Genomic DNA, 112,356 nt, shown 5'->3' on the forward strand with positions numbered 1-112,356 from the left:
GGACAGTTTGGGGTCGTCGTGGGAGCCGATCGCGGCGGCCACCACCGGGCAGCCAGCGGTGAAGTCGCCCTCGGCGAGCAGTCGCTCCCAGAACTCGGCGAACTCACGCAACAGCGCCTTGGCGCCCCACCCGGCCGCGTCGTCGATCATCGCGGTGATGGACTCGCCCGAGTACCGCAGCGCCTCGGTCAGGATCTGATTGCGCCCGTCGGGGAAGTGGTAGTACACCGAGCCACGCGGCGCGCCGCTGCGGGCCAGCACCTCATCGATGGTCACCCCGGCGGCGCCGCGCTCGCGCATCACCTCGGCCGCGCTGAGCAGCATCTTCTTGCGGGTGTCGCAGCGTTTTGTCGGCGCGGATTCCGCCTTGGCGTCGGTGGTAGTCGGCACTGTCGTACCTCCCATGGCGAGCGTCATGCAGCGTGCGAGTGCCGCGGTACCGGCCAGTGCATATTACGCGGGCTGAACCGGAACGGCCGCCGCTTGAAGTCGGGCATCTCGCGCGTGTACTGGTAGCCGGCGACGTTGAGTTCGATGATCCACATTGTTTTCTCCCGGCCTGAGTGCGGCCACATATTATGCTTAGAACCATATAAGACATCGGTCGAGTAAGCAAGTTTTATTCCCTAAGTAAACCGGACAGCTGGATAAATGGACCTCAGGCATCGTCGGGCGTCCCTCCGGGCGGGAACGTGATCCCGGTCTCATTATGCCTTATTGCATAACACCTATGGCTGCGCTTCACTGAGCCGATGGCTCTTCCGAACCTCGACACCGTGTCCCTCGAGCGCGACGGACACGTCCTGCTGATCGGCCTCAACCGGCGTGCAGTCGTTCATCGAGCGACGGCGGGCCCAGTTCCAGGGGCATCAGCCGCGGGCCTGCGAGCGCGTCGCGATACCGCCTCGGCGGGCGTGTCTACCCTGGGGTGATGTCCGGCGAGCACGCGTTTGACCCCGACCCCGCGGGCGAGCCGTCCCGCGTGGAGCGGATTCGCGACGCGGCGCTGAAGACGTTCGCCGCCCACGGCACCGAAGCCACCTCGCTGCGCACGATCGCCGCTGCCGCGGGCGTTTCGCTCGGGCTCGTCCAGCACCACTTCGTCACCAAGGCCAACCTCATCCAGGCCGTCGACGAGCACGTGACGACGGTGCTGACCGCCTCGCTGACCACCGCCGCGTCGACTCCGGGCGACGACCCCGTCGCCGACATCGCGGACCGGGTCACCTCGCTGCTCACCGATCACGCGGACGTCGTCGACTACCTGTGTCGATCGCTCGTCGACGCCACCCCGACGGGGACCCGTGTCTTCGACACGCTGGTCGCGGTCGCCGGGGGCCACTGGGAGCAGCTCCAAGAGCAGGGGCTGGCCAAGCCCAACCTGGACCCGGTCTGGATGACGCTCAACCCGCTGGTTCTGGTGCTGGGTATGTTCCTGCTGCGCACCCAGCTAAACCGGCACCTGCCCGAACCCCTCGCCAGCCCAGCCCAAATCGAGCGATGGCGAAACGCCACCGAGCAAATCATCGCCGACGGCCAACTGCGAAGGCCCCCAGCCGAATAGGCGGCTACGCGTCGACCGTGTAGCCCATCGGCATCAGCACGCTCTTCTGCTGGGTGAAGTGCTCGACGCCCTCCGGCCCGTTCTCGCGACCGATGCCGGAGTTCTTGTAGCCGCCGAACGGGCAGCACGGATCGAAGGCGTACCAGTTGATCGCGTAGGTGCCGGTGCGGATCTTCTCCGAGATCTCGATGCCCCGCGGCACGTTGGTGGTCCACACGCTGCCGGCCAGGCCGTACTCCGAGTCGTTGGCGATCTTGATCGCGTCCTCTTCGGTGTCGTAGGGGATGATGGACAGCACCGGCCCGAAGATCTCCTCCTGGGCGATCGTCATCTTGTTGTCGACGTCCGCGAAAACCGTTGGCTGCACGAAGAATCCGTTGTCCAGGCCCTCGGGACGCCCGCCGCCGCACACCAGCCTCGCGCCCTCCTCGATGCCCTTGGCGATGTAGCCCTCGACCCGGGCGCGCTGCTTCTCCGAGATCAGCGACCCGATCTGGGCGCCCGCGTCCGACGGCGGACCGACCGGCAGCGCCTGCACGAAAGCGCTTACCGCGTCTACGATTTCGTCGTAACGCGAGCGCGGCGCCAGGATGCGGGTCTGGCCCACGCAGGCCTGCCCGGTGTTCATGATCCCGGAGAACACCATCATCGGGACCGCGGACGCCAGGTCGACGTCCTCGAGGACGATGGCCGCCGACTTGCCGCCGAGCTCCAGCGTGCACGGCTTGAGCAGCTCCGCGGCCCGCCGGCCGATCTCCTTGCCGACGCCCGAGCTGCCGGTGAAGGTGAACAGGTCGACGTCCCGGTTGGACGTCAGCGCCTGCCCGGTCTCGATCCCGCCGGGCACCACGGACAGCACACCCTCGGGCAGGCCGGCGTCGGCGAACACCTGCGCCAAAGCGTTTGCGGTCAACGGCGTTTCGGCGGCCGGCTTGAGCACCACCGTGCAACCGGCCAGCAGCGCCGGGCCAAGCTTGTTGACCGCCAGGAACAGCGGCACGTTCCACGCCACGATCGCGCCCACCACACCGATCGGCTCGCGGTGCACGATCGTCTGCCCGTACGAGCCGTTGCGGATCTCCCGCCACTTGACCTGGTCGACGGCGGGGCCGGCGAAGAATTGCATCGCGCCCATCGACCCCATCCAGTGCATCGTCTCGATGGTCATCGGCGGCTGGCCCGTCTCGTCGGCGAGCAGCTTGGCGAACTGATCCTTGCGCTCTTCGAGCAGCTGCAGCGCCTTGGCGATGACGGCCGCGCGCTCCTTCGGCGGCGTCGTCGGCCAGGGGCCGCTGTCAAAGGCGGCGCGCGCCGCGGCGACCGCCGCGTCGACGTCGGCCGCCGCCGCGAGCGGCACCTTCCCGACGTACTCACCGGTGGCCGGACAGTGCACCTCGATGACTTCGGACGTCGACGGCTCCGTCCACTTGCCGCCGATGAAAAGTTTGTCGTATTCGGTCTTAGCCTCGTCGCTCATGGCCGCCACCCTACCCAAGCCGACGCAAAACGAGAACATGTTTCATTAGTGGGGCCGCAGCACCAGCACGAGATTGCTCACCAGGAACTCGCGCAGCACCGGGACCGACGTCAGCCGCCACGCCCATCGCGGGTGGTAGCGCGGAAATGTGGCCACCGCGGCGCCGGTGCCGGCGGCCCAGCTCAGGCCGTCCGCGGCGGACACGGCGAACAACGACGACCCGTAGTTGTTTTTGGCCGGATGGCCGTGTTTGCGGGCGTACCGCGCGGCGGCCCGGGCGCCGCCCAGGTAGTGCCACGGGCCCGTCTCGTGGCCGCCGAACGGGCCCAGCCACACCGTGTAGGAGAGCACGGCCAGCCCGCCCGGCCGGGTCACCCGCAGCATCTCGGCGCCCAGCTGCCACGGCCGCGGCACGTGTTCGGCGACGTTGGAGGATAGGCAGATGTCGACGGAGTCGTCGGCGAAGGGCAGTGCCATGCCCGACGCCCGGACGAACGAGCCGCCCGCAGCGGCCAAAGTCGGCCCGGCCGCGTGCATCTCGCCCGGGTCGGGTTCCACGCCGATGTAACGGAGGCCGGCGTCGGCGAACGCCGCCGCGAAGTATCCCGGGCCGCCGCCGACGTCGAGCAGCGTGCGGCCGGCCGGATCCTCGCTATGCGCCCCGCGCCACAGGTCGGCGACCATCGCCGCGGTGTCGGCCGCCAGGGCGCCGTAGAACCGGGCCGGGTCGGACTGCTCGTGGCGGAACTCCGACAGCAGGCGCAGCGACCGGCGCAGCCTCGCCCGCCGCGCAAAAATGTCGGTGACGGCCACCGGGCAACCCTACGGTCGGGGTCGGCTAGACCTGTTGGTCGTACCGCTGCAGATACGGGGTCAGGCCGAATTTCTCGACGAGCAGGAGAAAATCCCCACCCGAGACCGAGAATTCGGGGGGTTCGTTCACGCGCTGCCGCACGTCGCGCGGCCACGAAAACCGCATGTCCAGACCCCCGATGGTGTCGCGGCAGCCGATGGTCAGGGGCGGCGGCCCACCGGGCAGGGCGAGGACCAGGACGGGCGTGGTGGACAGCGACGTGGCGATGCTTCGCTCGATCATCCGGCCCACCATCTGGTCCGCCGATCCGAACCCGAACATGCCGTACCTGAATTGGTAGGTCTCCGGTGTCGCGGTCATCTGCGCCACGGGCGCCGACGCGAGCAGCGCGTTGGTGTTCGGATCGACCACCCGGATCGTGTCCGCGTCCACGTCGATGGCCAGGCGAGGCTGGTTGGCCGATCGCAGGACCTGTTGTTTTCGCCGGACCGCGAACGGCCCCATCTGCTGGATCGCCAGGGGGCTGGGGAACAGCACGCAACGAATGGGTCCCGCGGGCGCGGGTGAGCCCGCGGCCGAGCCGGCCGGATCGGTATGGCGACCGGAGATGGCGAGAATCTCGCCGAAGTCCGAGGACGACACCCAGGCGTCGACGTCCAGGGGCAGGCCGTAGCCGGCGTCGGGCGCTTCGAGCCGCGTTCCCGCGGCGACGCGATAATCTCGCCCGCCGAGAACGAAACGGCGTCCGCCGCAATGCAGATGCAGCGTCGTGCCCATCGTCATGCCGCCGGATATCCCCCACACGCCCAGCTGCGCGTCGCCGAACGGATAGACGTCGCCCGGCCGCTTGCTGACGGTCAGGGCATCGCGCGTGACGTCGAGGAGGATCTTCCCGTGGCCCGACCGCTGGGACCACCAATACCAGCCACCGACACCGCCGATGAGGAGAGCCACAAAGCCGTAACGGACGACGACGTCCATGAGCCGCGCGAGATCTCGTGACCCGCCGGGCCCCCGCATGGCCCACATCTGCGCCGCCATGTACAGGCCGCCGAGGACGGCGGTGAACGCGAGGATGCCCACGACCATGATCAGGTAGGACTTGCCCGGGCTTTTCTGCCACGCGGGCGTGGTTATCGAGGCCATCTTCGAGCCCCAGAACGGGGGATTCGCCACGAACCTGCGTGCCGCACCCGATTCATTACCGATGCTCATCTGGGAAGGATCCCACCGGCGGACCCGGCTGCAAAGAGTCCACGGCTAGGTTCGATCGCCCGCTTCCTCCTCGCGCCGCTCCGCGGCGCGCATCGTCACCGGGCTAGGCTGACCAGTAATGTCTTCTCTCCGTTCCGTCCTGCTGCTGTGCTGGCGCGACACCGGGCACCCGCAGGGCGGCGGCAGCGAGGCCTACTTGCAACGCGTCGGCGCGCAGCTGGCCGCGTCCGGGATCGCCGTCACGCTGCGCGCCGCCCGTTACCCGGGCGCGCCGCGCCGCGAAGTGGTCGACGGGGTGCGCATCGACCGCGCCGGCGGCCGGTACTCGGTATACGTGTGGGCGCTGCTGGCGATGGCCGCGGCGCGCGTCGGCCTCGGGCCGCTGCGGCACGTGCGGCCCGACGCGGTCGTCGACACCCAGAACGGCCTGCCGTTCCTCGCCCGCCTGGTGTATGGCCGGCGGGTGGTGGTGCTTGTACACCACTGTCACCGCGAGCAGTGGCCGGTGGCCGGGCCGGTGCTCGGCCGGATCGGCTGGTTCGTGGAGTCGAGGCTGTCGCCCCGGGCGAACCGGCGCAATCAGTACGTGACGGTGTCGCTGCCGTCGGCCCGCGACCTGGTCGCGCTCGGCGTGCGCCACGAGCAGATCGCGGTGGTGCGCAACGGCCTCGACGAGGCGCCGGCGCAATCGTTGACTGGCCCGCGCTCGGCCGCACCGAGGGTGGTCGTGCTGTCGCGGCTGGTGCCGCACAAGCGGATCGAGGACGCGCTCGAGGCGGTCGCGGCGCTGCGGCCCCGAATACCCGGGTTGCATCTCGACATCGTCGGCGACGGCTGGTGGCGCCAGCGGCTCGTCGACCACGTCCGGCGCCTCGGCATGGCCGACGCGGTGACCTTCCACGGTCACGTCGACGACGTGACCAAACACCATGTCCTGCAGAGCTCTTGGGTGCACGTGCTGCCGTCGCGCAAGGAGGGGTGGGGCCTGGCCGTCGTCGAGGCGGCGCAGCACGCGGTGCCCACGATCGGCTACCGCTCCTCGGGAGGGCTGTCCGACTCCATCGTCGACGGGGTGACCGGGCTCTTGGTGGACGGCCGCGACGAGCTGGTAGACCGCCTCGAGCGGCTGCTCTGCGACCCCGTGCTGCGCGACCAACTCGGCGCCAAGGCGCAGGCGCGCAGCGCCGAATTCTCCTGGGCGCAAAGCGCCGACGCGATGGCCGGCGTGCTGCAAGCCGTCCAGGTGGGCGAGTTCGTCAGCGGCGTCGTCTGAACCCGCCGAGGGCGGCGCCGGCCGCGCCCGCGATCAGCATCGCCAGCCACGCCAGGTGTGCGACCAGCGTCGCGGTGCGCCGCGCGGCGGGAACACCGGCGCCCTCGCCGCCGATCCGGTAGAGGGCGAACTCGTCGTCGCGGTAGACCGGCGTCAGCGCGTCCAGGGTGTGCGACGCGGCGCCCAGGTCGCCGGCGCTGTCGGATTCGACGACCAGCCACCCGATGCCGGCCGGCGCCAACGCGCGGGGGTCGGGCCCCGAGAGCAGCAGGTCCTGCACGGCCCGCGCGCGATCGCCCTCCCCGTGGATGACGACCCCCGAGATGGCCAGGTCGCCGGTGGACAGGACGTCGGCGCGCAGCCAGCGGGGCAGCGGATCCAGCACCGGCCCCGGCCCGGACCAGGAGAAGCGCCGCATGGTCCCGGCGGGCAGCACCGCCACGGTCCGGGGATCCCCATTGATCGCCGCCGCCACCGCCGCCCACCCCCGCGGGTAGCGCACCGGCGAGACCGCGCCCCACGCTCCCCACGCCAGGTCCGGCAGCGCCAAGATCAGCGCGAGGCAGCAGACCAGCGCCGCCAGCGGCGGCCGCAACCAGCGCCGCAGCGTCACCACGGCGCCCGCGCCCGCCAGCGCGTATCCCGGCACCGCCAGGGCCACCCACTTCTGCCCGTCGCGCAGCACACCGAAGGCGGGTGCGGCGTCGACCAGCGCCCGCAGCGCGTGCAGGCCGGGGCCGGTGGCCAGGGCGGCCGGCACCACGACGGCCACCGCGGCCAGCGCCAGCAACGGAACCGCCGAGCGCCGACGGGCCACCACCGGCAACCCGGCCGCCACCACCGCCAGCAACACCGCGGCGGAGGACAGCGCGAAAAGCGTTGTGCGCGAGGCAGGTACGGCCTCGCCGTTCCAGATTCCGCCGAGGCTGGCCAGGCTGGCTAGCGTGCCCAGGCCGGGCTCGGCCCGCGGCGCGAACGCGTTCACCCCGAGCGCGTTCGCCGCGGTGTGCGCCTTCAGCGACGAGCCCAGCGCCGCCGCGGTCAGCCAGGGCGCCGCCGCCACCAGCGCGACCCCGCACGCCGCCGCGGCGCACGCCCAGCGCGGTCTAGCCGCGCCGGGGACGGCCACGCAGACCAGCGCCACCGCCGCGGCGAGCAGCAGGCCCGTCGGGGTGAGCCCGGCCAGCGCCACCCAGAACGCCAGGCCGAACCAGTCGGGCCGCCCGGCGTCCGCCGCCGTCCGCAGCCGCAGCATCGCGGTCGCCACCCAGGGCAGGCAGCCGTACGCGACCAGCAGGCTCCAGTGGCCCTGCAAAAGGCGTTCGGCGACATAGGGATTCCAGATCGCCAGCGTGGCGGCGACGAACTCGCCCGGCGCGCCGGCATCGGGCAGCGCGGTCGCCACCAGCCGCGCTGCGCCCCACCCAGCCAGCCACAGGCCGGCCAACAGCAGCGCCTTCACCACGACGCCGCCGTCGATCAGGTGCGACGCCAGCGCCACCGCGAAATCTTGGGGCGTCGCCCGCGGCGCCGCCGTCAACCCCAGGGCGGTGTCGGACACGTACGACCGGGGCGTCGAAACCGCGTCGCGCAACAGCAGATATCCGGGCGCCAGGAGCGGTCCGGCCACCAGGAGCGCCAGCAGCAGCGCGTACCCCGGTCGGGTCCAGCGCACGTCGGAGAACTAGGCCCGTTCGGGGGGACCGGGTGACTCCGGCGGTCCCGCATCGGGCGGCCCCGGCTCGGGTGGCTCGTCCGGGCCCGGGGTCGGCGCGTCGGGATCCCCGCCCCCGGCGGGGCGCTGGGTGGGCAGCTTCTCGGTCTCGGCTTCGGCGCCGGGCACCGGTTCCTCCGGGCCGCGGCCGAAGAGTTCCTCGTCGGTCCGGTCCAGGCCCGGGTCGGTCAGCGCGCTCTCGGTCCGCAGGCTGAACGAGGCGAGCACCGCGCCGCCGATCAGCGCGATCAGGCCGACCGCGGTGAACGTGATGGGCAGCACCCGCGACCACAGGGCCAGCCGGTCCCGCTCGTCGCGCGCGGTGTTGACCTGGGCCTCGACGGTGTCCTCGTTCGAGGTGACCGTGTAGTCGGCCAGCGTCATCTCCGGCTTGAGGGGATCACGGGCGAAGTAGTGGTTGGCGTGCTCTTTCTGCTTGACGATGGTCCCCGACACCGGGTCCACCCAGAAGGTCCGCTGCGCCGCGTAGAAGCGGGTCATGGTGATCTGTTCGTTGGGGTCGCCGCCCTGGACGCCCCACATCGCCGCCGAGGCGGTGAACTTGGAGTCCGTCGTCTGGTCCGCGTACAGCGTCGGGTACGCCACCGGCGCCACCAACTTGCCGTCGCCGTTGTAGCCGACGTTCTGCGTGAACTTGTAGGTGGTCAGGCCGTTGACGTCTTCCTGGCTGTCGTAGTTGACGTCGAACGGCTTCTGCGCGATCGGATCGAAATAGGGATACGTCTTCTTCTCGGTGTGGAACGGGAACCGGTAGGACAACCCCTCGTGGCGGAGCGGCATCGCGGTGGGCGGGCTCTCGTCGTTGACGGTGCGCGGCTTCTGCACGGAGCCGCCGGGGTGGGTGTCGTCGGAGACGGCCAGCGCGGTCCTGCGGTTCAGGGTGACGGTGTCGACGATCGCCAGCAGCAGGCCGCTGTCCTTCTGCTTGTCGGTGCGCCGGACCGAGGTGCCGACCTGCAGCGTGACGACGTCGGCGTTGGCCGGGGATTCGACGCTGACCTGTTGCTGGGACACCAGCGGCACGTTCTGGTTGACGACGAGGTGGTCTGTGGAAAGTGACGCAGAGTCAAGCGCGGTTCCGTTGCCGTCGCTGATCAAGGTGGCGTCGATGTTCAGCGGGATCTTGGCGATCCGGCTGCTGGTGTACGTCGACAGCAACAGCGCGGCGATCAGCAGGGCAGCCCCGAGTCCGATGATCGCGCATGCGGCGTAACGCAACATGACTGCTCGGTTCACGTTGCCGTGCCCTCCTCATGGATCCCTCGTGGTTCCCGTGGCAAACCCGTTCGACCCTAACAGCAGAATTTAAGGCCCCGGCTTACGTACCCGATTCGTTGGCGGACAACCGACGGGCACACTTGTGGGCGTGACCGATGGCCAACAGGTGGGCGGAATCCGCAGCTTCCTGCCCGCCGTGGAGGGGATGCGCGCGTGCGCGGCCATGGGCGTGGTCGTCACCCACGTCGCCTTCCAGACGGGGCACTCCAGCGGCGCCGCCGGCCGGCTGTTCGGCCGCTTCGACCTCGCGGTGGCGGTGTTCTTCGCGCTGTCGGGGTTCCTGCTGTGGCGCGGGCACGCGGCGGCGGCGCGGGGGTTGGGTCCGCGGCCGCGCACCGGCCACTACCTGCGCTCGCGGGTCGTGCGGATCATGCCGGCCTACCTGGTGGCGGTCGTGGTGATCCTGACCCTGCTGCCCGACGCGGACCACGCCAGCCCGACCGTGTGGCTGGCCAACCTGACGCTCACCCAGATCTATGTGCCGCTCACCCTGACCGGTGGCCTGACGCAGATGTGGAGCCTGTCGGTCGAGGTCAGCTTCTATCTGGCGCTGCCCCTGCTGGCGTTGCTGGCCCGCCGCCTGCCGGTCGGCGCGCGGGTGCCCGCGATCGCCGCGCTGGCGGCGCTCAGCTGGGCGTGGGGCTGGGTGCCCGTCTTTTCGGGGCACGGCCCTGCTGGGATCAACCCGCTGAACTGGCCGCCGGCCTTCTTCTCCTGGTTCGCCGCGGGCATGCTGCTGGCGGAGTGGGTGCACTGCGGCGTCGGCGTGCCGCACCGGTTGGCGCGACGCCGGGTCGTGATGGCCGTCGTCGCGGTGCTGGCCTACCTGGTGGCGGCCTCGCCGCTGGCGGGCCCCGAGGGCCTGGTGCCCGGCACCGCCGCCCAGTTCGCGGTGAAGACGGGGGCGGGCTCGCTGGTGGCGTTCGCGTTGGTGGCGCCGTTGGTGCTGGACCGGGTCGACACGCCGCACCGCGTGCTCAGCAGCACCGCGATGGTGACGCTGGGCCGCTGGTCCTACGGCCTGTTCGTGTGGCACCTTGCCGCGCTGGCGATGGTGTTCCCGGTGCTCGGCACGTTCCCGTTCACCGGCCGGATGCCCTCGGTGCTGGCGCTGACGCTGATCTTCGGGTGGGCGATCGCCGCCGTCAGCTACGCGCTGGTCGAATCCCCGTGCCGGGAAGCGCTGCGCCGCTGGGAGAAACGCCACGAGCCGGCGCAGACCCCCGAGGCGATAGACGCCGAGGCCGACGCGATCGCGCCGTGATTCAGCGATCCATCCACTGTTCCAACGCGTCCGCGGACGGCAGGGCGATGGCCCGCTCGATCTTCTCGAACAGGTCGGTGCCGTACTCGACGGTCGATCTGACGAAGTTGCCCAGCGCCTCGATGTGGATGCCGTCGGTCAGCAGGTAGGCATTCTCCGCGACGACGCTGAGGCGGGTCGGCTGGGCCGTCTCGCGCACAAACGCCTTGGGCCAGTGGGTGTCCCGATTCCAGTCGTTCACCAGCTCCATCAGGCGCGGGCGTTCGGTCGCCAGGTAATACACGGCCGGGCTGATCGAGATCTCCAATACATCGCGCCGCAAACCGTTGATCCGCACATTCACGTGCAGCTTGCCGCGCTCGTGGCTCGACAGCAGCATCATGAATTCCTCGCCGTCACTGCTGCGAAAAAATCGCAGCTGACGCGATCGCAGATAACGTTCGATCAGCTCCGTGCTCAACGGCTCGATCTGCATGGCCCCTCTCCCGGACAACCGTCATGGACGGACCCATGTTGGGGCGCAGCGCTTGGAAGATTCTTGGAGTCGTCAGGCCGGCTCGGCCGCCCGCAGGCGCGCGATGACCTCGGCGCGCACCGCCGACCGCCGCGCCTTGCCGGCGTCGTCGCGCAGCGGAGTGCCGACGAACTCGACCGTTTGGGGCACCTTGTACGACGAGATGCGTTCGCGCAGAAAGCCTTTCACCGCCTCGTCATCCAGATCGGATCCGTCGGCCGCGTGCACCAGGGCGTAGGGCACCTGGCCCAAATCGTCGTGCGGCACGCCGACGACGAGGCAGGACAGCACCTCCGGGTGGGCCGACAGCGCGTTCTCGATCTCGGCGGGGTAGACGTTGCGGCCCCCGACGGTGAACATGTCGACCCGCCGGTCGGACAGGTACAGGAACCCGTCGGCGTCGAAGTAGCCCAGGTCGCCCAGCGAGTCCCAGCCGTCCCGGGACTTGGCTTCCACGCCGACGTAGCGATAAGTCGGCGCGCTGCCGGGGGCGGGGCGCATGTAGATCTCGCCGACGACGCCGGGCGGGCAGGGGTTGCCGTCGTCGTCGAGCACCTTCATCTCCCCGGCGACCACGATGCCGACCGAGCCGCGGTGGGTCAGCCACTGGTCGCCGCTGATGAAGGTGAGCGCCTGTAATTCGGTGCCGCCGTAGAGTTCCCAGACGGCCTCGGGGCCCAGCAGGTCGATCCAGGCCTGCTTGATTGCCGGCGGGCACGGCGCCCCCATGTGCCAGAACCGCCGCAGCGACGACAGGTCGTAGGCGCCGGGGTCGGCGTGGTAGACCGGCAGCGCCCGCTGCATGATCGTCGGCACCGTGGTCAGGAACGTGACCCGGTGGTCGGTGATCAGCCGCAGGAAACCGTGCGGGTCGAACCGGCTCATCAGCACCAGGTGGTGGCGCATCAGCAACGCGATCGTCGCCGTCGTGAACCCCGTGTTGTGGGACAGCGGGATCGGCACCAGCGTGGTGTCGCCCTCCTGCGCGCCGAGCGGGTAGCCGACCGCGGCCGGGATCCGGCTGTCGCCGCCGGACTCGATGAGCTTGGGCCGCCCGGTGCTGCCGCCCGACCCCATCGCCTTCCACACCGGCGAGACGGCCTCCGGGAGCGCGGCGTCGGACAGCGCCGGATCGGGGACGAAACCCGCTGGCACACTTGGTATTTCGGAGCTTTCGCGGCCCACCAGCAGGGCGGGCGGGCGCAACTCGAGCAGGCCGGCCAGCTCGGCGTCGGGCAACCGCGCCGAGAGCGGCTGCGGTACCGCGCCCAGCTTCCAGCACGCCACCGCCGCCTGGATCCACTCGATCGAGTTGGGCAGCACCATCGTCACGTAGTCGCCGACTCCGACGCCGCGCTCGGCGTACGCCCGGGCCAACCGGTTCGTCGACCGGTCGAGTTCGCCGCGGGTGATCGTCTGTCCGTCGCAGGTGACCGCGGGCTCGTCGGGAGCCAACCGGGCAGCCTGCGAAATCTGCGTGCCGATCGGCGGGACGGGGTCGGTCATCTAGTAGGCGCCCTGTCGCTCGAAGATGCGGCGCGGGTTGTCCACCAGCATGGTGTGCAGCTGCTCGTCGGTGACGCCGCGCTCTTTGAGGGCGGGGATCACGTCGTTGTGGATGTGCAGGTAATGCCAATTGGGCGCGGCCACCGGCAGCAGCTCCTCGGGCAGCGCGTCGAAGTAGCAGTTGGCGTCGTGTGACAGCACCATCTTGTCGGCGTGGCCGCGCTCGCACATCGTGGCCACGATGTTCACCCGGTCCTCGAACGGCGAAATCAGGTCGATGCCGAACCGGTCCATGCCCAAGTAGGAGCCGGCGGCGATCAGTTCCTCGAGGTAGCCGACGTCGGTGCTGTCGCCGGAGTGACCGATCACCACCCGGCTCAGGTCGACGCCCTCCTCTTCGAAGATGCGCTGCTGCTCCAGCCCGCGCCGCAAGCCCGCGTGGGTGTGGGTGGAGATCGGCACGCCCGTGCGCTTGTGTGCCTGGGCGACGGCGCGCAGCACCCGCTCGACGCCGGGGGTCACGCCCGGCTCGTCGGTGGCGCACTTGAGGATGCCCGCCTTGATGCCGGTGTCGGCGATGCCCTCCTCGATGTCGCGGACGAACATGTCGGTCATGATCTCCGGGCCGTCCAGCGGCGCGCCCGGGCCCTGGTAGTGGAACCGGAACGGGACGTCGTTGTAAGTGTAAAGGCCGGTCGCCACAACGATATTCAACTCGGTGGCCGCGGCCACGCGCGCGATGCGCGGGATGTAGCGCCCCAGCCCGATCACCGTGAGGTCGACGATGGTGTCCACGCCGCGGGACTTCAGCTCGCCCAGCCGGTTGACGGCATCGGCCACCCGTTGGTCCTCGTCGCCCCACGCTTCGGGGTAGTTCAGTGCGATCTCGGTGGTCATGATGAACACGTGCTCGTGCATGAGCGTCACGCCGAGGTCGGCGGTGTCGATGGCGCCGCGAGCGGTATTGAGTTCTGGCACGGGACTGACTCTAAGGCGGATGGGCGGTTCACCAACAGGGCTGTGTGGGAGTACGTTGCCCCCATGTTGCTCAATCCCAACCGCCTGCAACGCCGCTACCCCGACGCCCGCTCGGGGGAGATCATGGCCGCGACCGTGGACTTCTTCGAGTCCCGCGGCAAGGCGCGGCTGAAGTCCGACGACCACAACCGGGTCTGGTACTCGGACTTTCTGGACCACGTCGGGCGGGAACGCATCTTCGCCTCGCTGCTCACGCCGTCCGAATACGGGGCGGACGACTGCCGCTGGGACACCTACCGGATCAGCGAATTCGCCGAGATCGTCGGCTTTTACGGGCTGAGCTACTGGTACCCGTTCCAGGTCACCGCCCTGGGCCTCGGCCCGATCTGGATGAGCGACAACGAGGACGCCAAGCGCAAGGCCGCCGCCCAGCTGGAGACCGGCGAGGTGTTCGCCTTCGGGCTGTCCGAGCGCACCCACGGCGCCGACGTCTACCAGACCGACATGATCCTGACGCCCTCGGAGCACGGCTGGACCGCCAGCGGCGAGAAGTACTACATCGGCAACGCCAACGTCGCGCGCATGGTCTCCACCTTCGGCAAGATCGCCGGCTCTTCAGGTGGGCAAGACGAGTACGTGTTCTTCGCCGCCGACTCCCAGCACGACCGTTACGAGCTCATCAAGAACGTGGTGAACTCGCAGAACTTCGTCGCGAACTACGCGCTGCGCGACTACCCCGTCACCGAGGCCGACATGTTGCACCGCGGCCCCGACGCCTTTCACGCCGCGCTGAACACCGTCAACGTCTGCAAGTACAACCTGGGCTGGGGCGCCATCGGCATGTGCACCCACGCGATGTACGAGGCGGTCACCCACGCGTCCAACCGCGTTTTGTACGGGACCGTCGTCACCGACTTCACCCACGTGCGGCGGCTGCTCACCGACGCCTACCTGCGGCTGGTCGCGATGAAGCTGGTCGCCACCCGCGCCTGCGACTACATGCGCAGCGCGTCGGCGGCCGACCGCCGCTATCTGCTCTACAGCCCGCTCACCAAGGCCAAGATCACCAGCGAAGGCGAGCGCGTCATCACCGCCATGTGGGACGTCATCGCCGCGAAAGGCGTTGAGAAGGACACCTTTTTCGAGGCCGTCACCCGCGAGATCGGCCTGCTGCCCCGGCTGGAAGGCACCGTCCACATCAACATCGGGCTGCTCGCCAAGTTCATGCCCAACTTCCTGTTCGCGCCGAACGCCGAATTGCCGGTGATATCGCGGCGCGACGACGCCGCCGACGACACGTTCCTGTTCGCCCAGGGTCCGACCGGCGGCCTGGGCAAGGTGCGGTTCGGAGACTGGCGAACCCCGTTCGATGCCTTCCGGCACCTGCCCAACGTCGCGCTGCTGCGCGAGCAGGTCGACGTGCTCGCCGAGATGCTGGCCAGCGCCACCCCGGATGCGGTGCAGCAGAAGGACATTGACTTCGCCTTCGGCGTGGGCCAACTGTTCGCGACGGTGCCCTACGCGCAGCTCATCCTGGAGGAGGCGCCACTGTCCGGGATGGACGACGCCGTGATCGACGAGATCTTCGCCGTGCTGGTGCGCGACTTCAACGGCTACGCCGTGGAACTGGGCGACAAGCCGGCCACGACGGACGAGCAGGCCCGCTTCGCGATGCGCATGATCCGTCGTCCGGTGCACGACTCCGCGCGCTACGACCAGATCTGGAAGGAACACGTCCTGCCGCTCAGCGGTGCCTACCAGATGCGCCCGTGACTTCCCCGGCCCGCCGAGCTTGCGGCTAGCCGCACGTTCGTGCCCCAGCGTGCGGCTGGCCGCACACTGGACAAGGCGAGCCTTGACTGTGACGTGGCTCACCGTAGAATGACCAGTGGTCATCGACGCGAGGAGGCCGAATGCCGACGGTGACATGGGCGCGCGTGGACCCGGCCCGCCGCGCGGCGATCATCGAAGCCGCGGAAGGCGAGTTCGGGGCGCACGGGTTCTCCCGCGGCAGCCTCAACGTCATCGCGCGGCGCGCCGGGGTCGCCAAGGGCAGCCTGTTCCAGTACTTCGCGGACAAGCGCGACCTCTACGCGTACGTCGCCGACGTCGCCAGCCAGCGGGTGCGCGCCTACATGGAGGACCGCATCCGCGAGCTGGACCCGAGCCGGCCGTTCTTCGACTTCCTGACCGACTGGCTCGACGCGTGGGTCGCCTACTTCGCCGACCATCCGCACGAACGCGCGCTGCACGCCGCGGCCACTCTCGAAGTCGACACCGAGGCCCGCGTTAGCGTGCAGAACGTCATTCACCGTCACTACCTGGAAGTGATGCGGCCACTGGTCCGCGACGCGCAGCGGCGCGGCGACCTGCGCGCCGATTCGGACACCGACGCGCTGTTGTCGTTGCTGCTCTTGATCTTTCCGCACCTGGCGCTGGCCCCTTACATGCGTGGCCTGGACCCGGTTCTCGGGCTCGACGAGCCCACGCCGGAGCAGCCCGCGCTGGCGGTGCGCAGGCTGGTTGCGGTCCTGGCGGCAGCGTTCTCGGCGAACGCAGCCGTCACCCCCGAACCGAAACGATCTGAGGAGGTCACATGACACGCACGCACTCGGGCTCCATGGTCAAAGGGGGACTCAACTGGGACAGCCTGCCGCTGCGGCTCTTCGCCGGCGGCAATGCGAAGTTCTGGAATCCCGCCGACATCGACTTCTCGCATGACCGCGCGGACTGGGAGCGGCTGACCGACGACGAACGCCACTACGCCACCCGACTGTGCGCCGAGTTCATCGCCGGGGAGGAAGCGGTCACCGAGGACATCCAGCCGTTTATGGCCGCGATGCGCGCCGAGGGCCGCCTCGGCGACGAGATGTACCTGACGCAGTTCGCGTTCGAGGAAGCCAAACACGTGCAGGTGTTCCGCATGTGGCTCGACGCCGTCGGCGTCACCGGCGACCTGCACGAGTACCTCGACGACATCCCCACCTACCGGACGATCTTCTACGAGGAGTTGCCCGCCTGCCTCAACGCCCTGTCGACCGACCCGTCACCGGCCGCGCAGGTCCGGGCGTCCGTGACCTACAACCACATGGTCGAAGGCATGCTGGCGCTGACCGGCTACTTCGGCTGGCACAAGATCTGCGTGGAACGCGGCATCCTGCCAGGCATGCAGGAACTGATCCGGCGCATCGGCGACGACGAGCGACGCCACATGGCGTGGGGCACCTTCACCTGCCGGCGCCACGTCGCCGCCGACGACGCCAACTGGGATGTCTTCGAAACGCGCATGAACGAGCTGATGCCGCTCGGGCTGCGCCTCATCGAAGAGAGCTTCTCGCTTTACGACCCGATGCCCTTCGGCCTTTCGGTGGACGAGTTCATGGCCTATGCCGCCGACAAGGGCATGCGCCGGTTCGGCACGATCAACAGCGCGCGCGGTCGCCCGGTCGCCGAGATCGACCTCGACTACTCGCCGGTGCAGCTGGAGGACACCTTCGCCGACGAGGACGAGAGGGCGCTGGCGGGCGCGTCGGCCTAGGCCTCCCCGACCCAGACGGTCTTGGCGTTGCAGAACTCGCGGATGCCCAGGCCGGCGAGCTCGCGTCCGTAACCGGAGCGCTTCACGCCGCCGAACGGCAGCTCGGGGTAGGACACCGTCATCCCGTTGATGAAGACGGCGCCGGCCTCGATGTCGTCGATGAAGCGCTGCTGCTCGGCCTCGTCGTTGGTCCAGGCGTTGGATCCCAGCCCGAAGGTGGTGGCGTTGGCGATCTCGATGGCCTCGTCGATGTTCTCGGCGCGGTACACCGAGGCGACCGGGCCGAACACCTCCTCGGTGTAGAGCGCCATGTCCTTGGTGATGTCGGTGATGACCGTCGGCGGGTAGAACCAGCCCGGGCGGTCCGGGCGCTCGCCGCCGCAGCGGATCACGGCGCCGGCCGCTGCCGCGTCCTCGACCTGCTTGGCGATCTCGTCGCGGCCCGACTCGGTGGCCAAGGGGCCGACGTCGGTGTCGGGGTCGGTGGGGTCACCTACCCGCAGCGCCTTGACCCGCTCGACGAACTTGTCGACGAACGCGTCGTAGATGTCGGCGTGCGCGATGAAACGCTTTGCGGCGATGCAGGATTGGCCGTTGTTCTGCACTCGCGCGGTGACGGCGGTCTTGACCGCCTCGTCCAGGTCGGCCGAGGGCATCACGATGAACGGGTCGCTGCCGCCGAGTTCGAGCACCGTGGGTTTGATCTCGTCGCCCGCGATGGCGCCGACGGACTGGCCGGCCGGTTCGCTGCCCGTCAGGGTGGCCGCCGCGACGCGCGGGTCGCGCAGGATGGTCTCCACCGCGCTGGACGGAACCAGCAGCGTCTGGAAGCAGCCCTCCGGGAACCCGCCGCGGGCGATGACGTCGGCGAGGTACAGCGCGGTCTGCGGCACGTTGGAGGCGTGCTTGAGGAGGCCGACGTTGCCGGCCATCAGCGCCGGCGCGGCGAACCGCACGGCCTGCCACAGCGGGAAGTTCCACGGCATCACGGCCAGCACCACGCCCAGCGGTTGGTAGCGGGTGTAGGCCCGCTTCGCGCCGACCTTGCCCGGGTCGGCCGGCTCGTCGGCCAGCAGCTGCTCGGCGTTCTCGGCGTAGTAGCGAAAACCCTTGGCGCACTTGAGCGCCTCGGCCTTGGCCGACTTCAGGGTCTTGCCCATCTCGAGGGTCATCATGGCCGCGGTCTCGTCCGCCTCTTTCTCCAACAGGTCGGCGGTGGCGTTTGCCCACTCGGCGCGCTGGGCAAAGGTGGTGTTATGACGGTAGTCCTGGAACCGGGCGTAGGCGCGCGCGATGGCGGCCTCGACTTCCGCGTCGGTCGCCGGGGTGAAGGTTTTTACTGTCTCGCCGGTAGCCGGGTTGATCGTGGCGATGGGCACGCTGAGATCCTTCGCTTCGGGGTTGGTAAGAGGTCCAACATCCAGCCTGCCACTATCGTTCCCCCAAGGGAGGTGCCGGATGAGTAAAGCCGCTCAGCTGATCGTGAAGTGCCTGGAGAACGAGGGTGTTTCCGTCGTTTTCGGGGTGCCCGGCGAGGAGAACATCCGGTTCGTGCAGGCGCTCGCCTCCTCTAGCATCCGGTACGTGCTCACCCGCCACGAGCAGGCGGCGTCGTTCATGGCGGAGATGTACGGGCGCGTCACCGGCCGGGCGGCGGTGGTGTCGGCGACCCTGGGCCCGGGGGCCATCAACATGCAACTCGGCGTCGCGGACGCCACCACCAACAGCACCCCGATGGTGGCGATCTCCGCCCAGGTAGGACAGGACCGCGAGTACAAGGAATCCCACCAGTACGTCGACCTGGTGTCGATGTTCGCCCCGATCACGCGGTGGGCCGCGGGCATCCCCACCCCGCGCGCCATCCCCGAGATGGTCCGCAAGGCGTTCAAGCTCGCCGAGGCCGAACGCCCGGCCGCGGTCTACCTCGCGGTGCCCGAGCACATCGATGCCGATGAAGCCGACTATGACCTGAAGCCGTTGCCCCGCAACGTCGTTCGCCCCGACGCGCCGGCGCCCCGGCAGGTCGCGCGCGCCGTCGACATCCTGCGCCAGGCGAAGCGGCCGGTGGTGCTGGCCGGGCACGGCGCCGCGCGCGCCGACGCGACCAAGGCCCTGGTCCGCTTTTCCGAGGAGTTCGGCATCCAGGTGGCCAACACGTTCCACGGCAAGGGCGTGATGCCCGACGACCACCCCAACAGCATCGGGACCCTGGGCTTCATGCGGCACGACTACGTCAACTTCGGATTCGACAACGCCGACGCGGTCATCGCCGTCGGCTACGAGCTGCAGGAGTTCGATCCCGTGCGGATCAACCCGCAGGCCGACAAGAAGATCATCCAGGTGCACCGCTTCCCGGCCGAGGTCGACGCGCACTACTCCGTCGACGTCGGGATCATCGGCGACATCAGCGATTCGCTCAACGCGCTCACCGACGCGCTGGCCGGCCACCGCTTCGAACACGCCGCCGACGTGCCTGGGTCGGGGCTGCTGGCCGAGGAATTCGCTCGCGGGCAACAGGATTCGCGTTATCCGCTGGCGCCCGCGCGAGTGGTCGCCGACACCCGCGAGGCGCTGGGCCGCAGCGACGTGGTGCTCGTCGACACCGGCGCCACCAAGATGTGGATGGCCCGGCTCTACCCGACGTACGAGCGGAACACCTGCCTGATCTCAAACGGCCTGTCCACCATGAGCTTTGCGCTGCCCGGAGCCCTCGGCGTCAAACTGGCGCGGCCCGACTCCAAGGTGCTCGCCGTCGTCGGCGACGGCGCTTTCCTGATGAACTCCCAGGAGATCGAGACCGCCGTGCGGGAGCGGATCCCGCTCGTGGTGCTGATCTGGGAGGACGGCGGCTACGGCCTCATCGAGTGGAAGATGGACCTCGAGCTCGGCGAGCACTACTACGTGAAATTCGGAAACCCCGACATCGTGAAGTACGCGGAAAGCTTCGGCGCCAAGGGATATCGGATCACCAGCGCCGCCGAGCTGCTGCCGACACTGAACGCTGCGCTGAACGACGACGGGGTCTCGCTGATCGCTTGCCCGGTCGACTACTCCGAGAACCTGCGCCTGACCGACCGGCTCGGTGAGCTGGACGAGACGCTGTAGTCGCGACACAGCCCGTTATCCACAGGATGGCCTGTCAAAAAAGGCACGAGTCAGTGGACTGCGCTACAATCGAACACATGTTCGAGGAACGGGTATTGTCGGCCGAGGCGGTGGCTCGTCTCGACGAGATGATCGAGCGGCATTACCCGTCGAAGACCGCGGAGTCTGCCGCGATGGTGGATCGGATCTGCGCGGCCTCACAGGCCGAGAACCGGGAGGCGGCCGCGCAGCTGGCTGCGATCCATGAATTGTTCCGGTATCGACTGTCACGGTGCTCGGAGAGCGAGGACTGGGCGATCGACACGATGGAGGCGGTGACGGCCGAGGTGGCCGCGGCATTGCGGATCAGCCAGGGGCTGGCGGGCAGCCGGCTGCACTATGCCCGGGCGATGTGCGAGCGCCTGCCCAACGTCGGTGAGGTGTTCGCGGCGGGGGACATCGATTTTCGGATGTTTCAGACGGTCGTGTTTCGCACCGATTTGATCGAAGACCCTGAGGTGTTGGCCGGCGTGGATGCGGCGTTGGCGGCCAACGTGGCGCGCTGGCCGTCGATGAGTCGGGGTCGGCTGGCCGGGCAGGTGGACAAGATCGTGGCCAAAGCCGATCGGGACGCGGTGCGCCGTCGAAAAGAGCGTCAGGTCGATCGGGAGATCTGGATTGAGGATCGGGTTCAAGACGGGCTCTCGGAGATCCACGGCAGCCTCCTGACCCCGGATGCCCACGCCCTGGACAAGCGCCTGAACGCGTTGGCCGCCACGGTGTGTGTCCACGATCCGCGCTCCCGCGAGCAGCGCCGCGCCGACGCTTTAGGGGCGCTGGCGGCGGGGGCGGATCGGCTGGGCTGCCGGTGCGGGCGCCCCGACTGCGCGGCCGGCACTCGGCCGGCGGCGTCGCCGGTGGTGATTCATGTGATCGCCGAGCAGGCCACCCTCGACGAGCGCAGTTCAACCCCGGGTTCCGAGGTGAGCGCCGACGGGCTCATCCCACCCGAACTTCTGCGGGAGTTGGCGGCCTCGGCCAAGCGGGTGCCGCTGATCCACCCCGGCGACGCGCCCCCGGAGGACAGCTACGTGCCGTCGCAGGCCTTGGCCGACTTCGTGCGCTGCCGCGATCTGACGTGTCGCTGGCCGGGCTGCGACCAGCCCGCGGCCGGCTGCGATATCGACCACACCATCCCCTATGCCCAGGGTGGGGCCACGCACGCGTCGAACCTCAAGTGCTACTGCCGAACTCATCATTTAGTCAAGACCTTCTTCGGCTGGACCGAAAAGCAACTCGCCGACGGGACCCTGATCCTGACCTCCCCGGCCGGCCAGACCTACGTGACGACCCCGGGCAGCGCGCTGCTGTTCCCGAGCTTGTGCTACGCGGTGGGCGGGATGGCGGCCGCCGAGGCCGACCCACCGGCCGACTACTGCGGCGAGCGCACCGCGATGATGCCCAAACGCCGCCGCACCCGCGCCCAAGACCGCGCCTACCGGGTGGCCACCGAACGCCGCCACAACCGCGAGGCACGCCTGGCCTGCAAAACCCAAAGCCACGACTACTTCGGTCCCGCCCCACCGCCCGACCACGACGATGACCCGCCGCCATTTTGAGTGCTGGTCAACGGTTTACGCCGAGGCGACGGCGAACAGCCGCCACTCTCCGGGCACGCCCTTAAGTGTGTGAGCGCCGCGCTCCTCGAATTCGAGGCCTGACCCGATCACCAGGTCGCGGAGAGTGCTGGACACCAGGACGTCGTTCGCTCCCGCCAGGGCGCTCACGCGCGCGCCGATGTGCACGCCGATCCCACCGATGTCATCGCCACGGACCTCGCACTCGCCCGTGTGCAACCCGGCGCGCACCTTGATGCCCAACGCCTGCACCGCGTCGCGAATTGCCATGGCGCAACGGATCGCACGTTGAGGGCCGTCGAACATCGCCAGGAAACCGTCGCCCGACGTATTCACCTCGCGGCCTCGAAATCGGGCGAGCTGCGCGCGCACGATGGCGTCGTGCGCGTCAAGCAAGGCATGCCAGTCACGGTCGCCCATCTCGGCGGCACGGCGCGTCGAGTCCACGATGTCGGTGAATAACACCGTCGCCAGAACTCGATCATCGGCCACTTCGGCTTGCTCACCGGTGAGGAACTCGGCGATCACCTGGAACGAGTCGCGCCACGGTTCCACGAAATGGTAAAGGTTGCGCCCCGGCAGCTCAACGTATTTCGCCCCCGGTATGCGGTCGGCGATGTACTTGCGTGTGTGTCCCCACGTCGCGTGCAGCACGTGGTCGGTGTGCTGCATGACAAGGGTTGGCACGCGGATTGTGGAAAGAACTTCCCGCACGTCCAATTCCGCTGCCACGCGCATCATCAGAGCCACGGTCGCCGGGCTCGCCGTTATGCGCTCGTATCGTGCCCACCTTGCCCGGATCTCCTCGTTCCAGGGCATGTCCGGATTGGCGAAATGCTCGCCCTCGCCCGTGCCCCACATGGCTCCCAACTCGTCGTTGGTTTCGCGACCACGTTCGACGGTTGCCAAAGCCGCGTAGCTTTCCAGCGCAATCAGTGCGGTTGTGCGGGATGGATGGGTCGCCGCGAACAGCGCCCCGGGCGCAAACGCGTTAAAAGCGCTGCACAGAATTACCGCTTCGCGGCTTTCGAGTTCGTCCAACACCGCCGTGATGCTGTCGGCCCATTGCTCCAAGGTGGGCATCGCGTCGGGTGTGACAGGATCGGACACCCCGGTGCCCGGGTGGTCGAAGAAGATCACGCGACCCAGTGAGGTCATCGCCTCGGCCCAGCCTTGAACGGACGGCATCTCGGGAAGGATCTCGCAGCAGTTGAACCAGGTCGGGACGAAAATGATGTCCCGGGGTCCTTCGCGCGATGTGCGATAGGCGACCCGTAAGTCGCCGTTTCGCGCATAACGCGTCTCCGAAAACATTGCGGGAAGTGTAAGCCCGGGCACCGCGCGGGTCACGCCTTCCGCGGTGACTCCACCTTCCCCAGCGTCATGGGCCGGACATAGGTGCCCACCAGCGTCCGATGCCACCACGCCCGGTCCCGGCGCAGCTCCCGCCACGTCGTGAACCGGTACTCATACAGCCGCGCGCGCACGTACCGCGGCGGCGAATCGGGGAAGGGATTGTGCCGCAACTGCCGCAGCGTGGGCCGGTCGTTGTGCAGTAGCCGCTGCATGAAGGGTTTCAGCCACGGCTGCGCGTAACCGGGCGAGATCGCGGCGAACCACATCAGCCAGTCCAGCCGCAGATGGTAGGGGGCCCACTGCCGCGGCAGCCGGCGCACGCCGCCGGGCTTGCCCTTGAATTCGTATTCCTTCCATACCGTTTCGTCGCTGATCCGCGAGTCGTCGGTGCCCTCGATCACCACCTCGCGGCGGATGCGCCCAATGCTGCCGAACGCGCCATACGTGTTCACCAGGTGAAATGGGTTGAACGACATGTTCATTCGCTGACGCGGCGAGAGCATGTTGCGCACCGGCCAGTAGCTCAGGAACAGCACGGCGGCGGTGAACGCCATCACCAGGCCGGCGAACCACAGCGGCGGTCCCGAGGGCCAAGCATGCGCGGGCACCGCAAAGAGCATCCGCAGCGACGAGTCGTCGATGGCGCTGAACGCCAGCAGGATCGTCACCCAGTTGAGCCAGGCGAAGTTGCCCGACGCCACCAGCCACAGCTGGGTGACGACGACAACCGCCCCTGCCACGCTGGCCACCGGCTGCGGCGCGAACAACCCGAACGGCACGACCAGCTGCGCGAAATGGTTGCCCGCCACCTCGATACGGTGCAGCGGCTTCGGCAGGTGGTGGAAGAACCAGCTCAGCGGCCCCGGCATCGGCTGGGTCTCGTGGTGGTAGTACAGGCAGGTCAGGTCGCGCCAGCACGGATCGCCGCGCATCTTGATCAACCCGGCTCCGAACTCGACCCGGAACAGCAGCAGCCGCGCCATCCACAGCGTCAGCACCGGCGGCGCCACCCGGTCGTTGCCGAGGAAGATCATCAGGAACCCCGCCTCTAGCAGCAGCGACTCCCACCCGAACCCGTACCAGGTCTGCCCGACGTTGACGATCGAAAGGTAAAGCGCCCACAGCGCCAACCACGCCAGCATCGCGGCCCACACCGGCACCAGATCGGCCGCGCCCGCGACGATCGCCGCCGCCAGCGCCGCGCCCAGCCAGGCCACTCCCGCAAACAGCCGGTCGGAATAGCGCAGATGAAAGAGGCTCGGCGCGCGCCAAAACGTCTGCCGGGCCAGGAATCGCGGCACCGGCAGCATTCCGTGCTCGCCGATGAGCGCCCGGAATTGCAACGCGGCCGCGACGAACGCGATCAGGTAGATGGCCGCGACGCCCCGCTGCAGGACCATCCGGCCCAGCCAGTATTCGGGTGCCGAGAGCCAATCCATGGTCGTCACGTATTACCAGTCAAGCAGCGGGAAAACCCCTAGCCAACGGTCAAAAGTCACTCCTCGCGCGGCCGCGGAAACGCCACCACCGACGCGGCGAGCACCGCGAGCGAAATCAGCGCCAGCAGTTGAACATTCGCCGCGTGCCCCGCGTAGCCATCGACCGAGCGCCAGGGATGCCGCGACAGCGCCGCCCCGGCCAGGATCAGCCCGGCCGCGCTGAGAGCCACCGTCGCGGCGTCGCCCCAACGCCGCCGCCGCAGCGCGTACCGCAGGCCCAGGGCGGCGCCGGCCACCACCAACCCCGCCGCGCCCGAGATGAGAACCCCGGCCGCCAGCACGGCGACGGCGGCCCAGGGCCCCGGCGTCCACGGCCTGGCGGGCGGGTCGTCGGTGCGCCCGCGCCGGGGGCGCCACCAGGCCAGCGCGGCTAGCAGCGGCAGCAGGGCCAGCCCAAAAGCCAGACCGGCGCGGTACAGCGAATTGGACGCGAAGCTCAGCGTGATGGTGCCCGGTTCCCCGGCCGGCACCACCCAGCCCTGCTGCCACCCGTTGACCGCGACCGGTGTCAATCGGGTCCCGGTGGCGGTACGCGCCACCCAGCCGGGGTTGATGCTCTCCGGGATGACCAGCAGCCGCGCGGCGGGCGACGCGGGGACTCGCACTTCGCGGCGGCTCGGACCCCACGCCCCGGTCTGGGCGCGAACCGGAGCGGCGCCGGGTATTTCGGCGGCGGCCGGGGTCGACAGCCGGGCCCCGTCCACGACGAACTGCGCGCCGGGGCCGATCAACAACTCCTGCTGGCCCGCCGGCAGCGCGATCGGCTCGCGTTCGCACGGCTGGGCCTCGACCGGTTCGCCGTCCAGCAACGCGCCCGCGGTGGTGCGGATCGAGGTGTGCACGAATCGGCCCGCGACGGCGATGACGGGGCCGCGATCGCAGCCGACGGTGATCTCCCGCGCGCGGTTGCGGGCGGCGTCGGCGGGGGCGATCGGGTTGCCGTCGGCGCCCAGCACCGCGAGCTCGGCCAGGCCCGGCGGCTTGAGCTGATCGAAACCCAGGGCGTTGCGGTCGATCACGTCTTCCCAGTCGAGCAGGCTGATGCTGACCGTGTCGGTCACCCGCGGCTTGAGCGAAAGCGTTTGCGGCTCAACCGGTTTCAGTGAGCGCACCTGAGGCCCGTCGCCCAGGTTGACGGCCACCACCGTCGGGTGCGCCGGCAGCGTCGACGCGCTGGGCGCCACCCGCAGCCCGGTGACCTCGGTGGCCCGCGGCAGGGTAACCGTCAGCGTCGGCGGGGACTTGTGCTGCACCACCCGCTGCGGCGCGGTCCACGCGGTCGCCGGGTCGCCGTCGGTGGCGGCGAACGCGGACCCGAGAATGTCCACCACGTCGGAATCGCCTTGGGCCCGAGTGGTATTCGGCTCGGCGACCAGGTCGGCCAGTTTGGGCCCCTGCCGCGGCCGCACCCACACCGTCGGCGTCACCGACACCGGGGCCGTGATGGTCAGGGTGCGGCTGAAGTTGACCGGCTCTTCCGGCGCCAACGCCATCGACGCCGCACAGCGCACGCCGTCGGGCGCCGCCGCGCAGCCGGGCCGGCCGAGCAATTCCGAACCCAGGTCCCACGCGGCGACCGCAGAGCCCGGCGGCGGCCCGGGCACCCCGACGGTGTGGCGCAGGCTGACCGGGTGCGCGAAGCCGGACGCGTCGTACTGGGTGATCGACAGGTCGGTGATGCCGAACTGCACGCCGGGGGAGCCGTCGTCGGTGCCGGCCGCGGTGACCCGCACCCACGGCGTTTCGCCGTACGGCAGCGCCGTCGCGAGCGGTTTGCCGGGCTCGTCGAACCGCAAAGTGGTGCTGCCGTTGGCGGTCTCGATCAGGATGCGGCGGACCTGGGCGCCGACGGCGGTCGCGCTCGGCGTGATGGTGATCGAGCCGTTGGTCACCGGGTGGTCGAAGTCCACCCGCAGCCACTGACCGACGGCGGCCTGCAGCGCGTTGGACACCCACGCCGTCCCAGAGTCGCCGTCGACGGCCGCCGCGGGGGACGTCGCGGGCGCGACGTCGGGCATGGCGGTGGAGTCCGACGACGAACTCGACACGGTGATGCGCCCGCCGTTCCAGGCGCCGAACACGGTGTCCGCGCCCGGTGCCGGATAGTCGGGCACGCGGTTGTAGGTGCGCCGGGCGTCACCGGCCGCACGGACGGCCGACGAATGCTGGTCGACGCGGCCGTAGTCGGTCTCGCGGGCCACCGGGGTGTCGGTGACCGTCACCAGGGGCGCGGGTAGGCCGGCACCGCGGGCGTCGGCGCCCATCAGCACCGGGCCCAGCGGCGGCTGACCCAGCAGCCGTCGCCGCTCGTCGAGGCGCAGCAGCACCTCCGGGCCGCCGTCGACCCGGGCCAACCGGTCGGCGTCGACGAAGTACGGCGAGCCGGGATCCTCCGCGACCCCCACCCGGTAGATCTCCACCGCCGGATAGCGCGGCCGCAGCCCGCTGTCGGAGACGAAGCCCGCCAGCGTGCCGGGCCCCACCGGCGCGCCGAACTGTGCCACCTTCTGCAGTCCCGGCGAGCCCCCGATCGCGCGGTGCACCAAAATGGGGCGCGCCGAGCGCGACGTCTCCGGATCCAGGTCGTTGCGCAGCACGACATACGAAATGCCTTGGCGGGCAAGGGTATCGGCCAGGCCGGCCGAGGGTTGCCCGGCGGCGAACAGGCGTTGCACCGAGTCCAGCGCCCGGATGGTCTGCGGCGGGGTTAACGGAATCGAGTCGCGCACCCCCCACGGGCTGCCGCCGAGCACCTGCAGCGGCTCGTCGTGGGTGGTGCCCCACGCCTGCGTGGCGAACGGCGCGCCGGGGACCACCAGCACCCGCCCGGGAACCGGTGCGCCCCTGTTGTGTTCGTCGAGCCAGTCGGCGGCCTGGTGCCAGTACGCCGGGATCGCGCCGAACGTGCCCGGCGGGGCGAGCCGGCCGGTCCACGCCAGCGAGGTGCTGACCATCAGCGCCGTCAGGACCACGATCGCCACGGCCGCCCGCTTGTCGCGCTCCGGATGGGCGAGCGCGTGCAGCCACGCCGGGCGCGGCGCGCTGCCCGGCAGCGCGACCCGGCCCAGCAGCTGCGCGACGCCCAGCGCCACCGGGATCCGGATCACCGATCCCAGCTTGTGCACGTTGCGCAGCGGCGCGCCGGCGGCGTCCAGAAACGCCTGCACCTCCTGGGCGACAGGCGATCCCAGCCCGCCGCTGTAGCCCACGGCCATCAACACCACGCCGACCAGCAGCATCGTCACCAGCCGCCCCCGCGCCGGCATCCTCGGGCTGGCCAGCCCGGCCAGCCCCGCCGCCGCGACCAGGCAGGTGGCCAGGACTGCCGCGGACCCGGTCACCAGGGGCGCGCCGGCGGTGGCGGTCGGCGCCACGAACGGGGTCCAGGCGTCGGTGCCGCGCAGCATCTCGGTCAGCGACGACCACTGCGTCGTCACCCCGGAGGATTCGATGAAGTCCAGGAACGGCGGGCTGACGTGGCGCAGGCACACCAGCGCCACCACCCACCACAGGGTCGCCAAAAACAGCGCCAGCGCCCACCACCCCGTGTAGCGCCACCACAACCGGTTCGGCCGGTGGCACGCCCACCAGATCACCGCGGGCAGGCAACCGGCCAGCGTCGCGATGGCGTTGACCGCGCCCATCAGCGCGACGGCCAGCCCGGCCTGCGCGGCCAGCGCCCGCACGGACCTATCCGTCGAAGCGCGCAGGGCCAGGATCGTCGCCAACAGCACCCACGGCGCCAGCATCATCGGCAACGTTTCCGACGAGATCGATCCGAGCGTGGTCAGCACCCGCGGCGACAGCGCGAACGCCAGAGCGCCGATCACCCGGGACGCCGGGCTGCCGATGCCCAGCGCCTCGGCCACCCGCAGCAGCCCCCAAAACCCGACGCTCAGCAGCAGCGCCCACCACACCCGCTGGGTGATCCAGCCCGGCAGGCCCAGCGCGTGGCCGACCAGAAAGAAGGTGCCGTGCGGAAACAGGTAGCCGTAGGCCTGGTTCTGGGCCTGACCGAACGGGAGCTCGCTGTTCCACAGGTTGGTCGCGCGGGCGAGGAACCGCAGTGGGTTGGCGGTGAGGTCGAGCTTGGTGTCGGGCGAGACCTGCCCGGGCGACTGCGCGAACGTCAGCGCCAGCGCGACGGCGCCGACCAACAGCAACCACCGGCGGGAGAGCGGCGCGGCCGACGAGCACAGGTCCGGCGCGTCCGACCGGGCTCTCGCCGGGCTAGCTACGGTTGCCGTACTCGACCCGGTTGAGCACTGACGACTGCGGATCGCCCCCGGGGAGTGGCGGCTTCGTGTCCTGCTGCACCATCAAGGTGATCCCGAAGATCGCGGCCGCGCCCAGCAACAGACCAACCACAACGCTCGCGGCGGCGGGCGCGATGATCCGGTTCATGAAAAGGCTCCTGAAGTTTGGGGGGGACCTAGCGCCAACCTAGCAGAACGGCCATCGCCGGCCGGGCCGGCGAGTCACGGCCACGGAATGCAATGGCCACGCCAGCAGCGGGAGCCGTAACTCACCAGGTACGGCCCGGCGGGGTGCTGCGGTCCGGTCTGCGCCGGCGCCGCCTTGTGGTCTTCGATCTCGAGCGTGACGCCGACGGTCGCCGCGGCGCCGATCATCAGCCCCGCAGCGATGCTTGCCGCCGCCGCCCACGAAAACCCGGCCATCGCTGGCTCCCCTCCCTGCCAGTCAAAAGCTCGTTGCCAACCTACCGCCGACGCACCCTGACGGCTTGGACGAAACGCCCGCCGTGACAACATGGCCCGATGCCCTTCCCCCGCACCCTGGCCGTGCTCGTCGCCGCAACAGCGCTGGTGGCCGGCTGCGGCCACCACGGCGCCCACCCACCGGCGGGCTCGTCGAGCAGGCCGGTGGCCGCCCCCCCGCCGCCGGTGTGCGCCGACCCGACGGCCGTCCCGGCCGCGCTGTCGACCCGCGACAAACTGGCACAACTGCTGATGGTGGGCGTGCGGAACGCCGACGAAGCCCGAACCGTCGTCAATAACAGCCACGTCGGCGGGATCATCATCGGCGGCTGGACGGACCTCTCGATCTTCAAGGGCGGGCTGGCCGAGGTCGCCCGCAGCGCCGGGCCCCTCCCGCTGGCGGTCGGCGTCGACGAAGAGGGTGGCCGGGTGTCGCGGCTGAAGTCGCTGATCGGGACCGCGCCGTCGCCCCGGCAGCTGGCGCAGACCCAGACGCCACAGCAGGTCCACGACCTCGAAGTGGAGCGCGGCAAGAAGATGCGCGACCTCGGCATCACCGTCGACTTCGCCCCGGTGGTCGACGTCACCGATGCCCCGGACGGCGTGATCGGGGACCGCTCGTTCAGCGCGGACCCGAACACCGTCACCGCCTACGCCGGGGCCTATGCGCAGGGCCTGCGCGACGCCGGGCTGCTGCCGGTGCTCAAGCACTTCCCCGGCCACGGCCACGGCTCGGGCGACTCACACAAGGGCGGCGTCGTCACGCCGCCGCTGAGCGACCTGCAGACCAGCGACCTCGTGCCCTACCGGACGCTGGTGACCCAGCTCCCGGTCGCAGTCATGATCGGTCACCTGCAGGTCCCCGGGCTGACCGGCGACGACCCCGCCAGCCTGAGCCGGGCCGCGGTGCAGTTGCTGCGCGACGGCACCGGCTACGGCGCCCCGCCCTTCAACGGCCCGGTGTTCAGCGACGACCTGTCCAGCATGGCCGCGATCTCCGATCGCTACGGAGTGGCGGAGGCGGTGCTGCGCGCGCTGCAGGCGGGCACCGACATCGCGCTGTGGGTCAGCATCGAAGAGGCGCCCGCGGTCCTGGACCGGCTGGAAAAGGCGGTGGCGGCCGGCGAGCTGCCGATGGCGGCGGTCGACCAGTCGCTGGTGCGGGTGGCGACGATGAAGGGCGCCAATCGAACATGTGGCCACCAATAGGCCGCATCATCGTTACCCTGTAGTCAGATTTGGCGGGCTAGAGAGGTACGGCGATGGCGGGTGGCACCAAGCGGCTGCCGCGTGCGGTCCGCGAGCAGCAGATGCTCGACGCCGCCGTCCAGATGTTCTCCGTCAACGGCTACCACGAGACGTCGATGGACACCATCGCCGCCGAGGCGCAGATCTCCAAGCCGATGCTGTATCTGTACTACGGCTCCAAGGAGGACCTGTTCGGCGCCTGCCTGGACCGCGAGCTGGGGCGGTTCATCGAAGGGGTGCGCGCCGACATCAACTTCGACCAGAGCCCAAAGGACCTGCTGGGCAACGCAATCGGGTCGTTCATGCGTTACATCGACTCCAACCGCGCGTCCTGGATCGTGATGTACACGCAGGCCATCAGCTCGCAGGCGTTCGCGCACACCGTGCGCGAGGGACGCGAGCAGATCATCGAACTGGTGGCCGAGCTGATGCGGGCCGGCAGCCGCACCCCGCGGTCGGACGCCGAGTACCAGATGATGGCCGTGGCGCTGGTGGGCGCCGGGGAGGCGATGGCCAACCGGCTGTCCAGCGGCGAGCTCGGCGTCGACGAGGCGGCCGAGCTGATGATCGACCTGTTCTGGCACGGTCTGCGCGGCACACCGGAGGATCGCGAAGCCGCCGCAGCCGGATAGCCCCTACATTCGTGGGGTGGCCCCTCCGCCCCGGGTGTCTCCCCGCCGTAACCTCGACTTCTTTTGCGCCGTAGTAATCGTCGGGTTGTTGGCCGGCGTCGCCGGGTTGGCGACGACGGAGGTGCTGCGGTTCGTCGAGCACGTCACCTACCACTACAGTTTCGGCCCGCTGCTGACCGGGATCACCGGCAGCAGCCCGGTCCGGCGCGCCCTGGGGCCCGTGGTCGGCGGAGCGCTGGCGGGACTGGGCTGGTGGATCCTGCGGCGGCGCACCCCGGTGCCTCCGCTGGAGGGGACCATCGCCCGCCGCGAGCCGATCCCGCGCCAGGCGTGGAGCGTTGACGCCGTGTTGCAGGTGCTGCTGGTCGGCTCCGGCGCATCCCTGGGCCGCGAGGGCGCCCCGCGCCAATTCGCCGCGGCCCTGGGCGATTTCGCGACCGCATGGCTCAAGCGGCTGTCCGGCCACGACCGCCAGGTCTTGCTGGCGTGCGCGGCCGGCGCGGGGCTGGGCGCCGTCTACGCCGTCCCGCTCGCCGGCGCGCTGTTCGCCGTGCGGATCATGCTGAACACCTGGCACCCCCGGGCGGTGGGCGCGGCCCTGCTCACGTCGAGCCTGGCCGTCGCGATCTGCTCGGCCGAAACGCACGATCAGCCGAGCCTGGCCTGGCCCAGTGCGGAGTCGTCGTACCTGCTGACCGCGCACGGGCTGATCCTGGCGCCGGTGACGCTCGCGGTGGGGTTGGCGTTCAACCGGCTGATGGCGGCGGCGCGGCCGGCCCGGTTGATGCGTTCGTGGGTGCTGGTCCCGGCGCTGGCCGGCGCGGGTGTGGTGATGGGCATCTGCTCGCATTGGTTCCCGGAGTTGCCCGGCAACGGACGCAGCATCCTGACCGTCAGCCTCGCCAGCCGGATGACGCTGTCGGCGGCACTGGTCATCCTGGTGTTGAAACCGCTGCTGACGGCGCTGTTCCTGCGCGCCGGCGGGGCGGGCGGAATGCTCACGCCCTCGCTGGCCACCGGCGCGGCCGCGGGGTCGGCCCTGGTGCTGGCCGTCAATTGGGCGGCCGGGACGCACCTGCACACGCCGGCGGTCTCGCTGGCCGGGGCCGCCGGGGTGCTCGCGGTGACCCAGGGCTCACCGATCTGGGCGGCGATCTTCGTCTGGGAGCTGGCCCACCCGCCGCTGTGGCTGTTCGGCGTCTTCCTGCTGACCGCCTGCGGCGCTTACGGATTGAAGGTGCTCGCGCTCGGTCGCCGGCCCGCGGGCTAGAGGGCCCGGACGCTGCCGGTCAGGTAGGGATACCCCTTCGCGACGTTGCGCAGCGACAGGTCCCAGCCGCCGTCGTCGCCCTGGTCGATGTACAGCCCCGCGGTGCCGGGCAGCACCAGCGGCTTGCCGAACCGCACCGAGTACTGCGCCGCGTCGGGAATCCTGGCCTCGATGTTCGCCAATACCGCGGCGGCGCTGAACATTCCGTGCGCGATGACGGTCGGAAAGCCGAACAGCTTGGCGGCGATCGGGTTGGTGTGGATCGGGTTGTGGTCGCCGCCGACCGCGGCGTAGCGGCGGATCTGGCCGGGGCTGATCCGCAGCACGGTGCTCGGCGGGGGCAGCTTCGGCTGCTTCTGCGGCGGCGGTTTGGGCTCGTCGGACAGGCTGGTGCGTTGCTGGTGCAGGAACGTGGTCACCTGGTGCCACGCGACGTCATTGCCGACGCTGACGTCGGTCACCAGATCCACCAGCAGGCCCTTGCGGTGTTCGCGCAGGTTCTCCGCGTGCACGCGCACGCCGACCGTGTCGGTCACCGCGATCGGGCGGTACTGCGTGATGCGGTTTTCGGTGTGCACCGATCCCATTGCGGCGAAAGGAAAGTCGAAGCCGGTCACCAGCGACATCATGGCGGGAAACGTCAACGCGAACGGGTAGGTCAGCGGCACATGGTTGCCGTAGCGCAGGCCGGTGACGCCGGCGTACTCGGCCACGTTCGTCTGGTCGATGGGCAGTTCCTCGACGGTCACCGTGCGGCTGGGCAGCTGGTCGGAGCGGGGCAGCAGGGGCAGCGCCCCGGCCGCCGCGCGCAGCATGTTTCTCAAACCGCTTGGCTGGTTCATCATGCCCCCAGCATCGCCTGGCCGCAGACGCGAATGACGTTGCCGGTCACCGCGTTCGACGCCGGGCTGGCGAAGTAGGCGATGGTCTCGGCGACGTCGACGGGCTGCCCACCCTGCAGCAGCGAGTTCATCCGCCGGCCGACCTCGCGGGTGGCCAGCGGGATGGCCGCGGTCATCTGGGTTTCGATGAAGCCCGGCGCGACGGCGTTGATCGTGATGCCCTTCTCGTAGAGCCCCGGCGCCAGCGCCTGGGTCAGCCCGATCATGCCGGCCTTGGTGGTGGCGTAGTTGGTCTGCCCGCGGTTGCCCGCGATACCGGCCATCGACGACAGGCCGATCACCCGGCCCCCCTCGCCGATGCTGCCGTTGCCGACCAGTCCCTCGGTAAGCCGTTGCGGGGCAAGCAGATTGACGGCAAGCACGGCGTCCCAGCGCGCGTCGTCCATGTTGGCCAGCAGCTTGTCGCGGGTGATGCCGGCGTTGTTGACCAGGACGTCGGCGTGCCCGGCGTAATGGTCGCGCAGGTGCTCGGTGATCAAGGCGGCGGCGTCGTCGGCGGTCACGTCCAGCCATAGCGGGGTGCCCCCGACCCGGCTGGCGGTCTCGGCGAGGGCCTCGGCGGCCGACTCCACGTCGATCGCCACGACGCGGGCCCCGTCGCGGGCGAACACCTCGGCGATGCAGGCGCCGATGCCGCGGGCGGCGCCGGTCACGATGGCCACCTTGCCGTCCAGCGGCCGTTCCCAGTCGGCCGGTGGGGTGGAGTCGGCCTCGCCGACGTAGAAGACCTGGCCGTCGACGTAGGCGGACTTGGCCGACAGGATGAACCGCATCGTCGATTCCAGGCCGGTGGCGGCGGGCTTGGCGTGCGGCGACAGGTACACCAGCTGCGCGGTGGACCCGTTGCGCAGCTCCTTGCCCAGCGAACGGGTGAAGCCTTCCAGCGCGCGCTGCGCGATGCGCTCGTCGGTGCCGGCGGCGGCGTCGGGCGTGGTGCCGACGACCACGACGCGCGCGTTGTGGCCCAGGTTGCGCAGCACCGGGGTGAAGAACTCGTAGAGGCCCTTGAGCCCGGATGGGGCCGTGATGCCGGTGGCGTCGAAAACCAGCCCGGCGAACTTGTCGGCCCAGCGGCCGCCCAGGTTGGCGCCCACCACGTCGTAGTCGGCATGCAGGGCCGCGCGCAGCGGCTCGGTCACCCGGCCCGGCTGGTCCTGGGGACCGCCGATCAGCAGGGAGCCCGCCAGCGGCGGCTCGCCGGGCTGGTACCGGCGAAGCGCCTCGGGCTGGGGAATGCCGAGTTGCTTTGCCAGAAACGATCCGGGGCCGGAGTTGACCACCTGCGAGAACAGATCGGACGAGCCTTTGGGAGCCACTGAGCTGCCTTCCATGTCGTTCGGTTGGGGAGTGCCCGTTATCGGCCAACCGTATCGGGACGAACTTACTTCAGAGTAAGAACAGTGGGTACTATGGCCAACAACGGCCGGTTCAAAAAGTGATGTACCCGGAGATGCACGGAGAGAAAAGTGGCCCCTGCGAGTTCTAAGACCAGGCGACCAGTCGCGGTACTGGGCGGCAACCGCATCCCGTTCGCGAGGTCGGACGGCGCGTACGCCGAGGCGTCTAACCAGGACATGTTCACTGCCGCCCTGGACGGGCTGGTGGACCGGTTCGGGCTGGCCGGCGAGCGGCTGGGCGTGGTGGTCGGCGGCGCCGTGCTCAAGCACAGCCGCGACTTCAACCTGACCCGCGAATGCGTGCTGGGCTCCGAGCTGTCGTCGTACACGCCCGCGTTCGACGTTCAGCAGGCGTGCGGGACGGGTCTGCAGGCCGCGATCGCCGCGGCCGACGGCGTCGCCTCCGGGCGCTACGAGGTGGCCGCCGCCGGCGGGGTGGACACCACCTCCGACCCGCCGATCGGCCTGGGCGACAACCTGCGCCGCCAGCTGCTCAAGCTGCGCCGGTCCAAGTCGAACCTGGAACGGCTCAAGCTGGCCGGTACGCTGCCCGCCACGCTGGGGATCGAGATCCCCGCCAACAGCGAGCCGCGCACCGGGTTGTCGATGGGCGAGCACGCCGCCATCACCGCCAAGCAGATGGGCATCAAGCGCGTCGACCAGGACGAGCTGGCCGTCGCCAGCCATCGCAACATGGCCGCCGCCTACGACCGCGGCTTTTTCGACGACCTCGTCACGCCCTTCCTCGGGCTTTACCGCGACGACAACCTGCGCGCCAACGCCAGCACCGAAAAGCTGGCGACGCTGCGCCCCGTGTTCGGGGTGAAGAACGGCGACGCCACGATGACGGCCGGCAATTCCACCCCGCTGACGGACGGCGCGTCGGTCGCGCTGCTGGCCAGCGAGGAGTGGGCGGCCGCCCACTCCCTGACTCCGCTGGCCTACCTGGTGGACGCGGAGACCGCCGCGGTGGACTACGTCAACGGGCGCGACGGGCTGTTGATGGCGCCGACGTACGCGGTGCCGCGCCTGCTGGCCCGGAACGGGCTGAGCCTGCAGGACTTCGATTTCTACGAGATCCACGAGGCGTTCGCATCGGTGGTGCTGGCCCACCTGCAGGCCTGGGAATCCGAGGAGTACTGCAAGGAGCGGCTGGGGCTCGACGCCGCGCTGGGGTCCATCGATCGCGCCAAGCTCAACGTCAACGGGTCGTCGCTGGCCGCCGGGCACCCCTTCGCGGCCACCGGCGGGCGGATCCTGGCGCAGGCCGCCAAGCAGCTGGCCGAGAAGAAGGCCGAGCAGAAGGGCGGCGGCACCCTGCGGGCGCTGATCTCCATCTGCGCCGCCGGCGGCCAGGGCGTGGCCGCGATCCTGGAGGCCTGATCGCGGCCTCAAACCTCGGGCCGCGAATGATTTCGGTCACAGTCGGTTACGAACCGGGGCTCTTGGGTATCCGAACGTCCGGATAGCCCCGTGTTGTGGTCTGACCCCCCGACCCCGACGGCAATACGGGGCATCCCTGAATCGGCCGCCGATCGTGCGCGGGGGGCGAAAAGGGCCGCCGCTGGAGTGAGGGGATCCAGCGGCGGTCTTTTTTGTTGCCGTGCAAAAAGCCCCGCTTCCGGCCGGAAGCGGGGCTTTTGCTGAGGTCCGGGTCTAGAACGCCGCCTCGTCGAGCTCCATGATCTCGTTGTCCAGCGTCTCGATGACCTCGCGGGTGCTGGCCAGCAGCGGCAGGAAGTTCTTCGCGAAGAACGATGCCACCGCGATCTTGCCCTCGTAGAAGGACCGCTCGGCGCCGCTGGCGCCGGCGTCCAGCGCCGCCACCGCAACCGCGGCCTGACGCTGCAGCAACCAGCCGATGACCAGGTCGCCGACGCTCATCAGGAAGCGCACCGAGCCCAGGCCCACCTTGTAGAGGCTGGTGACGTCCTCCTGCGCGGCCATCAGGTAGCCGGTCAGGGTGGCCGCCATGGCCTGCACATCGGTCAGCGCCTTGCCGAGCAGCTCGCGCTCGGTCTTGAGGCGGCCGTTGCCGGACTCGCTGTCGACGAACTTCTGGATCTCCCCGGACACGTGGGCCAGCGCCACACCCTTGTCGCGGACGATCTTGCGGAAGAAGAAGTCCTGCGCCTGGATGGCCGTGGTGCCCTCGTAGAGCGAGTCGATCTTGGCGTCACGGATGTACTGCTCGATCGGGTAGTCCTGCAGGAAGCCGGACCCACCGAACGTCTGCAGGCTCTCGGTCAGCTTGGCGTAGGCCTGCTCGGAGCCCACCCCCTTGACCACCGGCAGCATCAGGTCGTTGACCTTGACGGCCAGCTCGGCGTCCACACCGTGCAGCGCCTCGGCGACCGCCGCGTCCTGGTAGGTCGCGGTGAACAGGTACAGCGCGCGCAGACCCTCGGCGTAGGCCTTCTGGGTCATCAGCGACCGGCGCACATCGGGGTGGTGCGTGATCGTCACCCGCGGCGCGGTCTTGTCGGTCATCTGGGTCATGTCGGCGCCCTGCACCCGGGACTTCGCGTACTCCAACGCGTTCAGGTAGCCGGTGGACAGGGTCGCGATCGCCTTGGTGCCGACCATCATGCGGGCCTGCTCGATGACGTCGAACATCTGCGCGATGCCGTTGTGCACCTCGCCGACCAGCCAGCCCTTGGCGGGCACGCCGTGCTGGCCGAGCGAGAGCTCACAGGTCGCGGAGACCTTGAGGCCCATCTTGTGCTCGACGTTGGTGACGAACACGCCGTTGCGCTCGCCCAGCTCGCCCGTCTCGAAGTCGAACAGGAACTTGGGCACGAAGAACAGCGACAGGCCCTTGGTGCCCGGGCCGGCGCCCTCGGGGCGGGCCAGCACCAGGTGGAAGATGTTCTCGAACAGGTCGCCCGAGTCACCCGAGGTGATGAAGCGCTTCACGCCGTCGATGTGCCAGGAGCCGTCGTCCTGCTGGATCGCCTTGGTGCGCCCGGCGCCGACGTCCGAACCGGCGTCCGGCTCGGTCAGCACCATGGTCGAACCCCAGCCGCGCTCGGCGGCCAGCACGGCCCACTTCTTCTGCTCCTCGGTGCCGAGGTGGTAGAGGATGTTGGCGAATCCGGCGCCGCCCCCGTACATCCAGACGGCGGGGTTGGCGCCCAGGATGTGCTCGTGCAGCGCCCACAGCAGCGCCTTGGGCATCGGCATGCCGCCGAGCGCCTCGTCGATGCCGGCCTTGTCCCAACCGGCCTCGGTGACGGCGCGGACGGACTCCTTGAAGGATTCCGGCAGGGTCACCGAGTGGGTCTCGGGGTCGAAGACCGGCGGGTTGCGGTCGCCCTCGACGAACGACTCCGCGACCGGGCCCTCGGCCAGCCGGCTGATCTCGGACAGCATTTCCTGCGCGGTGTCGACGTCGAGGTCGCTGTACTCGCCCTGGCCTAATGCCTTGTCAACGCCGAAGACTTCGAACAGGTTGAATACCTGGTCACGGACGTTGCTCTTGTAGTGGCTCACTACGTTCCTCCTCGTTGAGAATGCCACTTGTGGTTGGGTACTAGGTCTAAGTTACCCACCAGTAACTGCCCTAAAATATAACCGTTATTGTCGCCGAAGCAAGCGAGTGTGAGCTAGATTCCACCGTCTAACTAACCAACCGGTTGGGCAGTCCCTTCTTGCGCGCCTGACCTGCGGAGATGATGTGGCCATGACGGACGTGAGGCGCGTCACAGCGCTGCCCGTGGTGGACCTTCGGGCCGCCCCGGAGGCCCTGCGCGAGGGCCTTCGGGAGGCCGCCCACGAGGTCGGCTTCTTCTATTTGATCGGCCACGACGTGCCCGCCGAACTCGCCGCCCGGGTGCTCGGCGCGGCGCGCCGCCTGTTCGCGCTGCCGGACGCCGCCAAGGACGCGATCGCGATGGTGCGCAGCCCGCATTTCCGCGGCTACACCCGCCTGGGCGGCGAGCTGACCCGGGGCCGGGTGGACTGGCGCGAGCAGATCGACCTTGGCCCCGAACGCCCCCCGATCGGCGGCTCCGGCAGGCCGGACTACCTGTGGCTGCAGGGCCCGAACCAGTGGCCGCCGGCCCTGCCCGAATTGCCCGGGATCGTCGACGAGTGGGATGCCGCGCTTTCCGCCGTGGCCCGCACCCTGCTCCGGCACTGGGCGGCGTCGCTGGGTAGCCCGCCGGACACGTTCGACGCCGCGTTCGCCGACGCGCCGGCCACGCTGATCAAGATCATCCGGTACCCCGCCCGCGCGGCCAGCCCCCAGGGCGTGGGTGCGCACCGCGACGCCGGCGTGCTCACGCTGCTGCTCGCCGAGCCGGGCAGCCACGGCCTGCAGGTGCGACGGGACGGCCACGAGGGCTGGATCGACGTGCCGCCGGTGGAGGGCGCCTTCATCGTCAACATCGGCGAGCTGCTCGAGGTGGCCACGGGCGGCTACCTGCGGGCCACCGAGCATCGGGTGAACCTGGGTCGCCCGGCCGAGGAGCGCATTTCGGTGCCGTACTTCTTCAACCCGCGACTGGACGCTCAGATCCCGGTGCTGGCGCTGCCCGCGGAATTGGCGGCGCGGGCCACGAAACGGGACGATCCGTCGGACCCGATCTTTTCGGTCTACGGCCGGAATGCGTGGAAGAGCAGGTTGCGGGCGCATCCGGATGTGGCTTCAGCCCACGGATATTCGGCAGGTAGGGTCGGGGGCGAGAATTCCGTTCTCGGCGCAAGGGGCGAATGACCGCGGTGAACCCGAACAAGAATCTGACGCCGTCCACGCTTCGTGAGGCGTTCGGCCACTTTCCGTCCGGCGTGGTGGCAATCGCCGCCGAGGTCGAGGGGATCCGAGAAGGCTTGGCGGCCAGCACCTTCGTCCCCGTCTCGCTCGAGCCGCCGCTGGTGTCGTTCTGCGTGCAGAACACCTCGACGACCTGGCCCAAACTCAAGGCCGTGCCGATGCTGGGCATCAGCGTGCTCGGCGAGGTCCATGACGCGGCGGCGCGCACGTTGGCGGCCAAGACCGGGGACCGATTCGCCGGCCTGGAGACGGTGTCCTACAACAGCGGTGCGGTGTTCATCAAGGGCACCGGCCTGTGGCTGGAGAGCGCGATCGAGCAACTGATCCCGGCGGGGGACCACACCATCGTGGTGCTGCGGGTCAACGAGGTGACGGTCGACGCCGAGGTGGCGCCCATAGTGTTCCACCGCAGCACGTTTCGCCGGCTCGGCGTCTAGGCGACAGCGCAGACTCGGCGGACCCTAGCCGCGGCGGAAGAGCTTGTTGCCCAGCCAAACCACGGGATCGTACTTGCGGTCGGCGACCCGCTCTTTCATCGGGATCAGCGCGTTGTCGGTGATCTTGATGTTCTCGGGGCACACCTCGGTGCAGCACTTGGTGATGTTGCAGTAGCCCAGGCCGTGCTCTTCCTGCGCCTGGTTGCGCCGGTCCCGCGTATCCAGCGGGTGCATCTCCAGCTCGGCGATGCGCATCAGGTAGCGCGGCCCGGCGAACGCCTTCTTGTTCTCCTCGTGGTCGCGGACCACGTGGCAGACGTTCTGGCACAGGAAGCACTCGATGCACTTACGGAACTCCTGCGAGCGCTGCACGTCGACCTGCGCCATCCGGTACTCGCCGGGCTGCAGGTCCTTGGGCGGCGCGAAAGACGGTATCTCGCGGGCCTTTTCGTAGTTGAACGAGACGTCGGTCACCAGGTCGCGAATCACCGGGAACGTCCGCAGCGGCGTGACGGTCACGACCTCGTCCTCGGCGAACGTGGACATCCGGGTCATGCACATCAAGCGGGGGTAGCCGTTGATCTCCGCCGAGCACGACCCGCACTTGCCGGCCTTGCAGTTCCACCGCACCGCGAGGTCGGGCGTCTGGGTCTGCTGCAGGCGATGGATGATGTCGAGCACCACCTCGCCCTCGTTGACCTCGACGGTGAAGTCCTCCAGCGCGCCGCCGGCCTCGTCGCCGCGCCACACCCGCAGGGTCGCGTTGTAGCTCATCAGCCTCTCCGTCCTGGGTGGTCGGCCAGTTCTCCGTCGGTGTAGTACTTCTCCAGCTCGGAGATCTCGAAGAGCTCCAGCAGATCGGGCCGCATCGGCACCTGCTCCTGGCGCGTGATGCTGACGTCGGGCAACACCTCGTCGCTCCCGGAGGCGCGGCAGACCAGCAACACATTGCGCCAGGACGGGTCCATCGACGGGTGATCGTCGCGGGTGTGCCCGCCGCGGCTCTCGGTGCGCTCCAGCGCGGCCTTCGCCACGCATTCGCTGACCAGCAGCATGTTGCGCAGGTCGATGGCCAGGTTCCAGCCGGGGTTGTACCGGCGCTGCCCCTCGACGTGGATGTTCTTGAACCGCTCGCGCAGTTTGTCGAGCCGGCCGAGGGCCTCGGAGACCTCCTCCGCCTTGCGGATGATGCCCACCAGATCGTTCATCGACTGCTGCAGTTCCAGCTGCAGGGTGTACGGGTTCTCGGCCGCGGCGCCGTTCGTCGGTCCCTCGAAGGGCGCGAGCGCGCGCTGGGCCGCCGTCTCGACGGCGTCCTCCGCGACCGTGGGGCGGCTGCTCAGCGCCCGCACGTAGTCGGCGGCCCCGAGGCCGGCGCGCCGGCCGAACACCAGCAGGTCCGACAGCGAGTTGCCGCCCAGCCGGTTGGAGCCGTGCATGCCGCCCGAGCACTCGCCGGCCGCGAACAGGCCGGGGACGGTGGCCGCGCCCGTGTCGGCGTCGACCTCCACGCCGCCCATCACGTAGTGGCAGGTGGGCCCGACTTCCATTGGCTCCTTGGTGATGTCGACCCCGGCCAGCTCCTTGAACTGGTGGTACATCGACGGCAGCCGCCGCTTGATCTCGTCGGGCGTCAGCCGGGACGCGATGTCGAGGTAGACCCCGCCGTGCGGGCTGCCGCGGCCGGCCTTGACCTCCGAGTTGATCGCCCGCGCGACCTCATCGCGCGGCAGCAGGTCCGGGGTGCGCCGGGCCGAGTCGTTGTCCTTGAGCCATTGATCGGCCTCTTGTTCGGTTTCGGCGTACTGGCCCTTGAACACCGGCGGGATGTACTCGAACATGAAGCGCTTGCCGTCGGAGTCCTTCAGCACGCCGCCGTCGCCGCGAACGCCCTCGGTGACCAGGATCCCCTTCACGCTCGGCGGCCACACCATGCCCGTCGGGTGGAACTGCACGAACTCCATGTTGATCAGCGTCGCGCCGGCCCGTAGCGCCAGGGCGTGGCCGTCGCCGGTGTACTCCCACGAGTTCGAGGTGACCTTGAACGACTTGCCGATGCCGCCGGTGGCCAGCACCACCGCGGGCGCCTCGAACAGGACGAAGTTGCCGCTTTCGCGCCAGTAGCCGAACGCCCCGGCGATCGCGTCCCCGTCCTTGATCAGCTCGGTGATGGCGCATTCGGCGAACACCTTGATGCGCGCCTCGTAGTCGCCGAGCTCGGCGAAATCCTCCTGCTGCAGCGAGACGATCTTCTGCTGCATGGTGCGGATCAGCTCCAGCCCGGTGCGGTCGCCGACGTGCGCCAGCCGCGGGTAGGTGTGCCCGCCGAAGTTGCGCTGGCTGATCTTGCCGTCCTTGAGGCGGTCGAACAGCGCGCCGTAGGTCTCCAGCTCCCAGACCCGGTCCGGGGCCTCCTTGGCGTGCAGCTCGGCCATCCGCCAGTTGTTGAGGAACTTCCCGCCGCGCATGGTGTCGCCGAAGTGGGTCTTCCAGTTGTCCTTCGGGTTGGTGTTGCCCATGGATGCCGCGCAGCCGCCCTCGGCCATCACCGTGTGTGCCTTGCCGAACAGTGACTTGGACACCACCGCGACCTTGAGGCCCCGCTCGCGCGCCTCGATGACCGCGCGCAATCCCGCGCCGCCGGCGCCGATGACGACTACGTCGTAGGCATGCCGCTCGACCTCAACCATGAAACCTCGCTCAGCTCTCTCTATAATCGGCGAAATGGCTTGTCAGCCAACAAATCTCAGGTCAGGAATGGTGCCGCTGGCCACCAGCGCGATGTAGAAGTCGGTGAGCATCAGGGTGCCCAGCGTGATCCACGCGAACAGCTTGTGCCGGGTGTTGATGGCGCTGACCTTGGTCCAGATCCAGTACCGCACAGGGTTCTTGGAGAAGTGCTTGAGCCGTCCGCCGGTCACGTGCCGGCACGAGTGGCAGGACAGCGTGTAGATCCACAGCATGATGACGTTGCCGAGCAGGATCAGGTTGCCCAGGCCGAAGCCGAATCCACCGGGCCCGCTGTCGGAATGGAACGCGACGATCGCGTCGTAGGTGTTGATCACCGAGATGATGCCGGCGATGTAGAAGAAGTAGCGGTGGGTGTTCTGGACGATCAGCGGGAACTTGGTCTCGCCGGTGTAGTGCACGCGGGGCTCGGCCACCGCGCAGGCGCTGGGCGACTGCCACACGGTGCGGTAGTAGGCGCCCCGGTAGTAGTAGCAGGTCAGCCGGAACAGCAGCAGGAACGGCAGCGACAGCGCCGCGTAGGGCAGCCACCAGACGTCGGGCAGGAACTGCGGCCAGATGTCGCCGGCCTCACCGCAGGCCTTGCTGACGCACGGCGAGTAGAACGGCGTCAGGTAGTGGTACTTCGGGACGAAGAAGTAGTTCTGCTGGAACGCGCGCGCCGTCGCGTAGATGACGAAAGCCGCGAAGCCCAGGTCGATCCGCAACGGTGACATCCACCACCGGTCGGTGCGTAGGGTCCGCTGCGGGATGCGGGCGCGTGTGGGTGAAAAGACACCGGACGCAGGACGGTTCGCCGTGGGTGCGCTCATCTAGTGTTCCTCTTCGAACGGGCTGTCTGTCGAAGGGTACACAGAGCAAACCCCCTGTTTCGCGGGGGGCTTGAAGTTGTCCGAGGTTGTCAGGACCTGTTGTGACCCCCGACACCCTCGTCGTCGACATCGCGCCAGAAATCGGTGTCGTACTGGGTGTCGGGAATGACGATCTTGTCGCCGGACTGCTGCACCGTGGCGCGGTCCAGGTCCAACTCGGAGACGTCGGTGTCGAGCAGTTCGACGTCGGACAGGATCCGGTCTGCGTCGATGACGATGCGGCGCATCGCCGGGCTGTCGCCGTACCGCGCCCGCAATGAGCTCACGCACCGCCGCAGGCCACCGATGAGGTCGTGCAGTTCGGCGAGTTCGGTCGTGGTACCCAACGGATCTCCTACTACTTCTTCGGGCGTTCTTTCGGGCGCAGACGGTGTTGCGGATCACAGTACGCCCTCGATAGTAGCCACCGTCGCGGCCTAATGTCGGACACCATGACAGGCCAAACGACCGCCCAGCGCGCCACGGCGCTGCTCGCACTGCACCGGCCGGGTGACCCGGTGATCCTGCCGACGGTGTGGGACGCGTGGTCGGCCCGCCTGGCCGTCGACGCCGGATTCGCCGCGCTCACCGTGGGCAGCCACCCGCTGGCCGACTCGATCGGCAAGCCGGACGGCGAGGGCATGTCGTTCGACGACGTGCTGGCCCGGGTCAGCCAGATCACCGCCGCGGTCGACGTCCCGGTGTCGGTGGACGTGGAATCGGGGTACGGGCAGCCGGCGGCCCGCCTGATCGAAGGCCTGCTAGGCGTCGGCGCCGTCGGGCTGAACATCGAGGACACGGTGCACTCGGAGGGCAAGCGGCTGCGCTCCGCCGCCGAGCACGCCGAGCTGGTGGCGGCGCTGCGCTCGGCGGCCGACGCGGCCGGCGTGCACGTCGTGATCAACGCGCGCACCGATCTGTTCCTGCGCCGTGACGGCGACGACGCCGACCGCGTCGAGCGGGCGGTGGCGCGGCTGACGGAGGCCGCCGCCGCGGGCGCCGACGTCCTCTATCCCGTGGGCTACCACGACCCGGAGACGTTGCGGCGCTTGGCCGCCGAGCTGCCGCTGCCGATCAACGCGTTCGCGCGGCCCGACCAGGACGACCCCGCGGCGTTTGGACCGCTCGGGGTCGCCCGGGTCAGCTTCGGCCCCTTCCTGCAGGCCGCACTGGCGGTCCGGGCCAAGGAGCTGCTGGCCCGCTGGACCTGAATTACTTCGTGATCGCGATGCGCTGCGGCTCGGTTCCGGCCGGGTCCTTATAGGCGCCGACGACCCGGACGGTCAGCACGCCGTCGTCGTACGAGGCGCTGATGGCCTCGCCGGTGACGTGCGTGGGCAGCCGGAACGACCGGCGGAATGATCCGTACCGAATCTCACGCAGAGTGCGGCCGTTCGCCTCCTCCGCGTGCTCGTCGCGGTGTTCGCCATGGATGACCAGCCGGTTCTTGTCGACCTCGACGTTGACGTCCTTCTCTACGTCGACACCGGGCAGCTCCAGGCGCACCACCGCGTCATCGCCGTCCTTGACGATCTCGGCGGCAGGGGTGAAACCGCTGCTCAGCGGCTTGGCCCAGTCCGTTGCCGCGGCGGGGCCGAAGAAGTCGCGCAACCACCGGTCGGTGTCCCAGGCCGGTCGCGACCACAATGCGAGGTTGGTCATGGGGATCTCCTTATGCTTCATTGTGAGTTTGCTGTGACCGGCGCCTTGCCGGCCGGCTATTTCTACAAACATGAGTCGACCACGCTAAAGTTCCACTCGGGCGTTCGCCCGCGGCGAACAGTTTCACAGCCGTGCTTGTGAGGTGTGAGCACGCCGTCATGTGGGTGTCACATTGGGCGATTCCGAGTTAATTTCCCGCCCCTACCCTCATGGCATGGCCCAATCCGAAACCTGGTGCGCGGACAGTGCTGCGCGTCACGTCGTTGTGGTCGGGCACGGCATGGTCGGCCACCGGCTGGTCGAGGCGCTGCGCGCCCGCGACGCCGAAGGGCGTTGGAGCATCACGGTTTTGGCCGAAGAAGGCGACGCCGCCTACGACCGTGTCGGTTTGACCTCCTACACCGAAAGCTGGGATCGGCAACTGCTGGCGCTGCCCGGCAACGACTACGCCGGCGACGACCGCGTCCGGCTGCTGCTGAACGCCCGCGTCACCGAAATCGACCGCGACACAAAGACCGTGGTGACCGCCGACGGTCAGCGGCACGGCTACGACGCCCTGGTGCTGGCCACCGGGTCCTACGCGTTCGTCCCGCCGGTGCCCGGCCACGACCTGCCGCAGTGCCACGTCTACCGCACGCTCGACGACCTCGACGCGATCCGCGCCGACGCCCAGCGCACGGTGCAGGCCGGCCACGCCACCGCGGGGGTGGTCATCGGCGGCGGCCTGCTGGGGCTCGAGGCCGCTAATGCGGTGCGCCAGTTCGGGTTGCAGACGCACGTCGTCGAGATGATGCCGCGGCTGATGGCCCAGCAGATCGACGAGGCCGGTGGCGCGCTGCTGGCCAGGATGGTCACCGAACTCGACATCGCGGTGCATGTCGGGACGGGCACCGAATCGATCGAAGCCGTCGCGCATCCGGACGGCTCGACGTCGGCGCGGGTGCGCCTGACCGACGGCGAGCTGATCGACGCCGGCGTGGTGATCTTCGCGGCCGGCATCCGGCCGCGCGACGAGCTGGCGGCGGCCGCCGGGCTGGAGCGCGCCGAGCGGGGCGGCGTGCTCACCGATTTGTCCTGCCGGACAAGCGATCCCGACATCTATGCGATCGGCGAGGTCGCGGCGATCGGCGGGCGGTGCTACGGCCTGGTGGGCCCGGGCTACACCTCGGCCGAGGTGGTGGCGGACCGGCTGCTGGACGGCGGCGCGGAATTCGGCGAAGCGGACCTGTCGACGAAGCTCAAGCTGCTCGGCGTCGACGTCGCCAGCTTCGGCGACGCGATGGGGGCGACCGAGAACTGCCTCGAGGTCGCCATCAACGACGCGGTGAACCGGACCTACGCCAAGCTGGTGCTGTCCGACGACGCCAAGACCCTGCTCGGCGGGGTGCTGGTGGGCGACGCCTCGTCGTACGGGGTGCTGCGGCCCATGGTGGGCAGCGAGCTGCCGGGCGATCCGCTGGCGCTGATCGCCCCGGCCCAGGCCGACGGCGCGCCGGGCCTCGGCGTGGGCGCGCTGCCCGATTCGGCGCAGATCTGCTCGTGCAACAACGTCAGCAAGGGTGACCTGAAGGGCGCGATCGCCGGCGGTTGCGCCGACGTGCCCGCGCTCAAGTCGTGCACGGCCGCGGGCACCTCGTGCGGGTCGTGCGTGCCGCTGCTCAAGCAGCTGCTGGAAGCCGAGGGCGTGGAACAGTCCAAGGCGCTGTGCGAGCACTTCAGCCAGTCGCGGGCGGAGCTTTTCGAGATCATCACCGCCACCGAGATCCGGACGTTCTCGGGCCTGCTGGAGCGCTTCGGCCGCGGAAAGGGTTGCGACATCTGCAAACCGGTGGTCGCGTCGATCTTGGCGTCCACCGGCTCGGACCACATCCTCGAGGGCGAGCAGGCCTCGCTGCAGGATTCCAACGACCACTTCCTGGCCAACATCCAAAAGAACGGCAGCTACTCGGTGGTCCCGCGGGTCCCCGGCGGTGACATCAAGCCGGAGCACCTGATCCTGATCGGACAGATCGCGCAGGACTTCGGGCTGTACACCAAGATCACCGGCGGCCAGCGAATCGACCTGTTCGGCGCCCGCGTGGACCAGCTGCCGCAGATCTGGAAGCGGCTCGTCGATGGCGGCATGGAATCCGGACACGCCTACGGCAAGGCCCTGCGCACTGTGAAGAGCTGCGTGGGCAGCGACTGGTGCCGCTACGGCCAGCAGGATTCGGTTCAGCTGGCCATCGACCTGGAGCTGCGGTACCGCGGGCTGCGCGCGCCGCACAAGATCAAGCTCGGCGTCTCCGGTTGCGCGCGCGAATGCGCCGAGGCGCGCAGCAAGGACGTGGGCGTCATCGCCACCGAAAAGGGTTGGAACCTCTACGTCGGCGGCAACGGCGGCATGACGCCCAAGCACGCCCAGCTGCTGGCCAGCGATCTGGACACCGAGACGCTGGTCCGCTACGTCGACCGGTTCCTCATGTACTACATCCGGACGGCCGACCGGCTGCAGCGCACCGCGCCGTGGGTCGAATCGCTGGACGGCGGACTGGATCACGTGCGCGAGGTCGTGTGCGACGACTCCCTGGGCCTGGCCGAGGAATTCGAGGCCGCGATGGAGCGGCACGTGCAGAACTACAAGTGCGAATGGAAGGGCGTGCTGGAGGACCCGGACAAGCTGTCGCGGTTCGTGTCCTTCGTCAACGCCCCCGACGCCGTCGATTCGACGGTGACGTTTACCGAACGCGCCGGGCGCAAAGTCCCTGTGCCCATTGGCATGCCGCGGGTCCGGTCGTAATCAAGGAGACACGATGACTCTTCTCAATGACGCTCAAGACATTCAGGTGTGGACCACCGCCTGCGCCTACGACCGCCTGATTCCCGGGCGCGGCGTCGGGGTGCTCCTCGACGACGGCTCGCAGGCGGCGCTGTTCCGGCTGGACGACGGGTCGGTGCACGCGGTCGGCAACGTCGACCCGTTCTCCGGAGCGGCCGTGCTGTCGCGCGGGATCGTCGGGGACCGCGGCGGCCGGGTCACCGTCCAATCACCCATCCTCAAGCAGGCTTTCGCGCTGGAGGACGGCTCCTGCCTGGACGATCCCCGCGTGTCGGTGCCGGTCTACCCGGCGCGGGTGACGCCCGACGGCCACATCCAGATCGGGCGCGCCGCGGCCTAGCCGATGTCCCCGACCAGGTAGCGCTGCATCGTCGGGCCGATCGCGTCGACGATCGCCTCGACCGACATCGAGTGCAGCGGTTCGGAGCGCACGCCGTAGCGCATGATGCCGAGACCCACCAACTGGGAGGCGCACAGCGACGCCCGCACGGCGACCTTATCGGCCCCCAGGATTTTCAGCAGCGGGCCGAAGACCGGGCCGATGAACATGCCCTGCACGATCTCGGCGGTCTTGGCCAGCCCGGTGGACGCGACCGCGCTGGCCGCGAAGGGTCCGCCGCCGGCCGCGTCCCAGGTGGTGATCAGCATGTACAACGTCCGCCGGCCCACCTGGTTGACCCCGCCGGTGACGATCCGGTCGATGAACTCCGGTGTGCCGAAGGGCAACCGCAGCATCTTGGCCACCGGGTCGAGCAGCCCACGCGATGGCTCTTCGCGACGCGGCATGTTGCAAGGATCGCCGGAATGCGATCAAAGATCAAGCATGACTCGAAAGCGCGTGGGGGGCTTGGCTTCGCCGCCGCGGGAGCCCGGGTGCGGCCCGGCGGAAGCGGTTCGCGACCAGCCGCGCCAGCCCGGGATGGGTGCCGAGCGGCTGGGTGACCACGTCGGCGCCGCTGGCCCGCAGGCGCTGCTGGAACAGGCCGTCGGCCAGTAGGTAGGAGGCGACGACGACGCGCCCCGCGCCGCCGCGGCGGGCCGCCGCGACCGCGTCGGCCACCGACGGTTCGCCGGTGGCTGCGAATCCCAGTCGCACCCGCGATCCCACCAACGCCGACAACGTGGTCGCGGTCACGTGCAGGTCGGCGCGCGCCCTGGCATCCGTGGTGCCGGCCGCCGCGAGGATCACCGAATCGCCTGGCCGCCAACCGGATTCCACCAGCTGGTCGGCGACTATCCGCGCGATCTCCCCACTCGGTCCCAGCGCGGGGGTGACGGTGGCGTTCGGGTGCCCGCTGGCCGCCACGTGGGCGGGCACGTCGGTGCGCACGTGATACCCGCGCGACAGGAAGGCCGGGACCACGACGGCGGGATGGCCGGTGGCCGCCGCCCGCGACAGCACCTCACCGGGCGTCGGGCCCAACACGTCGACGAACGCGACCTGCACCCGGCGCTCGAGCAGCGCGCTAACCTGCGCCGCGAGGTCTCCGATCATCGCGACACCGCCGGGCCTGCGGGTGCCGTGCGCCGCCAGGATCAGGTCCATCGGGCACCGCCCGGCGGGTCGATGGCCAGCCGGTAACCCCGCTTGACCACCGTTGCGATGATGTTCTTGTCGCCCAACGCCGTTCGCAGCCGCAACACGGCGGTGTCGACGGCGTGCGGATCGTTGCTGCTGCCCGGCAGCACCCGCAAAAGTTCGTTGCGCGCGACGACGTCGCCGGGGCGTTGCGCCAGCGCGCGCAGCACCGACATCCCGGACGGCGACAGCAGCTTGATGTCACCGTCCACCAGCACGCACGTTCCGCGGATGTCGATCGTGTGGCCGGCTACCTGGACCGTGGACGACCCCAGCAGGGGCAGCTCCTCGGCGATGTGGCGGGCCAAGGCGCCCAACCGCATTCGTGCCGGCGATGACGTCGGGACGCCCTTGCGGATCAGCGGTTTGGACGTCACCGGGCCGACGCACATCGCATGCACGTCGGTGCGCAGGGCCTCCAGCACCTGGTCCTCGACGGCCAGATCGCGACTGCGTTCCAGCACCGCCGCCGCCGCGGGCGCCGACGTGAAGGTGACCGCGTCGAACTGCCGCCGAGCGATCCCGGTCACCAGCAAATCGAAATCGCCGCCCAACGGTGTTGATTTCCACCGGTACACCCGGATGGGCACCACCTCGGCGCCCGCGAAACGCAGGCCGCCGATGAATTCCGGGAACGGGTCCCACGCGTCGGCGGCGCCGTGCAGCTGGATGGCGATGCGCAGCCCGGACACGCCCGACTCGAGCAGATACTCGAGCACCTCCTGTGAGGATTCGGACTCAGGAGACCACTCCTCGTGCAGCCCGGCGGCGCGCACCGCGCCGGTGCCCTTGGGCCCCCGCGACACGATCCGGGTCTTCGACAACGACGCGATCAGCTGGTTGGCCAGCCCCCATCCCTCGGCGGCCGCCAGCCAGCCGCGGAAGCCGATACCGGTGTGCACGACCAGGATGTCGGGCGGTTGTGCGATCAAAGCCTCAGTGTGGCTTTGCAATTCGTCGTCCTCGGGCAGCGCGATCATGTTGATCGCGGGCGCGCTGCAGACCTCTGCGCCCTGCCGACTCAGCAGCGCGCAGAGTTCCTCCGCGCGCCGGGATGAAGTGACCGCGACCCGGTAGCCGGCCAGCGGCGTGGACCTCGGCTGAGCCATAAGACCTGTGTATGCCTGGGACGTTTCCGCCGCGTTACCACGCAATTGCTGCAGCATTGCCCTTGTTGCGACAGCCATCACACCCGCGCGTGATCTGCTGCGGGGACCGCTCCCGGCGCGCTGGGGCGGCGCACGTAGCGCATCCAGGTGAGGGTCGCGGCGAGCACATAGGACGCCAAAAACATCCAATAGGCCGACGTTTCGGTGCCGCTGCTGAGGTAGGACTCGCGCAGCGCCAGGTTGATTCCCACCCCGCCCAGCGCGCCGACCGCGGAGCAAAACCCGATCAGCGACCCCGACATCGCCCGCGACCAGTGACGGCGCTCGGCATCGGGGAGATCCAGCCCCCGGCTGCGCGCCTCGAAGATTGACGGGATCATCTTGAACACCGACCCGTTGCCCATCCCCGACAGGATGAACAGGGCGATGAAGCCGATCACGTAGCCGACCGTCGCCGGCGAGCCACCGCCGTCGACGGTGCTGATCGCGACCAGCGACCCGGCGCCCACGATCATCCCGCCCAGCACGCCCAGGGTGACGCGGCTGCCGCCCAGGCGGTCGGCCAGCCGCCCGCCGTAGATGCGCGCCAGCGAGCCCAATAGCGGCCCCACGAAAGCGATCTGCGCGGCGTGCAGCGACGCGTGCTTGGCGGTTTCGCCGCTCGCCATGAAGTTGACCTGCAGCACCTGGCCGAACGCGAACGCGAACCCGATCCAGGAGCCGAAGGTGCAGATGTAGAGCAGCGAGATCACGTAGGTGTCGCGCTCGAACAGCACCGAGCGGATGGTGTTGACCTCGACGCCGTGGTCGAGGTTGTCCATGAACAGCGCCGCCGCGACGCCGACGATCGCCAGCAGCACGAGGTACACCGCGCAGACCCAGTAGGGCGCCTGATGCCCGGCGGTCGCGAGCACCAGCAGGCCGATCAGCTGGATGACGGCGACCCCGAGGTTGCCGACGCCGGCGTTGATCGCCAGCGCCGCGCCCTTGAGCCGCTGGGGGTAAAAGGCGTTGACGTTGGCCAGCGATGCCGCATAGTTGCCGCCGCCCAGCCCGGTCAGCGCCGCGCACACCACGTACGGCCACAGCGGCAGGCCGGGATTGGCCATCAGCACGATGGTGCCGGCGGTCGGGATCAGCAACACGAACGCCGAGAACGCCGTCCAGTTGCGCCCGCCGAACGCGGCGATGCCCAGCGTGTACGGGATGCGCGCGCAGCCACCGGCCAGGGTGGCGACGGCGCCGAGCAGCAGCTTGTCGCCGGCCGAGAACCCGTAGACGGACGCGGGCATGAACAGCGTCATCACCGGCCAGAGGGTCCAGATCGAGAAGGCGACGTGGTCGCCCGCGACCGTGCAGAGCAGGTTGCGGTGGGCGATGTTCTTGTTGCCGGCCTCCCAGGCCGCCGCGTCCTCCGGATTCCAGTCCGTGATGCGGTGATTGCGGCCCATGCGGTCTGCACCTTTCGTCCAACTCGTCCAACGGGGATATCGCGAACACGGGCGAAATCGCCTGGGCCTCTTGGGCCGACGGGTGGGCACCGGAATCGTGCGTGAACGAGCTTGGCCCGCCGTGTATTTCGATGCTCACATTTCGCAGTGAATTCAGTCAACTCGATTGGACGGTTATCGCCTGTAAGTTGAATCCCAGTTATCTGGTAAATAGCTGAGGGCAAATTTGGCGGTTGTGATTTCGTCCGGCCGCCGGATTCAGTGTGAGGTGCAATACATCTCGCACACGATCACGCGAACACCCGGACTACCAGACGTCGCCCGCCCGCCAGTCGCACATCAACTCCGCGGCGGTGTCCAGGTCGGACTCGACCGGTAGGACGTACACGGCGCCGTCGTCGTCGGGCGTGCGCGTCGGGCCGGTGGGGGCCAGCACCGACGTCGGGCCGCGCCACGGCAGCCAGCCGCGTGCCGCGTATATGCCGCGGGCGAGGTCGGTCGAACTGACCGCGCCCACCTGGTAGGCGCCGCGGATCACCTGCTCGACGCCGTCCAGCAGCGCGTGCACCAGGCCCCGGCCGCGGAACTCCTCACGCACCGCGACCCCTTCGACGTACCCGCAACGCAGCGCGTCGCCGCGGTATAGCAATCGCCGCTGGACCACGGCGGCGTGCGCGATGATCGCGCCGTGCTGCCAGATCAGGGCGTGCATGCCGCCCAGCGAGTGCTCCCAGTCGTCGCCGGTGAAATCCCCGGCGAAGGCGGCGGTGACCATCTGGCGGACGCGCTGCCGGGTCTCGGCGTCGAGATCGGCGGTGTGGACCAGGCGGGCCGTGTGGACCTGGGCTTGCACCCTACGAGTATGACCGCCCGCCCCGGGGCCGCGCCCAGTGCAGGCGCACGTACTGGCCCGGCCGCACCTGCGCGACCTTGTCGACGTCCTCGTCGGTGACTACGCCGATCACCGGGTACCCGCCGGTGACCGGGTGATCGGGTCCCAGGATCACCGGTAACCCGTTGGGCGGCACCTGGATTGCGCCGCGTGTGGCGCCCTCGCTGGGCAGCTGCCGGTCCGGCCAGCGGTGCTGCAGCGGGCGGCCCTCCAGCCGCATCCCGACCCGGTCGCTGCGGTTGGAGGCCATCCAGATCGTGTGCACCAGGGCGTCGGGATCGGTGAACCAGTCGTCGCGTGGGCCCGGCACCACCTGCACCTCGACCAGGTGCTCGCTGATCGCCGCGACCGGCGCCTGGTCGAGTTCGGGGTAGTCGTCGGTGTGTTCGCCGACGGGCAGCCGGTCGCCGCTGTGCAGCGGCGCCGGGCCGATCGCCGACATCACGTCGTAGCTGCGCGAGCCCAGGACGGGCTTCACGCAGATCCCGCCACGCACCGCCAGGTAGGTCCTTAGCCCGGCGCGCGGTGCCCCCAGCGAGATCACCTGCCCGTCGCGGACGTGGTGAATGCTGTTGGTGCCGAACTGGATTCCGTTCACGGTGGGGTCGGTGTCGGCGCCCGTCACCGCGATGTCGACGTCGCCGCCGCGGACGCGCGCGGAAAAGCCGCCGAACGTCACTTCGACGGTCGCGCGGTCGTCGGGGTTGGCGACCAGCCGGTTGGCCAGTTTGTGCGCGCGGCGGTCGGCGGCCCCGGACCGGCTGACGCCGAGGTGGGCCAGCCCCGGGCGCCCGAGGTCCTGGACGACGGCGAACGGCCCGGTGCGCAGAATCTCCAAGGTCGGCATGGCTATCTCCTTGCTCACACGGCCCGGAACTGGACCCACATGCCCCGCGTCAGCAGCGCCGGGTTGGGCCGGTCGAGATCCCACAGGGCGGCGTCGGTGCGGCCGATCAGCTGCCAGCCGCCCGGCGACTGCCGCGGATACACCGCGCTGAACTCGCCGGCCAGTCCGACGGAGCCGGCCGGCACCGACGTCCGCGGCTCCGACCGGCGCGGCACCCGCAGGCGCGCGTCGCCGTCGACCAGATATGCGAAACCCGGTGCGAAGCCGCTGAATCCGACCCGCCACGGGGTTGCGGTGTGGGCGTCGATCACCTGCGCCGTGGACAGCCCGGTGTGGCCGGCGACCTCGGCGAGGTCCGGGCCGTCGTACACGACGTCGATCACCACGTCGACGCGACGGTCCGCCGGGGCGCTGGCCTCGGCGGTGACCCGCATCCGGCGCAGCCGTTGGCGGGTGGCTCCCTGCCGGCGGGGGCAATCGAGCTTGACCAGCACGGTGCGGGCGGCGGGCACGACGTCGACCACGCCGGGCAGCGCCGCGGTGCCCAGCGCGTCCACCCACGCCAATACCTCGGCGGTGCTGCCGCATTGAAGCATCAGCGCATGGTCGCCGTAGTCGAACACGGTGTTGCCGACCAGGTCGGTCGACAGCTCCTGGGAGAGGCCGCTGCCCATATCCGTCACGCTCATTACTGAACGGTAACCCCGGCATCCGTGCAGGCGGGAGGGAATGCGTGCGGATTTTCGAGCAATGCCAGAGCTGCCTTACCGAACGCTCAAACAGGCGGGATTCAGCCCAGGATCTTGCCGATCAGCGGCGGCAGTTGGTCGGCGATCAGCGGGTAGCTCAGGGGCGACGCGAACGCGATCGCGCCCGCCTGATCCTTGGTGGTGAAGACGTGCCGGTTCTGGGCGGTCGCCAGCGATCCCGCCACCTCGGGATCGGCGAGCAACGCCTTCTGGTCGTCGGGGCTCTCGGTCGTCCAGATCACCACGTCGGCGGAATCGAGCACCGCCTTGATCTGATCGCGCGGGATGACGGCGCGGTGATCGCTGCCGAAGGGCTTGATGCTGTCGGCGATGACGAGGCCCATCTGGTTCAGGAAGTCGGTCCGCCAGCCCGCCAGGGTCGCCACCACCGTGCCCTGCCAGAGCGTGCCCTGCATCAGCAACGCCTTCTTGCCCGTCCACTGCGGATTCTTTTGGGCGACGGCGGCGAATTGCCTGTCGACGCCGTCGATCAGGGACTTCATCTGGTCGGCCTGGAACACCGCCTGGCCGACGGCGGTCGCCTGCTCCTTCCACGGCTCGAAGAACGCGTCGCCGTCCGACTGCGCAACGGTCGGCGCGATCGCCGACAGCTTCTGGTAGGTGTCGGCGTCCAGGCCCGCATTGATGGCCACGATGAGGTCCGGCTTCAGGCCCGCGATCTGGTCGACCTGAATGCCGTTGTCCAGGTTCAACACCACGGGCTGGGCGCCACCGAGCTTGGGCTGGGCCCAGGGCCACACCGCGAAGGGCTGATCGCCGAACCAGTTGGTCACCGCGATCGGCACCACGCCCAGGGCCAGCAGGTCGTCCTGCTCGGTGTAGCCGGCGCTGACCACGCGCCTGGGCGGCTCCTTGATGACGGTCTGGCCGAACAGGTGGGTGACGGTGACCGATCCGCCGGGGGCGGCGCCGGGCGAGGGTTTGCGTGGCGAGCACGCCGCCGACCAACCGGCGATCGCGGCCGTCCCCGCAGCCCCCGCGAGCTGCAGGAATCCCCGGCGATTCCATCCCTGTCGCATCGCGTGAGATTATCGCTTACTTCGCTCGGACCCGCTGTGCCGCGCGGCTCATCCCCTTCGCGGCCCTTCGTAGCCCGTCCAGGGGCTGTAGTCGGCGATCAGCTCCTCCTGCGGCGGGCGCCGGTCGGCCGGCACATGCTGCAGGTTGATCCGGATCCGGTACCAAATGGAGCTCGGCCCGCGCATGCCGTCGACCAGGACGTCGGCCGGCTGCAGCAGGCCCGCCGCGTCCGGGTGGCGCCGGCGCCAGGTGTCCAGCGCCGCCATCGCCTCGTCTTTGGTTTTGGTGCGGGCGATCTCGATGAGCGGCTTGGACGAGACCCGACCTCCCTCGGTGCGGGTGCCGGAACCTTTGGGCGCGCGCTCCGGCGGGCCCATCTCCTCGGCCAGGATCAGCAGCCGATCCAGTTCGCCGACGGTGTCGTCCATCCCGGCCCACGGGTCGCCCATCTCGGCGAACCGGGCGGGCACCGTATCGATGGTGAAGGCCGCGGGATCGCAGCCGGCGACCTCGTCCCAGTGCAGCGGCGTCGATACCCGGGCATCCGGCGTGGCCCGCACGGAATAGGCCGACGCGACGGTGCGGTCCTTGGCGTTCTGGTTGAAGTCGACGAACACGCCCTCGCGCTCCTCCTTCCACCAGCGGCTGGTCGCCGCCTCGGGCACCCGCCGCTCGACCTCGCGCGCGACGGTCTGCGCGGCCAGCCGCACCTGGCGGAAGTCCCAGCGCGGCGCGATCCGGGCGTAGATGTGAAAGCCGCGGGACCCGGACGTCTTCGGCCACGCCACCAGGCCGTAGTCCTCCAGCACCTCGCGGGCCACCAACGCGACGTCGACGATCCGCCGCCACGTCACGCCCGGCATCGGGTCGAGGTCCACGCGCAGTTCGTCGGGATGGTCGAGGTCGCCGGCGAGCACCGGGTGCGGGTTGAGGTCCACGCAGCCCAGGTTGATCACCCACGCCAGCCCGGCGGCGTCGTGCACGACGGCCTCCGCGGCGGAGGTGCCCCGCGCGTAGTGCAATTCGGCGACGTCGACGTAGTCCGGGCGGTTTGCCGGCGCCCGCTTCTGGAAGACGGCCTCCTGCGCGATGCCCTTCACGAAGCGCTTGAGGATCATCGGCCGGCCGGCCACCCCGCGCAGCGCCCCTTCGGCGACGGACAGGTAGTAGCGGACCAGGTCCAGCTTGGTATGCGGCCCCGAGCCGCCGTGGCGTTCGAAGACGACCTTGTCGGGGTGGGTGATGGTGACCTCGTGCCCGGCCACCTCCACTGACGCCGGGCCGGTCATGTTCATCATCGTAGGTCGATGGGTATTAACTAGTGGCGCTGCGACCTACGTCACATAGGGTGGAATTCATGCCTAACCTCTTCGACCTGCCCGGCCAGGCTGTCGCCAAAGTTCAGCAGTACCTCGAGCGGGGCACGGCCGAACTGCACTACGTGCGCAAGATCTTCGAATCGGGCGCGTTCCGGATCGAGCCGCCGCAGAACTACGCCGCGATGGCCGCGGACATCTACAAGTGGGGCGAGTTCGGGATGCTGCCCTCGCTCAACGCCAGGCGCCACCCCGACCGCGCGGCCTGCATCGACGAGGAGGGCGAATTCACCTACCGCGAGCTCGACGAGGCCGTGCACGCGGTGGCCAACGGGCTGATCGACAAGGGCGTCAAGGGCGGCGACGGCGTTGCCATCCTGGCCCGCAACACCCGCTGGTTCCTGATCGCCTACTTCGGCGCCGCCCGGGTCGGCGCCCGCATCATCCTGCTCAACAGCGAGTTCTCCGGGCCCCAGATCTGTGAGGTATCGGAGCGCGAGGGCGCCAAGGTGATCATCTACGACGACGAGTACACCAAGGCCGTCAGCAAGGCCGAGCCGGAGCTGGGCAAGCTGCGGGCGCTGGGCTCCAACCCCGATGCGGACGAGCCGTCGGGCAGCGACGACGAGACGCTGGCCGACCTGATCGAGCGCAGCAGCAAGTCTCCCGCCCCGAAGGCGAGCAGGCACGCGTCGATCATCATCCTGACCAGCGGCACCACCGGCACCCCCAAGGGCGCGAACCGCAGCACCCCGCCGACGCTGGCGCCGATCGGCGGCATCCTGTCGCACGTGCCGTTCAAGGCCGGCGAGGTGACCTCGCTGCCGGCGCCGATGTTCCACGCGCTGGGTTTCCTGCACGGCACCATCGCGATGTTCCTCGGCTCGACCCTGGTGCTGCGCCGCAAGTTCAAGCCGCCGCTGGTGCTCGAGGACATCGAGAAGCACAAGGTCACCGCCATGGTCGTGGTCCCGGTGATGCTGTCCCGCATCCTCGGCGCGCTCGAAAAGATGGATAAGAAGCCCGACCTGTCCAGCCTGAAGATCGTGTTCGTGTCCGGCTCGGCACTGGGGTCCGAACTGGCGGAGCGGGCGCTCAAGGACCTGGGCCCGGTGATCTACAACATGTACGGCTCGACGGAGATCGCCTTCGCCACCATCGCCGAGCCCAAGCACCTGGAATTTAATTCGTCGACCGTCGGGCCGGTCGTCAAGGGCGTCAAGGTCAAGATCTTCGACGACAACGGCAAGGAGTTGCCGCAGGGCGAGGTCGGGCGGATCTTCGTCGGCAACGCCTTCCCGTTCGAGGGATACACCGGCGGCGGCAAGAAGCAGATCATCGACGGGCTGTTGTCCTCGGGCGACGTCGGCTACTTCGACGAGCACGACCTGCTCTACATCAGCGGTCGCGACGACGAGATGATCGTCTCCGGCGGCGAGAACGTGTTCCCGGCCGAGGTCGAGGACCTCATCACCGGGCACCCGGATGTCGTGGAGGCCACCGCCATTGGCGTCGAGGACAAGGAGTGGGGTCACCGGCTGCGCGCGTTCGTGGTCAAGAAGGAGGACGCCGACCTCGACGAGGACACCGTCAAGCACTACGTGCGCGACCACCTGGCGCGCTACAAGGTGCCGCGGGAAGTCGTGTTCCTCGAGGAGCTTCCGCGCAACCCCACCGGCAAGGTCCTCAAGCGCGAGCTGCGCGAGATGGAGATCGACTGACTATCGGCGGGCCTGAATGGCGCGGGTGATCTGCGCGGAGAGTTTGGGGTCGATCAGGAGTTGATCGATGAGCGCCGTGAGGACCTCCTGCCCGGTCACGCGGGCGACGCCGATGCGGTCGGCGGCCTCCCGCTGCCACACGTCGAGCGCGCGGTGCGTGGCCAGCGGCAGGTCGACGGTTCGTCGCGTTCGGCGGCCGCCCGACGGCTGGGCGGGGGCTTCCCCGAACATGTTGAGGCGCTGGGTCGGCCCGGTCTGTCCGGGCAGCGGCGGCTTCGCGGTGTAGCGGGCGAACCGGTTGGGGCTGGACTCGTTGCGGTTGGGGTTGATACTCATCGCGGCGACCCTCTCTGGGGTGCAAATCAGTAGATCCGCTTGTCAGTATGCGCGTCGTCGAGCACCTTCCATTGATATCACCGCCGAGCGCGCCCGGGGCGCTGGGCCGCGCCCGGCGGGGCGGTCCTATCGCGACCGCGCGCCAAAATGGTTTTGCTGCGCTTGTTATGCGGCGGGATTTCGAATTCCGAGCGATTCATTAAAGTGCGATTTCCGTAAATTCATATATCCGTCTTCGCGTACATAATGATCTCAGTAGATTGCTTCTGAGCAGGCTAGACCCACCTCGGCTGAGATGGAGCTGCAGGAGATACGTAAAAACGAATTTGTACGACGACGTTATCCGATCCCTTTATCGGTCGCACTAGATGTGGCTCACATTGCGTAGCCAATCGGGTGTAAAACGAGCAGAATTTGGTTATTCAGACAAAAAGCTTCTTGTTCAACATCGTGGAAGGGGCTCGCAAATGTTGAATTCACTGCTTTCGATCCGCCGCGGCGCGGTGGGCGTGGCGGCCGCGGGGTTGACGACCGGAGCGATCCTGTTCGGCGGCAGCGCTCCCGTCGCGCACGCCGCGCCGCCGCCCGGCCCCGGCATCAGCTTCGACACGGTCGGCCCGCACGGTGGGCCGGACCTGCCGCTCAAGCCCGGCGGTGGTGGTGGCGGCGGCGGCCATGGCGGCGGTGGCCACGGCGGTGGCGGCTGGGGCGGCGGCGGTCACGGCGGCTGGGGCGGCCCGGGCGGCGGCGGTCACGGCGGATGGGCCGGCCACGGTGGCTGGGGCGGCCCGGGCGGCTGGAATGGCCACGGCGGCAACTGGGGCCGCGGCGGCGATTGGGGCCGCGGCGGCTGGTGGGGTCCGCGCGGCGACTGGGACCGCGGCGGCTGGTGGGGTCCGCGCGGCGACTGGGACCGTGGTGTTTGGGGTCACCCCGGTTGGGGCAATGGTGGCTGGGGCCCGCCCGGTCAGGGCTACCGCCCGTGGTGGCCGTTGTGGAACTGGTGGTGGTGAGTTAGCAAGGACCCGGGCCATGCCGACCTGACAGACGTGCGTCAGGTCGGCATGACCCGTTTTGGGCGATTACGGGTCGCGCGGCAGGCCCAGCAGTCGTTCGGCGATGATGTTGAGCTGGACCTCCGACGTGCCGCCGTAGATGGTGGTGGCGCGGCTGGCCAGCAGGTACTCGCCCCACTTGCCCGGTAGCTGGCCGGTGTCGCCGATCGCGGCGTCGGTGCCGAACGACGACACCGCGAACTCGGCGTACCCCTGGCCGGTGCGCATCGACAACAGCTTGGAGATCGCGGCTGACGGCATGGCGTCACCGCCGGCCAGCGTCAGCAACGTCGAACGCAGGTTGAGCACCTTGGCGGCATGGCCCTCGGCGATCAGCTGCCCGGCCCGGTGCTGCGCCACCTGGTCGAACTGCCCGTCGCGCACGAACTCGACGAACTCGGGAAGCGTCGCAAGGAAATTCGCGTCGCTGCCGCCAATCGACACCCGTTCGGCCGTCAGGGTGTTGCGGCTGACCTCCCAGCCCCGGTTGACGTCGCCGAGCACGCATTCGTCGGGCACGAACACGTCGTCGATGTAGACGGTGTTGAAAAACTCCTGGCCCGTCAGCTCACGCAGCGGTTTGACCGTGACGCCCTCGCTGCGCATGTCCAGCAGGAAGTAGGTGATGCCATTGTGTTTCGGCGCGCTGGGGTCGGTCCGCGCCAAGAGCGCGCCCCACTGCGAGTACTGCGCGGCGGTGGTCCAGATCTTCTGGCCGGTGATGCGCCAGCCGCCTTCGGCGCGGGTCGCTTTGGTGGTCAGCCCGGCGAGATCCGACCCGGCACCCGGCTCGGAAAACAGTTGGCACCAGATCATTTCGCCGCGCATGGTGGGCGGCAGGAACCGCCCTTTCTGCTCCTCGGTGCCGAACGCGACGATCGACGGGATGATCCACGCCGCGATGCCGACCTGCGGCCGCTTGACCCGCCCGGCGGCGAACTCCTGCGCGATGATGATCTGCTCCACCGGGCTGGACGCCCGGCCCCACGGCTTGGGCAGGTAGGGCAGCACCCAGCCGCCCTCGGCGATCGCCACCGTGCGCGGCTCGCGCTCCATCGCCTTCAGCGCGGCGACGTCCGCGCGAATCTCGGCCCTCAGCTTCTCGGTGTCGGGATCCAGGTCGACGTCCACCGCCCGCATCCCCGTCGTGGTCGCGGTGTCCACGACTCGTTGCGGGTATTCCGAACTGCGGCCGAAGCACGCGGCCAGCATCAGCGCGCGGCGGTAATAGACGTTCGTGTCGTGCTCCCACGTGAACCCGATCCCGCCGTGCACCTGGATGCAATCCTGGGCGCAGCGCTGGGCGGCCGCCGGTGCCAGCGTCGCCGCCACGGCCGCGGCGAACTCGGCGTTGGAAGCCGCCATGTCCCAACCGTTCTCGCGGGACTCGTCCAGCGCGCGGGCGGCATCCCACACCGCCGCGGTAGCCCGCTCGGTGTCGGCGATCATCTCCGCGCACTTGTGCTTGATGGCCTGGAACTGGCCGATCGGCCTGCCGAACTGCTCGCGGATCTTCGCGTAGTGCGACGCGGTGTCGGTCGCCCACCGCGCCACTCCGATGGCCTCGGCCGACAGCAGCGTGACCATCAGCGCGTGCGCCGTGGCCATGGTCAGATTGCTCAGCACGACGTCGTCGCCGACCTCGACGGCGTTGGCCCGCACGTGCGCGATGGGGCGCAGCGGGTCAAGGCTTTTCACCGGCTCGATCTCGAGCTGCTCGGCGCGTAGCACCACCCATTCCTCGCCGCTGTCGATCGCGACCGGGAGCACCAGCAAGGAGGCCTGCGCGGCGCCCGGGACCGCGCGGACCTCGCCGCGGATCACCAGCACCTCCTCGTTGGGGCCCTGGCGGGTGGCAGTCAGCGCGCAACACTCCATCGCGTAGGCGGCGATGGCCGCGCCGGACGCCAGCTCGGCGAGCACCTTGGCGTCGGGGTCGTGCGCGGAGATCAGCGCGCTGGCGATCGCCGACGGCACGAACGGCCCGGGCACCGCCCCGTGGCCGAACTCGGCCAGCACGATGGCCAATTCGAGGATGCCGAAGCCCTGACCCCCGACCGATTCCGCGAGATGCACGCCCTGCAGCCCCTGCTCGGCCGCGGCCTGCCAGTATGGCGGGGGATTCACCAGGTTTTCCAGGGGTGTTTCCATCGCCTTGTGCAGCACCTCGGACGGCGCCACCCGCGCCACCAGGGATCGCACCGAGTCGGCCAGGTCTTGATGCTCAGGAGATATCGCGATCGGCATTGGTCGCCTTTCTCAGCTCTGGTTTCGGCCAGCGCCTTCCAAGCTAACAACCGGTCGGTTGGTTGACTACATGGGCCAGCGGTTGCCCGTCGCGCAGCCGGCGGCAGTTCGCGACCGCCTCCGTCAGGTATCGCCGCATGGTGTCGGCGGTGTACCAGGTGACGTGCGGCGTCAGCACCACGTTGTCCAGGCCGAGTAGCGGGTTGCCGGGCGCCACCGGTTCCACCTCGAAAACGTCGAGTCCCGCGGCGGCCAGCCGCCCGCCGCGCAGCGCGTCGACCAGCGCGCCTTCGTCGACCACCGCGCCCCGGGACGTGTTGACCAGCACCGCATTCGGCTTCATCCGGGCCAGGGCGTCGCGGTCGAGCAGGTGATGGGTCTGCGCCGTGAGGGGCAGGTGCAGCGAGACGATGTCGCTGGCGGCGAGCAGGTCCGGCAGCGGCCGCCAGCCGGGCCGGCCGTCGTCGCCGGTGCTGGTGTGCACGACGGTCGCCCCCATCGCGGTGACGATCTCGCCCACCCGCTTGGCGATGTTGCCGTAGCCGACCAGACCGACGGTGCAGCCGCCGACGTCGCGCACCGTCTCACCCAGCGCCGGGTCCGAGGGCCAGCCCCTGCCCTCGCGGACCGCGCGGTCCAGCCCCGGCAGCCGGCGCAACGCGGCCAGCATCAGCAGCACCGCCCCCTCGGCCACCGACGGCGCGTTGGCGCCCGGCATGTTCGCGACCGGGATGCCGCGTTCGGTCGCCGTCTGCACATCGATCGTGTTTACCCCGGCCCCGAGCTTGTGTACCAGCCGCAGCTTGGCCCCCCGCCCCAGGTCGGCGCCCGACAGCGGCCGGAGCACATGCCAGATGACGTCCGCCTGCGGCAGTTCCCGATAGAAGCCCGCATCGTCGTCCTCGGCGCACCATCGGATGTCGAGCCAATCCGATTCTGGCGCAACGAAGTCGAGCACCCTGTCGCCGGGGACGAAATGGGCGAGAACTCTCAGCGCCACCTCTTGGTGATCCACCTGGCGATGGTATCGGCCTGCTCGCTGCGCGCGCCCGGGGTGGTGAAGTAGTGGTCGCTGTCGATCGACGCCCGGGTCTTGTCGGCGCTGGCGAGCGCGTCGAAGATGCGCTTGGCGTCCGACGGGAAGACGCCCGTGTCCGCCTCGGCGTTGATCACCAGGGCCGGGGAGGTGATGCGCGCCAGGTGCGGTTCGGCGCGGGTCTGGGCCACCCGCAGGCTCCACATGCCGAGCCAGTTGCGCAGGGTGCAGGCGGCGGCGATGCCGTGCGCGGAGCGGTTCGCCTTGGCGGGGACGCCCGCGTAACACAGGTTCGGCTGGCGCTTGGTCGGCTCGATGCTCGCATCGACCATGCGGGGATCGGCCCAGGTGCGCATCACACTGAACGGCCGGTCCGAAAAGCCGACGGCGCGAACGCGTTTGAGCTCCCGCTCGGCCCAGTCGGTGATGGCGTGGTTGCGCGCGATCTGGGCGTCGCGGTAGCGGGCGATGAACTCGGGCGAGTATGGCGGGCCGTTGCGCTCGTCGAACAGGTCGAGGTCGGCGTCGGTGGCGACCGGGTCGTTCTCGTCGACGACGGCCGCGTCCATCCACGCCGTCAGCACGTCGGGGCGGCCGGGGTGGGCGGCAGTGGCGACGAAGCCGTCGGCGGGGATCAACTCGGTGAGCCCGGCCGCCGGGCGCATGCCTTCCAACGGCGTCACGTTCGGTTCGATCGCCTGTGACTGATAGGCCGCCATCAACGAACCGCCGCCCGAATTACCGAGCAGCACAACGTAGTCCACGCCCTGCACCTCGCGCAACCAACGCACACCGACGCCGATGTCGACCAGCGCATGGTCCAGCAGGAAGCTGCTCTCGAAGCCACGGAACCTGGTGTTCCAGCCCAGAAATCCGATGCCCCGGGTGGCGATGTAGTCGGCGAGATAGTGCTCGGCGAAGTCGATCTGGTAGTGCGCGGCGATCACCGCCACCTTCGGTTTGCGTCCCACCGCGCGGTGGTAGAGCCCCTGGCAGGGGTGCCCGCCGGCCCCGGCGCGGCCCGCCGTGGGCGACGGCAGCCCGACGAATTCCTGCATCACGCCCGCGGCGCCGTTTTGACGGCTCAATTCGGCTCCCCTCCGCCGGCATAGACGGCTCGGTAGTAGATGTTGGCCAGCGTGCGGATGCACGCGGCGTCGTCGGGTTCACCGGCCCCGGCGAGCTGCGTGTAGCAGAACTGGTAGAACATGGCCAAAATGGCCTCGGCGATCAGCCGCGGATCGTCGTCGGGGCAGTGGCCCTCGGTCTGGGCGCGCCGGACCGACTCGCTGATGAAAGCTATTGGCGTAGCGCAGATTTCGTCCCAATACCGCGCGAAGTCGTCGTTGATCATGGCTAGCTGATAAATGCTGATGACCTCGGCGAGCCGGTTGCGATAGGTCCACCACTGCGCGGCGGCGGCCTCGTATGCGCGCTCGCGATCGGACAGGCCATGTTCGGTCACCGAACGGGCGCGCTCGGTGATCTCGTCGCGGAACCGCAGCGCCCACTGGCGGACCATCGCCTCTTTGGAGTCGTAGTAGTTGTAGAACGACGCGGCCGAGCGGCCCGCTTCTGCGGCGATGTCGGCAATCGTGGTCGCCAGAATGCCTTTGCGCGCGATCACCTTCCGGGCGGCCATGTCGATCGCGGCCTGCGTTTGCCGCCCGCGGTGCGTCGGAAACGCCGGGACGGGGCCGGGTCGCTCGTCAGGTTCGGCCGCAGTGGACAATCGCGCAAACCTCCTGGAGCAGAACTGGACCTGATGTTAGATTCAGATTCGGTTCTTGACCAGGTTTTCGCGGATCGATGGGAGCCGCACGATGATCAAGCCGCGCAACGCCAACACGGAATTCGAGCTGGGCGGGATCAACCACGTCGCACTGGTGTGTTCCGACATGGCGCGGACCGTGGACTTTTACTCCAACATCCTTGGCATGCCGCTGATCAAATCGCTCGATCTGCCCGACGGTGCGGGCCAGCACTTCTTCTTCGACGCAGGCAACGGCGACTGCGTCGCGTTCTTCTGGTTCGCCGACGCCGCCGACCGGGTGCCGGGCATCTCGTCGCCGGGCGCCATCCCGGGCATCGGCGACATCACCAGCGCTGTGAGCACCATGAACCACCTGGCATTCCACGTGCCGGCCGAGAAGTTCGACGGCTACCGGCAGCGGCTGAAGGACAAGGGCGTGCGGGTCGGGCCGGTGCTGAACCACGACGAGAGCGAGCGCCAAGTCTCGGCGACGGTGCATCCCGGGGTGTACGTGCGCTCCTTCTACTTCCAGGATCCCGACGGCATCACGCTGGAATTCGCCTGTTGGATCAAGGAATTCAGCGCGAGCGACAACAAGGCAGTCCCCAAGACGGCGGCCGACCGGCGACCCCCGGTGGAGGCCGTACGCTGAAAGGGCAACACCGTGCCTGAGCCGGGGGATGTCCATGACGACGAACGGCATTTTGTCCGACGCTCAGATCGCCGCGCTGACGCCCGAGCAGCGGCGTGACCTGATCAACCGGCTGGAGCGGCCGCTGAGCGACGTGATCGACCCGGTGCTCATGAGCCGGATACGGCGCACCCGCATGAGCCTGATGATCGGTGGCTCCATCGCGATGGTTCCCTGGCTGGGGTATTTGTCCATGACGCTGCCGTCGAACTACGTCGCCCACAACTGGACCGCCACGTGGGTGGGTTTCGACGTCCTATTGGTCGTGTTCATGGTGGCGACGGCGCTCCTCGGTTACCTGCGTCGCCAGCTGGTGGTGCTCGCCGCGTTCACCGCGGGCGTGCTGCTGATCTGCGACGCGTGGTTCGACCTGATGACCGCCGGACCCGCGGACGTGCGCGTATCGGTGGCAACCGCGCTGGGCATCGAGGTGCCGCTGGCGATCTTGCTGATCCGCGGCGCGATTCGCATCATGCGGCTCACGATGATGCGCTTGTGGCTCCTGGATCCCCGGATGCGGCTGTGGCACCTGCCGTTGTTTCCTTGAGCCGGTACAGGTTTGGGTTGGTGAGTTCATCGAGCAGCGACGCCAGGTGATCGACGAGCTGATCGGGCTCCAGCCGGACGTCGCCGGCCAGCCAGGCGCTGATGGTCTGCCCGACGCCGCCCACCGCGAAGTGCGCCGCGGCCTTGACGCGATCGTTCGCCGGCGCCCGCAACGTGTCGACGGCATGCTGGCCGGACAGCATCGCGAAAAGCGCGCTGGATTCGGCGCGCTTGCGCACGATCACCGGGTCGCCAAGCTGCGTGTTGAAGAGCAGCCGGCCGATGCGGGCGTCATCCGCGATGGTCCGCACGATGTTGGCCATCCCCGCGCGGGTTTGCTCGTGTGCCGGCACCGCCGCCACGGCGGCTTGGGTGGTGGCGGCCAGCTCGGCCACCACCCAATCGAACACCCGGCTGACGAACTGATCTTTGTCGCTGAAGCTCTCGTAGAAATACCGGGCCGCCAGGCCCGCCCGGTCGCAGATGCCGCGGACGGTCAGCGCGGAGATGTCCTGCTGGTCGGCCCCCAGCAGGTCCAGGCCCGCGGTCAAGAACTGCCGACGGCGAACGGCCACCCGCTCGGTGGCCTCGACGCCGCGGTACGGCCGCGTTCTGGATGGCTCCGCCATAGCCACCATCTTGACACCGGCACCGGCACAGGACAACATCAGGAAACACACGTTCGCAAAATTTGCGCAGAAGGGATTCGCCCGTGGCGATGCCGGACTCGATCGGTCATGTGGAGCGTGCGGTCGCAGACGCGCCTCGCCCGGGCCACTCCCGCCGCGGGCGCGGCTTGGGCATCGACGAGGGGCTGATGGGCGTGGCGCTGCTGGCCGGCCCCGCGAACGTGATCATGCAGCTGGCACGGCCCGGCGTCGGTTACGGCGTGCTGGAGAGCCGCGTCGAAAGCGGCCGGGTGGACCTGCATCCAATCAAACGGGCGCGCACCACCTTCACCTACCTCGCGGTGGCAACCGCCGGCAGCGACGCCCAGAAGGATGCCTTTCGCCGGGCGGTGAACCGCGCCCATGCGCAGGTGTACTCCACCCCGGACAGCCCGGTGTCCTACAACGCCTTCGACGTCGACCTGCAGCTGTGGGTGGGGGCGTGCCTGTACAAGGGCGGGGTCGACATCTACCGCACCTTCGTCGGTGAACTGGAGGGCGAGGACGCCGACCGGCATTACCGCGAGGGCATGGCGCTGGCCACCACGCTGCAGGTGCCGCCGGAGATGTGGCCGCCGGACCGGACGGCCTTCGACCGGTACTGGCAGGAGTCGCTGGCCGAGGTGCACATCGACGACACGGTCCGGGAGTACCTGTATCCCATTGCCGCGGGCCGCATTCGGGGGGTGAGGTTGCCCCGCACCCTGCAGCGGGCGTCCGATGACTTCTCGCTGTTGATCACCACGGGCTTTCTGCCGCAGCGCTTCCGCGATGAGATGCGGCTGCCGTGGGACGCCGCGCGGCAACGCCGCTTCGACCGGCTGATGGCCGTGCTCCGCGTGGTCAACCGCGCGCTGCCGCGCTTCGTCCGGCAGTTCCCGTTCAACGTCCTGCTCGCCGACGTCGACCGCCGGATCCGGACGGGGCGGCCGTTGGTTTGACGCCGGGGCCTACCCGTCCCGGTTGATAACGACAATCATTTTCATTAGGCTCTCGGTCTGGTAACCCTTCCCAGCCCGAGGAGCGCCGCGCTATGACCGCGCCGATTTGGATGGCAGCACCGCCGGAGGTGCACTCGGCGCTGCTGAGCAGCGGCCCGGGGCCGGGGGCGTTGCTGGCGGCCGCGGGGGCGTGGAACCTGCTGAGCGCCGAATACGACTCCGTCGCAGAGGAACTCACCGCGTTGCTGGCGTCGGTGCAGGCCGGCGCGTGGGAGGGACCGAGCGCGGAATCGTACGTCGCGGCGAATACGCCGTATCTTCAGTGGCTCATGCAGGCCGGTGCGGACAGTAAGGTCGCCGCCGCCCAGCACGAGACCGCGGCCGGCGCCTACGTCACCGCGCTGGCCGCCATGCCGACGCTGCCGGAACTGGCCGCCAACCACGTCGTCCACGGTGCGTTGGTGGCCACCAATTTCTTTGGGATCAACACGATTCCGATCGCGCTCAACGAGGCCGACTATGTGCGGATGTGGGTTCAGGCGGCCACCGCCATGGGCGTCTATCAAGCGGTCTCCAGCGCGGCCGTGGCGTCCACCCCGCCGGCCACCCCCGCGCCGCAAATCCTCAAATCCGACGCGCAAACCCCGGCCCAGTCGGCGGGCAGCGACCTGGTCCAGGGGACCGTGCAGCAGATCGAGCAGTTTCTGCAGAACCCGCTGGGCCTCCAGCAGCAGATCTCGCAGGCCCTGGGAAATCTGTCCCAGGGCGACAACCCGCTCAGCCTGCCCCAGGGGCTGGTGGATTTCCTGCAAAACAACCTGGGCATCGGAAATGTCCAACTGGCCCACGATCCGCTGGTCGACAACCCGCTGAATCAGCTCATCGCGCAAATCCTGCAGAACTTCGGGGTGACGTGGGACCCCGCCCAGGGCACCGTCAACGGACTCGAGTACGACGCGTTTACCAACCCGGGCCAACCGATCTTTTATGTGGTCCGATCCCTCGAGGTACTCGAGGACCTCGAACAGTTCGGGGTGTACTTGACCCAAAATCCGGTGCAGGCCTTCCAGTACCTGATCAGCCTCGAGCTGTTCGACTGGCCGCTGCACATCGAAGAAGTTCTTGCCTACGCGGTTTCGCAACCGGCAGCGGTGGCACTGGTGGCCCCGGCCCTGGCCCCGTTGGGCGCGCTCGGCGGCTTGGGCGGACTGGCCGGCCTGGCCGCCGTGCCCCCTCCCGCCCTCGCGCCGGCACCCGTGCCCACCGCGCCGCCGCTGGTGCCGATCGCGATCGGCCCGACTTTCGCCGCGCCGGCCGCGGCCCCGGCCTCGGCGCCGGCTCCCGCGCCCACACCCTCCGGCACGCCGGCTCCCGCGGGCCCGGCTCCCACGGCGCCGCCCGCGGCCGCGGGTTCGCCGGGTTTCTTCGCCCCCTACGCGGTCGGCCCTCCCGGCATGGGATCCGGCTCGGGAATGGGCGCCGGCGCCAGCTCCAGCGCCAAAAGGAAGGCGCCGGAACCCGATACGGCCGCGGCGGCGGCTGCGGCTTCCGCGCGCGAGGCAGCGCGGGCGCGACGGCGCCGGCGCGCCAAGCTGCGCGACCACGCCGACGAATTCCTCGACATGAACGTCGACGTCGACCCGGACTGGGACGAGGGCCCGTCGACGGCGGCGTCGGAGCGGGGCGGCGGCACGTTGGGGTTCGCCGGCACGGCGGCGCGCCAGGCCGCCGCAGCGGCGGGCTTAACCACGCTGGCCGGCAGCGAATTGGGAGGCGGCCCAAGGGCGCCGATGCTGCCGGGCACCTGGGACCCGGACGCGGCCGCGGCGGCGGGCCGCCAGAAACCGTCGGCGTAGTGTCGGTTGAGTGCGTAGCGAAGGTGATACCTGGGACATCACAACGAGTGTCGGTTCGACGGCGCTGTTCGTCGCGACCGCCCGAGCGCTGGAGGCGCAGAAGCCCGACCCGCTGGCCGTCGACCCGTACGCGGAACTGTTCTGCCGTGCCGTGGGCGGTCCCTCGGCAGACGTCCTCGACGGCAAGAACCCCGACCACCCGCTGAAGTCCGAGGACTTCGGCGTGCATTTCGTCAACTTCCAGGGCGCCCGCACCAGGTACTTCGACGAATACTTTCGCCGGGCCGCCGACGCGGGCGTGCGGCAGGTGGTCATCCTGGCCGCCGGGCTCGACTCCCGCGCCTACCGGCTGGACTGGCCGGGCGCGACGACGATCTTCGAGCTGGACCGCCCGCAGGTCCTGGACTTCAAGCGCGAGGTGCTCACCGAGCACCGCGCCCAGCCGCGCGCCGACCGTCGCGAGGTGGCCGTCGACCTCCGCGACGACTGGCCGCAGGCCCTGCGGGACAGCGGTTTTGACGCGGCCAAGCCGTCGGCCTGGATCGCCGAGGGCCTGTTGATCTATCTGCCCGCGACCGCGCAGGAGCAGCTGTTCACCGGCGTCGACGGCCTGGCCGGGCCCGGCAGCCACGTCGCGATCGAGGACGGCGCCCCCCTCGAGCCCGACGAATTCGAGGCCGCGGTCGAGGAAGAACGCGCCGCCGCCGCCGAGGGCGACCAGCGCCTGTTCTTCCGGTTGGTCTACAACGAGCAGCACGCCCCGGCCACCGAGTGGTTCGGCCGGCGCGGATGGACCGCCGTCGGGACCCCGCTCGCCGATTACCTGCGACAGGTCGGGCGGCCGGTGCCCGGCCCGGACACCGAGGCCGGCCCGATGATCGCCCGCAACACCCTGGTCAGCGCCGTCAAGGACTGACCGAAACCGACGGGAACTTTCCCGCGCCAGTTAGCGACTACTCCTACGGGCTCGTGACGCCGCCCGACGGCCCAGGCGGCCGTCAAGTCCAGCCCGGATCGCTAAGGAGTCGTCGCCGCTATGACCGCGCCCGTGTGGATGGCGTCGCCGCCGGAGATCCATTCGGCGCAGCTGAGCAGCGGTCCCGGACCCGGCGGGCTGCTGGGCGCCGCCGCGGCGTGGAGCTCGCTGAGCGCGACGTACGCGTCGGTCGCCGACGAACTCACCTCCGTCCTGGCCGCGGTCCAGGCCGGGGCCTGGGAGGGGCCCACCGCGGCGCAGTACGCGGCCGCGCACGCGCCCTACCTGGCGTGGCTGACGCGGGCCAGCGTCACCAGCGCGTCGGCGGCCGCCCGGCACGAGACCGCGGCCGCCGCCTACACCGCGGCGCTGGCCGCGATGCCGACCCTGCTGGAGCTGGCCGCCAATCACGCGATTCACGCGGTGCTGCTGGCGACGAACTTCTTCGGCATCAACACGATCCCCATCGCGCTGAACGAGGCCGACTACGTGCGGATGTGGATCCAGGCGGCCACCACGATGGCCACCTATCAGACCGTCGCCGGCACGGCGGTGGCCGCCGCGCCGCAGACCGATGCGGCACCACAGATCCTGCACGCCGCCGACGACAACAGCGACGGCTCCGACACCGGCGACAGCGGCGACATCATCGACAACGACGGCGGCGACCCGACCCAATGGAGTTGGTGGGTCAACCGGCTCACCGAAGTCACCCAGACGCTGGGCCGCGACCTCGAGGAATTCCCGGAAAACCCCGCCGAGTCCATAGCGCAGGTCGAGAACGATATCCCGCTGTTGGTTGCGGACGAGTTCACCCACGTGGGCGAGGTGTTGGACACCTTTCCGCAATTGCAGACGATCGTGCCGCTCGCGCTCGCCTCGGCGGTGGTCACGCCCGGCTTCGCGGCCGGCTTCGCGGGCCTGAGCGGGCTGGCCGGGATACCACCCGCCCCGGCCCCGGTGGCGGACGCGCCGATCCCGGACACCGTGAGCGCTCCGGTGGCGACCGGCTCGCCCGCCGTGAGCGTTTCCTCCGCCCCGGGCTCGGCGCCCTCCTCGGCGCCGGCTCCGGCGCCCGCGCCGGCCACGGCGTCGGTGGCGGCCGGGCCCCCGCCCCCGCCGCCCGCCGGCGTCGCCGGCGGGGCCTTTCCGTACCTGGTTGGCGGCCCGACGATCGGGGCGGACACCGGGATGGGCACCGCCGCTCGGCGAAAGGCGCCGGAACCCGATAGCGCCGCGGCCGCGGCCGCCGCCGGGGTGGCGGCGCGACAACGTGACCGGGCGCGCCGTCGGCGCCGGGCGGCGATGAACGACCACCACCGCGGCTACCGGTACGAGTACGTCGACCCGGAGTGGGGAACGGACGAAGAGCCCGGCCTCGACAGGGCCGCGACCGTCGCGTCCGACCTCGGCGCCGGCGCCCTGGGCTTCGCCGGGACCGCCCGCGCGGAGGCGGCCCGGGCGGCGGGCCTGGCCACGCTGGCCGGCGACCAGTTCGGCGGCGGCCCGTCGGTGCCGATGATGCCGCAAACCTGGGCGCCCGACGGTTTTGATAATGAAAACGATTTTCAGTAAGCTCAGTTGGTCTAGGGTGGCCGGTCGGAATGCCCTGGTCAGCGGTGGCGAAAAGGGAGGCGGCGGCCGAGTCGGATGAACCGGGGGTGCCTCGACATCCAGCTTAGGCAATGCTAACTTCAGGCAGGTTAGGTTAGGGGAAGCTACATAGATGGGAAGTAACAGCCGTGGAACGCGGTGACGCCGGCGTGCTCGCAGCTCGGCCTGCAAATTCTCGGCCGGACGGCCGGATAGACGGCGACATCGTGAGCCGGTTCGCCACGTGTTGTCGCGCGCTCGGCATCGCGGTCTACGAACGCCAGCGCCCCGCCGATCTGGCCGCCGCCCGCACCGGGTTCACGGCGCTGACGCGCGTCGCGCACGACCAGTGCGACGCCTGGACCGGCCTGGCCGCGGCCGGCGACGTCTCCCTGCGGGTGTTGGAGGCTGTCTCGGCCACCGCGACCACGGCCGGCGCGCTGCAGCGCCATGTGGAGCTGGCGCCCGGGGCCCTGGGTTTCCGCTACGACACCGGCCTGTACCTACAGTTCCGCGCCGCCACGCCCGACGATTTCCACCTCGCCTACGCGGCGGCGCTGGCAACCGACGGGCGGTTTGCCGACGCCGCCCGGATCGTCGCCGACCTCATCGAACGCCGCCCGAGCTGGCGCGAGGCCCGCTGGGTGGCCGTCGTCGTCAACTACCGGGCCGAGCGCTGGTCGGACGTCGTCAAGCTGCTCACCCCGATCGTCAACGACACCGATCTCGACGAAACCTTCTCGCACGCGGCGAAAGTCACGCTGGGCACCGCGCTGGCGCGCCTGGGCATGTTCGCGCCCGCGCTGTCGTACCTCGAGGAACCCGACGGTCCCGTCGCGGTCGCGGCGGTCGACGGCGCGCTGGCCAAGGCGCTGGTGCTGCGGGCGCACGTCGACGAGGAGTCGGCGAGCGACGTGCTGCACGACCTGTACGCCGCGCACCCCGCCAACGAGCAGATCGAACAGGCCTTGTCCGACACCAGCTTTGGGATCGTGACCACGACGGCGGCCCGCATCGATGCCCGCACCGACCCCTGGGACCCCGCCACCGAGCCCAGCGCCGACGACTTCGTCGACCCGGCGGCCCACGAGCGCAAGGCCGCGCTGCTGCACGAGGCCGAACGCCAGCTCGCCGAATTCATCGGGCTCGACGAGGTCAAGAACCAGGTGTCGCGGCTGAAGAGCTCGGTGGCCATGGAGCTGGTGCGCAAGCAGCGCGGGCTCACGGTGGCGCAACGCACCCACCACCTCGTGTTCGCCGGGCCGCCCGGGACCGGTAAGACCACCATCGCCCGCGTCGTGGCCAAGATCTATTGCGGGCTAGGGCTTTTGAAGCGGGAAAACATCCGCGAGGTGCACCGCGCCGACCTCATCGGTCAGCACATCGGCGAGACCGAGGCCAAGACCAACGCGATCATCGACAGCGCGCTGGACGGGGTGCTGTTCCTCGACGAGGCCTACGCCCTGGTGGCCACCGGCGCCAAGAACGACTTCGGGCTGGTGGCTATCGACACCCTGCTGGCCCGCATGGAAAACGACCGCGACCGGCTGGTGGTCATCATCGCCGGCTACCGGGCCGATCTGGACAAGTTCCTCGACACCAACGAGGGCCTGCGGTCCCGGTTCACCCGCAACATCGACTTTCCCTCCTACGCGCCCGGTGAGCTGGTGGAGATCGCGCACAAGATGGCCGAGCAACGCGACAGCGTCTTCGAGCCCGCCGCGCTCGAGCACATGGAGGCCTTGTTCTCCAAGCTGGCCACCGCGTCGACGCCCGACGCCAACGGAATTTCGCGGCGCAACCTCGACATTGCCGGCAACGGCCGGTTCGTCCGCAACATCGTCGAACGCTCCGAGGAAGAACGAGAATTCCGGCTTGACCATTCGGATCACGCCGGGACCGGGGAATTCAGTGACGAGGAGCTGATGACGATCACCGACCAGGACGTCGAGAAGTCGGTGGAGCCGCTGCTGCGCGGTCTCGGGCTGTCGGTGCCGGCATGACGACCAATAACCACGAGCCCGAAGGGGATCGGCGCTCGTTCGCGTCCCGGACCCCGGTCAACGACAACCCCCACAGGGTCGAATACCGCCGCGGCTTCGTCACGCGCCACCAGGTGACGGGTTGGCGCTTCGTGATGCGCCGGATCGCATCCGGCATCGCCCTGCACGACACGAGGATGCTGGTCGACCCGCTGCGCACCCAGTCGCGCGCGGTGCTGATGGGCGGCCTCATCCTGATCACCGGGCTGGCGGGCTGCTTCGTGTTCTCGCTGATCCGGCCCAGCGGCTCGGCGGGTAACAACGCGGTGCTCGCCGACCGGTCGACCGCGGCGCTGTACGTGCGGGTGGGCGAGGAGCTGCACCCGGTGCTCAATTTGACCTCGGCCCGCCTGATCGTCGGCAAGCCGGTCAACCCGACCACGGTGAAAAGCTCTGAGCTGGACCGCTTTCCGCGCGGCAACCTGATCGGCATCCCGGGCGCCCCTGAGCGGATGGTGCAGAACGCCTCGCACGACGCCGACTGGACGGTGTGCGACGCCGTCAGCGGAACATCACACGGTGCCCACAGCACGGGTGTCACCGTGGTGGCGGGCCGTCCCGACGGCGAAGGCGCGCGGGCGGGCGCGATCCGCGCCAATCAGGGAATCCTGGTCGACTTCCCGAATGATCGAGGCGCCGGCACCTGGCTGCTCTGGGACGGCAAGCGCAGCCAGATCGACCTGGCGAACCACGCGGTTACCAACGCGCTGGGCCTGGGTCCGGAAGTGCCCGCGGCGCGGCCGATCGCGCAGGGGCTGTTCAACGCGATACCCGAATCGCCGGCGCTGACCGCGCCGTCGATCCCGAACGCCGGTGGGCCCGCGGGCTTTTCGGTGCCGGCCCCGGTTGGTGGCGTGGTCGTCTCCTACGGTCTGGAGCAGAGCTTGCACTACTACGCGGTGCTGCCCGACGGGCTGCAGCCGATTTCGCCGGTGCTCGCCGCGATCCTGCGTAACTCCAATTCCTATGGCCTGGAACAACCGCCGCGGCTCGGCGCCGACGAGGTGTCCAAGCTGCCGGTGTCGCGGATGCTCGACACGACCCGCTATCCCGATCAGCAGGTCGCGCTCGTCGACGCGGCGAAGGATCCCGTCACCTGCGCCCACTGGAGCAAGCCGGCCGGGGCCGCGACCAGCACGCTCGGCCTGCTTTCCGGCTCGGTGCTGCCGGTGTCCGAGGGGATACGCACTGTTGACCTGGTCGGCGGTGGCGCCCCGGGCATCGCGACCCGCGTCGCCCTGGCGCCGGGCACGGGGTACTTCACGCAGACGGTGGGCGGCGGGCCGGCGGCGCCGGCCGCCGGGTCGTTGTTCTGGGTCTCCGACACCGGGGTGCGCTACGGCATCGACACCGAGACCGGAGACGGCGCGGCCCGCTCGAAAACCGTTGAGGCCCTTGGCCTGAACCCGCCCGCCGTGCCGGTGCCGTGGTCGGTGTTGTCGTTGTTCGCGCCGGGTCCGACGCTGTCGCGCGCCGACGCGCTGCTGGCCCATGACGGCCTGGCGCCCGACGCCAGGCCCGGGCGCCCGGTCTCGGCGGAGGGGGAGGGCCGATGAGCCGACTGATCTTCGAGGCGCGCCGGCGGCTGGCGCCGCCGGCCACCCGCAAGGGCACCATCGCCATCGAGGCGCCGCCGGAGCTGCCCCGGGTGATTCCGCCGTCGTTCCTGCGCCGGGCGATGCCCTACGTGCTGGTGATCCTGATCGTGGGCATGGTGGTGGCCCTGGTTGCCACCGGCATGCGGGTGATCTCTCCGCAGACGCTGTTCTTCCCGTTCGTGTTGCTGCTGGCGGCGACCGCGCTCTATCGCGGCAACGACAATAAGACGCGCACCGAGGAGGTCGACGCCGAGCGCGCCGACTACCTGCGTTACCTGTCGGTGGTCCGGGACAATATCCGGACGCAGGCCGCCCAGCAGCGGGCGGCCGCCGAGTGGTCCCACCCGGACCCGGCCGGCCTCGCGGCGGTGCCCGGATCGCGCCGCCAGTGGGAGCGCGACCCGCACGACCCCGACTTTCTGGTGCTGCGGGCCGGACGCCACCAGGTGCCCCTGGACACCGCGCTGCGCGTCAACGACACCGCCGCCGAGATCGACCTGGAGCCGGTGTCGCACAGCGCATTACGTAGTCTGCTCGACACCCAGCGCACCGTGCGCGACGTGCCGACCGGGATCGACCTGACCAAGGTCTCGCGGATCACGGTCGTCGGTGAGGTGACGGACGTGCGGGCGGCGTTGCGCGCCTGGATCGCTCAGGCGGTGACGTGGCACGACCCGACCGTGCTCGGAGTCGCGCTGGCCGCGCGCGACCTGGAGGGCTCGGACTGGTCGTGGCTGAAGTGGCTGCCGCACGTCGACATTCCCGGCGAGCTCGACGGCGTCGGCCCGGCCCGCTTCCTGTCGACGGACGCCGACGAGCTCGTCGCGGCGCTGGGATCGGCGCTCGTCGACCGGCCCGCGTTCACGGGTGAGCCCGCGGATGCGTTGCGGCACTTGCTGATCGTCGTCGACGACCCCGACTACGACCTGAACGGCTCGGCGCTGGCGCTGGGCCGGGCGGGTGTCACGGTCGTGCACTGCTCCGCGACGCCCCCGCACCGGGAGCAGTATTCGGATCCCGAAAGGCCGATCCTGCGAGTCGCGCGCGGGGTAATCGAGCGCTGGCAGACCGGCGGCTGGCAACCGTACATCGACAGCGCGGATCAGCTCGGCGCCGCCGAGGCCGCGCACCTGGCCCGTCAGCTGTCGCGGTGGGACTCCAACCCGACCCACGCCGGATTGCGTTCCGCCGCCACCCGAGGCGCGACTTTCACCACGCTGCTGGGCATCGGCGACGCGTCGCAGTTGGACGTGTCGACCATGTGGGCGCCGCGCCGCCGCGACGACGAGCTGCGCGTTCCGATCGGCGTCACCGCAACCGGCGAGCCGCTGATGTTCGACCTCAAGGACGAGGCCGAGGGCGGCATGGGCCCGCACGGCCTGATGATCGGTATGACCGGCTCCGGCAAGTCGCAGACCCTGATGTCGATCCTGTTGTCGCTGTTGACAACCCACTCGGCCGACCGGCTGATCGTCATCTACGCCGACTTCAAGGGCGAGGCCGGCGCCGACAGCTTCCGGAACTTCCCGCAGGTCGTCGCGGTGATCTCGAACATGGCCGAGAAGAAGTCGCTCGCTGACCGGTTCGCCGACACGCTGCGCGGCGAGGTGGCGCGGCGCGAGACCCTGCTGCGCGAGGCGGGACGCCGCGTGCAGGGCAGCGCGTTCAACTCGGTGACCGAGTACGAGAACGCGATCGCGGCCGGTCATGACTTGCCGTCGCTCCCAACGCTGTTCGTGGTCGCCGACGAGTTCACCCTGATGCTGGCCGACCACCCGGAGTACGCGGAGCTGTTCGACTACGTGGCCCGCAAGGGCCGCTCGTTCCGCATCCACATCCTGTTCGCGTCCCAGACGCTGGACGTGGGCAAGATCAAGGACATCGACAAGAACACCTCCTACCGCATCGGGTTGAAGGTGGCCAGCCCCAGCGTGTCCCGCCAGATCATCGGCGTGGAAGACGCCTATCACATCGAGTCCGGCAAGGAGCACAAGGGCGTCGGCTTCCTGGTGCCCGCCCCGGGCGCGACGCCGATCAAGTTCCGCAGCACGTATGTCGACGGCATCTACGAGCCCCCGCAGAAGACGAAAACGCTTGTAGTGCATTCGAATCCAGAGCCAAAGCTGTTCCCGGCCGGGATGGTGGAGCCCGATCACGGCACCGTGATTTCCACCGGCGAGGACGAGGAAGCCGTTGGGCCGCCGCGCAAGCTGATCGCGACGATCGGCGAACAGTTGGCCGGATACGGGCCGCGGGCGCCGCAGCTGTGGCTGCCGCCGCTGGACGAACCGATACCGCTGACCGCGGTGCTGGCCCGCGCCGGGGTGCCCCACGGGCAATGGCGCTGGCCGCTGGGCGAGATCGACAAGCCATTCGAGATGCGCCGCGACCCACTGGTTTTCGACGCCGCGTCCTCGGCGGGGAACATGGTGATCCACGGCGGCCCGAAGTCCGGGAAATCGACCGCGCTGCAGACCTTCATCCTGTCGGCGGCCAACCTGCACTCGCCGCGCGAGGTCACGTTCTACTGCCTGGACTACGGCGGCGGGCAGCTGCGGGCGCTGGACGGCCTGGCGCACGTCGGCAGCGTCGCGTCGGCGCTGGAACCCGAACGCATCCGCCGCACCTTCGGCGAGCTGGAGCAGTTGCTGCTGTCGCGCCAGCAGCGCGAGGCGTTCCGGGAGAAGCACGGGTCCGCCCCCGACGACGGTTACGGCGAGGTGTTCCTGGTCATCGACAACCTGTATGCGTTCGGGCGCGACAACACCGACCAGTTCAACACCCGTAATCCCTTGCTGGCCAAGGTGACCGAATTGGTGAATGTCGGCCTCGCCTACGGCATCCACGTCGTGATCACCACGCCGAGCTGGCTGGAGGTGCCGCTGGCGATGCGCGACGGCCTCGGGCTGCGGCTCGAGCTCAAGCTGCACGACGCGCGGGACAGCAACGTGCGGCTGGTCGGCGCGCTGCGCCGCCCGGCCGAGGCCGTCCCGCACGACCAGCCCGGCCGCGGATTGACCATGGCCGCCGAGCATTTCCTGTTCGCGGCTCCCGAACTGGACCAGCTGGACGCGATCAACGCGCGTTACCCCGGCGTCTCCGCGCCGCCGGTTCGGTTGCTGCCCAACAACCTCGCGCCCGACGCGCTGGGGCCGCTCTACCGCGGCGCGGAGAAGGTGGTCATCGGCCAGCGCGAAGAGGACCTCGCGCCGGTCGTCCTCGACTTCGCCGAGCACCCGCTGCTGATGGTGTTCGGCGACAGCAAGTCCGGTAAGACGACCCTGCTGCGCCACGTCATCCGCACCATCCGCGAGCACTCCACCGCCGACCAGGTCGCCTTCACGGTGCTGGATCGGCGGCTGCACCTGGTCGACGAGCCGTTGTTCCCCGACAACGAATACACGGCCAACATCGACCGGGTCGCCCCCGCGATGCTGGGTCTGGCCAACATCATCGAGTCGCGGCGGCCGCCGGCCGGCCTGTCACCCGGGGAGCTGTCCCGCTGGACCTACCAGGGCCACACCCATTACCTGATCATCGACGACGTCGACCAGATACCGGACGCGCCGGCGATGAGCGGCCCGTACATCGGGCAGCGGCCGTGGACCCCGCTGATCGCGCAGCTTTCGCAGGCCGGTGATCTGGGGCTGCGGGTGATCGTCACGGCGCGCGCCACCGGCTCGGCCCACGGGCTGATGACCAGCCCGTTGCTGCGCCGCTTCAACGACCTGCAGGCGACCACGCTGATGCTGTCCGGCAACCCGCAAGACAGCGGCAAGATCCGGGGCCAGCGGTTCGGCCGGATGCCGGCCGGCCGCGGGGTTCTGCTGGGCGACAGCGACGTTCCGACGCACGTGCAATTGGTCAACCCGTTGATCGGTGAGGCCGCCATGTTTGGTGAAACGCAACAGAAGGGGAGTTAGTCATGACGTTGCGAGTGGTTCCCGAGGGCCTGGCCGCGGCCAGCGCGGCCGTGGAGGCGCTGACGGCGCGGCTGGCGGCCGCGCACGCGGCGGCGGCCCCCGCGATTACGGCGGTGGTGCCGCCGGCGGCGGATCCCGTGTCGCTGCAGACGGCGGCGGGGTTCAGCGCGCAGGGGCAGGAGCACGCCGCCGTCGCCGCCCAGGGTGTCGAAGAGCTCGGCCGCGCCGGCGTGGGCGTGGGTGAGTCCGGCGCAAGCTATCTCGCCGGTGACGCCGCGGCGGCCGCGACCTACGGGGTGGCGGGCGGCTAGAACATGACGGCGCCCGTTTGGATGGCTTCGCCGCCGGAAGTGCATTCGGCGTTGCTGAGCACCGGTCCGGGACCGGGGTCGCTGCTGGCGGCCGCCGGGGCCTGGTCGGCGCTCAGCGCCGAATACGCTTCGGCTGCGGCCGAACTCAGCGGGCTTCTGGGGGCGGTGCAGGCGGGCGGGTGGCAGGGGCCGAGCGCCGAGCAGTACGTGGCGGCACACGCCCCGTACCTGGCGTGGCTGCAGCAGGCCAGCGCCGACAGCGCGGGCGTGGCGGCGCAGCACGAGGTCGCCGCGGCTGCCTACACCAGCGCGCTGGCGGCGATGCCGACCCTGGTGGAGCTGGCCGCCAACCACGTCATCCACGGCGTCCTGATGGCGACGAACTTCTTTGGGATCAACACGATTCCGATCGCGCTCAACGAAGCGGACTACGTGCGGATGTGGGTGCAGGCCGCCACCACGATGGGCGCGTACCAGGCCGCCTCCGGCGGGGCGCTGGCCTCGGCGCCGCGCACCACGCCGGCGCCCAGCATCGTGAATCAGAACGCCGCGGCGCAGAGCAATCCGTTCTCGGGGCTTCTGCAACCGCTGCAGTCCTTAGTGAACTTCTACGAGCAGGGGGCCAGCCAATTCTCGGGCCTACTGCAGAATCCCGTCGGGACGCTCCAGCAGATCGTTGCCGCGTTCGCGGCGAACCCGGAAGCGGCGCTGGTGGCCTACGCTCCGTTGCTGTTCTTTGCCGCCTACGAGGTGATTTCGCCCATCGCCACGTACGGTCCCATGCTCATGGCGCTGTCGCTGGGCGTCAGCCTAAGCCTGGGACAGATCACCCTGCCGTTGGGTGAGCTCGCGCCGATCGCGGCGCCGATCGCGGCGGGGGCGGCGGGCGTACCGGCTCTCGCGGCAACCGCTTCCTCGGTGTGGCCGGTCGCCGGCGTGGCCCCGTCGGCGGTCGCCACGCCCGCCGGTGCCCCCGCGTCCGTGCCCGCGGCATCCGGTGCGCCCGCCGCGCCCGCCCCGGCGGCTGCCACCGGAACCTTCCCCTACCTGGTGGCTTTCGGCGCCGGTGCGGGCCCGGAGGCCGGGCCGACGGTGGGTCCGCGAGGCGGCATCAAGGCGCCGGCGGCCACCATCCCGGCGGCCGGCGCGGCGGCGCCCGTCCGGGCGGAGGCGCGGGCGCGCCGGCGCCGGCGGGCGGCAATGCGCGAATACGGCGACGAATTCCTCGACATGGATTCCGACATCGGCGTACCGCCGGAGTACGAGCTCGCCTCGGCCGTGGCGTCCGGGAGCGGCGCCGGACGGCTGGGATTCGCCGGGACCGCACCAAATGACGCCGCCGTGGGGGCGGCCGGGTTGACCAAGCTGGCCGGCGACGAGTTCGGCGGCGGGCCGCGGGTGCCGATGGTGCCCGGCACCTGGGACCAGGAGGGCCCGGGTGAATCGGGGAGAGGGGGAGACGACGGTTCGTAACGTGGCAGTGAGCAACCGAAATCCGAAGAGAGCGAAAGGAAACCAATCACCATGAGCATGTTGGACGCTCACATCCCGCAGTTGGTGGCGGCGCAGTCGGCGTTCTCCGCCAAGGCCGCGCTGATGCGCAGCACGATCAGCCAGGCCGAGCAGGAGGCGATGTCGGCGCAGGCGTTCCACCAGGGCGAGTCCTCGGCGGCATTCCAGGCCGCGCACGCCCGCTTCGTGGAGGCCGCGGCGCGGGTCAACACCCTGCTGGACATCGCCCAGGCCAATCTCGGTGACGCCGCGGGCACCTACGTGGCCGCCGACGCCGCCGCCGCTTCCGGCTACACCTCGATCTGATCAACGATCTGACCCGAGCTACCACCGCGAAAGGACTTGTGATGTCACAGATCATGTACAACTACCCCGCGATGCTGAGCCACGCCGCGGACATGTCCGGCTACGCCGGAACCCTGCAGGGCCTCGGCGCCGACATCGCCAGCGAGCAGGCGACGCTGTCCAACGCCTGGCAGGGCGACACCGGCATGACCTACCAGGTGTGGCAGGCCCAGTGGAACCAGGCCATGGAATCGCTGGTGCGCGCCTACCAGGCGATGGCCAGCACCCACGAGGCCAACACCACGGCCATGCTCGCCCGCGACCAGGCCGAAGCCGCCAAATGGGGCGGTTAACTCTCGCTCAATGAACACAGCACCGAACGCCGTCGAGCTGACGGTCGACCACGCGTGGTTCATCGCGGAAACCATTGGGGCGGGCACCTTCCCGTGGGTTCTGGCGATCACCACGCCCTATCGCGACGCCGCGCAACGCGCCGAGTTCTTCGAGCGGCAGCGTGCCGAGCTGACCCGGATGGGTCTGGTGACGCAAGACGGACTCGTCAACCCGGCGGTCGCCGGCTGGATCAAGGCCGTCTGCTTCCCGGACCGGTGGTTCGACCTGCGCTACGTGGGACCCGCCAACGCCACCGGCTCGGGTGAGCTGCTGCGCGGCGTGGTCGCGCAGCGCAGCGGTGCAACGCCGAAGACGGTGGTCGCGTTGCGCAGCGCGCAGCTCGTCACCTTCACCGCGATGGACATCGACGACGCCCGTGGGCTGGTCCCGGTCCTCGGCGTCGGGCTGGCCCAGCGGCCGCCGGCGCGATTCGACGAGTTCAGCATGCCGATGCGCGTCGGCGCCCGGGCCGACGAGCGGCTGCGGTCCGGCGCATCGCTGTCGGAAGTCGTTGAATACCTGGGGATCCCGGCGTCGGCACGGCCGGTGGTGGAGGCGGTCTTCTCCGGACCGCGCAGCTACGTCGAAGTCGTCGCCGGTTGCCGCCGGGACGGGCAGCACGCCACCACCGAGGTCGGCATGAGCATCGTCGACACCGCCGCGGGCCGCGTGCTGGTGAGCCCCTCGCGAGCCTTCGACGGCGAGTGGGTCTCGACGTTCGCCCCCGGCACGCCGTTCGCGATCGCCGTCGCGATCGAACACCTGACCGCCCTGCTGCCGGAGGGCCAGTGGTTTCCCGGCCGGCGGCTGTCCCGAGATTTTTCCGAGCAACACCAAACAGCAACGAGATAGAGAAGAGAGAACCATGTCGCAGGAATGGACGCAGCGTCTGTTGAGGGCCGCCAAGTGACGTCCGGCACCGTGATGCCGATCGTCCGCGTCGCCATCCTCGCGGAGAGCAGGCTGACGGAGATGGCCCTGCCCACCGAGTTGCCGCTGCGCGAAATCCTGCCCGCGGTAAAGCGTTTGGCGGTTCCGGCCGCATCGAACGGCGACGCGGACGACGGCCCGGACACCCGCGCGGCGGCCCACCTGAGCCTGGCGCCGATCGGCGGAGCGCCGTTCAGCCTCGACGCCAGCCTGGACACCGTCGGGGTGGTGGACGGTGATTTGTTGGCGCTGCAACCGGTGCCCGCCGGTCCCGCCGCGCCGGGCATCGTCGAGGACATCGCCGACGCCGCAATGATCTTCTCGACGTCGCGGCTGAAGCCCTGGGGCACAGCGCATATCCAGCGTGGCGCGCTGGCCGCGGTGATCGCCGTGGCCTTGCTGACGACCGGCCTGGGCGTCACCTACCGGGCGGCGACGGGCGCGCTGTCCGGGCTGGTCGCGGTCAGCGTGGTCGCGGCGCTGACCGCGGTGGCGGGCCTGCTGACCTCCGCGCGTTCCCCGCGCACCGGAATGGCGCTGTCGATCGCCGCCCTGGTGCCCATCGGCGCCGCGCTGGCGTTGGCGGTGCCCGGCAGGTTCGGGCCGTCGCAACTGATGCTGGCCGCGGCCGGCGTCACCGCGTGGTCGCTGATCGCCCTGGTGGTCCCCGGCCCGGAGCGCGAGCGGATCGTCGGTTTCTTCACCGCGACCGCGGTGGTGGGGGCCGCCGTGCTGCTGGCCGCCGGCGCCGAAACACTCTGGCATCTACCGACATTGGCTATCGGCTGCGGGCTGATCGTGGCGGCCCTGCTGGTCACCATCGAGGCCGCCCAATTGTCCGCCCTGTGGGCGCGCTTCCCGCTGCCGGTGATTCCGGCACCCGGCGATCCCACCCCGTCGGCGCCGTCGTTGCGCGTGCTCGAGGACCTGCCGCGGCGGGTGCGGATCGGTGACGCGCATCAAAGCGGTTTCATCGCCGCCGCGGTGTTGCTCAGCGTCCTGGGTTCGGTGGCCATCGCGCTGCGCCCAGAGTCGTTGGGGGGCTTCGGTTGGTATGCGGTGGGTGCGACGGCGGCCACGTCCGTGCTGCGCGCCCGGGTCTGGGATTCGGCCGCCTGCAAGGCCTGGCTGCTCGCCCAGCCCTACCTGGCGGCCGGTGTGCTGTTGGTGCTCTACGCCGCGACCGGCCGGTACGGCGCCGCGCTGGGTGCGGCGGCGGTGCTGATCGCGCTGGCGCTGGCCTGGGTGGTGGTGGCGTTGAACCCGCACATCGCCTCGCCGGAGAGCTATTCGCTGCCGCTGCGCCGCCTGCTGGGCTTCCTCGCGGCCGGGCTCGACGCGTCGCTGATTCCCGTCCTGGCCTACCTGGTCGGCCTGTTCGCGTGGGTCCTCAATCGATGATCCGTTCCGGACTCGCTTGCGTCACGGCCGCTTTGGCGGCCGTGATGTGGGCCTGCCCGCCGGCGTTGGCGATCGACCAACCGACGGTCGACCCGGGCGTGCCCCCGCCCAACGGAAGCCCGGGCCCCGGGCAGCCGATGGAGCAGCGCGGCCCGTGCAGCGCCTCCGGTGTCATTCCCGGCAGCGATCCGGCGGTCACGACACCCAGCCAGGCGATGCTGAATCTGCCTGCGGCATGGCGGTTTTCCCGCGGCGACGGCCAACTGGTGGCGGTGATCGACACCGGGGTTCGGCCGGGCCCGCGCCTGCCCAACGTCGATCCCGGCGGCGACTTCGTCGAGACGACCGACGGCCTGACCGACTGCGACGGGCACGGCACGCTGGTCGCCGGGGTCATCGCCGGCCAGCCCGGTGACGACGGCTTCTCCGGGGTGGCCCCCGCGGCCCGGGTGCTCTCGATCAGGATGACGTCGGCGAAGTTCTCGCCGCGCACGCCGGGCGGCGATCCGATGCTGGCGCGGGCGTCGCTCGACGTGGCGACCTTGGCGCGCGCCATCGTGCACGCGGCCGACCTCGGCGCCCGGGTGATCAACATCTCCGCGATCACCTGCCTGCCCGCCGATCGCCCCGTCGACCAGGCCGCGCTGGGCGCGGCGCTCCGGTACGCGGCGGTGGACAAGGACGCGGTGATCGTGGCCGCGGCGGGCAACACCGGGGCGACCGGATCGGTCGCCGGCGGGATGTCGTGTGAATCCAACCCGCTCACCGACCTCGGCCGCCCGGACGACCCCCGCAACTGGGCGGGCGTCAAGTCGGTCTCCATCCCGTCGTGGTGGCAGCCGTACGTGCTGTCGGCGGCGTCGCTGACGCCGGACGGGCAGCCGTCGAAATTCACCATGGCCGGCCCGTGGGTGGGCATCGCCGGGCCCGGCGAAAACATCGTGTCGGTGAGCAACCGCGACGGCGGCGGTCTCGCCAACGGCCTGCCCGACGACCACCAGCAGCTGGTGGCGCTGAGCGGCACCAGCTACGCGGCGGGCTACGTGTCCGGCGTCGCGGCGCTGGTGCGTAGCAAGTATCCCCAACTCAACGCCACGCAGGTGGTGCGGCGCATCACCGCGACCGCGCACAACGGCGCCCGGGCGCCGTCCAACGTCGTCGGCGCCGGCAGCGTGGACCCGGTCGCCGCGCTGACGTGGGAACTGCCCGCCGCCAACCAACCCGGTGTGGCGGCGGCGAAACCCGTCCCCGCGCCCCGGGCGCCCGCGCCCGAAGACACCACCCCGCGGACCGTCGCGTTCGTCGGAACCGCCGCGCTGGCTTTGCTGGTCGCGGCCGTCGCCGCGGTCGCCGCGATCGTCCGCAAGAAAGAGAGCACCCCGTGAGCCGTTCGATACCGACCCCCGGCGCCGGCCGGATCACGCTGGCGCTGCTGGCCGTGGTGCCCGCGGTGCTGGCGTACCCGTGGCGATCGCCGCGCGACTACTGGGTGCTCGGCGTCGCCGTCGCCGTGGTGATCCTGCTGTTCGGCTGGTGGCGCGGGTTGCACTTCACCACGATCCTGCGCCGCCGCGGGGCAATCATCCGCCGTGGCGGCGGGGCCCGACCCGAATCCGGTTCTGCCACAACGGCAACCGCGCTGCTGCGGCTCGGGCCGCCCATCGGCGACTCGGACGTGCTGCCGCTGCCGCTGCTCGCCCGCTACCTGGACCGCTACGGCATCCGCGCCGACAAGATCCGGATCACCAACCGCGGCAACGCATCCGACACACTCGAGACCTGGATCGCGATCACGATCTCGGCCGTCGACAACCTGGCGGCGCTGCAGGCGCGGTCGTCGCGGATGCCGCTGCACGAGACGGCCCACGTGGCCGCCCGGCGGCTGGCCGACCACCTGCGCGAGATCGGCTGGGAGGCCGGCATCGTCGCCCCCGACGACGCCCCGCGGCTGCTGGCGCCGAACGCGCGCGAGACCTGGCGCGGAGTCCAGCGCGGAGCATCGGATTACGTTGCGGCATACCAGGTCCGCGTCGACGGCGCGTTGCCCGAGACGCTGGAGGCGATCCGGACGCACCCGGTGCCCGAGACGTGGACCGCGCTGGAGATCGCCGGCGATGGGACGCACCACACCGTCGCGGCCGCGTGCGCGTTTCTGACCGACACGCCCCCGGCGGCCGCCGCCCCGCTGGCCGGGCTGATCCCGCAACGCGGCGAGCATCTCCCCGCGCTGGCGGCGCTGGAGCTGGCATCGACGCGACGACTCGACGGGCACGCCGAGGAGCCGGCTGGCCTGCTGGACGAACTGGTCTGCCCAACCCCGGAGGCCGGCGCGCACCGGGCGCCGGCGACGGAACCCGTTTAGAACATGACCCCGCGGAGAAACGCCGTCATCCGGCGCAGGTAGTCCAGCTGGCTCACGTGCAGGACGTGGCTGCCGGGAAACCAGTGCAGCGCACAGCGATTCCAGTGCTCCCACAGCTCGACGGCCTGGTCCGGCGGCGCCATCCGGTCGCCGAGGCCGGTGATGATCATCCGCCGCTCCTTGGCGATCAGCGGCCGGTAGTTCAGCGGCGAGTGGTATGACAGCCCGGCGATCAGCTCGTCCCTACTGATCTTCGACATCCGCAGCCCCAGCCCCATCAGCTTGTTGGCCGGGAACCACTCGTCGAACATCGTCGCCGGCGTCACAACCGGGCAGTTGGGGATCACCGCCTCGAGCCGATCGTCCACCGAGGCCACCAGCGCGGAGGTGTAGCCGCCGAGCGAGATGCCGGTCAGCGCGATCCGCTCGACGCCGGTGTGCCGCAGGTAGTCGATGATGGACCGAAAGTCGTGCACGGCCTGGGCCATCGCCTCGGCAAAACCGCACAGCCCGCCGGCGAAATAGCCGAAACCACTGAACGGCGAACACCTTTCGGCGCGGGGGCCGTGGAACGGCAGGGTGTACATCAGGACGTCGTAGCCCGAGCGGTAGTACCACGGCAGCGTGAAGAACCGCCCGTTGGCCAGGTACGACGACCCCATGAAGCCGTGTATGACGCACAGCGTGGGGTGCGGTCCGTCGCCGTGGCGCCAGTGCTGCGCGTGCACGACGTTGTTCGACGCGAACGCGCTCCACCGGCTGCGCATATCCGGGTTGATGGCCCGGAAGCTGCTGGGGAACGAGATGTTGTCGACCGTCCCGTGCGCGGTCCACTCCGCGAGCCGATTGGCCGGCCGCGACGATACCCGGGGCAGCTCGGTGGGCGCCGGAAACGACTTCCCCGGGTCACGCTCGGCGCCGAGCTCGGCGTAGAAGCGCAGGCTGTCGCGTTCGCTGCCGGAACGCACGGAGTTGGCGAGCACCGCCGGGGTGACGGTGGTGGTCAGCACCGACGCGACCGCGGTGCGAAGCGCCAGATCGGAGATGGCGGCCGCCTCGACGACCATTCGCTGACGGGGCGACAACGCGGAGCGCGGCGGCAATCCCGCGGCGCCGGCGGGCACGTCGGCGCCGGGAACGTCCGGTACGGGAACCGGGGGAGTGACCGGATCCGGGTCGGTCGGTGTCACAACCGCGATGCTATCGCCCACTCGGTCGGCGCCGGGGCGGCATGCGGTAATACGGTTTATCTGTCAGCTCGAGCCGTGATGGTGTTGATCAGGAGGACCGACATGTGGGATCCCGACGTCTACCTGGCCTTTGCTGACCATCGCAGCCGCCCGTTCTACGACCTGCTGTCGCGGGTGGGCGCCAAGCAGGCGCGCCGGGTGGTCGACCTGGGCTGCGGCCCCGGTCACCTGACGAAGTACCTGGCTCGGCGCTGGCCCGAGGCGGCGATCGAGGCGATGGACAGCTCGCCGGAGATGGTCGCCGCGGCCAAGGAACGCGGGATCGACGCCGTCGTCGGCGACCTGCGGGACTGGAAGCCCAAGCCCGACACCGACGTGGTGGTGTGCAACGCGGCGCTGCACTGGGTGCCCGAGCACACCGATCTGCTGGTGCGGTGGGCCGGCGAGCTGGCGCCCGGCTCGTGGATCGGCGTGCAGATCCCGGGCAACTTCGAAACCCCCTCCCACGCCACGGTGCGGGCGCTGGCCCGCCGCGAGCCCTACGCAAAACTAATGCGCGACATACCGTTTCGCGTCGGGGCGGTGGTCCAGCCACCGATGACCTACACCAACCTGCTGCTGGACGCGGGATGCCGCGTCGACGTGTGGGAGAGCACCTACCTGCACCAGCTGACGGGTGAGAATCCGGTGCTGGAATGGATCACCGGAACGGCGCTGGTCCCGGTGCGCGAGCGGCTCGACGACGAGGGCTGGGAGCAGTTCCGCCGGGAGCTCATCCCGCTGCTCGACGACGCGTACCCGCCCCGGGCGGACGGCACGACGATCTTCCCGTTCCGCCGGGTGTTCATCGTCGCCGAGGTCGGCGGCGCTTAGCTACTCCTCGATGCCGCGGTCGACGGCGATCGCCGAGCGGCTGCTGGGCTTCATGTGGTGGATCTGCAGGTAGGTTTCGGTGTAGCGCACCGCGATGCGCACGCCAGCGAACTCCGAGGGTATGACGTCGCCGGTGCGCTGGCGCCAATCATGCAGGCGCACAGCCAGATCCGCGGCGACGGCGTCGACGTCCGGGTCGCCACCGGTCAGCAGGTTGTTCGTCTCCGCGGGATCGGTTCGCAGGTCGTAGAGTTCGCGCTCCGGACGCGGGCCGGCGATGAACGGCTCGACGGCGTGCCCCGACGGGCTGTCCTTGATGTCCAGCGGCAGGTCGAGCAGCGGGCGGGCGGCGTAGTTCTCGATGTAGAGGTATTCGTTGGTGCGGATGGCGCGGATGGGGTCGAACGAGTCGTGATAGGTCTTCATGGAGTACACGTGCTCGCGCACCGGTTCGGCCGGCGGCTCCGGCGCGAGCAGCGCGCCGGCGTGTGACAGGCCCTCGACGTCGGCCGGCACCCGCAGGCCCAGCAGGTCCAGCAGCGTCGGCACGAAATCGACGCCGCTGAACAGCTCGTCGTAAACGCGCGGCGCCGCGGCCCGGCTGGTCGGGGGACGGACGATCATTCCGATGCCGGTACCGGCGTCGTAGAGCGTGGACTTGGCGCGCGGGAACGCGGCGCCGTGGTCGGTGAAGAACACCACCCACGTGTTGGCGTCCAGGCCAGTTTCGGCCAGCGTGTCCAGCAGCCGGCCGACGGCGGCGTCGGCGGCGGTGATCGCGCCGTAGAACTCGGCGAGGTCCCCGCGGACCTCGGGGGTGTCGGGCAGGTAGCCGGGGGTGTCGACGTCGGCGGCGTCGGCCGGCTCGTAGCGGTCCCGCGGATAGGGTCGGTGGGTTTCGAAGAACCCGGCCGTCAGCAGGAACGGTTGGCCCCCGAGGTTTTCGGCGCTGTCCTGCAGCCACTCCTGGGCCCGGCCCACCACGTAGTCGCAGTAGGAGTTGGACACGTCGAATTCGTCGAAGCCGAGGCGTTTCGGATAGGACGTCTCGTGTTGCATGCCGAAAAGCGCCGAGTACCAACCGGACTCGGACAATATCTGCGGCAGGGTCCGGACGCCGCTGCGGTATTCCCAGCCGTGGTGGGCCAGGCCGACCAGGCCGTTGCTTTGCGGGTAGCGCCCGGTGAACAGCGACCCGCGCGACGGCGAGCACAGCGGCGCCGTGGCGTGCGCCCGCGTGAACAGGATGCCCTCGGCGGCGAGCCGGTCCAGGCGCGGGCTGGACACGTCCGGGTGGCCGTAGACGCCGAGATATCGCCCCAGGTCGTGCCAGTGCACGATCAGCACGTTCTCTTTAGCCGTCATTGCCTCACCTCGACCGGCGACGATACCGCAGGGTGGTCGCGTTCACCGGGCGTTACGCTCGGCGCGATTCCCAGCCGTTCTCGGAGACGAACTCTGGCAGCGGCCGCCCGTAGGCCCAGCCGTCGAGCTCCAGCGCCGGCCGGTCCGGAAACTCGGGCACCGGGCCCAGGCACAGGATGGCGACCGGTTCGGCGTCGTCGGGCATCGCCAACAGGTCCGCCAGCCGTCGCGGATCGAACAGGGAAACCCAGCCAACGCCGAGGCCTTCGGCGCGCGCGGCCAACCACAGGTTCTGGATCGCGCAGGACACCGACGCGAGATCCATCTGCGGCAGCGTCCGCCGGCCGAACACGTGCTTGTCGCGGTCGTCGCCCAGCGCCACCACGAACAGTTCGGCGCATTCGAGGATGCCCTCGACCTTCAGCGCCAGGAACTCCTCGGACCGCTCCCCGAGGGCCGCGGCGGTGCGCGGCCGCTCCTCGTCGACGAGGGCGTGGATGCGACGCCGCAGCGCGTCGTCGGTGATGCGGATGAACCGCCACGGCTGCATCAGCCCGACGCTGGGTGCGGCGTGCGCGGCCCGCAGCAATCGCCCCAGTACCTCCTCGCTCACCACGCCGCCCGGTGAGAACCGGCGCATGTCGCGCCGCTCGGCGATCACCCGATACACGGCGCGCCGCTCCTCGGGGCTAAACGCCTGATCGGTCACGCCAGCCATCGTAGGGAAATCCGCGTTAGCGTAGTGCTCCATGAAGTTTTCCGACCTGCTGGACCAGCTGCCCGCCGACGGCGCCGACGCGCGCGTCTACGGCGAGCCCTACGAGACCGCCGACGGGGCCACCGTGATCCTCGTGGCCAAGCCGCTCGGCGTGTTCGTCGTGCACCGGGGGGAGGCGTCCTGGGTGCCCGCCGTGGACGGCAACCGGATCGCGCTGATCGGCGTGATCACCGGCCTGCTGGCGGCGGTGATCGCCAGCCTGGCGGTGTTGCGGCAGCCGCCCTGGCCGAAGATGACGTTCACGGACTATAAGTGACGCCGACTGCGCGGAAGACGTACTCGGGCGGCATGTCGAAGGCCAGCGACCGTCGCGGCAGGCCGGCGAGCACGTCGGGGGAGAGGGCCACCTTGTAGTGCAGCGACAGGTGGCCGCTGAACTTCTTGTCGACCTCACTGACGTCGACGTCGACCTGCACACCGGTCGACGAGATCTCGACCTTGGCCGCGCCGGTCTGCGGCGCGTCCCAGCGCGCGTCGACGGTCGGCCCGGCCAGCTTGGGCAGCATGGACACCGTCGCCAGCACGCGCTCCGAGGTGAGGGCCAGCGACCCGACGTAGCTGGCGACGCTGTGCGGCAGCCGCACGCCGGGGATGGTGCCGCCGAACCGGCGGGTCACCGCGACGTAGTCGGCGAGGTAGAGCAGGCCCTCCGCCTCGACCTGAGCGTGCAGATCGGCGGGTAGCTTGCCGATGCCGAACAACCTGCGGACGAAGACCGCCATGACTGCCAGTATGACCGTGCTGGTATCGGTGGGGTGATGACCCGTACCCGCACCGTCGCGGCCGCCGTGGCGGCCGTCGCTGTCTACGCCGCGATGTGGGTGGGGTACCGCGAGGGCTGGAGTTGGTTGCACCGCGCCGATTGGTCGTTGCTCGACGCGGCGCACGGCGTCGCGGTCAAGCACCCGGCGTGGGTGCGCTTTTGGGACGTCGTGTCGTTCGCGCTCGGTCCGGTTCCGTTGCGGCTGTTGGGGTTTGGGGCCACGGTCGCGGCGCTGGTGAGGCGCCAGGTGCGGGCGGCGCTGGTGCTGCTGGCCTGCGCGCCGCTGAGCGGTCTGGTGACGACGGCGGCCAAGGCCCTGGTGAACCGCCCCCGGCCGTCGACCATGCTGGTGGCGGCATCGTCGTCGTCGTTTCCGTCGGGGCACGCGCTCGAGGTGACGTCGGCGTTGCTGGCAATGCTTGCCTTCGTGCTGCCGATGCTCAGTCGCGCGCTGGGCCGCGCCGCGATCGCGCTGACGGCGCTGAGCCTGGCGTTGGTCGGGATTGCCAGGGTGGCGCTGAACGTGCATTACCCGTCGGACGTGCTGGCCGGCTGGTCGCTGGGCTACCTCTATTTCCTGCTTTGCCTGTTGGTGTTTCGGCCGGGGTGGTAACGCCGCGGTGACCTAACCGGGTCTAAAGCTTTACTTGACCCCGGCGTTCGCGTGGCCGGACCATTGATTCCATGCGCCGACTGCTCGCTTCGCTGTGCGCTGCGGCGTGCCTGATGGTCGCGGCGCTGGTGCTGGCACCGGTGAGCGGTGCGGCGACTCCCTGGTTCGCGAACTCCGTCGGCAATGCCACGCAGGTGGTTTCGGTCGTCAGCACCGGCGGGTCGAACGCGAAGATGGACATCTACCAACGCAGCACCGGCGGCTGGCAGGCGCTGGTGACCGGCATCCCCACCCACGTCGGGTCCGCGGGCATGGCGCCGCAGGCGCGCAGCGGGGTCCCGGCCACGCCGATGGGCGTGTACACCCTCGATTCCGCCTTCGGCACGGCACCCAATCCCGGTGGGGGGCTTCCGTATACGCAAGTGGGGCCGAACCATTGGTGGAGCGGCGACGACCACAGCCCCACCTTCAACAGCATGCAGGTCTGCCAGAAGGCGCAGTGCCCGTTCAATACGGCCGACAGCGAGAACCTGCAGATCCCGCAGTACAAGCACGCCGTCGTGATGGGCGTCAACAAGAACAAGACGCCGGGCGGCGGGGCCGCGTTCTTCTTTCACACCACCGACGGCGCGCCCACCGAGGGGTGCGTGGCGATCGACGACGCCACGCTGGTGCAGATCATCCGCTGGTTGAAGCCCGGCGCGGTGATCGCGATTACGAAGTAGCCAGCGCGCGGCCGGGCTTGATCTTGAAGTCCATGCCCTCCAACGACATGGTCGCGTCGTAGGTCCGGTCGTAGCCGGTGCCGCTGATCTTCCAGCCGGCGTCGGTGCGCCGGTAGGTGTCTCGGTAGAAGGCCGCGCCGATCAGCATGAAGTTGAGGTCGGCGACGATGACCCGGTCCTGCAGATACCAGCTGCCCGTTGCGGTGTCGCCGTCGACGGTGATGTCGGGGTGGGTCACCCGGTGCTCGGTGATGACGTTGAGCGGCAGCGACGTCCGCATGTACTCGACGAGGTCGGCGCGGTTGGTGAAGTGCAGCTCGTTGCCGATCGACGGGCCGTAGTCGGCGGTGATGTCCTCGGCCAGCGTTTCGGCGAAGTCGTCCCAGTGCTTGGTGTCCAGCGCCCGCAGGTAGCGGTATTTCACCTGCTTGATGGCTTCGATGTCGGCGAACTCTTGAGGGGTCATCCCGACATTGCAGCACACGGTGATCGGCCGGTGGTGGTCGGACGGGTGGGTTGGCTTTTCGCCGAGACTTAAATGTGTGCGGCTCGTCGCGGCGTGTCGTGTGCGTGGTGTAAGTGTCGCGGCGTCATTGCAGCGCGCGGGTGGCCATCTCGATCAGGGCGCGTCGCTCCAGGCTCCAGTCGATGGGGGTCCCGGTGATCATCTGCACCAGCACCACACCCCGCAGCGCCGCCCAAATCACCTCGGCCACCCCGGCATTGGCCGGATCGTCGGTGATCAGCCGGCCGAGCTGGCCGATCGCGGCGTTCATTTCCATCAGGTGGCGCCGCGACGACGCGCCCGCCCCGCCCCGGGTGGCGCGCAGGATCTCGAATGCGGCCATCGACGTCGGGCTGCTGTAACAGCTCCACGCGGTGTCGACGACGACCTCGATGCGCTCGCGCAACGGAAGCTCGCTGAAGTCGGCCGAGGAGAGGCTGTCGACCAGCCTGGCCACGCCGTCGTCGACGACGGCCGTCAGCAGGCCGTTGCGGTCCCCGAAGTGATACTGGATGACTCCCCACGTCACGCCGGCGCGCTCGGCCACGTGCTTGGCGGTCGCGGCGGCGAACCCTTCCTCCATGATGCAGCGCACGGTCTCGTCGATGATCCGCGTGCGCGTGTCATCGCCGCGCTTGCGCGGCGCGCTGGTGCGACGGGTGGGAGCGATCGGCATTGTTGACTTTATAACATAAAGCCGACTATTTTTGGCCCGTGACCGGATCCCGATACGCAGGGCTGTCCCGCCAGGAGCTGTCCGTCCTGGTTCCCGAACTGCTGCTGGTCGGGCACATGATCGACCGCTCCGGGATGGCGTGGTGCATCACGGAGTTCGGCCGCGAGGAGATGGTGCAGATCGCCATCGAGGAGTGGGCCGGCGCGAGCCCGATCTACACCAAGCGCATGCAGCGGGCGCTGAACTACGAGGGCGACGACGTGCCCACCATCTTCAAGGGCCTGCAGCTCGACATCGGCGCGCCGCCGCAATTCATGGACTTCCGCTACACCATTCACGACCGTTGGCACGGCGAGTTCCAGCTCGACCACTGCGGCGCGCTGCTCGACGTGGAGCCGATGGGCGACGAGTACGTCTTCGGGATGTGCCACACCATCGAGGATCCGACGTTCGACGCCACCGCGGTGGCGACCAACCCGCGCGCGCAGATGCGCCCCATTCACCGGCCGCCACGGGTGCCGGCGGACCGGCAGCCGCACTGCGCCTGGACCGTGGTCATCGACCAGTCCTACCCCGAGGCGCAGAGCATCCCGGCGCTGGAAATCGTGCGCCAAACGCGAGCCGCCACTTGGGAATTGGATCCCATCGACCGCTCCGACGAGGGCCAGGCGGATTACTCCGGACCGTTGCTGTCCGATTTCGACTTCGAGGCGTTCTCGCACTCGGCGCTGGTGCGCATGGCCGACGAGGTGTGCCTGCAGATGCACCTGCTGTATCTGTCGTTCGCCGTCGCGGTCCGGGCGCGCGCCGCCAACGACGCCCACGCCGTCGACGTGTGCACCCGCGGCCTGACCGGCCTGGCCGGGCTTGGGGCCGAGCGGATCCACCGCGCATTGCACTTGCCCGGCGGGATCGAGGGAACCCGCAGGGTGCTCGACCTGCACCCGCTGCTCAACCCCGCGGGCTACGTCGTCGCGGAAACGGCGCAGAACCGGCTGACGGTGCACCGCTCGCCCGCCCACGACGACGCCGCCTGGATATCGCTGTGCTCGCCGGAATCCGTGCAGCCGCTGCAGGCGATCGCCACCGCGGTCGACCCTCGCCTCGAGGTGAGGGTGAGCGGCACCAAGACCGACTGGACCGCCGAGCTGGTCGAAACCGATACCGCGGCAAGGGAACTGCCGGAGGTGCAGGTCGCGAAGGTCAGCCACGGATCGACGTTCCAATTCGAGCCGAGGCGCTCGCTGCCGCTCACTGTGATCTGAGCACCCGCGTTCTGTCAAGGGAGGCCTCGATACCGTTTCGGTGACGACACGGCATCGACCGGATACCAATGAGCTTGCGGCCGGGCTGAATACAGCCGGTGCGCGGCTATGGTTAACGCTGGCCACCGACCCTATAGACGAAAGTTCTCGCTCTATGTACGACCCAGTGGGGTTGTCGATCGGGACCGCGAACCTCGTCGCCGCGCGCGACGGAAGTTCGCCGGTTGCACGCCGCGCGGTGCTGACGCTTTATCCGCACTGCGCGCCGAAAATCGGCCTGCCCAAGGAGAACCCGGCGCTGTCCGAGCCCGGCGTGCTCATGCGCGGCTTCGTGGAGCGCGTCGGTGACTCGGTCGCGCTGGTGTCACCCGACGGGTCCGCCCACGACCCGGACCTCCTCATGGTGGAGGCGCTGGACGCGATGGTGGCGGCCGCCGGCGCTGACTCCGGCGCGTCGGAGATCTCCATCGCCGTCCCGGCGTATTGGAAACCCGGCACGGTGCAGGCGCTGCGCAACGGTCTACGAACGCATTTGGGCTTCGTCCGAAGTGGCATGGCGCCCCGCCTGGTTTCCGACGCGATAGCGGCGCTGACGGCGGCCAACGCCGAGCTGTGCCTCGCGGCCACCGGCGTGGTCGGCCTGCTCGATTTCGGTGGCGGCGGCACCTCGGCCACCTTGGTCAACCTCGCCGGCGACTTCGAACTCGTCACACCCACAATGCGTTACGCCGCCTTCTCCGGCGACGAGATCGACCAGGCCTTGTTGCTCAAGGTCTTCGAGGAACTCGGGCACGGCAGCGGGATGGACCCGGCCAGCACCGCGGCGGTCGGTCAGCTCGGCCTGCTCCGGGAGCAGTGCCGCGCGGCCAAGGAGCAGCTGTCCACCGAAACCGTGGCCGAATTCTCGGCCGAGCTCGGTGGTCGCCGGTGCACCATGAAGCTGACCCGCGACGAGCTGGGCGACCTGATCCAGGACCGGCTGTCCGGCTTAATCTACGCGTTCGACGAGATGCTGGCCCGGCACAAGAGGAGCTGGTCCGACCTGTCGGCGGTCGTCATGGTCGGTGGCGGGGCCAGCATTCCCCTTGTCAAGGAACGCCTTTCGGTGCACGGCCGCCGGCCCGTCGTCAGCCCGTTGGAGCCGGCGCACGCCGCTGCCGTGGGCGCGCTGCAGATCGCCGCCCGGGGGGAGCGGCTGGATCTCCGCACGCACACGTCCATCGGGCTGCTCACGGCGGCCGCCGGGGAGATCGTGGAATTGCCGGCCGGCGACGTGTTGGTGATTGACGACGAGGCGCTCACGGACCGCGAATTGGCCTGGTCGCAAACTGAATACGGCCCGGACATCCGGGTCCCGTACAGCCCCACTGCCTTCGACGAAGAAGGCGGGTCCGGCTGGTCGATGCGCCTCAACGTCATCGAGCCGCCGAAACCGAGCTCGTGGCGGCGGCTCCGGTTCTCGCAGTTGGTCGTCGGGATGTGCGCCGTTGTGGCCATGACCTCGATCGGCGGCGTGGCCTACACCCTGTCGGGCATCGAAAACCACCAGGCGCCGCCGGCGCCCACCGTCGCGCCCCTGCCCGCGCCGCCCGTCAGTTCGCTGCCGCAACGGCCCGTGCCCCCGCCGCCGACGCCGGTTCCGCCGCCGCCCAGTGCCGCACCGGTGCCCAGCCCGGCGCCGCCACCGCCGCCCCCGCCGTCGCCGCCGCCCGCCGCGCCGGCGCCGGTGATCGTCACCACGGCGCCGCCGGTCGTCCCCACCCGGCATCCCGCGCCGCCGGTCACCACCCAGCCGCCGGTCACGACGGCGATGACCACCACGCCTCCGCCGCCCCCGCCGCCGACGACGACGCCGCCCGCGGCCCAGACGACGACGCCCACAACGACGGTGCCGATGACTACGCAGTGGATCCACGTGCCGCTGCTGCCGGTGCCGATACCGGTTCCGGTGCCGGCGAGCCAGGCTCCTCCGGCGCCTGCGGCCCCGCAGTATCCGGGGAATTCGCAGAATCCGTTCCTCAGTCCGGGGTATTGATCGGCGCCCTGTGACCTCCGTCAATCACAGCTGAATCGAACGAGCGCATCCGGCCGCACGCGAGTAGCGTGGTGTCACCCAGTCGGGCGGGGTCTGTTTCTTGGTGCCCTCTGTTGAGGGTCTCGGAGGACCTGGAGGCGCAAGTGGAAATTGTGCTGGGGGTGTCGATGGCACCCTCGATGGTGCGGTTGGTCCTCATCGAGGGCCAAAACGCCGACGGTGTCACGGTCGAAGAGGACCGCTTCGCGGTTGCCGCCGGCGAGGACTCGGGAACGTCTGCGGCGGCCGATCAAGTAATCGCCGCGATCGTCGGGACCCGGGAGGGAGCGACCGCGAGCCACTGCCGGCTGACCTCGACGGGGGTGACGTGGACCGACCCCGCCGACGTCGGTCCGCTGCGGGATGCGATCGCCGCGCACGACGTCGGCGCGGTCATGCTCGTCTCCCCGTTGCTCGCCGCGGCTGCGTTGGCGCAGACGGTCGGCGAAGCGCTCGGTTACACGCACATCGCGATGTTGTTCGTCGAGCACGACAGCGCGACGTGGGCGGTCGTCGAGGTGGCCGACGGTTCAATCGCCGCCCTGCACCGCCGGCAGCTGCTGGGCGACATCGGCGACGAGATCCCCGCGATGGTGGCCGGGCTCGACCGGCGGGCCGAGGGCGTGTTTGTCGTCGGCTCCGGGACGGGGCGCGGCGACGACGTGTTCGCAATCAAGGCTGCGCTCGAGGCCGCGACGGCGCTCGACGTGACGGTGCCGGAGGAGCCGGACATGGCGCTGGCTCGCGGGGCCGCGTTGGCGTCGGCGAACGCGCCGCTGTTCGTCTCGTCGACGGCTGCCCAGGCCTATGCACTGGATCCGGCTACCGGCGAGGTGGATTCCCAAGCGGTCACGTCGACCTACCTCGACGTCTGGGGCAACGCCGACCCAAGCGGTGGCGCGCTGGCGTACAGCGCCCTGGAATTCGAGGCGGAGGACGGCGCGAGCTCGCGTGGGCGCGGGTCGTTCGTGCTCGCCGGCAGCGCGCTGGCCGCGATCTCGGCCGCCGCGGCGGGCGTCATGGTGGTTTCGCTGACATCGGACACGCATCCCGCCCCGGCCCCGCAGCCCACCCCGGGCGCCGTCGCCCCGGCGAACCGGGTGCCGCAGCCGGAGGCGCAGGTGCCCGCGCCCGGCCCGCCCGGCCCTGCGGCGCCCGCGGTGGCGGCGCCGCCGGCTCCGGCGCCCGAGCTCGCCCCGCCGGCCCCGCCCGCCCCGGCGCCCGAGGTCGCCATCCCGCCGGCGCCGCCCGCCCCGGCACCGGTGGCCCAGCCTGCGCCGGTGGTCCAGCAGGCGCCCGCGCCGCCGCCTCGTCGCGCGCCCGCCCGGCGGGCGCCGGAATCGGCGCCGCCCCCCGTGCAGCAGGCACCGGCACCAGCGCCTCCGCCCGCCGCCCCGCCGCCTGAGCAGGTCGCGGCTCCCGCGCCGGCGCCGCCGTATCAGCGGCCGCCTCTGACCCTGTACCTGCACTTCCCGTTCTTCACGGTGCCAGTTCCGATCAACCCACCCCAGCAGCCGGCCCCGCCGCCGCCCGGCCCCGCAGGCCCGCCCGTGGCACGAGGCGGCGACTGAGCGCACACTGGGCAGTAACGCTGTTTGTGCAAGGAGGCCTGCGTGGGCGAGTACGGTGCGTTCGGGTTCGATCCCGAGGATTTCGACCGCGTGATCAGGGAGGGCAGCGAGGGGCTGCGGGACGTATTCGAGAAACTCGGCAGATTTGTCACCGCGCCGGTGCCGGGGACAAGTTGGTCCGCGTTGTTCGAGGACCTGTCCCGGCGGCCACGCCGCGGGCCGGAGACTGCCGGCGAGGCCGGTGACGGGGTGTGGGCGATCTACACCGTGGATGCCGACGGCGGCGCCCACGTCGAACAGGTTTACGCGAGCGAACTCGAGGCGCTGCGCGCCAACAAGAACAACGTCGACCCCAAGCGCAAGGTGCGCTTCCTGCCCTACGGCATCGCGGTCAGCGTCCTCGACGACGATTCGGATTCGGAGCAGTCCACCTAGCCCGGCGGCGCGCTCAGCCCTGCTGCACCACGTTGGAACCGCCGGCGTTGCTGATCTTCGGGTTGCCCGAGTGGTAAGTGATCTTGTTGTCGAAGCCGGAGGCGTCGATGCTGTCGACGGCGTCGACGGTGATGGCGTTCTGGACGCCGGACACCGTGAGGCTCTTGCAGTGCCCGGTGATCACCACCGTGTTGGAAACCCCGCTCACGCTGACGATGTTGTCGTTGCAGGCGACGGTGCGGTTCTCGTTGATGCCGGAGATGCTGAGGCTGCCGCCCGGCGGCGCGGTGGGTGACGTCGACGGCGTCGTCGTCCGGGTCTTGGACGGGGTGGGTTTCCGGGACGTGCTCGAGGGTGGACCGAACGTCGCGGTGACGCTGGGCATGGTGGGCGTCGAGCTGATCATCGACCGGACGCCCGAAAGCTGGTGCGCGGCAAACGCGGCGATGCCACCGGCGAGCGCCAGGAATCCGACCACGATCACGGTGCCCAGGATCCACCAGGTGCGGTTACCCGAGGACGAGCGCGGCGGTGGCCCGGAGAGCGGGCCGCCGTAGGTCCACGGGCTCTGCGGCGGCGGGGGCGAAGGCGACCCCGGTGAATACGCGCCGGGTGGTGTGTAGGCGCCGGGTGAATACGGGTAGCCGCCGGGCGGCGGCGCCTGTCCGGATTCGGACGCGCGTGCCGTGTCGGCCAGGGGGCGCTCGAGTTCGCGGATGCGCTCTTCCGGGTCGTCCTGCGAGTTCATGCGAAGATGCTCCCATTGGATCGGCCCGTATGGGTAGTTTCAGCACCGTGCCCGAGTTGCCGAACCGCCAGATCCTGTTGCGTCGCCGCCCCACCGGGCTGGTCCAGCCCGACGACACCGAGCTGGTCACCACGCCGGCGCCCGAACCCGCCGACGGCGAGGCGCTGCTGCGAACCACCTACGTCGGCCTCGACGCCGCCGTGCGCACCTGGCTGAACGACCAACCGGGCTACCTTCCGCCGGTGCAACTGGGCGAGGTGATCCGGGCGGCCGGGATCGGCGAGGTGGTGGCGACGCGCTGCGACGCCTTCAAGGTCGGTGACGTCGTCACCACCCTGAGCGGCTTCCAGGAGTACGTGATCATCCGCGACGACGTGTTCAGCACGCCCGTTCCGGGCAGGGGGACAGTGGATCACCTGGCGGTGATGTCGGTGTACGGCCCGACCGGGGCCACCGCCTACATCGGAATGATGGATATCGGCCGCCCGCAGCCCGGGGAGACGGTGGTGGTGTCGGCGGCCGCGGGCGCCACCGGGTCGATAGCCGGGCAGATCGCCAAGATCGCCGGCGCCCGCGTGGTGGGCATCGCGGGCGGCCCGGAGAAGTGCCGGGCGGTGGTGGAGGACTTCGGGTTTGACGCCTGCATCGACTACAAGAACGAGGACGTCGCCGCCGCGCTCAAACAGCATTGCCCGCGCCGGGTCAACGTCTACTTCGACAACGTCGGGGGGCCGATCCTCGACGCGGTGCTGGGCCGGCTGGCGACCAAGGCGCGGGTGGTGCTCTGCGGCGTCATCTCCAGCTACCTCACCGGGCAGCACCCCGGCCCCGCCAACTACGTGAACCTGCTGTCGAAGACCGCGCTGATGCAGGGCTTCAACGCGCTCGACGACTGGGGCCGCTTCGACGAGGCGCATGCCGCGCTTCGTCAGTGGGAGCAGGAGGGCCGAATCAAGGCGCGCCAGACCGTGTTTGAGGGCGTCGACTCCTGCGTCGACGCCCTCAACGGCCTGTTCACCGGGGCCAACATCGGCAAGATGTTGGTCAAGCTGAGCGAACCGGCTTCGGGTTAGCCCTCACCGAGGACGCGGTGCAGCGCCTTCTTGGCGTCGGTCAGAGCCTCCAGCACCTTGGTCCGGGTCTCGGCGAGCTGCTGCTTCTGCTCGTCGGTGCCCGTCCAGGTGATGGTGCGGGCCAGGCCGGCGAGTTCGAAGAGCTCCCTGCGGATCTTGAAGACGTCGCCGAACTTGGCCGCCCGCCCGAGAAAGGCGTGCGCCGTCTCGCTGCTCACGCCCCGCCAGGCCAGCAGGTTGCGACCCAGTTCGGTCAGCGTCGCGACACCGTTGTCGACCGTGACCACCCCCCGGCCGGCCAGCAGGCCGATGGCGAGCTCCGCCACGTCCTGCGGCGGCGTGAACGCGCCCTCGGTCGCGTCGGACACCCGCTGCACGATCTGCGCGGCGTCGGCCGGCCCGTCGAGCAGCAGCGCCGCGGTGACGAACGCCGCCCGCTTGAGGAAAGGCCGCCGTCCGGGTCCGCCGTGGCCGAAACCACCCTTGAACCCGAAGCCGCCGTGTCCCCAACCCTTTTCGCCCTCGCCGCCAAAGCCGGGACCACCGAAACCGGGACCACCGAAACCCCCGAAACCACCGAAAAATCCACCAGACATCGCTGTCGTTCCTTTCCATATCGGACTATCAAGCTCCTTGATACCACCGCGGTCGGGGATGTCAAGTAAATTGATGGTTGTGGTCCGGAGCGGCGGGTCGCGTGCCAGCATGAGGGGTATGACTCAATCCCACGAGGCGCCGCTGGGGTTTTTGTTGTACCGGGTCACCGCGGCGCTGAGGCCCCAGGTTGCCGCGGAGCTCAAACCGCTGGGCCTGTCCCTGCCGGAGTTCGTGTGCATGCGGATCCTGTCCAACCACCCCGGGCTCACGAGCGCCGAGCTGGCGCGGGGCACCCACGTCTCGGCGCAGGCGGCCAATCAGGTGCTGCACGCGCTCGAGGAGCGCGGCGCCCTGAGCCGTCCGGCGTCAACACCCTGGGGCCGGGCAATGCCGGCCCGGCTCACGCGCCGCGGCAAGGCGCTGCTCAAACGGGCCGACGCCGCGGTCCGCACGGCCGATCAACGGATCCTGGGCCGGCTCACCGCCGACGAGCAGCGCCAGCTCAAGCGACTGCTTTACGCGGCGGGAACCCGCGCGGCGACGGACGGCGACCCGGATCCGCCCCGCTAGCAGCGGTTAGTCCGCGGAATTGGACGGCGACGCACCGGCTCGCGAGATGCGTGCCGCCCCCTCCGCGTGGTTTTATAACACCGTTTGCGAGAGTTGCCCAGGGGGATCGTGGCCCGCTTGGGGCCGCGGCGTTAGAGATTGGTGGTAGTGCATATGGATCGTCGCAGCATGTTGCTGACCACGGGACTCGGCATGCTGGCGGCGGTGGCGGCGAGCCCCATCCCGGAGGCGCTGGCCGACCCGTCGCTCCCGGCGCCGCCGAAGGCGCCGTCGGCCGGTGGCGGCGGCTACATTTTCTCCGACGATTTCGACGGCCCGGCGGGCTCGGCTCCGGACCCGGCCAAGTGGACGGTGCAGACCTGGCAGGACGACGTGTTCCCGCCGGTCGCGGGGATCTACCGTGACGACCGCCGGAACATCTTCCAGGACGGCAACTCCAACCTGGTGCTGCGCGCCACCCAGGAAGGCGATACCTACTACGGCGCCAAGCTGCGCGGCAACTTCCGCAGCATGATCAACCAAACCTGGGAAGCGAAGATCAAGCTGAACTGCTTGGAACCCGGCCTGTGGTCCGCGTTCTGGGGTGTCAACGAGGACCCGCTGCCCGACGGCGAGGTCGACCTGTTCGAGTGGTACGGGAACGGCTCCTGGCCCGCGGGAACCACGGTCCACGCGGCGTCCAACGGGAAAACCTGGGAGGGGAAATCGATTCCCGGGTTGGTCGACGGCGGCTGGCACACCTGGCAAATGCATTGGGGCGAAAACGGATTCCAGTTTTCGCGGGACGGGTCGCAGTACTTCACCGTTCCCAACAAGCCCATCCACGTCCACGGCGGCGCCCCGGACGACTTCCGGTGGCCGTTCAACAACCCCGGCTACTGGATGACGCCCATGTTCACGCTGGCGGTCGGCGGTGTCGGCGCCGGCGATCCTGCCGCGGCGGGCTACCCGGCGGACATGCTCGTCGACTACATCCGCATCTGGTGAGCCTCAGCGTTCGGCCTTGATCACCTGAACCAGGTTGAATTGCCAGCGTTCGACCAGCCGCAGGCCCAGGTCGTGCGTCACCGCGAAGGCGGGCGTGGGCCCGTAGACCGGGCCGGGTGGAAGCGCCGGGCCCTGCTCGTGGCCGGGCACGGCGGGGTCGGCCTGGGTGATGATCCACACGACGCCGCACCGGCTCAACGGCGCGGTGACGACCTCCGGGATGAGGTTGGTGTCGAAGACGTCGCGGCGGTCCGTCGCGCGTTGCCACAGCGTGAGGTCGACCAGTTTCCGGTACGCATCCGGGCGCGCGGCCAGCAGCGGGCGCATCGGGGCGGGCATGAACGTCACCGTGTCGTTCACCAGTAGGCAATCGCCCGGCGCCGCCTTGGCGGTGATCAGATCGGCCACCTGGCTGTAGTCCATCCCGTACTTGGCGTACGGGTTACGTTGCGCGCGAACGTAGTTCGGTGCGGCGGCGACGGCGAAAAGTGTGACCAGCGCCGCCGCCGCCCACGGCCTGGCGGTCACCGCGGCGGTGCAGACTCCCAGGATCAGCGCCATCGCCGGCGCGGTGAAGGCCAGATAGCGCGGCGTGTAGATCGGGTGGGCCAGCGCCGAGAAGAGCACGATCAGCGCCGTCGGTATCGTCAGCCACGCGACCGCGATGGTCAACAGTTGCCGATCCCCCGGCGCCAGGCGCGCGGACCGGCTGAGCCACAAGACAATTGCCGCGACCACCACCAGGGCCGAGAGAACCGCGAACGGCGGGCTCCGCTCGAAGTACTGCTGGACCACCACGTCCTCGATCGTCCGGTGCCCGATCGTGGGCACCCACTTGATCTGAGGCGACTGCCGGGCGACCGTCGCCAAGAACGGGGCCAGCGCGCCCACCACCAGCGTCGCCGTAATGGCGAAGCGCAGCAGCACTTTTCGGGCCGGGACAAAGACGGCGATGAACACCAGGTGCGCCAACACCAGTAGCGCCAGGTACGCGTCCAGCAGAATCGACACGGCCAGGGCGACGCCATACGACAGCCACGGCAACGGGCCGTCGCGGCGCGCCGCGACGACCAGCAGCACGGTTACCCACACCGCGGCCATCATCGAAAGGGCGTAGGGCCGCGCCTCGACGCCCGCCCACGTCGTCCGCGGCAGGACCGCGCACAGCGCCCCGGCCGCCACCGCGACAGTGCGCGACGAGAACTGCCTGCCCAGAACAACCACGCCGGCCGCGGCGCCGCCCACCGCCAGACCGCTCGGCACGCGGGACCAGAACTCGGTGGGCGGAAAGACCTGGAACCAGCCGTGCATCAGCAGGTAGTACAGGCCGTGCACCGCATCGACGTTGCCCAGCATCTGCCACAGCTGATACAGGGATCGGCTGTAGGAGGCCGAGATGGTCGCGGCCTCGTCGTACCAGAACGACGGGCGGGCGGCGCCGGCCAAACTTATTGCGGCCGCGAGGACTCCGACCACCAGCGGGTCGAACGCTTGTCGTGACTCGCGGGTATCGGAGGCGCTCACCGCCCGCTATGTTGCCAGACGCGCCGACCGAGCCGTCAGCCGTTGTTCAGGTACAGGTACCACAGCCCGTCGGCACCCTCGCGGCACGTGTAGTGGGTGTAGCGCCCGTTGTCGTATTCGATCTCGACGTTCGGGCCGTCGACGAGGCACGCGGCCTCCGTCGAGTAGACGCCCTCGACCTGAACCTCGTCGGCGTGGGCCACGCCCACCGCGGTGGTCAGCAGCCCGCCGAGCGCCAGGAAGCCGGCAGCGATCAACGTCCTCATCTGGATCTTCCCCTCGATAGCGGTGACGCGACTATAGGCGTCCGCCGGGGCCCGCGATCCGGAAATGACGTTGCTCATCGATGGGCCATTCGAACGTATGATCGACAAATGGGCGACCTGGCGTCGATCGGATACAACGGGCAGCCGGTCCGCGACCCGTTCCGCGTGGTGCGCCCGCCGATCGCCGTGCTGGTTGACCTGACGGTGCTCTTCCCGCGCGAGCCCCATCGCTCGGGGCGGTATCAGCCCAACGGCCTGCAGCTGCACAAGGTCGTCGAAGGCCGGCTGAGCTGCTGGGGCATCTGCGAGCAGGGCGACTGGTGGGGGCTGGTCACGTACCCGATCGCGTACGGCTCCAGGCGGAAGACCGTGACGCACTGGGTGCCGGCCTGGACGTTGCGCCGGAAGGGCTGAGCAATGGGATGATTGCTGCCCGTGGCAGACAACCTGGCTTCCGTTCTGACCAAGCTCATTCCGCTCGGGGTGGTCATCGCGGTCTCACCGATCACTGTCATCCCGGCAGTGCTGGTCCTACACGCGCCGCGGCCGCGGCCGACCAGCCTGGCGTTCCTCGGCGGGTGGCTGGTGGGCATGGCCGCCCTCACCGCGGCGTTCGTCGGGGCCTCCGACCTGTTGGGCGGCCTGCACCAGACGCCGCCGAAGTGGGCGTCGTGGCTGCGTGTGGTGCTGGGGCTGGCGCTCGTCGCGTTCGGCGTGTTCCGCTGGCTGACCCGGCATCGTCAGGGCAAGACCCCGGCCTGGATGCGTTCGTTCTCCAAGCTGACCCCGCTGCGCGCCGGCGTGACCGGGGTGGTGCTGACGGTGGTGCGCCTCGAGGTGCTGATCCTGTGCGCGGTCGCCGGCCTGGCGATCGGCACGGGCGGGCTCGGTGTCGTGGCCGGCTGGGTGTCCGGCGCCGTCTTCGTCGCCGTGTCCTCGTCGACGGTCGCCGCGCCGATACTGGCCTACGTCGGCTCCGGCGGCCGCCTCGATGACGCGTTGGAACGGCTCAAGGTGTGGATGGAGCAGAACCACGCCGCCATGCTCGCGGTCATCCTGGTCCTGATCGGTTTGTTGGTGCTTTACAACGGAATTCAGGCGCTGTAGCGGCGCGGCAGGCTAGATTGCTGCCCATGGCAGGAAGCTGGGCTACCGTCGCGACCGGGCTGATTCCGCTCGGGTTGGTCATCTCGCTCTCGCCGCTCACCGTCATCCCCGCGGTGCTGGTGTTGCAGGCGCCGCGGGCCCGGCCGAGCAGCCTCGCCTTCCTCGCCGGTTGGGTGCTGGGCATCGCCGCGCTGACGGCGCTGTCCGTCGCCGCCTCCGGCCTGCTCGGCGGTCTGGACAAGTCGCCGCCGCGGTGGTCGTCCTGGCTGCGGGTCGTCCTCGGGGCGGCGCTGATCGTCTACGGCGTCTTCAAATGGTTCACCCGGCACGGCCACTCCGAGTCGCCGGCGTGGATGCGAACGTTCGACACCATCGCCCCGGCCCGTGCGGGGATTACCGGGGCGGCGCTGGCGGTGGTGCGGCCGGACGTCGCGCTGATCTGCGTGCCGGCCGGGCTGGCCATCGGCACGGCCGGGCTGGGCCTCGGCGGGGACTGGCTGGCCGCCGCGTTCTTCGTCGTCGTCGCGGCGTCCAGCGTCGCGGTCCCGATCCTCGCCTACGCGGCCGCCGGTCAGCGCCTCGACCCGACGCTGGCGCGGGTCAAGGACTGGATGGACAAGAACAACGCCGCCCTACTGGCGGTGCTGTTGGTGGTGATCGGCGCGATGGTGCTCTCCCACGGGATTCGTGCGCTGTATCACCTGTAGCCCCCGTCGGACAGGCCGGCGTCTTCCTCGAGACGGTTGGTCTTGCCGAGGGCCAGCTCGCGGACCAGTTCCCAGCCGTAGCCGCCGAGCATGCCCAGATAGCCCCTAGCCGCCCATTGCCGGCAGTGCCGCTCCTCGTGGTGCAGCACCCGGTCCAAGTCGGGGCCGTTCGGCGCAAGCCCGAACCGGACGATCCGGCGCAGCCGCTCGGCCGGATCGCTGAGCTCGCCGCCGTTGAGCATGAAGATGTCGCCCCAGGTGGTGCCGCCGCGGCGGCTGAACTGCCGCTGCAGCCAATTGCCGCCCACTCCCATCAGGATGCCGTTCGGGGTCGTCACCAGGCGGCCCCCGTTGCGGTGCACGAACCGGACGTCGCGCGAGTAACTCCAGCGATTTGCGTTCTGCCGCTTGATGATCCGCGCGACCTCCGCGGCGCAGTAGGGCGCCTCGGGAAAGTCCGCCGGCCGGCGGCCCGCTTTGGCGTAGTCGGTCCCGGCGTTGAGGACGTAGGTCATGAGCGTCGCCGCGCGCGCGTCGTCCCCGCCTATTGCCGGCGGCAACAGGAAGAAAGACTTGCCGTGTGAGTCCTTGATCTCCTCGGCCCGCGCGAGGATCGCAAAGCTCTCCGGCGTGACGGCGTGCCGCCGCGCGATCTCGGCGACCGCGTCGGCGGGCACCCCCCGGCGGCGGGCGTTTTGCCGCCACGCCTCGGAGTAGCCGTTTGCGCGCACGCTTGCCAATTTAAGGTGGAGTCGATGAACAAGCGGCCCTGGCAACGCCCGCGCGGCGTCGAGCAGATCACCCGCGGACTGGGCACCCTCGATCGAGAGCTGTTCGAGGCGATCGCCGAGACGCCCACCCCGCTGCTGGACACGCTCATGCCGCCGCTGACCCGGGCGGCCGATCACTCCAAGCTGTGGCTGGCCATCGCGGCGGCGCTGCTCGCGTCGGGCAAGCGGTCCGCGCAGCGCGGCGCGACCCGCGGCGTCGTCACGCTCGGGGTCACCAGCCTGGTCACCAACCAGGTCGCCAAGCGAATCCGCCCGCGCCCGCGGCCCGTCTACGACTCGGTGCCACTGGTCAGGCGGGTGCGCCGCCGTCCCACCTCCAACTCGTTGCCGTCGGGGCACTCGGCCAGCGCCGCCGCGTTCGCCGTCGGGGTGGGGCTGGAGAATCCCCCGCTGGGCTTCGTGCTGGCGCTGCTGGCCGGCCTGGTCGGGCTGTCGCGGGTGGCGACGGGCGCGCACTACCCGGGTGACGTCCTCGCCGGATTCGGCATCGGTGCCGGCGTCGCGGTGCTGGGTGGCCGGCTCGTGCCGCCGATCGCCGAAACGGCGCTGCCCCGCAGCGAACCGCTGATCGTCGACACGCCGCAACGGCCCGACGGCGCCGGCGTCGTCCTCGTCATCAACCCGGCGTCGGGCAGCGGCACGGGCGCCCGTGTCGCCGACGAGATCCGCGCCAAGCTGCCCAAGGCGGAGATCGTCGAATTGGGGCCCGGCGAGGACCCCGAGCCCGCACTGCGCCGCGCGGCCGAACGCGCCGAGGTGTTGGCGGTCGGCGGCGGCGACGGCACCGTGGCGGCCGCCGCGTCGGTCGCCATCGACGCCGGACTCCCGTTGGCGGTCTTTCCCGCCGGGACGTTCAACCACTTCGCCAAGGACATCGGCTGCGACACGGTGGCGAAGACGGTTGCCGCGATCCGGCGCGGCAGCGTGGTCCGCGTCGACCTGGTGTGCCTCAACGAAACTCGGATGGTGCTCAACACCGCGAGCATCGGCGCCTACCCGAAGTTCGTGCAGCGGCGCGAGAAATTGGAGAAGCGCGTCGGCAAGCCGGTGGCCAGCTTCTACGCGCTGCTGCGCACGCTGCGCAGCGACCGGCCCGTCACCATCCGCTACGACAACAAGACCTTGCAGACGTCGTTGTTGTTTCTCGGCAACTCGGTGTATCTGCCGAGTGGATTCGCGCCGGCGTGTCGCACCCGCATGGACGACGGGCTGATCGACGTGCGCATCCTGGAGGCCGGCCGGCCCTGGGCGCGGACCCGGATCCTGGCCGCGCTGGCGCTGGGCCGCCTGTCGCGCAGCAAGCTCTACCACGAGCTGCAGGTGCCGGAGTTCAGCTTCTCGGCCGTCGACGGCCCGACGGTCGTCGCGCACGACGGCGAGGTCGGCGAGCGATACGACCACGCGAGTTTCGCCGCGAAATACCGGATCCTGCCGGTGTTCCGGCCGTCGGCGACCGTTTAACAGCCCCGGCACAGTGCTCGCTTAGCGTCGCCTCAGCGATCGGGTGTTTGCTCGGAGGGTTGCTGCGATGACCGCTGAAACTTGGGATCGGTAGGCCGGGCACGCGACAACGATTTTGCCTATTCGGCGACCACCGGGCGGTCGCCGCGTCGGTCGGAGGTCGGGATGTCCTATTTGGTTGCGGTCCCTGAGTACGTGACGGCGGCGGCCTCGGATCTGGCGAATGTCGGTTCCACGATCAGCGCGGCCAACGCGGCGGCGGCGGCCCCGACCTCGGCGGTGGCGGCCGCGGGCGCCGACGAGGTGTCGGCGGCGGTCGCAACGTTGTTCGGTGCGCACGCGCAGGCCTACCAGGCGATCAGCGCCGACGCGGCGGCGTTTCACCAGCGGTTTGTCGAGCTGCTGAATGCGGGTGCGGGCTCCTACGCCGCGGCCGAGGCCGCCAATGCCAATCCCCTGCAGGGGGTCCTCAACGACATCAACGCGCCCTTCGAGGCGCTGCTGGGCCGTCCGCTGATCGGCAACGGCGCCGACGGCACCCCCGGCACCGGCGCCAACGGCCAGAATGGCGGGCTGCTGTGGGGCAACGGCGGGGCCGGCGGATCCGGCGGGCCCGGCCAGAACGGCGGCAGCGGCGGCAGCGGCGGGTTCTTGTTCGGCGATGGCGGCCGCGGCGGAAACGGCGGGAACGCGATCGGCGCCGGGGTGGCGGGCTTCGGCGGCAACGGCGGCAGTGCCGTCGGACTTTTCGGCAACGGCGGCGGCGGCGGGACCGGCGGTGTCAGCGTCAACGGCGTCGGCGGCGACGGCGGCTTCGGCGGGAACGGCGGGTTCCTGATCGGCAACGGCGGCATCGGCGGGACCGGTGGCAACGGCTTCGTCGCCGGCTGGGGCGCCGCCGGCGGCAACGGCAGCAGCTTGATCTACGGCCTGGGCGGCGCGGGCGGCGCCGGCGGTTCCAGCCTGAACTTCAGCAACGGGCTCGCGGGCGTCGGCGGTGACGGCGGCAGCGGCGGCGCGCTGTTCAACCTCATCGGCACCGGCGCCGACGGCGGCGCCGGCGGGGCGGCCGTGGGCGCCGGCAACATCGGCGGCCAGGGTGGCCAGGGCGGCAGCGGCAGCGGTCTCGTCTTCGGCCTCGGCGGCCACGGCGGCGCCGGCGGCACCGCCCTGACGCCCGGCGGCACCGGCGGGCCCGGCGGCGTCGGCGGCGACAACGGCTACGTGTTCAGCGATGGCGCCGGCAGCATCTACGCGGGCGGTTCCTTCTTCGGCATCGGCGGCGCCGGCGGTGACGGCGGTGTCGCCCAGGCCGGCGGTCACGGCGGCACGGGTGGGCTCGGCGGGCTCGGCGGCCTCCTGTTCGGCCTCGGCGGGCACGGCGGTAACGGCTACGGTGCGCCCGGCCTGGCCTTTGGCGGCAACGGCAGCCAGGGCGGCTACGGCGGCCTGCTCTTCGGCATCGGCGGCGCCGGCGGCAACGGCGGCGTCGGGAACATCCCCGGCGTCGGCGGGCAAGGCGGCTTCGGTGGGTATTACCTGTTCGGACCCAATGGGCCGAACGGGTTACCGGGCTGATTTAGCGGTGGGCCTACTTGAAGAGGCCTTGGACAATTGCCGTGGCAATGGCGTTGGCTAATGAGTTGATAATCGGGTCCAGGACTGGTGCGAACAAAAAGAATAGGAAACGGCCGATTAAGTTCTGCAGGTCGACCAAGAGCTGGTTAAAGAACTGGCCCACCGGGTTGGCGGCGGGGACGGCGGCGCCGGCGACCGCGCTCGCGACGGCGGCGAGGGGCTGCATGACCGCGGCGTTCGCGGCCTCGGCGCTGGTGTAGGCCCCCGCGCCGGCCTGCAGGTTCTGCGTGAATTGCTGGTGAAAGGCCTCCACCTGCCCGGCGAGCGCCTGGTATTCCTGGCCGTGCGCGGAGAGCAACTGCGCCACGGCGGCCGATACCTGGTCGGCGGCGGCGGCGGGCACCGAGGCGGTCGAGCCGGCAGCCGCGCTGTTCGCGGCGCTCAGCGTCGAGCCGATATTCGCCAAATCCGTTGCGGCCGTGCTGATGAGCCCTGGCGCCGCGACCAGACCCGACATGCCCGTCCTCCTAGCGCCTCATCGAGCCATTTCGAGATGGCAAAAGTATCGCTCGAAAGCCGCGATTTTCACAAGTCGCCTTCTGCGGTTACCCGGCCGGCAAGAAATCACCCGTTCCGAATTTCACTCTTATCTGCTAGAAGGCTCCTAAATGGTGGTTCCTCTCGCCCAGCCGGGCGCGCAAATCTTCCTCGAAGGAGACGACCGCGGGATTGAGCCGCTCGGCCCGCATCCGCTCCAGATTCGGG

At 69.8% G+C, this 112,356-nt stretch carries 103 protein-coding genes and 1 pseudogene (2 of these 104 cut by a window edge); 52 read left to right on the plus strand and 52 right to left on the minus strand.

The window, feature by feature from the left end; all coding sequences use genetic code 11:
- Positions 1 to 405, minus strand: partial view of a TetR/AcrR family transcriptional regulator gene (locus AC5Y7V_RS03295; RefSeq protein ID WP_499878603.1) — the 5' portion only. It extends 240 nt beyond the left edge of the window; only the first 405 of its 645 coding nucleotides appear in the window; its start codon is at positions 403 to 405; its stop codon lies beyond the left edge, outside the window.
- An 8-nt stretch (positions 406 to 413) separates the two neighbouring features.
- Positions 414 to 545 carry a hypothetical protein gene (locus AC5Y7V_RS03300; protein ID WP_499878604.1) on the minus strand — a complete coding sequence of 44 codons (132 nt, stop codon included), beginning with the start codon at positions 543 to 545 and terminating at the stop codon, positions 414 to 416.
- A 386-nt stretch (positions 546 to 931) separates the two neighbouring features.
- Here AC5Y7V_RS03300 and AC5Y7V_RS03305 point away from each other — a divergent pair, with 386 nt between their 5' ends.
- The gene (locus AC5Y7V_RS03305; RefSeq protein WP_499878605.1) at positions 932 to 1,564 is read left to right on the plus strand and encodes a TetR/AcrR family transcriptional regulator; all 633 of its coding nucleotides are present in this window, start codon (positions 932 to 934) and stop codon (positions 1,562 to 1,564) included.
- A gap of 4 nt (positions 1,565 to 1,568) precedes the next feature.
- Here AC5Y7V_RS03305 and AC5Y7V_RS03310 read toward each other — a convergent pair whose 3' ends face one another.
- From AC5Y7V_RS03310 to AC5Y7V_RS03320, 3 genes are read right to left on the minus strand one after another with little or no spacing between them, the layout of a single operon-like run.
- A complete protein-coding gene (locus tag AC5Y7V_RS03310; protein ID WP_499878606.1) occupies positions 1,569 to 3,041 on the minus strand; it encodes an aldehyde dehydrogenase in 1,473 nt (490 codons plus the stop codon).
- 45 nt (positions 3,042 to 3,086) lie between these two features.
- Positions 3,087 to 3,854 carry a class I SAM-dependent methyltransferase gene (locus AC5Y7V_RS03315; protein ID WP_499878607.1) on the minus strand — a complete coding sequence of 256 codons (768 nt, stop codon included), beginning with the start codon at positions 3,852 to 3,854 and terminating at the stop codon, positions 3,087 to 3,089.
- A gap of 25 nt (positions 3,855 to 3,879) precedes the next feature.
- The gene (locus AC5Y7V_RS03320) at positions 3,880 to 5,070 is read right to left on the minus strand and encodes a hypothetical protein (protein ID WP_499878608.1); all 1,191 of its coding nucleotides are present in this window, start codon (positions 5,068 to 5,070) and stop codon (positions 3,880 to 3,882) included.
- Positions 5,071 to 5,188: 118 nt separating this feature from the next.
- Here AC5Y7V_RS03320 and AC5Y7V_RS03325 point away from each other — a divergent pair, with 118 nt between their 5' ends.
- Positions 5,189 to 6,343 carry a glycosyltransferase family 4 protein gene (locus AC5Y7V_RS03325; protein WP_499878609.1) on the plus strand — a complete coding sequence of 385 codons (1,155 nt, stop codon included), beginning with the start codon at positions 5,189 to 5,191 and terminating at the stop codon, positions 6,341 to 6,343.
- Here the strand turns inward: AC5Y7V_RS03325 and AC5Y7V_RS03330 are convergent.
- The gene (locus AC5Y7V_RS03330; protein ID WP_499878610.1) at positions 6,327 to 8,018 is read right to left on the minus strand and encodes an MmpA family trehalose lipid delivery protein; all 1,692 of its coding nucleotides are present in this window, start codon (positions 8,016 to 8,018) and stop codon (positions 6,327 to 6,329) included. The genes AC5Y7V_RS03325 and AC5Y7V_RS03330 overlap by 17 nt on opposite strands.
- A gap of 9 nt (positions 8,019 to 8,027) precedes the next feature.
- Positions 8,028 to 9,314 (minus strand): cell envelope lipid trafficking protein PgfA, encoded by a 1,287-nt coding sequence (gene pgfA / locus AC5Y7V_RS03335; protein ID WP_499878611.1) that lies wholly within the window; start codon positions 9,312 to 9,314, stop codon positions 8,028 to 8,030.
- Positions 9,315 to 9,407: 93 nt separating this feature from the next.
- Here pgfA and AC5Y7V_RS03340 point away from each other — a divergent pair.
- Positions 9,408 to 10,620 (plus strand): annotated as a pseudogene (locus AC5Y7V_RS03340) (acyltransferase family protein).
- Position 10,621: 1 nt separating this feature from the next.
- Here AC5Y7V_RS03340 and AC5Y7V_RS03345 read toward each other — a convergent pair.
- The 3 genes from AC5Y7V_RS03345 to AC5Y7V_RS03355 form a co-directional block, all read right to left on the minus strand.
- Positions 10,622 to 11,095 carry a YbjN domain-containing protein gene (locus tag AC5Y7V_RS03345; protein WP_499878612.1) on the minus strand — a complete coding sequence of 158 codons (474 nt, stop codon included), beginning with the start codon at positions 11,093 to 11,095 and terminating at the stop codon, positions 10,622 to 10,624.
- Positions 11,096 to 11,167: 72 nt separating this feature from the next.
- Positions 11,168 to 12,640 carry an AMP-binding protein gene (locus AC5Y7V_RS03350; RefSeq protein WP_499878613.1) on the minus strand — a complete coding sequence of 491 codons (1,473 nt, stop codon included), beginning with the start codon at positions 12,638 to 12,640 and terminating at the stop codon, positions 11,168 to 11,170.
- A complete protein-coding gene (locus tag AC5Y7V_RS03355; protein ID WP_499878614.1) occupies positions 12,641 to 13,618 on the minus strand; it encodes a phosphotriesterase family protein in 978 nt (325 codons plus the stop codon).
- A 63-nt stretch (positions 13,619 to 13,681) separates the two neighbouring features.
- Here AC5Y7V_RS03355 and AC5Y7V_RS03360 point away from each other — a divergent pair, with 63 nt between their 5' ends.
- The 3 genes from AC5Y7V_RS03360 to AC5Y7V_RS03370 all read left to right on the plus strand — a co-directional run bounded on the left by AC5Y7V_RS03360 (position 13,682) and on the right by AC5Y7V_RS03370 (position 17,156).
- Positions 13,682 to 15,391, plus strand: a complete 1,710-nt coding sequence (locus AC5Y7V_RS03360) for an acyl-CoA dehydrogenase family protein (RefSeq protein WP_499878615.1) — start codon at positions 13,682 to 13,684, stop codon at positions 15,389 to 15,391.
- A gap of 140 nt (positions 15,392 to 15,531) precedes the next feature.
- Entirely contained in the window at positions 15,532 to 16,218 is a 687-nt protein-coding gene (locus AC5Y7V_RS03365) for a TetR/AcrR family transcriptional regulator (protein WP_499878616.1), read from the plus strand.
- A complete protein-coding gene (locus tag AC5Y7V_RS03370) occupies positions 16,215 to 17,156 on the plus strand; it encodes a R2-like ligand-binding oxidase (protein ID WP_499878617.1) in 942 nt (313 codons plus the stop codon). Before AC5Y7V_RS03365 ends, AC5Y7V_RS03370 begins: the two co-directional genes overlap by 4 nt.
- On the opposite strand, the gene AC5Y7V_RS03375 is transcribed toward AC5Y7V_RS03370, so the two are convergent.
- The gene (locus tag AC5Y7V_RS03375; RefSeq protein ID WP_499878618.1) at positions 17,153 to 18,535 is read right to left on the minus strand and encodes an NADP-dependent succinic semialdehyde dehydrogenase; all 1,383 of its coding nucleotides are present in this window, start codon (positions 18,533 to 18,535) and stop codon (positions 17,153 to 17,155) included. The genes AC5Y7V_RS03370 and AC5Y7V_RS03375 overlap by 4 nt on opposite strands.
- A 79-nt stretch (positions 18,536 to 18,614) precedes the next feature.
- Here AC5Y7V_RS03375 and AC5Y7V_RS03380 point away from each other — a divergent pair, with 79 nt between their 5' ends.
- Both AC5Y7V_RS03380 and AC5Y7V_RS03385 read left to right on the plus strand, forming a co-directional pair.
- Positions 18,615 to 20,261 carry an acetolactate synthase large subunit gene (locus tag AC5Y7V_RS03380; protein WP_499878619.1) on the plus strand — a complete coding sequence of 549 codons (1,647 nt, stop codon included), beginning with the start codon at positions 18,615 to 18,617 and terminating at the stop codon, positions 20,259 to 20,261.
- A gap of 77 nt (positions 20,262 to 20,338) precedes the next feature.
- Positions 20,339 to 21,859, plus strand: a complete 1,521-nt coding sequence (locus tag AC5Y7V_RS03385) for an HNH endonuclease signature motif containing protein (protein ID WP_499878620.1) — start codon at positions 20,339 to 20,341, stop codon at positions 21,857 to 21,859.
- 15 nt (positions 21,860 to 21,874) lie between these two features.
- Here AC5Y7V_RS03385 and AC5Y7V_RS03390 read toward each other — a convergent pair whose 3' ends face one another.
- The 5 genes from AC5Y7V_RS03390 to AC5Y7V_RS03410 form a co-directional block, all read right to left on the minus strand.
- On the minus strand, positions 21,875 to 23,191 hold the full coding sequence (locus AC5Y7V_RS03390; RefSeq protein WP_499878621.1) for an adenylate/guanylate cyclase domain-containing protein: 1,317 nt from the start codon (positions 23,189 to 23,191) through the stop codon (positions 21,875 to 21,877).
- Between the two features lie 32 nt (positions 23,192 to 23,223).
- Positions 23,224 to 24,672, minus strand: coding sequence for a lipase maturation factor family protein (locus tag AC5Y7V_RS03395; protein ID WP_499878913.1), 1,449 nt, complete (start codon positions 24,670 to 24,672; stop codon positions 23,224 to 23,226).
- 56 nt (positions 24,673 to 24,728) lie between these two features.
- Positions 24,729 to 28,931 (minus strand): alpha-(1->3)-arabinofuranosyltransferase domain-containing protein, encoded by a 4,203-nt coding sequence (locus tag AC5Y7V_RS03400; protein ID WP_499878914.1) that lies wholly within the window; start codon positions 28,929 to 28,931, stop codon positions 24,729 to 24,731.
- 31 nt (positions 28,932 to 28,962) lie between these two features.
- Entirely contained in the window at positions 28,963 to 29,136 is a 174-nt protein-coding gene (locus AC5Y7V_RS03405) for a DUF2613 domain-containing protein (RefSeq protein ID WP_065443914.1), read from the minus strand.
- A gap of 74 nt (positions 29,137 to 29,210) precedes the next feature.
- Entirely contained in the window at positions 29,211 to 29,411 is a 201-nt protein-coding gene (locus AC5Y7V_RS03410; RefSeq protein WP_499878622.1) for a DUF2613 family protein, read from the minus strand.
- Positions 29,412 to 29,510: 99 nt separating this feature from the next.
- On the opposite strand from AC5Y7V_RS03410, the gene AC5Y7V_RS03415 reads away from it, so the two are divergent.
- From AC5Y7V_RS03415 to AC5Y7V_RS03425, 3 genes are read left to right on the plus strand one after another with little or no spacing between them, the layout of a single operon-like run.
- A complete protein-coding gene (locus AC5Y7V_RS03415) occupies positions 29,511 to 30,659 on the plus strand; it encodes a glycoside hydrolase family 3 N-terminal domain-containing protein (RefSeq protein ID WP_499878623.1) in 1,149 nt (382 codons plus the stop codon).
- Between the two features lie 53 nt (positions 30,660 to 30,712).
- Complete coding sequence (locus tag AC5Y7V_RS03420) at positions 30,713 to 31,330, plus strand: TetR/AcrR family transcriptional regulator (protein ID WP_499878624.1); 618 nt, start codon at positions 30,713 to 30,715, stop codon at positions 31,328 to 31,330.
- A 16-nt stretch (positions 31,331 to 31,346) separates the two neighbouring features.
- The gene (locus AC5Y7V_RS03425; protein ID WP_499878625.1) at positions 31,347 to 32,600 is read left to right on the plus strand and encodes a chloride channel protein; all 1,254 of its coding nucleotides are present in this window, start codon (positions 31,347 to 31,349) and stop codon (positions 32,598 to 32,600) included.
- Here AC5Y7V_RS03425 and AC5Y7V_RS03430 read toward each other — a convergent pair.
- A complete protein-coding gene (locus AC5Y7V_RS03430) occupies positions 32,597 to 33,442 on the minus strand; it encodes a MaoC/PaaZ C-terminal domain-containing protein (protein ID WP_499878915.1) in 846 nt (281 codons plus the stop codon). The genes AC5Y7V_RS03425 and AC5Y7V_RS03430 overlap by 4 nt on opposite strands.
- Positions 33,442 to 34,818, minus strand: a complete 1,377-nt coding sequence (locus tag AC5Y7V_RS03435; protein WP_499878626.1) for a 3-oxoacyl-ACP reductase — start codon at positions 34,816 to 34,818, stop codon at positions 33,442 to 33,444. The genes AC5Y7V_RS03430 and AC5Y7V_RS03435 overlap by 1 nt, the downstream gene beginning before the upstream one ends.
- A 150-nt stretch (positions 34,819 to 34,968) precedes the next feature.
- On the opposite strand from AC5Y7V_RS03435, the gene AC5Y7V_RS03440 reads away from it, so the two are divergent.
- Complete coding sequence (locus AC5Y7V_RS03440) at positions 34,969 to 36,282, plus strand: acetyl-CoA C-acetyltransferase (protein WP_499878627.1); 1,314 nt, start codon at positions 34,969 to 34,971, stop codon at positions 36,280 to 36,282.
- Between the two features lie 273 nt (positions 36,283 to 36,555).
- Here the strand turns inward: AC5Y7V_RS03440 and AC5Y7V_RS03445 are convergent, their stop codons facing one another.
- Positions 36,556 to 38,391: an acyl-CoA dehydrogenase gene (locus AC5Y7V_RS03445; protein ID WP_499878628.1), complete on the minus strand. Its 1,836-nt coding sequence runs from the start codon at positions 38,389 to 38,391 to the stop codon at positions 36,556 to 36,558.
- A 190-nt stretch (positions 38,392 to 38,581) separates the two neighbouring features.
- Here AC5Y7V_RS03445 and AC5Y7V_RS03450 point away from each other — a divergent pair, with 190 nt between their 5' ends.
- Positions 38,582 to 39,616 carry an isopenicillin N synthase family dioxygenase gene (locus AC5Y7V_RS03450; protein WP_499878629.1) on the plus strand — a complete coding sequence of 345 codons (1,035 nt, stop codon included), beginning with the start codon at positions 38,582 to 38,584 and terminating at the stop codon, positions 39,614 to 39,616.
- 5 nt (positions 39,617 to 39,621) lie between these two features.
- Complete coding sequence (locus AC5Y7V_RS03455) at positions 39,622 to 40,110, plus strand: flavin reductase family protein (protein ID WP_499878916.1); 489 nt, start codon at positions 39,622 to 39,624, stop codon at positions 40,108 to 40,110.
- 24 nt (positions 40,111 to 40,134) lie between these two features.
- Here the strand turns inward: AC5Y7V_RS03455 and AC5Y7V_RS03460 are convergent, their stop codons facing one another.
- The 4 genes from AC5Y7V_RS03460 to AC5Y7V_RS03475 form a co-directional block, all read right to left on the minus strand.
- Positions 40,135 to 40,884, minus strand: coding sequence for a succinate dehydrogenase/fumarate reductase iron-sulfur subunit (locus tag AC5Y7V_RS03460; RefSeq protein ID WP_499878630.1), 750 nt, complete (start codon positions 40,882 to 40,884; stop codon positions 40,135 to 40,137).
- On the minus strand, positions 40,884 to 42,800 hold the full coding sequence (locus AC5Y7V_RS03465) for a fumarate reductase/succinate dehydrogenase flavoprotein subunit (protein WP_499878631.1): 1,917 nt from the start codon (positions 42,798 to 42,800) through the stop codon (positions 40,884 to 40,886). The genes AC5Y7V_RS03460 and AC5Y7V_RS03465 overlap by 1 nt, the downstream gene beginning before the upstream one ends.
- A gap of 42 nt (positions 42,801 to 42,842) precedes the next feature.
- A complete protein-coding gene (gene sdhC, locus AC5Y7V_RS03470; RefSeq protein WP_499878632.1) occupies positions 42,843 to 43,670 on the minus strand; it encodes a succinate dehydrogenase subunit SdhC in 828 nt (275 codons plus the stop codon).
- Between the two features lie 89 nt (positions 43,671 to 43,759).
- Positions 43,760 to 44,056, minus strand: a complete 297-nt coding sequence (locus AC5Y7V_RS03475; RefSeq protein WP_499878633.1) for an Rv0250c family protein — start codon at positions 44,054 to 44,056, stop codon at positions 43,760 to 43,762.
- A gap of 105 nt (positions 44,057 to 44,161) precedes the next feature.
- Between AC5Y7V_RS03475 and AC5Y7V_RS03480 the strand changes: the two genes are divergently transcribed.
- A complete protein-coding gene (locus AC5Y7V_RS03480) occupies positions 44,162 to 44,920 on the plus strand; it encodes an isocitrate lyase/PEP mutase family protein (protein WP_499878634.1) in 759 nt (252 codons plus the stop codon).
- A gap of 1 nt (position 44,921) precedes the next feature.
- Here AC5Y7V_RS03480 and AC5Y7V_RS03485 read toward each other — a convergent pair whose 3' ends face one another.
- The gene (locus tag AC5Y7V_RS03485; RefSeq protein ID WP_499878635.1) at positions 44,922 to 45,371 is read right to left on the minus strand and encodes an Hsp20/alpha crystallin family protein; all 450 of its coding nucleotides are present in this window, start codon (positions 45,369 to 45,371) and stop codon (positions 44,922 to 44,924) included.
- Between the two features lie 214 nt (positions 45,372 to 45,585).
- On the opposite strand from AC5Y7V_RS03485, the gene nirB reads away from it, so the two are divergent.
- Together nirB and nirD are read left to right on the plus strand one after the other, a co-directional pair.
- The gene (nirB, locus tag AC5Y7V_RS03490) at positions 45,586 to 48,150 is read left to right on the plus strand and encodes a nitrite reductase large subunit NirB (protein ID WP_499878636.1); all 2,565 of its coding nucleotides are present in this window, start codon (positions 45,586 to 45,588) and stop codon (positions 48,148 to 48,150) included.
- Between the two features lie 13 nt (positions 48,151 to 48,163).
- Positions 48,164 to 48,529, plus strand: coding sequence for a nitrite reductase small subunit NirD (nirD, locus tag AC5Y7V_RS03495; protein ID WP_499878637.1), 366 nt, complete (start codon positions 48,164 to 48,166; stop codon positions 48,527 to 48,529).
- On the opposite strand, the gene AC5Y7V_RS03500 is transcribed toward nirD, so the two are convergent.
- The 9 genes from AC5Y7V_RS03500 to AC5Y7V_RS03540 form a co-directional block, all read right to left on the minus strand.
- The gene (locus AC5Y7V_RS03500) at positions 48,526 to 48,975 is read right to left on the minus strand and encodes a TetR/AcrR family transcriptional regulator (protein ID WP_499878638.1); all 450 of its coding nucleotides are present in this window, start codon (positions 48,973 to 48,975) and stop codon (positions 48,526 to 48,528) included. The two genes, nirD and AC5Y7V_RS03500, sit on opposite strands and share 4 nt — an antisense overlap.
- Positions 48,976 to 49,006: 31 nt before the next feature.
- Entirely contained in the window at positions 49,007 to 49,735 is a 729-nt protein-coding gene (locus AC5Y7V_RS03505) for a sirohydrochlorin chelatase (protein ID WP_499878639.1), read from the minus strand.
- Positions 49,726 to 50,877, minus strand: a complete 1,152-nt coding sequence (locus AC5Y7V_RS03510) for a uroporphyrinogen-III synthase (RefSeq protein WP_499878640.1) — start codon at positions 50,875 to 50,877, stop codon at positions 49,726 to 49,728. Before AC5Y7V_RS03510 ends, AC5Y7V_RS03505 begins: the two co-directional genes overlap by 10 nt.
- 77 nt (positions 50,878 to 50,954) lie before the next feature.
- The gene (locus tag AC5Y7V_RS03515; protein WP_499878641.1) at positions 50,955 to 52,328 is read right to left on the minus strand and encodes a nitrate/nitrite transporter; all 1,374 of its coding nucleotides are present in this window, start codon (positions 52,326 to 52,328) and stop codon (positions 50,955 to 50,957) included.
- Positions 52,329 to 52,635: 307 nt separating this feature from the next.
- Positions 52,636 to 53,181 carry a GNAT family N-acetyltransferase gene (locus AC5Y7V_RS03520; RefSeq protein ID WP_499878642.1) on the minus strand — a complete coding sequence of 182 codons (546 nt, stop codon included), beginning with the start codon at positions 53,179 to 53,181 and terminating at the stop codon, positions 52,636 to 52,638.
- Position 53,182: 1 nt separating this feature from the next.
- Positions 53,183 to 54,067 carry a 5-oxoprolinase/urea amidolyase family protein gene (locus AC5Y7V_RS03525; protein ID WP_499878643.1) on the minus strand — a complete coding sequence of 295 codons (885 nt, stop codon included), beginning with the start codon at positions 54,065 to 54,067 and terminating at the stop codon, positions 53,183 to 53,185.
- 14 nt (positions 54,068 to 54,081) lie between these two features.
- On the minus strand, positions 54,082 to 54,741 hold the full coding sequence (locus AC5Y7V_RS03530) for a 5-oxoprolinase subunit B family protein (RefSeq protein WP_499878917.1): 660 nt from the start codon (positions 54,739 to 54,741) through the stop codon (positions 54,082 to 54,084).
- A 116-nt stretch (positions 54,742 to 54,857) separates the two neighbouring features.
- On the minus strand, positions 54,858 to 55,856 hold the full coding sequence (locus AC5Y7V_RS03535; protein ID WP_499878644.1) for an ABC transporter substrate-binding protein: 999 nt from the start codon (positions 55,854 to 55,856) through the stop codon (positions 54,858 to 54,860).
- Between the two features lie 48 nt (positions 55,857 to 55,904).
- Positions 55,905 to 57,155 carry a DNA polymerase domain-containing protein gene (locus AC5Y7V_RS03540; protein WP_499878645.1) on the minus strand — a complete coding sequence of 417 codons (1,251 nt, stop codon included), beginning with the start codon at positions 57,153 to 57,155 and terminating at the stop codon, positions 55,905 to 55,907.
- A 59-nt stretch (positions 57,156 to 57,214) separates the two neighbouring features.
- Between AC5Y7V_RS03540 and fadD2 the strand changes: the two genes are divergently transcribed.
- Positions 57,215 to 58,894: a long-chain-fatty-acid--CoA ligase FadD2 gene (gene fadD2, locus AC5Y7V_RS03545; RefSeq protein ID WP_499878646.1), complete on the plus strand. Its 1,680-nt coding sequence runs from the start codon at positions 57,215 to 57,217 to the stop codon at positions 58,892 to 58,894.
- On the opposite strand, the gene AC5Y7V_RS03550 is transcribed toward fadD2, so the two are convergent.
- A complete protein-coding gene (locus AC5Y7V_RS03550; RefSeq protein ID WP_499878647.1) occupies positions 58,895 to 59,230 on the minus strand; it encodes an ATPase in 336 nt (111 codons plus the stop codon).
- A gap of 467 nt (positions 59,231 to 59,697) precedes the next feature.
- On the opposite strand from AC5Y7V_RS03550, the gene AC5Y7V_RS03555 reads away from it, so the two are divergent.
- Entirely contained in the window at positions 59,698 to 60,243 is a 546-nt protein-coding gene (locus tag AC5Y7V_RS03555; protein WP_499878648.1) for a hypothetical protein, read from the plus strand.
- A 69-nt stretch (positions 60,244 to 60,312) separates the two neighbouring features.
- Here the strand turns inward: AC5Y7V_RS03555 and AC5Y7V_RS03560 are convergent, their stop codons facing one another.
- Genes AC5Y7V_RS03560 through AC5Y7V_RS03575 form a run of 4 tightly spaced genes read right to left on the minus strand, consistent with a single transcriptional unit; the run spans position 60,313 to position 65,300 of the window.
- On the minus strand, positions 60,313 to 62,532 hold the full coding sequence (locus AC5Y7V_RS03560) for an acyl-CoA dehydrogenase family protein (protein WP_499878649.1): 2,220 nt from the start codon (positions 62,530 to 62,532) through the stop codon (positions 60,313 to 60,315).
- 43 nt (positions 62,533 to 62,575) lie between these two features.
- Positions 62,576 to 63,532 carry a 2-hydroxyacid dehydrogenase gene (locus AC5Y7V_RS03565; RefSeq protein WP_499878918.1) on the minus strand — a complete coding sequence of 319 codons (957 nt, stop codon included), beginning with the start codon at positions 63,530 to 63,532 and terminating at the stop codon, positions 62,576 to 62,578.
- Positions 63,523 to 64,626: an alpha/beta hydrolase family protein gene (locus AC5Y7V_RS03570; RefSeq protein WP_499878919.1), complete on the minus strand. Its 1,104-nt coding sequence runs from the start codon at positions 64,624 to 64,626 to the stop codon at positions 63,523 to 63,525. Before AC5Y7V_RS03570 ends, AC5Y7V_RS03565 begins: the two co-directional genes overlap by 10 nt.
- Positions 64,627 to 64,652: 26 nt before the next feature.
- Positions 64,653 to 65,300, minus strand: coding sequence for a TetR/AcrR family transcriptional regulator (locus AC5Y7V_RS03575; RefSeq protein WP_499878650.1), 648 nt, complete (start codon positions 65,298 to 65,300; stop codon positions 64,653 to 64,655).
- 91 nt (positions 65,301 to 65,391) lie between these two features.
- On the opposite strand from AC5Y7V_RS03575, the gene AC5Y7V_RS03580 reads away from it, so the two are divergent.
- Both AC5Y7V_RS03580 and AC5Y7V_RS03585 read left to right on the plus strand, forming a co-directional pair.
- Complete coding sequence (locus AC5Y7V_RS03580) at positions 65,392 to 65,973, plus strand: VOC family protein (protein WP_499878651.1); 582 nt, start codon at positions 65,392 to 65,394, stop codon at positions 65,971 to 65,973.
- A 34-nt stretch (positions 65,974 to 66,007) separates the two neighbouring features.
- The gene (locus AC5Y7V_RS03585) at positions 66,008 to 66,559 is read left to right on the plus strand and encodes a hypothetical protein (RefSeq protein ID WP_499878652.1); all 552 of its coding nucleotides are present in this window, start codon (positions 66,008 to 66,010) and stop codon (positions 66,557 to 66,559) included.
- Here AC5Y7V_RS03585 and AC5Y7V_RS03590 read toward each other — a convergent pair.
- Positions 66,492 to 67,187: a TetR/AcrR family transcriptional regulator gene (locus tag AC5Y7V_RS03590; RefSeq protein ID WP_499878653.1), complete on the minus strand. Its 696-nt coding sequence runs from the start codon at positions 67,185 to 67,187 to the stop codon at positions 66,492 to 66,494. The two genes, AC5Y7V_RS03585 and AC5Y7V_RS03590, sit on opposite strands and share 68 nt — an antisense overlap.
- 89 nt (positions 67,188 to 67,276) lie before the next feature.
- Here AC5Y7V_RS03590 and AC5Y7V_RS03595 point away from each other — a divergent pair, with 89 nt between their 5' ends.
- From AC5Y7V_RS03595 to eccE, 15 genes are all read left to right on the plus strand, one after another.
- The gene (locus AC5Y7V_RS03595) at positions 67,277 to 68,167 is read left to right on the plus strand and encodes an oxygenase MpaB family protein (RefSeq protein ID WP_499878920.1); all 891 of its coding nucleotides are present in this window, start codon (positions 67,277 to 67,279) and stop codon (positions 68,165 to 68,167) included.
- A 92-nt stretch (positions 68,168 to 68,259) separates the two neighbouring features.
- Positions 68,260 to 70,023: a PPE domain-containing protein gene (locus AC5Y7V_RS03600; RefSeq protein ID WP_499878654.1), complete on the plus strand. Its 1,764-nt coding sequence runs from the start codon at positions 68,260 to 68,262 to the stop codon at positions 70,021 to 70,023.
- 10 nt (positions 70,024 to 70,033) lie between these two features.
- Positions 70,034 to 70,939 (plus strand): class I SAM-dependent methyltransferase, encoded by a 906-nt coding sequence (locus AC5Y7V_RS03605; protein ID WP_499878655.1) that lies wholly within the window; start codon positions 70,034 to 70,036, stop codon positions 70,937 to 70,939.
- A gap of 120 nt (positions 70,940 to 71,059) precedes the next feature.
- Positions 71,060 to 72,574 (plus strand): PPE domain-containing protein, encoded by a 1,515-nt coding sequence (locus AC5Y7V_RS03610; protein ID WP_499878656.1) that lies wholly within the window; start codon positions 71,060 to 71,062, stop codon positions 72,572 to 72,574.
- A gap of 167 nt (positions 72,575 to 72,741) precedes the next feature.
- Positions 72,742 to 74,595, plus strand: a complete 1,854-nt coding sequence (gene eccA, locus AC5Y7V_RS03615; protein WP_499878657.1) for a type VII secretion AAA-ATPase EccA — start codon at positions 72,742 to 72,744, stop codon at positions 74,593 to 74,595.
- Entirely contained in the window at positions 74,592 to 76,190 is a 1,599-nt protein-coding gene (gene eccB, locus AC5Y7V_RS03620; protein ID WP_499878658.1) for a type VII secretion protein EccB, read from the plus strand. The genes eccA and eccB overlap by 4 nt, the downstream gene beginning before the upstream one ends.
- Entirely contained in the window at positions 76,187 to 80,155 is a 3,969-nt protein-coding gene (gene eccCa, locus AC5Y7V_RS03625; protein ID WP_499878659.1) for a type VII secretion protein EccCa, read from the plus strand. Before eccB ends, eccCa begins: the two co-directional genes overlap by 4 nt.
- Before the next feature lie 2 nt (positions 80,156 to 80,157).
- Positions 80,158 to 80,466, plus strand: coding sequence for a PE family protein (locus tag AC5Y7V_RS03630; RefSeq protein ID WP_499878660.1), 309 nt, complete (start codon positions 80,158 to 80,160; stop codon positions 80,464 to 80,466).
- Positions 80,467 to 80,469: 3 nt separating this feature from the next.
- A complete protein-coding gene (locus AC5Y7V_RS03635; protein WP_499878661.1) occupies positions 80,470 to 81,939 on the plus strand; it encodes a PPE family protein in 1,470 nt (489 codons plus the stop codon).
- A gap of 51 nt (positions 81,940 to 81,990) precedes the next feature.
- Positions 81,991 to 82,284 carry a type VII secretion system protein EsxG gene (esxG, locus tag AC5Y7V_RS03640; RefSeq protein ID WP_067013645.1) on the plus strand — a complete coding sequence of 98 codons (294 nt, stop codon included), beginning with the start codon at positions 81,991 to 81,993 and terminating at the stop codon, positions 82,282 to 82,284.
- A gap of 41 nt (positions 82,285 to 82,325) precedes the next feature.
- Positions 82,326 to 82,616, plus strand: a complete 291-nt coding sequence (locus tag AC5Y7V_RS03645; RefSeq protein WP_067013661.1) for a WXG100 family type VII secretion target — start codon at positions 82,326 to 82,328, stop codon at positions 82,614 to 82,616.
- Between the two features lie 10 nt (positions 82,617 to 82,626).
- Positions 82,627 to 83,508 (plus strand): ESX secretion-associated protein EspG, encoded by an 882-nt coding sequence (locus tag AC5Y7V_RS03650; protein WP_499878662.1) that lies wholly within the window; start codon positions 82,627 to 82,629, stop codon positions 83,506 to 83,508.
- Between the two features lie 24 nt (positions 83,509 to 83,532).
- Positions 83,533 to 84,987, plus strand: a complete 1,455-nt coding sequence (gene eccD, locus AC5Y7V_RS03655; protein ID WP_499878663.1) for a type VII secretion integral membrane protein EccD — start codon at positions 83,533 to 83,535, stop codon at positions 84,985 to 84,987.
- Entirely contained in the window at positions 84,984 to 86,372 is a 1,389-nt protein-coding gene (mycP, locus tag AC5Y7V_RS03660) for a type VII secretion-associated serine protease mycosin (RefSeq protein ID WP_499878664.1), read from the plus strand. The genes eccD and mycP overlap by 4 nt, the downstream gene beginning before the upstream one ends.
- Positions 86,369 to 87,349 (plus strand): type VII secretion protein EccE, encoded by a 981-nt coding sequence (gene eccE, locus AC5Y7V_RS03665; protein WP_499878665.1) that lies wholly within the window; start codon positions 86,369 to 86,371, stop codon positions 87,347 to 87,349. Before mycP ends, eccE begins: the two co-directional genes overlap by 4 nt.
- On the opposite strand, the gene AC5Y7V_RS03670 is transcribed toward eccE, so the two are convergent.
- On the minus strand, positions 87,346 to 88,539 hold the full coding sequence (locus tag AC5Y7V_RS03670) for an alpha/beta hydrolase family protein (protein ID WP_499878666.1): 1,194 nt from the start codon (positions 88,537 to 88,539) through the stop codon (positions 87,346 to 87,348). The two genes, eccE and AC5Y7V_RS03670, sit on opposite strands and share 4 nt — an antisense overlap.
- 102 nt (positions 88,540 to 88,641) lie before the next feature.
- Here AC5Y7V_RS03670 and AC5Y7V_RS03675 point away from each other — a divergent pair, with 102 nt between their 5' ends.
- Positions 88,642 to 89,412, plus strand: coding sequence for a trans-aconitate 2-methyltransferase (locus AC5Y7V_RS03675; RefSeq protein WP_499878667.1), 771 nt, complete (start codon positions 88,642 to 88,644; stop codon positions 89,410 to 89,412).
- On the opposite strand, the gene AC5Y7V_RS03680 is transcribed toward AC5Y7V_RS03675, so the two are convergent.
- Together AC5Y7V_RS03680 and bluB are read right to left on the minus strand one after the other, a co-directional pair.
- The gene (locus tag AC5Y7V_RS03680) at positions 89,413 to 90,777 is read right to left on the minus strand and encodes a sulfatase family protein (RefSeq protein WP_499878668.1); all 1,365 of its coding nucleotides are present in this window, start codon (positions 90,775 to 90,777) and stop codon (positions 89,413 to 89,415) included. It abuts the gene before it with no gap.
- Positions 90,778 to 90,829: 52 nt separating this feature from the next.
- Positions 90,830 to 91,495: a 5,6-dimethylbenzimidazole synthase gene (bluB, locus tag AC5Y7V_RS03685; RefSeq protein ID WP_499878669.1), complete on the minus strand. Its 666-nt coding sequence runs from the start codon at positions 91,493 to 91,495 to the stop codon at positions 90,830 to 90,832.
- Positions 91,496 to 91,526: 31 nt separating this feature from the next.
- Between bluB and AC5Y7V_RS03690 the strand changes: the two genes are divergently transcribed.
- Positions 91,527 to 91,811 (plus strand): hypothetical protein, encoded by a 285-nt coding sequence (locus tag AC5Y7V_RS03690; RefSeq protein ID WP_499878670.1) that lies wholly within the window; start codon positions 91,527 to 91,529, stop codon positions 91,809 to 91,811.
- On the opposite strand, the gene AC5Y7V_RS03695 is transcribed toward AC5Y7V_RS03690, so the two are convergent.
- Positions 91,795 to 92,277 (minus strand): hypothetical protein, encoded by a 483-nt coding sequence (locus tag AC5Y7V_RS03695; RefSeq protein WP_499878671.1) that lies wholly within the window; start codon positions 92,275 to 92,277, stop codon positions 91,795 to 91,797. The two genes, AC5Y7V_RS03690 and AC5Y7V_RS03695, sit on opposite strands and share 17 nt — an antisense overlap.
- A gap of 36 nt (positions 92,278 to 92,313) precedes the next feature.
- Between AC5Y7V_RS03695 and AC5Y7V_RS03700 the strand changes: the two genes are divergently transcribed.
- Both AC5Y7V_RS03700 and AC5Y7V_RS03705 read left to right on the plus strand, forming a co-directional pair.
- Entirely contained in the window at positions 92,314 to 92,931 is a 618-nt protein-coding gene (locus tag AC5Y7V_RS03700) for a phosphatase PAP2 family protein (RefSeq protein ID WP_499878672.1), read from the plus strand.
- Positions 92,932 to 93,002: 71 nt separating this feature from the next.
- Positions 93,003 to 93,656: a L,D-transpeptidase family protein gene (locus tag AC5Y7V_RS03705; protein WP_499878673.1), complete on the plus strand. Its 654-nt coding sequence runs from the start codon at positions 93,003 to 93,005 to the stop codon at positions 93,654 to 93,656.
- On the opposite strand, the gene AC5Y7V_RS03710 is transcribed toward AC5Y7V_RS03705, so the two are convergent.
- Both AC5Y7V_RS03710 and AC5Y7V_RS03715 read right to left on the minus strand, forming a co-directional pair.
- A complete protein-coding gene (locus AC5Y7V_RS03710; protein ID WP_499878674.1) occupies positions 93,646 to 94,140 on the minus strand; it encodes a nuclear transport factor 2 family protein in 495 nt (164 codons plus the stop codon). The genes AC5Y7V_RS03705 and AC5Y7V_RS03710 overlap by 11 nt on opposite strands.
- 106 nt (positions 94,141 to 94,246) lie before the next feature.
- A complete protein-coding gene (locus AC5Y7V_RS03715; protein WP_499878675.1) occupies positions 94,247 to 94,837 on the minus strand; it encodes a TetR/AcrR family transcriptional regulator in 591 nt (196 codons plus the stop codon).
- Positions 94,838 to 94,875: 38 nt separating this feature from the next.
- Between AC5Y7V_RS03715 and AC5Y7V_RS03720 the strand changes: the two genes are divergently transcribed.
- The 4 genes from AC5Y7V_RS03720 (at position 94,876) to AC5Y7V_RS03735 (ending at position 100,182) form a co-directional block, all read left to right on the plus strand.
- The gene (locus AC5Y7V_RS03720; RefSeq protein WP_499878676.1) at positions 94,876 to 96,102 is read left to right on the plus strand and encodes a hypothetical protein; all 1,227 of its coding nucleotides are present in this window, start codon (positions 94,876 to 94,878) and stop codon (positions 96,100 to 96,102) included.
- A gap of 154 nt (positions 96,103 to 96,256) precedes the next feature.
- A complete protein-coding gene (locus AC5Y7V_RS03725; protein ID WP_499878677.1) occupies positions 96,257 to 98,137 on the plus strand; it encodes an Hsp70 family protein in 1,881 nt (626 codons plus the stop codon).
- A 143-nt stretch (positions 98,138 to 98,280) separates the two neighbouring features.
- Complete coding sequence (locus AC5Y7V_RS03730; protein ID WP_499878921.1) at positions 98,281 to 99,747, plus strand: DUF7159 family protein; 1,467 nt, start codon at positions 98,281 to 98,283, stop codon at positions 99,745 to 99,747.
- 42 nt (positions 99,748 to 99,789) lie between these two features.
- A complete protein-coding gene (locus AC5Y7V_RS03735) occupies positions 99,790 to 100,182 on the plus strand; it encodes an Rv0313 family protein (protein WP_499878678.1) in 393 nt (130 codons plus the stop codon).
- 13 nt (positions 100,183 to 100,195) lie between these two features.
- Here the strand turns inward: AC5Y7V_RS03735 and AC5Y7V_RS03740 are convergent, their stop codons facing one another.
- Positions 100,196 to 100,930, minus strand: a complete 735-nt coding sequence (locus AC5Y7V_RS03740; protein ID WP_499878679.1) for a DUF3060 domain-containing protein — start codon at positions 100,928 to 100,930, stop codon at positions 100,196 to 100,198.
- A gap of 47 nt (positions 100,931 to 100,977) precedes the next feature.
- Here AC5Y7V_RS03740 and AC5Y7V_RS03745 point away from each other — a divergent pair, with 47 nt between their 5' ends.
- Complete coding sequence (locus AC5Y7V_RS03745) at positions 100,978 to 102,003, plus strand: NADP-dependent oxidoreductase (RefSeq protein WP_499878922.1); 1,026 nt, start codon at positions 100,978 to 100,980, stop codon at positions 102,001 to 102,003.
- On the opposite strand, the gene AC5Y7V_RS03750 is transcribed toward AC5Y7V_RS03745, so the two are convergent.
- Positions 102,000 to 102,599: a hypothetical protein gene (locus AC5Y7V_RS03750; RefSeq protein WP_499878680.1), complete on the minus strand. Its 600-nt coding sequence runs from the start codon at positions 102,597 to 102,599 to the stop codon at positions 102,000 to 102,002. The two genes, AC5Y7V_RS03745 and AC5Y7V_RS03750, sit on opposite strands and share 4 nt — an antisense overlap.
- 118 nt (positions 102,600 to 102,717) lie before the next feature.
- Here AC5Y7V_RS03750 and AC5Y7V_RS03755 point away from each other — a divergent pair, with 118 nt between their 5' ends.
- A complete protein-coding gene (locus AC5Y7V_RS03755) occupies positions 102,718 to 103,170 on the plus strand; it encodes a MarR family winged helix-turn-helix transcriptional regulator (protein WP_499878681.1) in 453 nt (150 codons plus the stop codon).
- 153 nt (positions 103,171 to 103,323) lie between these two features.
- Positions 103,324 to 104,157, plus strand: a complete 834-nt coding sequence (locus AC5Y7V_RS03760; RefSeq protein WP_499878682.1) for a glycoside hydrolase family 16 protein — start codon at positions 103,324 to 103,326, stop codon at positions 104,155 to 104,157.
- Positions 104,158 to 104,160: 3 nt separating this feature from the next.
- Here the strand turns inward: AC5Y7V_RS03760 and AC5Y7V_RS03765 are convergent, their stop codons facing one another.
- Together AC5Y7V_RS03765 and AC5Y7V_RS03770 are read right to left on the minus strand one after the other, a co-directional pair.
- A complete protein-coding gene (locus AC5Y7V_RS03765) occupies positions 104,161 to 105,681 on the minus strand; it encodes a glycosyltransferase family 39 protein (protein WP_499878683.1) in 1,521 nt (506 codons plus the stop codon).
- A gap of 35 nt (positions 105,682 to 105,716) precedes the next feature.
- The gene (locus tag AC5Y7V_RS03770) at positions 105,717 to 106,025 is read right to left on the minus strand and encodes a hypothetical protein (RefSeq protein ID WP_499878684.1); all 309 of its coding nucleotides are present in this window, start codon (positions 106,023 to 106,025) and stop codon (positions 105,717 to 105,719) included.
- Between the two features lie 30 nt (positions 106,026 to 106,055).
- On the opposite strand from AC5Y7V_RS03770, the gene AC5Y7V_RS03775 reads away from it, so the two are divergent.
- From AC5Y7V_RS03775 to AC5Y7V_RS03785, 3 genes are read left to right on the plus strand one after another with little or no spacing between them, the layout of a single operon-like run.
- Positions 106,056 to 106,361, plus strand: coding sequence for a hypothetical protein (locus AC5Y7V_RS03775; protein ID WP_499878685.1), 306 nt, complete (start codon positions 106,056 to 106,058; stop codon positions 106,359 to 106,361).
- A 21-nt stretch (positions 106,362 to 106,382) separates the two neighbouring features.
- Complete coding sequence (locus AC5Y7V_RS03780) at positions 106,383 to 107,054, plus strand: GAP family protein (RefSeq protein ID WP_499878686.1); 672 nt, start codon at positions 106,383 to 106,385, stop codon at positions 107,052 to 107,054.
- Positions 107,055 to 107,080: 26 nt separating this feature from the next.
- Positions 107,081 to 107,761 (plus strand): GAP family protein, encoded by a 681-nt coding sequence (locus tag AC5Y7V_RS03785; protein ID WP_499878687.1) that lies wholly within the window; start codon positions 107,081 to 107,083, stop codon positions 107,759 to 107,761.
- Here the strand turns inward: AC5Y7V_RS03785 and AC5Y7V_RS03790 are convergent.
- The gene (locus tag AC5Y7V_RS03790; RefSeq protein WP_499878688.1) at positions 107,752 to 108,492 is read right to left on the minus strand and encodes a hypothetical protein; all 741 of its coding nucleotides are present in this window, start codon (positions 108,490 to 108,492) and stop codon (positions 107,752 to 107,754) included. The two genes, AC5Y7V_RS03785 and AC5Y7V_RS03790, sit on opposite strands and share 10 nt — an antisense overlap.
- Before the next feature lie 24 nt (positions 108,493 to 108,516).
- Here AC5Y7V_RS03790 and AC5Y7V_RS03795 point away from each other — a divergent pair, with 24 nt between their 5' ends.
- Both AC5Y7V_RS03795 and AC5Y7V_RS03800 read left to right on the plus strand, forming a co-directional pair.
- Positions 108,517 to 110,013 carry a bifunctional phosphatase PAP2/diacylglycerol kinase family protein gene (locus AC5Y7V_RS03795; protein WP_499878689.1) on the plus strand — a complete coding sequence of 499 codons (1,497 nt, stop codon included), beginning with the start codon at positions 108,517 to 108,519 and terminating at the stop codon, positions 110,011 to 110,013.
- 165 nt (positions 110,014 to 110,178) lie between these two features.
- Positions 110,179 to 111,591 carry a PE family protein gene (locus AC5Y7V_RS03800; RefSeq protein WP_499878690.1) on the plus strand — a complete coding sequence of 471 codons (1,413 nt, stop codon included), beginning with the start codon at positions 110,179 to 110,181 and terminating at the stop codon, positions 111,589 to 111,591.
- Between the two features lie 13 nt (positions 111,592 to 111,604).
- Here the strand turns inward: AC5Y7V_RS03800 and AC5Y7V_RS03805 are convergent, their stop codons facing one another.
- Entirely contained in the window at positions 111,605 to 112,108 is a 504-nt protein-coding gene (locus AC5Y7V_RS03805; protein ID WP_499878691.1) for a PE family protein, read from the minus strand.
- A gap of 136 nt (positions 112,109 to 112,244) precedes the next feature.
- Positions 112,245 to 112,356 carry the final stretch of an NAD(P)-binding domain-containing protein gene (locus AC5Y7V_RS03810; protein ID WP_499878692.1) on the minus strand. The gene runs 872 nt beyond the window's last position, so only the last 112 of its 984 coding nucleotides appear in the window; its start codon lies off the right edge, out of view; it ends in the stop codon at positions 112,245 to 112,247.

This window comes from Mycobacterium sp. NGS34, from assembly GCF_059812845.1.

What these genes read in the sequence shown, in the direction of transcription:
- AC5Y7V_RS03300 (WP_499878604.1), bottom strand. Translation starts at nt 545, where the DNA reads ATGTGGATCATCGAACTCAACGTCGCCGGCTACCAGTACACGCGCGAG.
- AC5Y7V_RS03305 (WP_499878605.1), top strand. Translation starts at nt 932, where the DNA reads ATGTCCGGCGAGCACGCGTTTGACCCCGACCCCGCGGGCGAGCCGTCC.
- AC5Y7V_RS03310 (WP_499878606.1), bottom strand. Translation starts at nt 3,041, where the DNA reads ATGAGCGACGAGGCTAAGACCGAATACGACAAACTTTTCATCGGCGGC.
- AC5Y7V_RS03320 (WP_499878608.1), bottom strand. Translation starts at nt 5,070, where the DNA reads ATGAGCATCGGTAATGAATCGGGTGCGGCACGCAGGTTCGTGGCGAAT.
- AC5Y7V_RS03325 (WP_499878609.1), top strand. Translation starts at nt 5,189, where the DNA reads ATGTCTTCTCTCCGTTCCGTCCTGCTGCTGTGCTGGCGCGACACCGGG.
- AC5Y7V_RS03345 (WP_499878612.1), bottom strand. Translation starts at nt 11,095, where the DNA reads ATGCAGATCGAGCCGTTGAGCACGGAGCTGATCGAACGTTATCTGCGA.
- AC5Y7V_RS03350 (WP_499878613.1), bottom strand. Translation starts at nt 12,640, where the DNA reads ATGACCGACCCCGTCCCGCCGATCGGCACGCAGATTTCGCAGGCTGCC.
- AC5Y7V_RS03360 (WP_499878615.1), top strand. Translation starts at nt 13,682, where the DNA reads ATGTTGCTCAATCCCAACCGCCTGCAACGCCGCTACCCCGACGCCCGC.
- AC5Y7V_RS03365 (WP_499878616.1), top strand. Translation starts at nt 15,532, where the DNA reads ATGCCGACGGTGACATGGGCGCGCGTGGACCCGGCCCGCCGCGCGGCG.
- AC5Y7V_RS03370 (WP_499878617.1), top strand. Translation starts at nt 16,215, where the DNA reads ATGACACGCACGCACTCGGGCTCCATGGTCAAAGGGGGACTCAACTGG.
- AC5Y7V_RS03380 (WP_499878619.1), top strand. Translation starts at nt 18,615, where the DNA reads ATGAGTAAAGCCGCTCAGCTGATCGTGAAGTGCCTGGAGAACGAGGGT.
- AC5Y7V_RS03385 (WP_499878620.1), top strand. Translation starts at nt 20,339, where the DNA reads ATGTTCGAGGAACGGGTATTGTCGGCCGAGGCGGTGGCTCGTCTCGAC.
- AC5Y7V_RS03390 (WP_499878621.1), bottom strand. Translation starts at nt 23,191, where the DNA reads ATGTTTTCGGAGACGCGTTATGCGCGAAACGGCGACTTACGGGTCGCC.
- AC5Y7V_RS03395 (WP_499878913.1), bottom strand. Translation starts at nt 24,672, where the DNA reads ATGGATTGGCTCTCGGCACCCGAATACTGGCTGGGCCGGATGGTCCTG.
- AC5Y7V_RS03405 (WP_065443914.1), bottom strand. Translation starts at nt 29,136, where the DNA reads ATGAACCGGATCATCGCGCCCGCCGCCGCGAGCGTTGTGGTTGGTCTG.
- AC5Y7V_RS03410 (WP_499878622.1), bottom strand. Translation starts at nt 29,411, where the DNA reads ATGGCCGGGTTTTCGTGGGCGGCGGCGGCAAGCATCGCTGCGGGGCTG.
- AC5Y7V_RS03415 (WP_499878623.1), top strand. Translation starts at nt 29,511, where the DNA reads ATGCCCTTCCCCCGCACCCTGGCCGTGCTCGTCGCCGCAACAGCGCTG.
- AC5Y7V_RS03420 (WP_499878624.1), top strand. Translation starts at nt 30,713, where the DNA reads ATGGCGGGTGGCACCAAGCGGCTGCCGCGTGCGGTCCGCGAGCAGCAG.
- AC5Y7V_RS03430 (WP_499878915.1), bottom strand. Translation starts at nt 33,442, where the DNA reads ATGAACCAGCCAAGCGGTTTGAGAAACATGCTGCGCGCGGCGGCCGGG.
- AC5Y7V_RS03450 (WP_499878629.1), top strand. Translation starts at nt 38,582, where the DNA reads ATGACGGACGTGAGGCGCGTCACAGCGCTGCCCGTGGTGGACCTTCGG.
- AC5Y7V_RS03460 (WP_499878630.1), bottom strand. Translation starts at nt 40,884, where the DNA reads ATGAGCTACAACGCGACCCTGCGGGTGTGGCGCGGCGACGAGGCCGGC.
- AC5Y7V_RS03465 (WP_499878631.1), bottom strand. Translation starts at nt 42,800, where the DNA reads ATGGTTGAGGTCGAGCGGCATGCCTACGACGTAGTCGTCATCGGCGCC.
- sdhC (WP_499878632.1), bottom strand. Translation starts at nt 43,670, where the DNA reads ATGAGCGCACCCACGGCGAACCGTCCTGCGTCCGGTGTCTTTTCACCC.
- AC5Y7V_RS03480 (WP_499878634.1), top strand. Translation starts at nt 44,162, where the DNA reads ATGACAGGCCAAACGACCGCCCAGCGCGCCACGGCGCTGCTCGCACTG.
- AC5Y7V_RS03485 (WP_499878635.1), bottom strand. Translation starts at nt 45,371, where the DNA reads ATGACCAACCTCGCATTGTGGTCGCGACCGGCCTGGGACACCGACCGG.
- nirB (WP_499878636.1), top strand. Translation starts at nt 45,586, where the DNA reads ATGGCCCAATCCGAAACCTGGTGCGCGGACAGTGCTGCGCGTCACGTC.
- nirD (WP_499878637.1), top strand. Translation starts at nt 48,164, where the DNA reads ATGACTCTTCTCAATGACGCTCAAGACATTCAGGTGTGGACCACCGCC.
- AC5Y7V_RS03500 (WP_499878638.1), bottom strand. Translation starts at nt 48,975, where the DNA reads ATGCCGCGTCGCGAAGAGCCATCGCGTGGGCTGCTCGACCCGGTGGCC.
- AC5Y7V_RS03505 (WP_499878639.1), bottom strand. Translation starts at nt 49,735, where the DNA reads ATGGACCTGATCCTGGCGGCGCACGGCACCCGCAGGCCCGGCGGTGTC.
- AC5Y7V_RS03510 (WP_499878640.1), bottom strand. Translation starts at nt 50,877, where the DNA reads ATGGCTCAGCCGAGGTCCACGCCGCTGGCCGGCTACCGGGTCGCGGTC.
- AC5Y7V_RS03515 (WP_499878641.1), bottom strand. Translation starts at nt 52,328, where the DNA reads ATGGGCCGCAATCACCGCATCACGGACTGGAATCCGGAGGACGCGGCG.
- AC5Y7V_RS03525 (WP_499878643.1), bottom strand. Translation starts at nt 54,067, where the DNA reads ATGCCGACCTTGGAGATTCTGCGCACCGGGCCGTTCGCCGTCGTCCAG.
- AC5Y7V_RS03530 (WP_499878917.1), bottom strand. Translation starts at nt 54,741, where the DNA reads ATGGGCAGCGGCCTCTCCCAGGAGCTGTCGACCGACCTGGTCGGCAAC.
- AC5Y7V_RS03535 (WP_499878644.1), bottom strand. Translation starts at nt 55,856, where the DNA reads ATGCGACAGGGATGGAATCGCCGGGGATTCCTGCAGCTCGCGGGGGCT.
- AC5Y7V_RS03540 (WP_499878645.1), bottom strand. Translation starts at nt 57,155, where the DNA reads ATGATGAACATGACCGGCCCGGCGTCAGTGGAGGTGGCCGGGCACGAG.
- fadD2 (WP_499878646.1), top strand. Translation starts at nt 57,215, where the DNA reads ATGCCTAACCTCTTCGACCTGCCCGGCCAGGCTGTCGCCAAAGTTCAG.
- AC5Y7V_RS03550 (WP_499878647.1), bottom strand. Translation starts at nt 59,230, where the DNA reads ATGAGTATCAACCCCAACCGCAACGAGTCCAGCCCCAACCGGTTCGCC.
- AC5Y7V_RS03555 (WP_499878648.1), top strand. Translation starts at nt 59,698, where the DNA reads ATGTTGAATTCACTGCTTTCGATCCGCCGCGGCGCGGTGGGCGTGGCG.
- AC5Y7V_RS03560 (WP_499878649.1), bottom strand. Translation starts at nt 62,532, where the DNA reads ATGCCGATCGCGATATCTCCTGAGCATCAAGACCTGGCCGACTCGGTG.
- AC5Y7V_RS03570 (WP_499878919.1), bottom strand. Translation starts at nt 64,626, where the DNA reads ATGCAGGAATTCGTCGGGCTGCCGTCGCCCACGGCGGGCCGCGCCGGG.
- AC5Y7V_RS03580 (WP_499878651.1), top strand. Translation starts at nt 65,392, where the DNA reads ATGATCAAGCCGCGCAACGCCAACACGGAATTCGAGCTGGGCGGGATC.
- AC5Y7V_RS03585 (WP_499878652.1), top strand. Translation starts at nt 66,008, where the DNA reads ATGACGACGAACGGCATTTTGTCCGACGCTCAGATCGCCGCGCTGACG.
- AC5Y7V_RS03590 (WP_499878653.1), bottom strand. Translation starts at nt 67,187, where the DNA reads ATGGCGGAGCCATCCAGAACGCGGCCGTACCGCGGCGTCGAGGCCACC.
- AC5Y7V_RS03595 (WP_499878920.1), top strand. Translation starts at nt 67,277, where the DNA reads ATGCCGGACTCGATCGGTCATGTGGAGCGTGCGGTCGCAGACGCGCCT.
- AC5Y7V_RS03600 (WP_499878654.1), top strand. Translation starts at nt 68,260, where the DNA reads ATGACCGCGCCGATTTGGATGGCAGCACCGCCGGAGGTGCACTCGGCG.
- AC5Y7V_RS03610 (WP_499878656.1), top strand. Translation starts at nt 71,060, where the DNA reads ATGACCGCGCCCGTGTGGATGGCGTCGCCGCCGGAGATCCATTCGGCG.
- eccB (WP_499878658.1), top strand. Translation starts at nt 74,592, where the DNA reads ATGACGACCAATAACCACGAGCCCGAAGGGGATCGGCGCTCGTTCGCG.
- eccCa (WP_499878659.1), top strand. Translation starts at nt 76,187, where the DNA reads ATGAGCCGACTGATCTTCGAGGCGCGCCGGCGGCTGGCGCCGCCGGCC.
- AC5Y7V_RS03630 (WP_499878660.1), top strand. Translation starts at nt 80,158, where the DNA reads ATGACGTTGCGAGTGGTTCCCGAGGGCCTGGCCGCGGCCAGCGCGGCC.
- AC5Y7V_RS03635 (WP_499878661.1), top strand. Translation starts at nt 80,470, where the DNA reads ATGACGGCGCCCGTTTGGATGGCTTCGCCGCCGGAAGTGCATTCGGCG.
- esxG (WP_067013645.1), top strand. Translation starts at nt 81,991, where the DNA reads ATGAGCATGTTGGACGCTCACATCCCGCAGTTGGTGGCGGCGCAGTCG.
- AC5Y7V_RS03645 (WP_067013661.1), top strand. Translation starts at nt 82,326, where the DNA reads ATGTCACAGATCATGTACAACTACCCCGCGATGCTGAGCCACGCCGCG.
- AC5Y7V_RS03650 (WP_499878662.1), top strand. Translation starts at nt 82,627, where the DNA reads ATGAACACAGCACCGAACGCCGTCGAGCTGACGGTCGACCACGCGTGG.
- eccD (WP_499878663.1), top strand. Translation starts at nt 83,533, where the DNA reads ATGGACGCAGCGTCTGTTGAGGGCCGCCAAGTGACGTCCGGCACCGTG.
- mycP (WP_499878664.1), top strand. Translation starts at nt 84,984, where the DNA reads ATGATCCGTTCCGGACTCGCTTGCGTCACGGCCGCTTTGGCGGCCGTG.
- AC5Y7V_RS03675 (WP_499878667.1), top strand. Translation starts at nt 88,642, where the DNA reads ATGTGGGATCCCGACGTCTACCTGGCCTTTGCTGACCATCGCAGCCGC.
- AC5Y7V_RS03680 (WP_499878668.1), bottom strand. Translation starts at nt 90,777, where the DNA reads ATGACGGCTAAAGAGAACGTGCTGATCGTGCACTGGCACGACCTGGGG.
- bluB (WP_499878669.1), bottom strand. Translation starts at nt 91,495, where the DNA reads ATGGCTGGCGTGACCGATCAGGCGTTTAGCCCCGAGGAGCGGCGCGCC.
- AC5Y7V_RS03690 (WP_499878670.1), top strand. Translation starts at nt 91,527, where the DNA reads ATGAAGTTTTCCGACCTGCTGGACCAGCTGCCCGCCGACGGCGCCGAC.
- AC5Y7V_RS03695 (WP_499878671.1), bottom strand. Translation starts at nt 92,277, where the DNA reads ATGGCGGTCTTCGTCCGCAGGTTGTTCGGCATCGGCAAGCTACCCGCC.
- AC5Y7V_RS03700 (WP_499878672.1), top strand. Translation starts at nt 92,314, where the DNA reads ATGACCCGTACCCGCACCGTCGCGGCCGCCGTGGCGGCCGTCGCTGTC.
- AC5Y7V_RS03705 (WP_499878673.1), top strand. Translation starts at nt 93,003, where the DNA reads ATGCGCCGACTGCTCGCTTCGCTGTGCGCTGCGGCGTGCCTGATGGTC.
- AC5Y7V_RS03715 (WP_499878675.1), bottom strand. Translation starts at nt 94,837, where the DNA reads ATGCCGATCGCTCCCACCCGTCGCACCAGCGCGCCGCGCAAGCGCGGC.
- AC5Y7V_RS03725 (WP_499878677.1), top strand. Translation starts at nt 96,257, where the DNA reads ATGTACGACCCAGTGGGGTTGTCGATCGGGACCGCGAACCTCGTCGCC.
- AC5Y7V_RS03740 (WP_499878679.1), bottom strand. Translation starts at nt 100,930, where the DNA reads ATGAACTCGCAGGACGACCCGGAAGAGCGCATCCGCGAACTCGAGCGC.
- AC5Y7V_RS03750 (WP_499878680.1), bottom strand. Translation starts at nt 102,599, where the DNA reads ATGTCTGGTGGATTTTTCGGTGGTTTCGGGGGTTTCGGTGGTCCCGGT.
- AC5Y7V_RS03755 (WP_499878681.1), top strand. Translation starts at nt 102,718, where the DNA reads ATGACTCAATCCCACGAGGCGCCGCTGGGGTTTTTGTTGTACCGGGTC.
- AC5Y7V_RS03760 (WP_499878682.1), top strand. Translation starts at nt 103,324, where the DNA reads ATGGATCGTCGCAGCATGTTGCTGACCACGGGACTCGGCATGCTGGCG.
- AC5Y7V_RS03770 (WP_499878684.1), bottom strand. Translation starts at nt 106,025, where the DNA reads ATGAGCAACGTCATTTCCGGATCGCGGGCCCCGGCGGACGCCTATAGT.
- AC5Y7V_RS03775 (WP_499878685.1), top strand. Translation starts at nt 106,056, where the DNA reads ATGGGCGACCTGGCGTCGATCGGATACAACGGGCAGCCGGTCCGCGAC.
- AC5Y7V_RS03785 (WP_499878687.1), top strand. Translation starts at nt 107,081, where the DNA reads ATGGCAGGAAGCTGGGCTACCGTCGCGACCGGGCTGATTCCGCTCGGG.
- AC5Y7V_RS03795 (WP_499878689.1), top strand. Translation starts at nt 108,517, where the DNA reads ATGAACAAGCGGCCCTGGCAACGCCCGCGCGGCGTCGAGCAGATCACC.
- AC5Y7V_RS03800 (WP_499878690.1), top strand. Translation starts at nt 110,179, where the DNA reads ATGTCCTATTTGGTTGCGGTCCCTGAGTACGTGACGGCGGCGGCCTCG.
- AC5Y7V_RS03805 (WP_499878691.1), bottom strand. Translation starts at nt 112,108, where the DNA reads ATGTCGGGTCTGGTCGCGGCGCCAGGGCTCATCAGCACGGCCGCAACG.